The 114,138-nt window shown below is 73.4% G+C and carries 106 protein-coding genes and 1 tRNA gene (2 of these 107 cut by a window edge); 29 read left to right on the top strand and 78 right to left on the bottom strand.

What is annotated here, in order from left to right; translation table 11 throughout:
• A protein-coding gene (locus ABD230_RS13235; RefSeq protein WP_344374945.1) for a hypothetical protein crosses the window boundary here: on the bottom strand, positions 1-391 show its 5' portion. The gene continues 122 nt to the left of window position 1, outside the view; the window shows 391 of its 513 coding nt (coding positions 1-391); its start codon is at positions 389-391; its stop codon lies beyond the left edge, outside the window.
• Positions 388-1,662, bottom strand: a complete 1,275-nt coding sequence (locus ABD230_RS19130) for a helix-turn-helix transcriptional regulator (protein ID WP_425546235.1) — start codon at positions 1,660-1,662, stop codon at positions 388-390. Before ABD230_RS19130 ends, ABD230_RS13235 begins: the two co-directional genes overlap by 4 nt.
• Positions 1,663-1,815: 153 nt before the next feature.
• Here ABD230_RS19130 and ABD230_RS13245 point away from each other — a divergent pair, with 153 nt between their 5' ends.
• Positions 1,816-2,244: a hypothetical protein gene (locus ABD230_RS13245; protein ID WP_344374947.1), complete on the top strand. Its 429-nt coding sequence runs from the start codon at positions 1,816-1,818 to the stop codon at positions 2,242-2,244.
• Positions 2,245-2,377: 133 nt separating this feature from the next.
• The gene (locus ABD230_RS13250) at positions 2,378-3,187 is read left to right on the top strand and encodes a DUF1206 domain-containing protein (protein WP_344374949.1); all 810 of its coding nucleotides are present in this window, start codon (positions 2,378-2,380) and stop codon (positions 3,185-3,187) included.
• Positions 3,188-3,199: 12 nt separating this feature from the next.
• On the opposite strand, the gene ABD230_RS13255 is transcribed toward ABD230_RS13250, so the two are convergent.
• From ABD230_RS13255 to ABD230_RS13330, 16 genes are all read right to left on the bottom strand, one after another.
• Complete coding sequence (locus ABD230_RS13255) at positions 3,200-4,966, bottom strand: proline--tRNA ligase (RefSeq protein WP_344374952.1); 1,767 nt, start codon at positions 4,964-4,966, stop codon at positions 3,200-3,202.
• A gap of 46 nt (positions 4,967-5,012) precedes the next feature.
• A complete protein-coding gene (locus ABD230_RS13260; protein WP_344374954.1) occupies positions 5,013-5,186 on the bottom strand; it encodes a hypothetical protein in 174 nt (57 codons plus the stop codon).
• 108 nt (positions 5,187-5,294) lie between these two features.
• A complete protein-coding gene (ispG, locus tag ABD230_RS13265) occupies positions 5,295-6,425 on the bottom strand; it encodes a flavodoxin-dependent (E)-4-hydroxy-3-methylbut-2-enyl-diphosphate synthase (protein WP_344375705.1) in 1,131 nt (376 codons plus the stop codon).
• Between the two features lie 91 nt (positions 6,426-6,516).
• Positions 6,517-7,602 (bottom strand): YihY/virulence factor BrkB family protein, encoded by a 1,086-nt coding sequence (locus ABD230_RS13270; protein WP_344374957.1) that lies wholly within the window; start codon positions 7,600-7,602, stop codon positions 6,517-6,519.
• 128 nt (positions 7,603-7,730) lie between these two features.
• Positions 7,731-8,807: an alpha/beta fold hydrolase gene (locus tag ABD230_RS13275; RefSeq protein WP_344374960.1), complete on the bottom strand. Its 1,077-nt coding sequence runs from the start codon at positions 8,805-8,807 to the stop codon at positions 7,731-7,733.
• A gap of 66 nt (positions 8,808-8,873) precedes the next feature.
• Entirely contained in the window at positions 8,874-9,524 is a 651-nt protein-coding gene (locus ABD230_RS13280) for a CoA transferase subunit B (protein WP_344374964.1), read from the bottom strand.
• A gap of 1 nt (position 9,525) precedes the next feature.
• Complete coding sequence (locus ABD230_RS13285; RefSeq protein WP_344374967.1) at positions 9,526-10,299, bottom strand: CoA transferase subunit A; 774 nt, start codon at positions 10,297-10,299, stop codon at positions 9,526-9,528.
• 15 nt (positions 10,300-10,314) lie between these two features.
• Positions 10,315-11,226 carry an alpha/beta hydrolase gene (locus tag ABD230_RS13290; RefSeq protein WP_344374970.1) on the bottom strand — a complete coding sequence of 304 codons (912 nt, stop codon included), beginning with the start codon at positions 11,224-11,226 and terminating at the stop codon, positions 10,315-10,317.
• A complete protein-coding gene (locus ABD230_RS13295) occupies positions 11,223-11,969 on the bottom strand; it encodes a 3-hydroxybutyrate dehydrogenase (RefSeq protein ID WP_344374974.1) in 747 nt (248 codons plus the stop codon). The genes ABD230_RS13290 and ABD230_RS13295 overlap by 4 nt, the downstream gene beginning before the upstream one ends.
• Positions 11,966-12,625, bottom strand: coding sequence for a TetR/AcrR family transcriptional regulator (locus tag ABD230_RS13300; RefSeq protein ID WP_344374976.1), 660 nt, complete (start codon positions 12,623-12,625; stop codon positions 11,966-11,968). The genes ABD230_RS13295 and ABD230_RS13300 overlap by 4 nt, the downstream gene beginning before the upstream one ends.
• Positions 12,622-14,187, bottom strand: coding sequence for a class I adenylate-forming enzyme family protein (locus ABD230_RS13305; RefSeq protein ID WP_344374979.1), 1,566 nt, complete (start codon positions 14,185-14,187; stop codon positions 12,622-12,624). The genes ABD230_RS13300 and ABD230_RS13305 overlap by 4 nt, the downstream gene beginning before the upstream one ends.
• Complete coding sequence (locus tag ABD230_RS13310) at positions 14,180-15,268, bottom strand: branched-chain amino acid ABC transporter permease (RefSeq protein WP_344374984.1); 1,089 nt, start codon at positions 15,266-15,268, stop codon at positions 14,180-14,182. The genes ABD230_RS13305 and ABD230_RS13310 overlap by 8 nt, the downstream gene beginning before the upstream one ends.
• Complete coding sequence (locus tag ABD230_RS13315; RefSeq protein ID WP_344374985.1) at positions 15,265-16,143, bottom strand: branched-chain amino acid ABC transporter permease; 879 nt, start codon at positions 16,141-16,143, stop codon at positions 15,265-15,267. The genes ABD230_RS13310 and ABD230_RS13315 overlap by 4 nt, the downstream gene beginning before the upstream one ends.
• On the bottom strand, positions 16,143-16,907 hold the full coding sequence (locus ABD230_RS13320; protein ID WP_344374987.1) for an ABC transporter ATP-binding protein: 765 nt from the start codon (positions 16,905-16,907) through the stop codon (positions 16,143-16,145). Before ABD230_RS13320 ends, ABD230_RS13315 begins: the two co-directional genes overlap by 1 nt.
• On the bottom strand, positions 16,904-17,659 hold the full coding sequence (locus tag ABD230_RS13325; RefSeq protein WP_344374991.1) for an ABC transporter ATP-binding protein: 756 nt from the start codon (positions 17,657-17,659) through the stop codon (positions 16,904-16,906). Before ABD230_RS13325 ends, ABD230_RS13320 begins: the two co-directional genes overlap by 4 nt.
• Positions 17,660-17,699: 40 nt before the next feature.
• Positions 17,700-18,899: a substrate-binding domain-containing protein gene (locus tag ABD230_RS13330; RefSeq protein ID WP_344374994.1), complete on the bottom strand. Its 1,200-nt coding sequence runs from the start codon at positions 18,897-18,899 to the stop codon at positions 17,700-17,702.
• Positions 18,900-19,050: 151 nt separating this feature from the next.
• Here ABD230_RS13330 and ABD230_RS13335 point away from each other — a divergent pair, with 151 nt between their 5' ends.
• Positions 19,051-20,235 (top strand): acetyl-CoA C-acetyltransferase, encoded by a 1,185-nt coding sequence (locus ABD230_RS13335; protein WP_344374998.1) that lies wholly within the window; start codon positions 19,051-19,053, stop codon positions 20,233-20,235.
• 94 nt (positions 20,236-20,329) lie between these two features.
• Positions 20,330-21,592, top strand: a complete 1,263-nt coding sequence (locus tag ABD230_RS13340) for a low temperature requirement protein A (RefSeq protein WP_344375002.1) — start codon at positions 20,330-20,332, stop codon at positions 21,590-21,592.
• 78 nt (positions 21,593-21,670) lie between these two features.
• Here the strand turns inward: ABD230_RS13340 and ABD230_RS13345 are convergent, their stop codons facing one another.
• The 6 genes from ABD230_RS13345 to ABD230_RS13370 form a co-directional block, all read right to left on the bottom strand.
• On the bottom strand, positions 21,671-21,961 hold the full coding sequence (locus ABD230_RS13345) for an SHOCT domain-containing protein (protein ID WP_344375006.1): 291 nt from the start codon (positions 21,959-21,961) through the stop codon (positions 21,671-21,673).
• Between the two features lie 132 nt (positions 21,962-22,093).
• The gene (locus tag ABD230_RS13350) at positions 22,094-22,756 is read right to left on the bottom strand and encodes a response regulator (RefSeq protein ID WP_344375009.1); all 663 of its coding nucleotides are present in this window, start codon (positions 22,754-22,756) and stop codon (positions 22,094-22,096) included.
• On the bottom strand, positions 22,753-23,925 hold the full coding sequence (locus tag ABD230_RS13355; protein WP_344375012.1) for a sensor histidine kinase: 1,173 nt from the start codon (positions 23,923-23,925) through the stop codon (positions 22,753-22,755). The genes ABD230_RS13350 and ABD230_RS13355 overlap by 4 nt, the downstream gene beginning before the upstream one ends.
• Before the next feature lie 90 nt (positions 23,926-24,015).
• Positions 24,016-25,341, bottom strand: coding sequence for a M50 family metallopeptidase (locus ABD230_RS13360; RefSeq protein ID WP_344375015.1), 1,326 nt, complete (start codon positions 25,339-25,341; stop codon positions 24,016-24,018).
• A gap of 79 nt (positions 25,342-25,420) precedes the next feature.
• On the bottom strand, positions 25,421-26,506 hold the full coding sequence (gene dxr / locus ABD230_RS13365; protein ID WP_344375018.1) for a 1-deoxy-D-xylulose-5-phosphate reductoisomerase: 1,086 nt from the start codon (positions 26,504-26,506) through the stop codon (positions 25,421-25,423).
• 24 nt (positions 26,507-26,530) lie between these two features.
• Positions 26,531-27,172, bottom strand: coding sequence for a hypothetical protein (locus tag ABD230_RS13370; RefSeq protein ID WP_344375021.1), 642 nt, complete (start codon positions 27,170-27,172; stop codon positions 26,531-26,533).
• 86 nt (positions 27,173-27,258) lie between these two features.
• Between ABD230_RS13370 and ABD230_RS13375 the strand changes: the two genes are divergently transcribed.
• Together ABD230_RS13375 and ABD230_RS13380 are read left to right on the top strand one after the other, a co-directional pair.
• Entirely contained in the window at positions 27,259-28,020 is a 762-nt protein-coding gene (locus ABD230_RS13375; protein ID WP_425546236.1) for a lysophospholipid acyltransferase family protein, read from the top strand.
• Positions 28,021-28,092: 72 nt separating this feature from the next.
• Positions 28,093-29,007 (top strand): hypothetical protein, encoded by a 915-nt coding sequence (locus tag ABD230_RS13380; protein ID WP_344375024.1) that lies wholly within the window; start codon positions 28,093-28,095, stop codon positions 29,005-29,007.
• Between the two features lie 12 nt (positions 29,008-29,019).
• Here ABD230_RS13380 and ABD230_RS13385 read toward each other — a convergent pair whose 3' ends face one another.
• The gene (locus ABD230_RS13385; RefSeq protein ID WP_344375027.1) at positions 29,020-29,499 is read right to left on the bottom strand and encodes an OsmC family protein; all 480 of its coding nucleotides are present in this window, start codon (positions 29,497-29,499) and stop codon (positions 29,020-29,022) included.
• Between the two features lie 103 nt (positions 29,500-29,602).
• Between ABD230_RS13385 and gabT the strand changes: the two genes are divergently transcribed.
• Complete coding sequence (gene gabT, locus ABD230_RS13390; protein ID WP_344375030.1) at positions 29,603-30,988, top strand: 4-aminobutyrate--2-oxoglutarate transaminase; 1,386 nt, start codon at positions 29,603-29,605, stop codon at positions 30,986-30,988.
• Between the two features lie 3 nt (positions 30,989-30,991).
• Positions 30,992-31,981, top strand: coding sequence for an asparaginase (locus ABD230_RS13395; protein WP_344375033.1), 990 nt, complete (start codon positions 30,992-30,994; stop codon positions 31,979-31,981).
• Between the two features lie 110 nt (positions 31,982-32,091).
• Here ABD230_RS13395 and ABD230_RS13400 read toward each other — a convergent pair whose 3' ends face one another.
• The 14 genes from ABD230_RS13400 to ABD230_RS13465 form a co-directional block, all read right to left on the bottom strand.
• Complete coding sequence (locus ABD230_RS13400; RefSeq protein WP_425546239.1) at positions 32,092-32,862, bottom strand: ABC transporter permease; 771 nt, start codon at positions 32,860-32,862, stop codon at positions 32,092-32,094.
• 128 nt (positions 32,863-32,990) lie between these two features.
• Positions 32,991-33,902, bottom strand: coding sequence for an ABC transporter permease (locus tag ABD230_RS13405; protein WP_344375037.1), 912 nt, complete (start codon positions 33,900-33,902; stop codon positions 32,991-32,993).
• A 3-nt stretch (positions 33,903-33,905) separates the two neighbouring features.
• Complete coding sequence (locus ABD230_RS13410; RefSeq protein WP_344375041.1) at positions 33,906-35,105, bottom strand: ABC transporter ATP-binding protein; 1,200 nt, start codon at positions 35,103-35,105, stop codon at positions 33,906-33,908.
• Positions 35,105-36,322 carry an ABC transporter substrate-binding protein gene (locus ABD230_RS13415; protein WP_344375044.1) on the bottom strand — a complete coding sequence of 406 codons (1,218 nt, stop codon included), beginning with the start codon at positions 36,320-36,322 and terminating at the stop codon, positions 35,105-35,107. Before ABD230_RS13415 ends, ABD230_RS13410 begins: the two co-directional genes overlap by 1 nt.
• A gap of 156 nt (positions 36,323-36,478) precedes the next feature.
• Positions 36,479-39,445, bottom strand: coding sequence for an FtsK/SpoIIIE domain-containing protein (locus ABD230_RS13420; protein WP_344375048.1), 2,967 nt, complete (start codon positions 39,443-39,445; stop codon positions 36,479-36,481).
• 193 nt (positions 39,446-39,638) lie between these two features.
• Positions 39,639-40,283: a zinc-ribbon domain-containing protein gene (locus ABD230_RS13425; RefSeq protein WP_344375054.1), complete on the bottom strand. Its 645-nt coding sequence runs from the start codon at positions 40,281-40,283 to the stop codon at positions 39,639-39,641.
• Entirely contained in the window at positions 40,280-42,625 is a 2,346-nt protein-coding gene (locus tag ABD230_RS13430) for a transglutaminaseTgpA domain-containing protein (protein ID WP_344375057.1), read from the bottom strand. Before ABD230_RS13430 ends, ABD230_RS13425 begins: the two co-directional genes overlap by 4 nt.
• Positions 42,622-44,001, bottom strand: a complete 1,380-nt coding sequence (locus tag ABD230_RS13435; RefSeq protein ID WP_344375062.1) for a DUF58 domain-containing protein — start codon at positions 43,999-44,001, stop codon at positions 42,622-42,624. Before ABD230_RS13435 ends, ABD230_RS13430 begins: the two co-directional genes overlap by 4 nt.
• On the bottom strand, positions 43,998-44,969 hold the full coding sequence (locus ABD230_RS13440) for an AAA family ATPase (protein WP_344375065.1): 972 nt from the start codon (positions 44,967-44,969) through the stop codon (positions 43,998-44,000). The genes ABD230_RS13435 and ABD230_RS13440 overlap by 4 nt, the downstream gene beginning before the upstream one ends.
• Before the next feature lie 20 nt (positions 44,970-44,989).
• Entirely contained in the window at positions 44,990-50,857 is a 5,868-nt protein-coding gene (locus ABD230_RS13445) for an Ig-like domain-containing protein (RefSeq protein ID WP_344375068.1), read from the bottom strand.
• Positions 50,854-52,257, bottom strand: coding sequence for a serine/threonine-protein kinase (locus tag ABD230_RS13450; RefSeq protein ID WP_344375072.1), 1,404 nt, complete (start codon positions 52,255-52,257; stop codon positions 50,854-50,856). Before ABD230_RS13450 ends, ABD230_RS13445 begins: the two co-directional genes overlap by 4 nt.
• A 98-nt stretch (positions 52,258-52,355) precedes the next feature.
• Entirely contained in the window at positions 52,356-53,162 is an 807-nt protein-coding gene (locus ABD230_RS13455; protein WP_344375076.1) for a PP2C family protein-serine/threonine phosphatase, read from the bottom strand.
• Positions 53,163-53,187: 25 nt separating this feature from the next.
• Positions 53,188-54,327, bottom strand: coding sequence for an FHA domain-containing protein (locus ABD230_RS13460; RefSeq protein ID WP_344375080.1), 1,140 nt, complete (start codon positions 54,325-54,327; stop codon positions 53,188-53,190).
• Between the two features lie 27 nt (positions 54,328-54,354).
• Positions 54,355-55,791 (bottom strand): aminobutyraldehyde dehydrogenase, encoded by a 1,437-nt coding sequence (locus ABD230_RS13465; RefSeq protein ID WP_425546240.1) that lies wholly within the window; start codon positions 55,789-55,791, stop codon positions 54,355-54,357.
• Between the two features lie 197 nt (positions 55,792-55,988).
• Here ABD230_RS13465 and ABD230_RS13470 point away from each other — a divergent pair, with 197 nt between their 5' ends.
• Together ABD230_RS13470 and ABD230_RS13475 are read left to right on the top strand one after the other, a co-directional pair.
• Positions 55,989-56,471, top strand: a complete 483-nt coding sequence (locus ABD230_RS13470) for an Lrp/AsnC family transcriptional regulator (RefSeq protein ID WP_344375087.1) — start codon at positions 55,989-55,991, stop codon at positions 56,469-56,471.
• Positions 56,472-56,500: 29 nt separating this feature from the next.
• A complete protein-coding gene (locus tag ABD230_RS13475) occupies positions 56,501-57,916 on the top strand; it encodes an aspartate aminotransferase family protein (protein WP_344375090.1) in 1,416 nt (471 codons plus the stop codon).
• A 63-nt stretch (positions 57,917-57,979) separates the two neighbouring features.
• On the opposite strand, the gene ABD230_RS13480 is transcribed toward ABD230_RS13475, so the two are convergent.
• Positions 57,980-59,194, bottom strand: a complete 1,215-nt coding sequence (locus tag ABD230_RS13480; RefSeq protein ID WP_344375092.1) for a DUF4192 family protein — start codon at positions 59,192-59,194, stop codon at positions 57,980-57,982.
• A 198-nt stretch (positions 59,195-59,392) separates the two neighbouring features.
• Between ABD230_RS13480 and ABD230_RS13485 the strand changes: the two genes are divergently transcribed.
• Both ABD230_RS13485 and ABD230_RS13490 read left to right on the top strand, forming a co-directional pair.
• Positions 59,393-59,884, top strand: a complete 492-nt coding sequence (locus ABD230_RS13485) for a methylated-DNA--[protein]-cysteine S-methyltransferase (protein ID WP_344375095.1) — start codon at positions 59,393-59,395, stop codon at positions 59,882-59,884.
• The gene (locus ABD230_RS13490) at positions 59,881-60,492 is read left to right on the top strand and encodes a DNA-3-methyladenine glycosylase I (protein WP_344375098.1); all 612 of its coding nucleotides are present in this window, start codon (positions 59,881-59,883) and stop codon (positions 60,490-60,492) included. The genes ABD230_RS13485 and ABD230_RS13490 overlap by 4 nt, the downstream gene beginning before the upstream one ends.
• 83 nt (positions 60,493-60,575) lie before the next feature.
• Here the strand turns inward: ABD230_RS13490 and ABD230_RS13495 are convergent, their stop codons facing one another.
• The 14 genes from ABD230_RS13495 to prmC all read right to left on the bottom strand — a co-directional run bounded on the left by ABD230_RS13495 (position 60,576) and on the right by prmC (position 72,781).
• Positions 60,576-61,334: a YaaA family protein gene (locus ABD230_RS13495; RefSeq protein ID WP_344375102.1), complete on the bottom strand. Its 759-nt coding sequence runs from the start codon at positions 61,332-61,334 to the stop codon at positions 60,576-60,578.
• The gene (locus tag ABD230_RS13500; RefSeq protein WP_344375107.1) at positions 61,334-61,906 is read right to left on the bottom strand and encodes a P-loop nucleotide/nucleoside kinase family protein; all 573 of its coding nucleotides are present in this window, start codon (positions 61,904-61,906) and stop codon (positions 61,334-61,336) included. The genes ABD230_RS13495 and ABD230_RS13500 overlap by 1 nt, the downstream gene beginning before the upstream one ends.
• 10 nt (positions 61,907-61,916) lie before the next feature.
• Positions 61,917-62,177 carry a F0F1 ATP synthase subunit epsilon gene (locus ABD230_RS13505; RefSeq protein ID WP_067947101.1) on the bottom strand — a complete coding sequence of 87 codons (261 nt, stop codon included), beginning with the start codon at positions 62,175-62,177 and terminating at the stop codon, positions 61,917-61,919.
• Between the two features lie 2 nt (positions 62,178-62,179).
• Positions 62,180-63,637 (bottom strand): F0F1 ATP synthase subunit beta, encoded by a 1,458-nt coding sequence (atpD, locus tag ABD230_RS13510; protein WP_344375111.1) that lies wholly within the window; start codon positions 63,635-63,637, stop codon positions 62,180-62,182.
• A 27-nt stretch (positions 63,638-63,664) separates the two neighbouring features.
• Positions 63,665-64,573 (bottom strand): F0F1 ATP synthase subunit gamma, encoded by a 909-nt coding sequence (locus ABD230_RS13515; protein ID WP_344375114.1) that lies wholly within the window; start codon positions 64,571-64,573, stop codon positions 63,665-63,667.
• A 90-nt stretch (positions 64,574-64,663) separates the two neighbouring features.
• The gene (gene atpA, locus ABD230_RS13520; RefSeq protein ID WP_344375117.1) at positions 64,664-66,301 is read right to left on the bottom strand and encodes a F0F1 ATP synthase subunit alpha; all 1,638 of its coding nucleotides are present in this window, start codon (positions 66,299-66,301) and stop codon (positions 64,664-64,666) included.
• A 95-nt stretch (positions 66,302-66,396) separates the two neighbouring features.
• Positions 66,397-67,188: a F0F1 ATP synthase subunit delta gene (locus ABD230_RS13525; protein ID WP_344375119.1), complete on the bottom strand. Its 792-nt coding sequence runs from the start codon at positions 67,186-67,188 to the stop codon at positions 66,397-66,399.
• A gap of 3 nt (positions 67,189-67,191) precedes the next feature.
• Positions 67,192-67,755, bottom strand: a complete 564-nt coding sequence (locus ABD230_RS13530; RefSeq protein ID WP_344375122.1) for a F0F1 ATP synthase subunit B — start codon at positions 67,753-67,755, stop codon at positions 67,192-67,194.
• A gap of 28 nt (positions 67,756-67,783) precedes the next feature.
• Positions 67,784-68,017 carry an ATP synthase F0 subunit C gene (gene atpE, locus ABD230_RS13535; protein WP_344375125.1) on the bottom strand — a complete coding sequence of 78 codons (234 nt, stop codon included), beginning with the start codon at positions 68,015-68,017 and terminating at the stop codon, positions 67,784-67,786.
• Positions 68,018-68,063: 46 nt separating this feature from the next.
• A complete protein-coding gene (gene atpB / locus ABD230_RS13540; RefSeq protein WP_344375128.1) occupies positions 68,064-68,861 on the bottom strand; it encodes a F0F1 ATP synthase subunit A in 798 nt (265 codons plus the stop codon).
• Positions 68,862-69,203: 342 nt separating this feature from the next.
• Complete coding sequence (locus ABD230_RS13545) at positions 69,204-69,683, bottom strand: Cg1360 family ATP-synthase-associated protein (protein ID WP_344375131.1); 480 nt, start codon at positions 69,681-69,683, stop codon at positions 69,204-69,206.
• Positions 69,683-70,957, bottom strand: a complete 1,275-nt coding sequence (locus ABD230_RS13550; RefSeq protein ID WP_344375134.1) for an MraY family glycosyltransferase — start codon at positions 70,955-70,957, stop codon at positions 69,683-69,685. The genes ABD230_RS13545 and ABD230_RS13550 overlap by 1 nt, the downstream gene beginning before the upstream one ends.
• A complete protein-coding gene (locus ABD230_RS13555; RefSeq protein WP_344375138.1) occupies positions 70,954-71,838 on the bottom strand; it encodes an L-threonylcarbamoyladenylate synthase in 885 nt (294 codons plus the stop codon). Before ABD230_RS13555 ends, ABD230_RS13550 begins: the two co-directional genes overlap by 4 nt.
• 94 nt (positions 71,839-71,932) lie before the next feature.
• Positions 71,933-72,781: a peptide chain release factor N(5)-glutamine methyltransferase gene (gene prmC / locus ABD230_RS13560; protein WP_344375712.1), complete on the bottom strand. Its 849-nt coding sequence runs from the start codon at positions 72,779-72,781 to the stop codon at positions 71,933-71,935.
• Between the two features lie 126 nt (positions 72,782-72,907).
• On the opposite strand from prmC, the gene cysK reads away from it, so the two are divergent.
• Together cysK and epsC are read left to right on the top strand one after the other, a co-directional pair.
• Positions 72,908-73,843, top strand: coding sequence for a cysteine synthase A (gene cysK, locus ABD230_RS13565; protein WP_344375141.1), 936 nt, complete (start codon positions 72,908-72,910; stop codon positions 73,841-73,843).
• Between the two features lie 30 nt (positions 73,844-73,873).
• Positions 73,874-74,467, top strand: a complete 594-nt coding sequence (gene epsC / locus ABD230_RS13570; protein ID WP_344375144.1) for a serine O-acetyltransferase EpsC — start codon at positions 73,874-73,876, stop codon at positions 74,465-74,467.
• Positions 74,468-74,552: 85 nt separating this feature from the next.
• Here the strand turns inward: epsC and ABD230_RS13575 are convergent, their stop codons facing one another.
• The 9 genes from ABD230_RS13575 to ABD230_RS13615 all read right to left on the bottom strand — a co-directional run bounded on the left by ABD230_RS13575 (position 74,553) and on the right by ABD230_RS13615 (position 86,046).
• Positions 74,553-75,047: a GNAT family N-acetyltransferase gene (locus ABD230_RS13575; protein ID WP_344375148.1), complete on the bottom strand. Its 495-nt coding sequence runs from the start codon at positions 75,045-75,047 to the stop codon at positions 74,553-74,555.
• Positions 75,044-76,120 carry a peptide chain release factor 1 gene (gene prfA, locus ABD230_RS13580; RefSeq protein ID WP_344375150.1) on the bottom strand — a complete coding sequence of 359 codons (1,077 nt, stop codon included), beginning with the start codon at positions 76,118-76,120 and terminating at the stop codon, positions 75,044-75,046. Before prfA ends, ABD230_RS13575 begins: the two co-directional genes overlap by 4 nt.
• Positions 76,121-76,123: 3 nt before the next feature.
• Complete coding sequence (rho, locus tag ABD230_RS13585; RefSeq protein WP_425546241.1) at positions 76,124-78,253, bottom strand: transcription termination factor Rho; 2,130 nt, start codon at positions 78,251-78,253, stop codon at positions 76,124-76,126.
• Between the two features lie 311 nt (positions 78,254-78,564).
• The gene (thrB, locus tag ABD230_RS13590) at positions 78,565-79,527 is read right to left on the bottom strand and encodes a homoserine kinase (protein ID WP_344375156.1); all 963 of its coding nucleotides are present in this window, start codon (positions 79,525-79,527) and stop codon (positions 78,565-78,567) included.
• Positions 79,524-80,621, bottom strand: a complete 1,098-nt coding sequence (gene thrC / locus ABD230_RS13595) for a threonine synthase (RefSeq protein ID WP_344375158.1) — start codon at positions 80,619-80,621, stop codon at positions 79,524-79,526. Before thrC ends, thrB begins: the two co-directional genes overlap by 4 nt.
• A complete protein-coding gene (locus tag ABD230_RS13600; protein WP_344375161.1) occupies positions 80,618-81,928 on the bottom strand; it encodes a homoserine dehydrogenase in 1,311 nt (436 codons plus the stop codon). The genes thrC and ABD230_RS13600 overlap by 4 nt, the downstream gene beginning before the upstream one ends.
• Entirely contained in the window at positions 81,925-83,340 is a 1,416-nt protein-coding gene (gene lysA / locus ABD230_RS13605) for a diaminopimelate decarboxylase (protein ID WP_344375162.1), read from the bottom strand. Before lysA ends, ABD230_RS13600 begins: the two co-directional genes overlap by 4 nt.
• Before the next feature lie 218 nt (positions 83,341-83,558).
• Positions 83,559-84,362 carry an LmeA family phospholipid-binding protein gene (locus tag ABD230_RS13610; protein WP_344375164.1) on the bottom strand — a complete coding sequence of 268 codons (804 nt, stop codon included), beginning with the start codon at positions 84,360-84,362 and terminating at the stop codon, positions 83,559-83,561.
• Between the two features lie 10 nt (positions 84,363-84,372).
• Positions 84,373-86,046 carry an arginine--tRNA ligase gene (locus ABD230_RS13615; protein ID WP_344375167.1) on the bottom strand — a complete coding sequence of 558 codons (1,674 nt, stop codon included), beginning with the start codon at positions 86,044-86,046 and terminating at the stop codon, positions 84,373-84,375.
• Positions 86,047-86,084: 38 nt separating this feature from the next.
• On the opposite strand from ABD230_RS13615, the gene ABD230_RS13620 reads away from it, so the two are divergent.
• The 8 genes from ABD230_RS13620 (at position 86,085) to ABD230_RS13655 (ending at position 93,439) form a co-directional block, all read left to right on the top strand.
• Entirely contained in the window at positions 86,085-86,711 is a 627-nt protein-coding gene (locus ABD230_RS13620) for an iron ABC transporter ATP-binding protein (protein WP_344375170.1), read from the top strand.
• 56 nt (positions 86,712-86,767) lie between these two features.
• A tRNA-Arg gene (locus tag ABD230_RS13625) sits at positions 86,768-86,840 on the top strand.
• A gap of 229 nt (positions 86,841-87,069) precedes the next feature.
• Positions 87,070-89,058: a TPM domain-containing protein gene (locus tag ABD230_RS13630; protein WP_344375175.1), complete on the top strand. Its 1,989-nt coding sequence runs from the start codon at positions 87,070-87,072 to the stop codon at positions 89,056-89,058.
• Positions 89,059-89,110: 52 nt separating this feature from the next.
• Positions 89,111-89,848, top strand: a complete 738-nt coding sequence (locus tag ABD230_RS13635) for a PspA/IM30 family protein (protein WP_344375178.1) — start codon at positions 89,111-89,113, stop codon at positions 89,846-89,848.
• Positions 89,849-89,942: 94 nt separating this feature from the next.
• Complete coding sequence (locus tag ABD230_RS13640; RefSeq protein ID WP_344375181.1) at positions 89,943-90,548, top strand: J domain-containing protein; 606 nt, start codon at positions 89,943-89,945, stop codon at positions 90,546-90,548.
• Positions 90,549-90,627: 79 nt separating this feature from the next.
• Positions 90,628-91,470: an arginase family protein gene (locus ABD230_RS13645; RefSeq protein WP_344375184.1), complete on the top strand. Its 843-nt coding sequence runs from the start codon at positions 90,628-90,630 to the stop codon at positions 91,468-91,470.
• 125 nt (positions 91,471-91,595) lie between these two features.
• Positions 91,596-93,047, top strand: a complete 1,452-nt coding sequence (locus tag ABD230_RS13650; protein ID WP_344375186.1) for a dihydrolipoyl dehydrogenase family protein — start codon at positions 91,596-91,598, stop codon at positions 93,045-93,047.
• A 5-nt stretch (positions 93,048-93,052) separates the two neighbouring features.
• Complete coding sequence (locus ABD230_RS13655; protein ID WP_344375188.1) at positions 93,053-93,439, top strand: Fe-S oxidoreductase; 387 nt, start codon at positions 93,053-93,055, stop codon at positions 93,437-93,439.
• 91 nt (positions 93,440-93,530) lie between these two features.
• On the opposite strand, the gene ABD230_RS13660 is transcribed toward ABD230_RS13655, so the two are convergent.
• The 6 genes from ABD230_RS13660 to ABD230_RS13685 form a co-directional block, all read right to left on the bottom strand.
• Complete coding sequence (locus ABD230_RS13660) at positions 93,531-94,559, bottom strand: iron-siderophore ABC transporter substrate-binding protein (RefSeq protein ID WP_344375190.1); 1,029 nt, start codon at positions 94,557-94,559, stop codon at positions 93,531-93,533.
• Positions 94,560-94,628: 69 nt separating this feature from the next.
• Positions 94,629-95,492 (bottom strand): ABC transporter ATP-binding protein, encoded by an 864-nt coding sequence (locus ABD230_RS13665; RefSeq protein WP_344375194.1) that lies wholly within the window; start codon positions 95,490-95,492, stop codon positions 94,629-94,631.
• Positions 95,489-96,571, bottom strand: coding sequence for a FecCD family ABC transporter permease (locus ABD230_RS13670; protein WP_344375199.1), 1,083 nt, complete (start codon positions 96,569-96,571; stop codon positions 95,489-95,491). Before ABD230_RS13670 ends, ABD230_RS13665 begins: the two co-directional genes overlap by 4 nt.
• Complete coding sequence (locus tag ABD230_RS13675; protein WP_344375201.1) at positions 96,571-97,653, bottom strand: FecCD family ABC transporter permease; 1,083 nt, start codon at positions 97,651-97,653, stop codon at positions 96,571-96,573. Before ABD230_RS13675 ends, ABD230_RS13670 begins: the two co-directional genes overlap by 1 nt.
• Positions 97,650-98,621, bottom strand: a complete 972-nt coding sequence (locus tag ABD230_RS13680; RefSeq protein WP_344375205.1) for a siderophore-interacting protein — start codon at positions 98,619-98,621, stop codon at positions 97,650-97,652. Before ABD230_RS13680 ends, ABD230_RS13675 begins: the two co-directional genes overlap by 4 nt.
• Before the next feature lie 33 nt (positions 98,622-98,654).
• Positions 98,655-100,091 (bottom strand): amidase, encoded by a 1,437-nt coding sequence (locus tag ABD230_RS13685; RefSeq protein ID WP_344375208.1) that lies wholly within the window; start codon positions 100,089-100,091, stop codon positions 98,655-98,657.
• 54 nt (positions 100,092-100,145) lie between these two features.
• On the opposite strand from ABD230_RS13685, the gene ABD230_RS13690 reads away from it, so the two are divergent.
• Positions 100,146-100,796 (top strand): hypothetical protein, encoded by a 651-nt coding sequence (locus ABD230_RS13690; RefSeq protein WP_344375210.1) that lies wholly within the window; start codon positions 100,146-100,148, stop codon positions 100,794-100,796.
• Between the two features lie 46 nt (positions 100,797-100,842).
• Here ABD230_RS13690 and ABD230_RS13695 read toward each other — a convergent pair whose 3' ends face one another.
• From ABD230_RS13695 to ABD230_RS13720, 6 genes are read right to left on the bottom strand one after another with little or no spacing between them, the layout of a single operon-like run.
• Positions 100,843-101,421, bottom strand: a complete 579-nt coding sequence (locus ABD230_RS13695) for a GNAT family N-acetyltransferase (protein WP_344375212.1) — start codon at positions 101,419-101,421, stop codon at positions 100,843-100,845.
• A 48-nt stretch (positions 101,422-101,469) separates the two neighbouring features.
• Positions 101,470-102,162 (bottom strand): uracil-DNA glycosylase, encoded by a 693-nt coding sequence (locus ABD230_RS13700; protein WP_344375213.1) that lies wholly within the window; start codon positions 102,160-102,162, stop codon positions 101,470-101,472.
• Positions 102,162-102,884 (bottom strand): type 1 glutamine amidotransferase family protein, encoded by a 723-nt coding sequence (locus ABD230_RS13705; RefSeq protein ID WP_344375216.1) that lies wholly within the window; start codon positions 102,882-102,884, stop codon positions 102,162-102,164. Before ABD230_RS13705 ends, ABD230_RS13700 begins: the two co-directional genes overlap by 1 nt.
• Positions 102,881-103,405 (bottom strand): phosphoribosyltransferase, encoded by a 525-nt coding sequence (locus ABD230_RS13710; RefSeq protein WP_344375219.1) that lies wholly within the window; start codon positions 103,403-103,405, stop codon positions 102,881-102,883. The genes ABD230_RS13705 and ABD230_RS13710 overlap by 4 nt, the downstream gene beginning before the upstream one ends.
• 10 nt (positions 103,406-103,415) lie before the next feature.
• Complete coding sequence (locus ABD230_RS13715; RefSeq protein WP_344375220.1) at positions 103,416-104,177, bottom strand: potassium channel family protein; 762 nt, start codon at positions 104,175-104,177, stop codon at positions 103,416-103,418.
• Entirely contained in the window at positions 104,174-104,962 is a 789-nt protein-coding gene (locus ABD230_RS13720; protein ID WP_344375223.1) for an SDR family NAD(P)-dependent oxidoreductase, read from the bottom strand. The genes ABD230_RS13715 and ABD230_RS13720 overlap by 4 nt, the downstream gene beginning before the upstream one ends.
• Before the next feature lie 70 nt (positions 104,963-105,032).
• Here ABD230_RS13720 and ABD230_RS13725 point away from each other — a divergent pair, with 70 nt between their 5' ends.
• From ABD230_RS13725 to ABD230_RS13750, 6 genes are all read left to right on the top strand, one after another.
• Positions 105,033-106,295 (top strand): acyltransferase family protein, encoded by a 1,263-nt coding sequence (locus ABD230_RS13725; protein WP_344375227.1) that lies wholly within the window; start codon positions 105,033-105,035, stop codon positions 106,293-106,295.
• Between the two features lie 96 nt (positions 106,296-106,391).
• On the top strand, positions 106,392-107,717 hold the full coding sequence (locus ABD230_RS13730; RefSeq protein WP_344375231.1) for a bifunctional o-acetylhomoserine/o-acetylserine sulfhydrylase: 1,326 nt from the start codon (positions 106,392-106,394) through the stop codon (positions 107,715-107,717).
• 158 nt (positions 107,718-107,875) lie between these two features.
• On the top strand, positions 107,876-109,084 hold the full coding sequence (gene metX / locus ABD230_RS13735; protein WP_344375234.1) for a homoserine O-acetyltransferase MetX: 1,209 nt from the start codon (positions 107,876-107,878) through the stop codon (positions 109,082-109,084).
• A 307-nt stretch (positions 109,085-109,391) separates the two neighbouring features.
• A complete protein-coding gene (locus ABD230_RS13740) occupies positions 109,392-110,354 on the top strand; it encodes a sensor histidine kinase (protein ID WP_344375238.1) in 963 nt (320 codons plus the stop codon).
• Positions 110,351-111,610: a hypothetical protein gene (locus tag ABD230_RS13745; protein ID WP_344375241.1), complete on the top strand. Its 1,260-nt coding sequence runs from the start codon at positions 110,351-110,353 to the stop codon at positions 111,608-111,610. The genes ABD230_RS13740 and ABD230_RS13745 overlap by 4 nt, the downstream gene beginning before the upstream one ends.
• A gap of 1 nt (position 111,611) precedes the next feature.
• The gene (locus ABD230_RS13750) at positions 111,612-112,286 is read left to right on the top strand and encodes a response regulator (RefSeq protein ID WP_344375245.1); all 675 of its coding nucleotides are present in this window, start codon (positions 111,612-111,614) and stop codon (positions 112,284-112,286) included.
• A 16-nt stretch (positions 112,287-112,302) separates the two neighbouring features.
• Here ABD230_RS13750 and ABD230_RS13755 read toward each other — a convergent pair whose 3' ends face one another.
• From ABD230_RS13755 to ABD230_RS13765, 3 genes are all read right to left on the bottom strand, one after another.
• Positions 112,303-113,577: an MFS transporter gene (locus tag ABD230_RS13755; RefSeq protein WP_344375248.1), complete on the bottom strand. Its 1,275-nt coding sequence runs from the start codon at positions 113,575-113,577 to the stop codon at positions 112,303-112,305.
• A gap of 85 nt (positions 113,578-113,662) precedes the next feature.
• Entirely contained in the window at positions 113,663-113,971 is a 309-nt protein-coding gene (locus ABD230_RS13760) for a thiamine-binding protein (RefSeq protein ID WP_344375250.1), read from the bottom strand.
• A 40-nt stretch (positions 113,972-114,011) separates the two neighbouring features.
• Positions 114,012-114,138 carry the 3' portion of a glycosyltransferase 87 family protein gene (locus ABD230_RS13765; RefSeq protein WP_344375253.1) on the bottom strand. It continues 1,148 nt past the right edge of the window, so the window shows 127 of its 1,275 coding nt (coding positions 1,149-1,275); its start codon lies beyond the right edge, outside the window; its stop codon occupies positions 114,012-114,014.

The following is a 114,138-nucleotide window of genomic DNA, read 5'->3' on the forward strand; positions in this document are numbered from 1 at the left end:
GGGGGCCGCTCGCCACCTGTGGGACGATCTCGCCGATCCGCTCGGCCAGCTCCTCCGCCTGCTCGGGTTCGTCGGTCTCGAAGATCATGCTCCAGACACCGGGCGCCACGATCGAGCCCGCCAGGTCCCCGTCCGGAAGCGGGAACTGCGCGGGGAAGTCCTCGGCGACGCCCTCGATCTCCTCGACGTTCTCCCCGTCCTCGCCGTAGGCCTCCCAGATCGGGTCGTCCCACGAGGCCTCGGCCGAGGGTTCCGATCCGGCGGCGGCGGTCGCCGGGGCCTGATCGGCCTGATCGGCCGTCGCGCACCCGGTGAGGAGCAGCGCGGCTGCCGCCGCGACTCCGGCGATGCGGTGGTGCGTGCGGCGATGCGTGGTTGCTGCGAACATCATTCCCTCCACCTCTCGGTGTCTCCGGTCGGCGGCGTGGGATCACCGCCCTCGTCCGGGGAGATCGCGCTGCGTTCCCCGTCCCATGATCCGAGGCTGGCGCGGCCCGCTATCCGTTCGCTATCCGTGCCCAGCGGGTCGATATCCGACGCCGTTCGACGTCCCGTCCTCCGAGGGTCGGCATCACGTGGTTCCGTCGACAGGTAGGCCGCGCTGGCGGCCACGCGACGATGCGTGTCCGGGCCGGTCGGCAGCTCGAGCTTCTGGAAGATCGAGGTGACGTGCTTCTCGACCGCCGAGAGCGAGACGTGGAGCTCCCGCGCGATGGCGGGATTGCTGCGTCCTCGGGCCAGGAGCGCGAGCACGGCCGTCTCCCGCGCGGTGAGGCGCGACAGGCGCGGATCGAGGTCGCCCACGCGTCCCGGTCCGATCCCGTCCGCGTCGCCGGGCAGGGCGAGCGAGGCGGCGTCGAGACGTGCCGCGATCGCCCGCAGTTCCCGGCGCAGGATCCGCACGTCGGCGCCCGCGTCCTCGGGCGCACGGCTTCCCGCGATCAGCCCCACGGGCACGAGCGGCGAGGCGACGAGGAACAGCGCCGTGGCCAGGGCTCCCGCCTCGGACGCGACGGCGGCGCCGATCGCGATGACGACCGCGAACCCGCCGAGCGCGGCCAGCGGCCACGCGAGTCGCCGTCGCAGGGCGCGGTCGCCCCGGACCATCCGCACGACGCCGACGGCCACGGCCGCGGCCGGGAGCAGGAAGACGACGGCGCTCGCCTCCGCGACCCACCCCGGGAGGACGTGCGCGATCGGGCGGAGCGGCGCCGCGCCGCCGAGCACGCCGGGGGTCGGGCCCGAGAACGCGGCGAGCGCGGGCACGACGGCGCCGGCCGCGAGCACGACGTACGTCCAGCGCGGCGCCGGCCCGCCCGGGTATCCCGCCGCGAGCGGGACGAGCATCCCGAAGCCCGCGACGAACAGCACCTGCGACGCCACGTGCCAGGCGACGGGCGGCTCGACGGCCGCGAGGGCGAGGGCCGAGGCCCCGAGGGCGACGAGGTGGAGCGTGCCGACGAGGGCGACCGCGGTGCACGTGAATGCGGAGCCGCGCCGGACAGGGCCGAGGAGACCCGCGAGGACGAACATCACGGGCACGACGAGGGCCGGACCGGACTCGTCGGGCGGCACGGGCGCGGCGACGAGCACGACGGCGAGGCCGACCGCGGCCGCCGCACCGAGCACGACCGCCCGGAGCGCCGGCGACATCCGCACCATGCGGGAAGTATCCCACCCTTCCGCCACGCCGGATCCTGCGGTCGACCGCAGGATCCGTGCGGTCCGCCGCAGTGCGCGACGCCGCGGCCGACGGTTGGCTGGCCCTGCCGGGATCCCCCGGCATCCGAACCGACCAGTCGCCGGAGGAACCCCATGCCCGCATCGCTCGACGCCGATCACGACGGCGCCGCCGCACGCCCGATCGACCCGCTCGCCCAGCCCTCGTCCCGCAGTGCGCGCGCCGCTCGCGTCCGCACCCGCGTCGGCCAGTCGCTCCTCGTCGCCCTGCTCGCCCTCTCGGCGGTGTTCGCGTTGTCGACGCTCGTCGCGGGCGACGACGCGTTCGCCCCAGCGGCGACCGTGCTCATCGCCTCGTTCGGAGCGCTCGCCGCCGTGCTCGGCATCGCCGCGGTCGTGGGCGGCCTCGGCTCCCGGGTCGTCCGTGCCGCCCTGTGGGCGCTCCCCCTGTTCTTCGTCTGGCACGTGGCCGCCCTGGGGACCTGGGTGCCGGACGCCGCCTTCGCCGTGGTCGCCGCGGTCGGCGTGGCGCTCGTGGGCGGTCCGCGTCCGACGGGAGCATGAGAGACGGGCGATGGCGGATGCCCCCGACGCATCCGCCATCGCCGCGCACCCGCCGTTACCACTCCGGATCGTGCGGACGCAAGCAGGCGGGGCCCCCTGACGGCGCAGGCGCCCGCGTCGCTACAGTGACCGGATGATGACCGATACCAGCAAGGCCGCGGCCAGCGCGGCGCAGAACTCGAAGGCCTTCGAAGTCGCCGCACGCATCGGCTACGTGGTGCTCGGCATCGTGCACATCGTGATCGGCGCGATCGCGATCTCGGTGTCGGTGGGGGCCGGGGGCGGCGAGGCCGACCAGAGCGGCGCCATGCAGCAGCTCGTCCAGCTGCCCTTCGGGGTCGTGCTGCTCTGGGTCATCGCGCTCGGACTCTTCGCGCTCGCCATATGGCAGGTGACCGAGGCCTTCCTCGAGCGCGACCCCGACTCGAAGAAGAAGTGGGGCCACCGCGTCAAGTACGTCGGGACGGCGATCGCATACGTCTCGATCGCCGTCACGTCGCTGGTGTACGCCCTCGGCGGCCGCTCGAACTCCGACCAGTCCTCGCAGACGCTGAGTGCCCAACTGCTCGCGACGCCGGGAGGGGTGTTCCTGCTCGTGCTCGTGGGCCTCGTCGTCCTCGGCATCGGCATCGCGTTCGTCTACCGCGGCGCCACCCAGCGCTTCGCCAAGCACCTCTCGCTGCCGTCCGGGGCCGTGCGCACGGGCACGCTCGCCCTCGGCACGGTCGGCTACATCGCCAAGGGCATCGCGGTGGGCATCGTCGGGATCCTGTTCGTGATCGCCTCGCTCACGCAGGACCCCGAGAAGGCCGGCGGCCTCGACGCGGCCCTGAAGAGCCTCGCCGACCTCCCGTTCGGCACCGTCCTGCTCTGGCTGGTCGGCGCCGGACTCATCGTCTACGGCATCTACTGCTTCGCCCGGTCGCGGTATTCCCGCATGTGATCGGAGACGACGCTAGCGTCCGAGCGCGGCGCGCACGCCGTCGATCGGCACGCTGGTGCGCTCGCCCGACGCCCGGTCCCAGACCTCGACGACGCCGTCCGCCACGCCGCGACCGGCGATCACGATGGTCGGCACGCCGATGAGCTCGGCGTCGGCGAACTTGACGCCCGGCGACAGCTTGGGCCGGTCGTCGAAGAGCACGTCGAGGCCGGCGGCCTCGAGGTCGGCGACGACGCGCTCGGCGGCGTCGAAGGCCGCGGTGTCCTTCCCCGTCGCGAGCACGTGGACGTCGAACGGCGCGACCGACGGCGGCCACACGAGCCCCTTCTCGTCGTTGTGCAGCTCGGCGATGATCGCGAGGATGCGGGTCACGCCGATGCCGTACGAGCCCATCGTCACGGTGGCGAGCTTGCCGTTCTCGTCGAGCACCTTCAGCCCGAGCGCCTCGGCGTACTTGCGGCCGAGCTGGAACACGTGGCCGATCTCCATGCCGCGCGCGATCTCGACGGGGCCGGAGCCGTCGGGCGCCGGGTCGCCTTCGCGCACGTTCGCGGCCTCGACTACGCCGTCGGCCGTGAAGTCGCGGCCGGCGACGAGTCCGAACACGTGCTTCTCGTCGAGGTTGGCTCCCGTGATCCACTCGGTGCCGTCGACGACCCGGGGGTCGACGAGGAAGCGGATGCCCGTGCTCGACTCGGCGCCGAGCACCGGACCCTCGGGCGACCAGGGGCCGATGTAGCCCTTGACGAGACCCGGGTGGCGCGCGAAGTCCTCCTCGGTCGCCGGCTCGACCTCGGCCGGCGCGAACGCGACCTCGACGCGCTTGGCGTCGACCTCCCGGTCGCCGGGCAGGCCGACGACGACGAGCTCGCGCGTGCCGTCGAGGTGGGTGAGCGCGAGGACGACGTTCTTCAGCGTGTCGGCCGCCGTCCAGTCCCGGCCGTCGGGCCGCGGGTACTCGAGGTTCGCGAGGTCGACGAGCGTGGCGATCGTCGGCGTGTTCGGCGAGTCGAGGATCTCGGCCGCGGGCAGCCCGTCGAACGGGATCGGCTCGGGCGCGACGGTCGTGTACGCCTCGACGTTCGCGGCGTAGCCGCCGGCCGAGCGCACGAAGGTGTCCTCGCCGACCGGCGTCGGGTGGAGGAACTCCTCGCTCTTGGAGCCGCCCATCGCGCCGGCATCGGCCTTGACGATGACGTAGTCGAGGCCGAGGCGCGCGAAGATCCGCTCGTATGCGTCGCGCTGCGCCTGGTACGACGCGTCGAGCCCCTCGTCGCTGACGTCGAACGAGTAGGCGTCCTTCATGGTGAACTCGCGGCCGCGCAGGAGGCCCGCGCGCGGGCGCGCCTCGTCGCGGTACTTGTCCTGGATCTGGTAGATCGTGAGCGGGAGCTCCTTGTACGACGAGTACAGGTCCTTCACGAGCAGCGTGAAGACCTCCTCGTGCGTCGGGGCGAGGAGGTAGTCCGCCTCCTTGCGGTCCTTGAGCCGGAACAGCGCGTCGCCGTACTCGGTCCAGCGGCCGGTCTGCTCGTAGGGCTCGCGCGGCAGCAGCGCCGGGAAGTGCACCTCGTGCGCTCCGGCGGCCTCCATCTCCTCGCGGACGACCCGCTCGATCTTCGCCTTCACGCGGAGGCCGAGCGGCAGCCACGCGAACACGCCCGGCGCCTGGCGCCGGATGTAGCCGGCGCGCACGAGCAGCTTGTGGCTCGCGACCTCGGCGTCGGCGGGGTCTTCACGGAGCGTGCGGAGGAAGAAGTTCGTCAGGCGTGTGGGCACCCGACGATTCTATGCAGGGCGGATGCCGCGCTCCGAAGCTCGGCGCTCAGTCGCCGTCGACGTCGCGCTCGTCCTCCATCGCGAACGACTCCAGGTCCTGCTCGGCGGCGTCGGCCGCGTCGGCCGGTGCCGCGTCCGAGTCGTCCGTGCCCTCGTGCAGCGTTCCCGTCCCGTCCGGGTAGCCCGCCTCGTCCGGGTACTCGTAGCCGTCGCCGCTCATCGCGCCATCCTTCCCGGGCCCTCCCCCGGGCCCGTGCGCGTCACATTACCCTCGGCGGGAACGGGCGGACAGGGGGTACCGGGGTGACCGGTGTGCGCCCGATCCGAGTCAGGAGGTGACGACGGTCGGCTCGCCGACCGGTGCGTCGGCGCCCATCTCGGCGGCGATGCGGTTGGCCTCGGCGATGAGCGTCTCGACGATCTCGGCCTCCGGCACGGTCTTGATGACCTCGCCCTTGACGAAGATCTGGCCCTTGCCGTTGCCCGACGCGACGCCGAGGTCGGCCTCGCGGGCCTCGCCGGGACCGTTCACCACGCAGCCCATCACGGCCACGCGGAGCGGCACGCTCATGCCCTCCAGGCCGTCGGTGACGTCGTTCGCGAGCTTGTAGACGTCGACCTGCGCGCGCCCGCACGACGGGCACGAGACGATCTCGAGCTTGCGCTCGCGGAGGTTCAGCGACTGCAGGATCTGCAGGCCGACCTTGACCTCCTCGACCGGCGGCGCGGAGAGCGAGACGCGGATGGTGTCGCCGATGCCCTCGCCGAGCAGGATGCCGAATGCGGTCGCGGACTTGATGGTGCCCTGGAAGGCAGGGCCCGCCTCGGTGACGCCGAGGTGCAGCGGCCAGTCGCCGCGCTCGGCGAGCATGCGGTACGCCTTGACCATCACGATCGGGTCGTTGTGCTTGACCGAGATCTTGAAGTCGTGGAAGTCGTGCTCCTCGAACAGGCTCGCCTCCCAGACGGCGGACTCGACGAGCGCCTCCGGGGTCGCCTTGCCGTACTTCTCGAGGAGGCGCGGGTCGAGCGACCCGGCGTTCACGCCGATGCGGAGCGACACGCCGGCGGCCTTCGCCCGGGCGGCGATCTCGCCGACGCGGTCGTCGAACTTGCGGATGTTGCCGGGGTTGACGCGCACGGCGGCGCAGCCGGCGTCGATGGCCGCGAACACGTAGTTCGGCTGGAAGTGGATGTCGGCGATGACCGGGATCTGGCTCTTCTTCGCGATGATGGGCAGCGCCTCGGCGTCGTCGCGGCTCGGCACGGCGACGCGGACGATGTCGCAGCCGGAGGCGGTGAGCTCGGCGATCTGCTGCAGGGTCGCGTTGATGTTCGGCGTCGGCGTCGTCGTCATCGACTGCACGCTCACGGGGGCGTCGCCGCCCACGAGCACCTTGCCCACCTTGATCTGCCGGGACTTGCGCCGGGGCGCGAGGACTTCGGGGACCTTGGGCATTCCGAGATTCACTGCAGGCACGACTCGAGTCTACGGCCGGGTCGCTGGGCGGGGCCTCCATCGAACGGATGGCCCGGGGCGGGCGTGCCGGTCAGGTGCGACGCTCCTCGCCGCGCTCGCCGTCGTGGTCCGGTTCCGCATCGTGCGCCCGTCGGATGCGACGGCCGAGCTCGAGGTTGCGGCGGTGCCGCTCGGCGGCCTTCTCGATGCTGCGCGTGCCGCGGGGCGGCATCCTGAGCCGTTCCTCGGCGGGGATCCCCGCCTGCAGCTGGCGGGTGCGCTCGAGCTCCGCGTTGAACTCGGCGCCGAGCAGCAGCGCGGCGTTCGTGATCCAGAGCCACAGCAGGAACACGATGATGCCCGCGAGCGATCCGTACGTGCGGTCGTAGTCGGAGAAGTTCGCGACGTAGAGCGCGAAGCCGCCCGACGCGACGAGCATGAGGACGATCGCGATGAGCGCGCCGAGGCTGATCCAGCGGAACCTCGGCTGCCGGGCGTTCGGGGTCGCGTAGTACAGCAGCGCGACCACCAGCACGACGACCGCCGCCAGCAGGGGCCACTTCGCGACGTCCCACGCGGTGCGCAGCGTCGCACCGACGCCGAGCGCCTCGCCGACGGCATCCGCGACCGGACCGGAGACGACGAGGATCACGGCGACGATCGTCACCAGCACGATGGCCCCGACCGTGATGAGGAGCTGGAACGGGCGCAGCTTCCAGAACGGCCGGCCCTCGTCGATCTCGAGGATGCGGTTCATGGCCCGCGTGAAGGCCGCGACGTAGCCCGAGGCCGACCACAGCGCGATGACGAGGCCGGTGAGGAAGCCGATGGTCGCCGCACGCGACCCCGCGAAGGCCCGCAGCGGCTCCTCGACCACCTCCAGCACCGGGCCGGGCGCGACCTGCTCGGCGAGGCCGAGGATCTCGCGGATGGCGCCGCCCTGGCCGACGAGCGCGAGCAGTGAGGTCACCGCGAGGAGCCCCGGGAACACCGAGAGGGTCCCCCAGAACGTCAACGCGGCCGCGGTGTCGAGGCACTCGTCGTCGATGAACTCGCGGAACACGCGTCTCGCCAGGTACCGCCACGCGCGACGCGTGATCTGGAACGGCGAGGAGGGCTTGCGCGGATCCCGCGGGTCCGCCACGGGGACGTCGTGGTCGAGTGGCGCGCCGAGCATGCGTTCCTCCCTCACGGGGCCTGGACCACCATCCTGCGCCGAACGGCTCGCGTTCGGCAGGGGGTGGCGCGAAGGCGGGGGCGCGCCCTCGGCGCACCCCAGCCGAGTTCTCCGTCGCGGCCGGCGGCTCAGGCGGCCGCCTCGCCCTCCCCGACCACGTGCGCGACGAGCTCGGCGACGAAGCGCTCGGGCTCCTCGATGAGCGGCGAGTGGCCGCTCGCCTCGAAGACGGCCTCGCGGTAGGTGCCGCCGCGCTCGGCGTAGCGGTCGAGGACCGCGCGCGTCTGGGCGACCATCGGCTGCGCGGGCGCGACGTCCTCGCCCGGCCAGCCGGGGATCACGCCGAGCGCGCCGAGGTGGTTCAGGTCGAAGAGCGAGGTGTCCGACACGATCACGTCGTTCGCACCGCGGATCCACAGGATCGGCGGCTTGGCGTCGAGGTCGACGATACCGCTGACGTCGAAGCTGGTCGGGGCCATCGTGTTGAGCACACCGCGCGTGCCCGGGGCGAAGCCGGGCCAGTTCTCGGACGGCGTCGCGTCGCCCGGGTAGTTGTCCTCGCCGATCGCCGTCGTGAGCATCGACTCGACCCAGCGGTCGTCGTGCTCGGACGCGAAGCCGGGCGTGACGTACGTGCCGAGATAGACCGAGCGCGGCGACGACGGGGCGTCGGCGGTCCGGTCGCCGTCACGGAGCCGGGCGATGAAGTCCGGGTTCGCGCCCCCGCCGCCCGAGCCGGCGGCATCGGGCGTGAGCAGCCGGCCCGCGGCATCCGTCGCCCCGAAGCCGTACGGCGAGACGGGGTTCACGAGCGTGACGGATGCCACGGGCAGCGCGTGCTCGATGAGCGCCTGCATCACGACCCCGCCGCCCATGCTCCAGCCGACGAGGTGCACCTCGTCGAGTCCGAGGGCCTCGACGACCGACGCCACGTCCTCGGCGTAGTCGCCGAGCCCGCGGGTCGCGTCGACCGGCCGCACCTCGCTGCCGCCGAAGCCGCGCAGGTCCACGGCGAGCGCCCGGACGTCGGCCGGCAGCGCGAGCATGGTCGGCTGCCAGAACAGCGACGACGACACGTTGCCGTGCACGAACAGCACGGTCGCGCGCGGGGCGTCGGCGTCCGCACTGGGACGCTCGAGCACCTGCGCGGTGTAGCGCGGCGTCGCGAGCTCGTGTACGACGATGCCGGGGAGGATGTGGTCCATGTGGCGCTCCTTCGGGCCTTCGGGGTGGTGCGGGTGCTGCAGGCGGTGCGGGTGGTGCGGGTTGGGCTACGTGAGTGCGGTGACGCCCGACGTGTCGAGCTCGGGCTGGGTCTTCTCCACGACCTCCTCGACGGTGACGCCGGGCGCGAGCTCGACGAGCTTCAGCCCGTCGGGCGTCACGTCGATGACGGCGAGGTCGGTGATGATCCGGTCGACGACGCCCCTGCCGGTGAGCGGCAGCGAGCACGCGTCGACGATCTTCGGCGAGCCGTCCTTGGCGACGTGCTCCATGAGCACGATGCGCTTGCGGGCGCCGTGCACGAGGTCCATCGCCCCGCCGGGTCCCTTGACCATCTTCCCGGGGATCATCCAGTTCGCGAGGTCCCCGTCCTTCGACACCTGCATGGCGCCGAGGATGGCCGCGTCGACCTTGCCGCCGCGGATCATGCCGAAGCTCGTCGCGGAGTCGAAGTAGGCCGCGCCCGGAAGCACGGTCACGGTCTCCTTGCCGGCGTTGATGAGGTCGGGGTCGACCTGGTCCTCGGTCGGGTACGGCCCGACGCCGAGGATGCCGTTCTCGGACTGCAGCACGACCGTGACCCCGTCGGGCACGTAGTTCGGGACGAGCGTCGGCAGGCCGATGCCGAGGTTCACGTACGAGCCGTCGGCCAGCTCCTTCGCCGCGCGTGCGGCCATCTCGAGCCTGGTGAGCGCCATCTCAGTTCCCCTCTCGCACGGTGCGGCGTTCGATCCGCTTCTCGACGTCGGTGCCGACCTCGACGACGCGGTCGACGAAGATGCCGGGCAGGTGCACGGCGTCGGCGTCGATCTCGCCGGGCTCGACGAGCTCCTCCACCTCGGCGATGCAGATCCGGCCGGCCATCGCGCACAGCGGCGAGAAGTTGCGGGCCGACTTGTCGAAGACGAGGTTGCCGTGCCGGTCACCCTTCAGGGCGTGCACGAGCGCGAAGTCGGTCGTGATGGCCTCCTCGAGCACGAACTCGTGCTCCTCGCCGCGCATCGTGAAGGTCTGCACGGGCTTGGCCTTCGAGGCGATCGCGATCGACCCGTCGGCGGCGTACTTCTGCGGCAGGCCGCCCTCGGCGACCTGGGTGCCGACGCCGGTCTGCGTGAAGAACCCGGCGATGCCGGCGCCGCCGGCGCGGAGCTTCTCGGCGAGCGTGCCCTGCGGGGTCAGCTCGAGCTCGAGCTCGCCCGAGAGGTACTGCCGCTCGAACTCCTTGTTCTCGCCCACGTACGACGAGGTCATCTTGCGGATGAGGCCCGCGCCGAGGAGGACCCCGAGGCCCCAGTCGTCGACGCCGCAGTTGTTCGAGACGACCGACAGGTCGCCGACCCGGCGCTCGAGCAGCGCCTGGATCAGCACCATGGGGATGCCGCAGAGCCCGAACCCGCCGACGGCGAGCGACGCGCCGTCCGGGATGTCGGCGACCGCCTCAGCGGCCGATCCGACGGTCTTGTCCAGTGTCATCGTGTGACCTCCTCGTCAACGCGTCCCGACGGATGCCGCGGCGTCCGCCTCGGCCAGCCGCGGTGCGACGACCTCGGCGACCCGGGCGGCGCCCGCATCCGTCATGACGATGGTGTAGTGGTTGAGCTCCGCGACCTCGGTGACGCGGAGCGCCGGCATCAGTTCTGCGTCCGCCGCCACCCGTTCGGCAGGGTACAGCGCCTCGGGCTGGTCGAGCATCCCGCGCTCCGCGCGGAGGAAGTCGACGGGGCCGGGAAGTCCGAGCAGGTCCTCCAGGTAGCCGTCGCCGCCGTCGAGCTCGAGCACGTTCTGGGCGACCGCCTCGGCGCGCGACGAGCTGCGCAGTTCGGGCTCCGCGCCGACCAGGTCGTAGGCGACGTAGTCGGCGACCCGCTCGTCCCACACCGGGCCGATCGCCGGGTGCGCCTTCCAGAACTCGGCGTACGCGTCGTGGTCGGCGAACCGCATCTCCAGCCGGGCGATCGCCGGACCGAGCACGGCGGCGGCCACCTCCTCCGGGTCCAGCCCCTCGGGGTGCGGGATCGGCAGGCCGCCGTCGACGAGCACGACCCCGGCGACGCGGTCGGGGTGCGCGGCCGCGAAGCGCACCGTCACGAACGCGCCCATCGAGTGGCCGACCACGAACGCCCGATCGATGCCGAGGGCGTCGAGCACGCGCAGCTGGTCGTCGGCGTGGTCGCGGAGCGACCACGGGCCCGGCAGGTCGGCGGAGCGGCCGCGCCCACGCAGGTCGGGCGCCACGATGCGACGGTCGGGCAGCGCGGCGGCGACGTGGTGCCACGCGCGGTGGCTCGCCGTGATGCCGTGGATGGCGAGCATCGGCACGCCCGCGGCATCCGCCCGCCACTGCCCGCCGGCGAGGTCGCCGCCGCGCACCGGCGCGGCGAAGGGCTCGGGTCCGCTCATCGCGCGCTCCATCCGCCGTCCATCGTGTAGCTGGCACCCGTCACCATGCGGGCGTCGTCGCTCGCCAGCCACCGGACGAGGCTGGCCACCTCGGTCGGCTCGACGAGGCGCTTGATCGCCGACTCGGTGAGCATGACCTTCTCGACCACGTCCTCCTCGGGGATCCCGTGCACCGTCGCCTGGTCGGCGATCTGCTTCTCGACGAGCGGCGTGCGCACGTAGCCGGGGTTCACGCAGTTCGACGTGACGCCGTGCGGCCCGCCCTCGAGGGCGGTCACCTTCGAGAGCCCCTCGAGCCCGTGCTTCGCGGCCACGTACGCCGACTTGAACGGGGAGGCCCGGAGGCCGTGCACGCTCGACAGGTTGATCACCCGACCCCAGCCGCGCTCGTACATGCCGGGCAGGGCGGCGCGGATGAGCAGGAACGGCGCCTCGAGCATGATGCGCAGGATCAGCGCGAACCGCTCGGGCTCGAACTCCTCGATCGGGCGCACGTGCTGGATGCCCGCGTTGTTGACCAGGATGTCGGCCTCCAGGGCGAGGTCGGCGAGCGCCCCGGTGTCGCCCAGGTCGACCTGCCAGGCCTCGCCGCCGATGCGCTCGGCCGCCGCCGTCGCCGCCTCGCCGTTGAGGTCGGCGATCGTCACGTGCGCGCCGGCCTCGGCGAACGCCTCGGCGCACGCGAGGCCGATGCCGCTCGCTCCCCCGGTGACGATCGCCCGTCGTCCGGACAGTCCGGTCATGAGTCCTCCCCTTCGCTGCGGCGGTCGCCCCGTCCCAGGGCGCCGCCGATGAATCGCATCATCTCGTCGAGCACGTGCTCGGGGACCGCGTCGGTGCCCGAGGCGGTCGGGTCCGCGTCGGCGCCGGGGCCGTCCCCGTTGCCCCAGAGCACCCAGCGCATGCCGATCATCTCGCCGATGCCCATGAGCGCCCACGCCGCCACGGTCGGGTCGATGTCGCCGATCTCGCCGTCCAGCTGCGCCTGGCGCAGCCCGTCGATGTAGCCCTCGACGATGCGCGTGTAGTGCAGGCGCAGCGCGCCCGGCGAGACGAACTCGGCCTCCCGCACGACCCGGTACAGGGCCGGGTGCTCGGCCGTGAAGCGGAAGAACGCCGCGAAGCCCTCGCGTTCGGCCTCGAGCCGGGAGGTCGCGCCGCGCGCACCCTCGCTCATCGCGTGCCGCACGCGCTGGTTCAGGTCCTCGACGAGCTCGTCGAACACGTCGAGCTTGGAGTCGAAGTACAGGTAGAACGTGCCCTGCCCGACGCCCGCCCGCTCGGTGATGCGCGAGACGGACGCGTCGGTGTAGCCGTGGTCGGCGAACACGTGCTCGGCGGCCTCGAGCAGTCGGCGGCGCGTCTTCTCGCCGCGCGCGGTCCGGGGCGCGGCGCTCACGCGTGTGCTCCGTCCGCCGTGGCCTCGGCCTCGCGCAGCCGCGCCGCGCGCTCCGCCAGCACCCGGCGCAGCGTCTTCGCCGCCGTGGACCGTGGGATCTCGTCGATGAAGTGGAGGTCGCGCGGGACCTTGTAGCCCGCGAGCGAGCCGCGAGCGAACTCGGTGAGCTCGGCGGCATCCGTGATCGCGCCGGGCCGGAGCACCACCCAGGCCGACCCGGCCTCACCCCATCGGTCGTCCGGCACGCCCACGACGGCGACGTCGGCGACGGCCGGGTGGGCGATGAGCACCGACTCCACCTCGGCGGGCGAGACGCCCTCGCCGCCGGAGATGTACACGTCGGTCAGCCGATCCACGATCGTGAAGTAGCCGTCCGCGTCGCGGCGGACCAGGTCGCCCGTGTGCAGCCACCCGTCACAGAGCGCGGCGGCGGTGGCCTCGGGGTCGCGGAAGTACCCGGGGAAGACGCCGGGACCGGAGACGAGGAGCTCGCCCTCGACGGCGCCGTCGAGCAGCTCGCTGGTCGCCGGATCGGCGACGGCGACGTCGACGTGCGCGTAGGGCAGGCCGGCCGAGCCGACGCGCTCGCGCGCCTCGCGGTCGGGCAGGCAGAGCACGTTCGGTGAGGCCTCGGTGAGCCCGTAGCCCTGGGTGAGCGCGACGCCCCGCGCATGCCACGTCCGCAGCAGCGCGGGCGGCATCGGGGCGCCGCCGACGACGGCGTGGCCGAGCCGCGAGAGGTCGGTGTGCGCGAAGTCCGGGTGCTGCGCCAGGAAGAGGTAGTTGGCCGGCACGCCCATCATGGTCGTGATGCCGCGCTCGGCGACGAGCCGCAGCACGCGGCCGGGGTCGAAGGTGCGCTCGAGCACGACCGTCGCACCGGACCACCACGCCAGCAGGGGCTGGATGTTCCAGCCGCCGACGTGGAACTGCGGCATCACGGCGAGCACGACGTCGTCGTCGCCGATCGGGATGGTCTTCGACAGCGAGAGGTTCGTCCAGAAGCAGTTCGCGTGGGTCAGCATCGCGCCCTTGGGCCGCGAGGTCGTGCCCGAGGTGAACACGATGAGGAGGGCGTCCTCGTCGCGCACGTCCGTCCGCGTGGCCGGCGCCTCGCGTCGCCCCCCGGGGTGCGGCAGGCGCTGCTCGACCCCGTGCGAGCCGAGCGCCGCGACGGGGAGACGACCGGCCAGGCGCCCGAGCGTCGCGCGGGCGAGCGTCTGGAACTCGTCCTCGACGAGCAGGAGCACCGGGTCGGCGATCTCGAGCTGCTCGGCCAGCTCGCGCGGCGAGAGCCGCCACGACAGCGGGACGAGCACGAGGCCCGCCTTGGCGCACGCGAAGAACACCACGACGTGGTCGGCGCTGTTGCCCGTGATCGTGGCCACGCGGTCGCCGATCGCGTAGCCCGCCGCGCGGAACGCGGCGGCCAGCCGCGTGGCGCGGTCGTCGAGTTCGCGGTACGTGACCGCCACGCCGCGGTCGTCGATCGCGACGGCGTCGGGAGCGGTCCGTGCGCGGTCCGCGGTCCAACGACCCAGGGTGCAGGCTCCGTCAGGCATCGACCGCCTCCTCCGGCTCGGCGGGGTGCTGCCGCCGACCGGTGGCGATGCGGGACGGCAGTCCCGCGATGCCGCCCGGGAGGAACAGCACCACCAGCACGAACAGCGTGCCCAGGATGAAGAGCGGCTCGGACAGCGGGATCCGGAGCACGTCGGGGAGGGCGGCGATCGCGTCCGACCCGGCGAGCGCCGTGAGCCGCTGGTCGAGCAGTGTGTAGACGATACCGCCGACGATCGCGCCCCAGCGCGCCCCCACCCCGCCGAGCACGACGATGACGAGCAGCGTCAGGGTGAAGTCGGCCGTCGCGATGCGCGGTGCCGCGCCCGACTGGAGCAGCAGGTACCCCATCCCGGCCACCGACGCGAGCACCGACGCCACGATGAACACGAGCAGCTTGACGTCGTACGGCCGCATGCCGATGACGCGCACCCGGAGCTCGTTCTCGCGGACGGCCTCGGCGACGTGGCCGGCGCGGCTGCGCTCGACCCAGAGCACGATGAGGTACACGACGACCAGGATGCCGAGCGCCATCCAGTACAGGTTGCGGGTGTCGACGACGCCCACGAGCTCGGGCGGCACGTTGGCCGTGTCGAGCGGGATGCCCTCGTCGCCGCCCGTGGCGCCGCCGGGGTTGCGCCGCACGAGCACCGAGCCGGCCTGGGCGAAGGCGAGCGTGACCATGGCGAACGAGATGCCGGTGACCCGCAGCGCGAGGGCGCCGACGGTCGCGGCGAGCACGAAGCCGAGCACGAGGGTGACGAGGATCGACGCCGTGAAGACGAGCGCGCTCGGCCACTCGGCCGGCCCGAAGGCCTCGAGCGTCATCGCGAGCCCGTAGGCGCCGGCCGCGAAGAACAGCGCGTGGCCGAACGAGAGGAGCCCGGCGAGCCCGAACATCATGCGGTAGGTGAGGGCGAGCGCCGCGATCAGCAATGCGAACGCGAGCAGCTGCAGCGTGCCGGCCGTGTAGGTGGGCCCGGGCAGCACGCCGGGGACGTCGATCGCGAGCAGGGGCAGCACGGCGAGCCCGATGACGAGCAGGATGCCGCCGACGAGCAGGCGGGTGGTCTTCGCGGTCATGCGGCGGCCTTCCCGAGGAGCCCACGCGGGCGGATGAGCAGCACGGCGGCCAGGAGGACGACGACCACGAGGTCGCCGGTGCCGCCGAGGTAGAAGTTGGCGAACTGCTGGAGCACGGCCACGAGGACGGACGCGATCGCCGCGCCCGTGAGCGAGCCGAGCCCGCCGATCACCGTGACGATGAATGCGAAGATCAACAGCACCGAGCCGAGGTGCGCCGAGACGTACCCGTAGTAGACCGAGGCCAGCACGCCGCCGAGGCCCGCCGCGGCGCCGCCGATGGCGAAGACGAGCGTGAACGAACGGCGCACGTCGATGCCGAGCGCGGTCACCATGTTCCGGTTCTCGACGCCGGCGCGGATGATGAGTCCGTACCGCGTCTTCCGGAGGAAGACCACGATGCCGCCGAGCACCAGGGCGGCGCAGGCGATGAGCAGGAAGCGGTCGTTCGGGATCCGCGCGCCGAGGATCTCGGTCGTCTGCGTGAGCCACGCCGGACGGTCGGTGTAGATCGGGTCGGTGCCCCAGATGCCCTCGAACAGGGCGACCGCGGCGAGCGAGATGCCGACCGTGACCAGCGCCTGCTCGATGTGGCGCTCGTAGAGGCGGCGGATGATGAGCACCTCGGTCAGCACGGCGACCGTGGCGCCCACCAGGATGCCGACGACGGCCGAGATCGCGAGGCCGGTCCACGTGCCGTCGGAGATCCGGCGACCGGCCTCCCAGCCGAGGAACGCGGCGATCGTCAGGAACGCGCCGTGCGCGAAGTTGAGCACGCCCATGAGGCCGTAGATGAGCGAGAGCCCGCTCGCGACGAGGAAGTAGAGCGCGCCGAGGCCGAGCCCGGTGATGAGCAGGAGGACGAGGGTGTCCATCAGGCGGCCTCCCGTTCGTCGTGGACGCCGAGGAAGCGCTGGACCCGGTCGTGGTCGTCGAGGAGCTCGTCCGCCGTGCCGGTGAAGACGACGCGACCGGAGGAGAGCACGACGACGCGCTCGGCGAGGCGCCGCACGACGAGCAGGTTCTGCTCCACGAGGAGGATCGGCGCGGTCCGTGCCGCCTCGGCGAGCGCGTCGGCCACCTCGTCGACGATGCGGGGCGCGAGCCCCTTCGTGGGCTCGTCGACGAGCAGCAGCCGGTTCTCGTTGACGAGCGCCCGGGCGAGCGAGACCATCTGCTGCTGCCCGCCCGAGAGGGTGCCGGCGCGCTGGTCGCGGCGGGCCTCCAGGTCGGGGAACAGCGAGGCAACGAGCTCGCGGCGGGGCGATCGGTCGCGTTCGGCGAGCCGCAGGTTCTCGGCGACCGTCAGCGAGCCGAAGACCTCGCGGTCCTCGGGCACGTACGCCACGCCGCGCTGCACGATGCGGTGCGTCGGCAGCCGGTCGATGCGCTCGCCCGCGAGGCGGACCTCGCCGGAGCGCTCGATGAGGCCGAGGACCGACTTGATGGTCGACGTCTTGCCGACGCCGTTGCGGCCGAGGAGGGCCGTCACGCCGCGGACCGGGACGTCGAACGAGACGTCCTCGACGACCTGCTGGCCGGCGATGCGGCCGTGGAGGCCGCGGACGGAGAGGATGGGCTCGACGTCGAGGGGCGGGTCGGGGTTCGGCGTCGGGTCGGTGGCGGGGCGGGCGCTCATGCGGCGGTCCCGAGGTATGCGGACTGGACGGTGGGGTTCGCCATGACGGCCTCCGGGGAGTCGGCGGCGAGCAGCTCGCCGTGGTGCATGACGGCGACCCGGTCGGCGAGACCGAGCACGACGTCCATGTGGTGCTCGACCATGAGGACGGTGCGCCCGCCGCGATGGAGCCCGCGGATCACCTCGGTGAGCGCCGGGACGTCGGCCGAGCCGACGCCCGCCATGGGCTCGTCGAGGAGGATCACGCGCGGCTCCATCGCGATGAGCATCGCGATCTCGACCTTGCGCTTCTCGCCGTGCGCGAGGCCCGAGGCGCCGGCGTCGGCCCGGTGGGCCATGCCGACCTCCTCGAGCGCCGCGAGGGCACGTCGGGTCGCGGCATCCGTGCGCCGCGGGGTGCGGAACACGGATGCCGCGCGGCCCTCGCGCGCCTGGGCGGCCAGCCGCACGTTCTCGAGCACGCCGAGCGCCGGGAAGAGGCTCGACGTCTGGAACGTGCGGCCGAGGCCGGCCGCGGCGCGCCGGTGCACGGGCTGCGTGGTCACGTCGGCGCCCGCGAGGCGCACGGCCCCGCCGGTCGGCCTGAGGACTCCGGAGACGACGTTGAAGAGCGTCGTCTTGCCGGCGCCGTTCGGGCCGATGACGCCGAGCATCTCGCCCTCCGGCACGGCGAGCGACACGTCCTTCAGGAGCTGTGCGCCGCCGATGCGGAGGTCGACGTGCTCGAGTTCGAGCGCCGGGTGGTCGGTCATGATCGCGATGGGGCCTTCCGTGCCTGGTGGTCGGGGTCGATCAGCCGGCGACCGGCGGGGCGACGGTGTCGGCGTCGACGGTCTCGACGAGCTCGGGAGCCCAGCCGTCGGCGCCCTCGACGAGCTTCACCTGGTACATCGGCTGGATGAGCGCGTGATCCTCGGCGCGCACGGTGACCTCGCCCTTGACCGACTCGAAGGTCCAGCCCTCGAGCGCGTCGATCATGGCGTCGACGTCGTCGCCGCCCTCGCGCACGGCCTGCACGATCATCTGCGCGGCGACGAAGCCGTCGACCGAGAAGAGGTCGGGCACGGCGCCCGCCTCGTCGAGCCGGGTGATCATCTCGTCCTCGATGTCGGTGCCCGCGGCGCCGCCGAAGTAGTGGTTGAGGAAGGAGATGTCGCCGGACGCGTCGCCGTAGGCCTGGTAGGTCGCGACGTCGCCGAGGCCGGTGACGACCGGGGCCGCGTCGAAGACGCCCTGCTGCTGCAGCGCGGTCCACATCGCGCCCGAGGAGGCGCCCGCCCACGCGACGAAGATCAGGTCGGGCTGCGCGTCGATGAGCTGCTGCGCGAACGGGGTGAACTCGGTCGCGTCCTCCGCGACGAGCACGCCCTGCACGTCGGCGCCCTGGCCGCCGAGCACCGCCTCGACGCCGGCGAGGTTGCCCTGGCCGAACGCGGTGTCCTGCGCGAACACGACGACCTTCTTGCCGTCGGGGTCGCCGATGAACGTGCCCGCGGTGGCCACGTCCTGGTAGGTCTGGCGGCCGGAGCGGAACGTGTAGTCGTTCACGCCGGTGATGGCGTCGGCCGCGGCCGGACCGGAGATGTAGAGGATCTCGTTCTGCTCGGCCTGCTCGGCGAGCGAGAGCGCGATGCCCGAGACGACCGTGCCGGCGAGCACCGTGGTGCCCTGGCCGATGAGGTCCTTGGCCTTGGCGACCGCGGTGTCGGGGTTGCCCTGGTCGTCCTCCCAGGTGACGTCGAGCTCGCGGCCGTCGACCTCGCCCGTGCCGTCCGTGGCGTAGTCGAGGCCGGCCTCGAACCCGGCGGTGTAGGCCTCGCCGTAGGCGGCGAGGGGTCCGGTCTGGGACGTGATCATGCCGATCGCGACGGGCGCGGCGTCCGCCCCGTCGGCGTCGCCTCCCCCGGCCGCGGTGGTCGGTGCGCAACCGGCCAGCGTGATCGCCGCGGCGGCGACGAGCGCCGGCGCGAGGTACTTCGGTGTAACTCGCATGCTGTGAGCCTCTCTGGGTGACGACGGTGTCGAACCTGACAGGTGGTTCAGGTCTCAGGAACGTACACTAGAGTCGATCGCGCACGACGCGCAACCCGGACCGGTGCGCCCACCCCGTGCACCCCCACCGAGACGAAGGAGTCCCACCGTCATGAGCTTCCCCGACGTCGTCATCGTCGCCGGCGCCCGCACGCCGTTCGGCCGCATCGCCGGCAACCTCGGCAGGCTGAGCGCCGTCGAGCTGGGCACGATCGCCATCCGCGGCGCCCTCGAGAAGTCCGGCGTCTCGCCCGACGACGTCGACGCCGTGATCATGGGCCAGGTGCTCCAGGCGGGTGCCGGCCAGAACCCGGCGAAGCAGTCGGCTGTGGCCGCCGGCATCCCCTGGCGCGTGCCCGCCGTCACGATCAACAAGGTCTGCCTGTCTGGCCTCGTCGCCATCGCCGACGCCGCGCGGCTCATCCGCCTCGGCGAGGCCGAGGTCGTCGTCGCCGGCGGCCAGGAGTCGATGACCAACGCCCCGCACATCCTCCCCGGCTCGCGCACGGGCCACCTCTACGGCAGCGTCGAGATGCTCGACGTCACCGCGCACGACGGCCTCACGGACGCGTTCGACCACGAGTCGATGGGCGCCTCCACCGAGCGCTTCAACGCGAGGTACGGCCTCGAGCGCGCCGAGCAGGACGAGGTCGCGGCGGCCTCGCACGTCCGTGCGGGGAAGGCCCAGGCCGACGGGCGCTTCGACGACGAGATCGTGCCGGTCGAGATCCCGCAGCGCAAGGGCGACCCGGTCGTCGTCTCCGTCGACGAGGGCGTGCGCCCCGACTCGACCCCCGAGACCCTCGCGAAGCTCCGCCCGGCGTTCGCCGAGGGCGGCGCCATCACCGCCGGGAACTCGTCGCCGATCTCCGACGGCGCGGCGGCGGTCGTCGTCGCCAGCAGGGCCTGGGCCGAGGAGCGCGGGCTCCCGTGGCTCGCCCTCGTCGGCGCGTCCGGCCAGGTCGCCGGGCCCGACAACTCGCTGCACTCGCAGCCCTCCAACGCGATCGCCGCCGCGCTCGACCGCGCCGGCTGGGAGTCCGGCGACCTCGACCTCGTCGAGATCAACGAGGCCTTCGCAGCGGTCTCGCTGCAGTCGATGAAGGACCTCTCGCTCGACCCCGAGACGGTCAACGTGCACGGCGGCGCCATCGCGCTCGGCCACCCGATCGGGGCGTCCGGTGCGCGGCTCGCGCTGCACGCCGCGCTCGAGCTCTCCCGCCGCGACCACGGGAAGGCGGCCGTCGCGCTCTGCGGCGGCGGCGGCCAGGGCGAGGCGCTCCTGCTCTCGCGCTGACCCTCCCCTCGCCGATCCTCCCCGGTCGGCGGCGCCGTGCCTGGTGCAGAATGACTCCGCGGCACGGATGACCGCCGAGCGGGGAGGGGACGCCATGAGCGGGACGACCGGACGCCCGGCGCCGACCGGACTCGACCACCGGCTGCGCCGGATGACCGGACGCGACCCCGACGAGCCGCACCGCTCCGCCACGCCCCTGGAGCTCTTCTTCGACCTCGTGTTCGTCGCCGCGTTCAGCGCCGCCGGCACGCAGACCGCGCACCTGCTCGAGCTCGGCCACGTCGCGTCGGCGACCGCCGGGTTCGTCTTCGCGGTGTTCGCGATCGCGTGGGCGTGGATCAACTACGCGTGGCTCGCGTCCGCGTACGACAACGACGACGTCTTCTTCCGCATCGCCACCATGGTCGTGATGATCGGCGTCATCGTGCTCGCGCTGGGCCTGCCGGAGTCGTTCTCGTCGATCGACGCCGGCGGCGAGCTCGAGAACCGCATCGTGGTCATCGGCTACGTCATCATGCGCGTCGCGGTCGTCGCCCTGTGGCTGCGGGCCGCCCGGCACGACCGGGCGCGACGGCCCACCGCCCTCGCCTACGCGGGCCTCGTGTCCCTCGCGCAGGTCGGCTGGATCACCCTGCTCGTCGTCCGTCCGCCCCTCGAGGGCGCCTTCGTCGCCTGGGTCGTGCTGGTGACGTTCGAGATGGCGGTCCCCTTCGTGGTCGAGCGCTACGTCGGCGGCACGCCATGGCACGCGCACCACATCGCCGAGCGCTACGGGCTGCTCGTCATCATCACGCTCGGCGAGATCGTGCTCGGCACGATCCTCGCGATCAGCGCGGTCGTCGAGGAGCAGGGATGGGACGTCGAGGCCGTCCTCGTCACGGTCGGCGGCGTGCTGCTGGCCTTCGGGCTCTGGTGGGTGTACTTCATCATGCCGTCGGCGCCCGTGCTCGAGCGGCACCGGCGCCGCGGGTTCCGGTGGGGCTACGGCCACCTCGTGGTCTTCGCGTCCCTGGCGGCGACCGGCGCCGGGCTCCACGTCGCGGCGTTCGTCATCGAGGGCACCGCGCACGTCGACGACACGCAGGCGCTGCTGACGGTCGTCGTCCCCGTGGCGGTCTTCCTGTTCGCGTTGTTCGCCCTGTACACCGCGCTGCTGCAGGAATTCGATCCCTTCCACGTGGTGCTCTTCGCGGGCAGCCTCGTGCCGCTCGCGATCGCCGTCTGGACGGTGGCGCGAGGTGCCTCCATGGGCACCGGCATCGTGATCGCGGCGCTCGCGCCCGTGGTCGTGATCGTGGGCTACGAGACGATCGGCCACCGGCACCAGGCGGCCGCCCTGGCGCGCTCGCTCGCCTGACGCCGTCGCGGCGTCGGCCGACGCCGACGGTGGGGCGGATGCCGCGGCATCCGCCCCACCCCCGGAACTGCCGACCGGTCATTGCCCGGGCCGGTTGGCGCGCAGCACCTCCAGTCGCGCGCGGTACTCCGCCTCGTCGATGTCCCCGTTCGCGAAGCGCTCGCCCAGCGTCGACTCCGCGGAGCCCGAGCGGGCCCAGGGCGGCCCGTCCGCGCCGTACCAGGCACGACGGCGCCGCGTGACGAGGAACACGAGGAGGCCGATGACGAGGATCCAGAGGATCGGGACGAACAGGAACGCCCAGCCGAATCCGGCGCCCCACGGGCCGACGTGGGTGACCGCGGACGCGGCGGCGAGGGTGGTGAGCATGTCTGACTCCTTGATCGTGCGGCCCCTGAGCGGGCCGTCGATCACAGCCTCGCGGCGCGCACCGTGCCGCACATCGGCCGGCGGGAGGCACTCGGACTACTCCCACGGGAGCATCGGCGCGAGGTGCGCGCGCTACTGCCAGCCCGGGGCGACGAGGCCGGTCTCGTATGCGACGACGACGAGCTGCACCCGGTCGCGGGCGTGCAGCTTCGCCATGATGCGGGAGACGTGCGTCTTCGCCGTCAGTGGGCTCAGCACGAGCCGCGCCGCGATCTCGTCGTTCGTGAGCCCCTGGCCCACGAGCCGCAGCACCTCGCGCTCGCGCTCGGTGAGCGCGTCGAGGGCCTCCGGATCCGGCCCCTCGCGCAGGCCGGTCGCCATGCGCTCGAGGAGCCGCCGGGTCACGCCCGGCGACAGCAGCGCGTCGCCGCCCGCCACGACGCGCACCGCGCGGATGAGGTCCGCGGGCTCGGTGTCCTTCACCAGGAAGCCGCTCGCGCCGGCGCGCACCGCGCGCGCCACGTACTCGTCCAGCTCGAAGGTCGTGACGACGACGACGTGCACCCCGGCGAGCGCCGGGTCCGCGGCGATCCGCTCCGTGGTCCACAGGCCGTCGCCGCCCGGCATCCGGATGTCCATGAGCACCACGTCGACGGGCGCGGCGCGGACGAGGTCCAGCAGCTCCTCCCCGGTCGACGCCTCGCCGACCACCTCGATGTCGGGCTCCGCCGACAGGAGGGCGCGGAAGCCGGCCCGGACGAGCAGCTGGTCGTCGGCGAGCGCCACCCGGATCATGCGACAGCGCTCCACGGAAGCCGGGCCGTGACGCGCGTGCCGCCGTGCGGCGACCGCTCGACCTGGACCGTGCCGCCGAGCAGCGCGGCCCGCTCGCGCATGCCGAGGATGCCGCTGCCCGGCACGGCGTCGTCGCTTCCCCGCCCGTCGTCGTCGACCGTGAGGAGCAGGTCGCCCTCGAGCCGCTCCACGGTGAGCACCGCCCGCGTCGCGTCCGCGTGGCGCACCACGTTCGTGAGCGCCTCCTGCGCGATCCGGTACGCCGCGAACTGCACCGCGCGGCCGGGCACCTGCTCCAGCCGGTCGACCAGCTCGACCTCGAAGCCCGGCGAGCGCACGCCGGCGACGAGCCGTGGGAGTTCGGCCAGCTCCGCCTGCGGCGCGAGCGGCGCGTCGGCGTCGGCGTCGGCGCGGATCACGCCGAGCACGCTGCGCACCTCCTCGAGCGCGGTCTTCGAGGTCGTCTTCACGTTCTCGAGCGCGGTGCGCGCCTGCTCGGGGTCGCGGTCCATGAGGTGGAGCCCGACGCTGGCCTGCACGTTGATCTGCGACAGCGCGTGCCCGATCACGTCGTGGAGCTCGCGCGCGATCCGGATCCGCTCGCGCTCCTCGGCGGTGCGCCGCCGCCGCACGGTCTCCGCGCGGAACTCGGCCGCGCGCTCGCGCCGCACGCGCACGAACGCGCCGATGCCGAAGCACGCGGCGACCAGGGCGGTCGTCGCTGCGATCCGGAACGGATGCCACGACAGGCCGAGCAGGGAGCCGAGTGCGATCGCGAGCACCCAGCCGGCCACGACCGAGACCACCGCCCACGTCAGCGCGCCGCGCGCGACCGCGAGCACGATGGCGAAGGCGAGGGCGACGTAGGGCGGGCCGACGTCCGGAGGCGTCAGGAGGTCCGCGAGCGCGAGCGCGGTGACGATCGCGACGACGGGCCCGGGCGCGCGACGCGCGCCGAGCAGCGCGAGGGGTCCGGCCACGGCGAGCGCGATCCCGAGCAGCGCGATGCCGGGCCGCAGGTGGAACCACGCGGCGACGCCGATCGTGCCGGGCACCTGCACGATCGCGCTGACGACGACGGGGACGAGCAGCGTGACCGCGGGCGGCGGGCGGAACTGCTCCGGCCGGCCCGGCCACTGGGCCGTGCCGTCCCACGTCGACAGGGGCATCCTCCGATCGTAACGCCGGCCCGCACCGGCCCGGATCCGGCGGCGGGCGTCGGCACGCGTACTCCGCAGGGAGTACGCGGACAGGCCGTGCTAGAACAGACTGACGGGCTTGACGATGTCCGCGTAGATGAGCAGCGCGCTCATGCCGCCGAGGATGACGACCATGGCGAACGTGAGCGGCATCAGCTTCGCGAGGTCGACGGGCCCGGGATCGGGCCGGCGGCGCAGCTTCGCCCAGCCGCGGCGGATGGCCTCCCAGAGCGCGCCGGCGATGTGCCCGCCGTCGAGCGGCAGCAGCGGGATCAGGTTGAAGACGAAGAGGGCCACGTTGAGCGAGGCGAGGATGCCGACGAGCCCGGCCGCGCGGGACGCGATCGGCACGTCGTCGAGGCTCGCGATCTCACCGGCGACGCGCCCCACGCCGACGACCGAGATCGGCCCGTTCGGGTCGCGTTCGTCCGGACCGAAGGCGGCGTTCGCAACATCCACCATGCGCTGCGGGAGGTTGACGATGATGCCGGCCACGGCCCGCACGTTCTCCCCGACCATGGGCAGCACGGCCGTGATCGGCTGCTGCACGGTCTCGGTCGCCGCGCCGATGCCGACGAAGCCCACCTCGACGGTCTGCGGCTCGCCGTCCGGGCCCGTGACGATCCGGCCGAACTCGTCGGTCGCGTAGCGCTCGCTCAGCATGGGCGTGACCTGCAGCGTCACCTGCTCGCCGGCGCGCTCGACGACGACCGGGATCTGCTCGCCCGGGTGCTCGCGGATGATCGCGGTGGACTCCGTCCACGAGTCGATCGCGGTGCCGTCGACCGAGACGAGCGTGTCGCCGGGCCGGATCCCCGCCTCGGCGCCCGGCGCCGCCGGGTCGCCGGGCTCGCAGGCCTGCCGCTCGCTGGTCGCCGGAAGGGCGCATTCGGAGACCGTGCCGATCGTCGTCGACGCCTGGGTGATCCCGAAGCCCATGAGCAGCACGCCGAAGAGCACGACGGCGAGCACCAGGTTCATGAACGGGCCGCCGAACATCACGATGATGCGCTTCCAGACCGGCAGGCGGTAGAAGGCGCGGTGCTCGTCGCCGGGGGTGATCGACTCCGCGCTGGAGGCGCGCGCGTCCTGCACGAGGTTCCGGAAGAACCCGGTGCTGTCCTCGCGGGTCGCGCCGTCCTTGCCGGGCGGGAACATCCCGATCATCGCGATGTAGCCGCCGAGCGGGATCGCCTTGACGCCGTACTCCGTCTCGCCCTTCCGACGGGACCATATGGTGGGCCCGAAGCCGATCATGTACTGCGTCACCTTGACGCCGAAGAGCTTGGCGGGCACCAGGTGCCCGATCTCGTGCAGGCCGATCGAGAGGGCGAGGCCGACGACGATGATGGCGACGCCGATCACGAATGCGAGCACGGATTCCACCCCGTCATCGTAGGGGCGTTCCCTAGGGGCGCGCTGTCCGCCGGCTGGGAACCGGCGTCGCGGCGGCGGTCGACGCCGCTCAGGCGCGCGCGATGCGCGCGTCGGCGGCCCGACGCGCGACGCGCTCGGCCTCCGCGAGCGACTCGACCGTGAGCGCGCCCGACGGCGCCTCGTGCGCGTCCACGACGGCCCGCACCGTGTCGACGATGTCGGTGAAGGCGATCCGGCCGTCGTGGAACGCGGTGACGGCCTGCTCGTTCGCGGCGTTGTAGACCGCGGGGTACTCGCCGCCGGCCCGGCCCACCTGCTTGGCGAGCCGCACGGCCGGGAACGCCTCGTCGTCGAGCGGTTCGAACGTCCACCGCTGCGCGGTCGTCCAGTCGAGCGGCCGGCCGGCCGCGCTCACGCGGTTCGGCCAGTCGAGCCCGAGCGAGATCGGCAGCCGCATGTCGGGCGGAGAGGCCTGCGCGATGGTCGACCCGTCGATGAACTCGACCATGGAGTGCACGATCGACTGCGGATGCACGACCACGTCGATCCGGTCGTAGTCGACCTCGAAGAGCAGGTGCGCCTCGATGACCTCCAGACCCTTGTTGACGAGCGTCGCGGAGTTGGTGGTGACGACCACGCCCATGTCCCAGGTCGGGTGGGCGAGCGCCTCGGCAGGGGTGACGTCGACGAGCTCCTCGCGACGGCGCCCGCGGAACGGGCCCCCCGAGGCGGTCAGCACGAGCCGGCGCACCTCGTCGTGGGTGCCGGACCGCAGCGCCTGCGCGATCGCGGAGTGCTCCGAGTCGACCGGCACGATCTGGCCCGGTGCTGCGAGACGGGTGACGAGGTCGCCGCCGACGATGAGCGACTCCTTGTTCGCCAGCGCGAGGGTCGTGCCGCGCTCGAGGGTCGCGAGCGTCGGCCCGAGGCCGACCGAGCCCGTGATGCCGTTCAGCACGACGTCGGCATCGACGTCCCGCACGAGCTGCACGGCCTCGTCGATGCCGACGGCCGTGTGCTCGACCCCGAACTCGTCGGCCTGCCGTTCCAGCTCGGCGCGGTTCGAGCCGACCGCGAGGCCGACGACGTCGAAGCGGCGCGGGTTCGCGCGGATGACGTCGAGCGCCTGCGTGCCGATGGAACCCGTGGACCCGAGGATGATGACGCTGCGCACCCGACCACTCTATGGGGGCGGGCGTCAGCGGCGCGGGAGGACCGCGACGGATGCCGCGACGCGGCCGGGCACCGCGACGTCGAGGATCCGCAGGTCCTCCCAGCCGGGGCCGAGCTCGGGGACGCTGCGCACGACGCGCCCGTCGCCGCCGTCGTCGCCGGGGGCCGTGAGCGCGATCCGCGCGGGCTCGAGCACCTCGACGTGCCCGACCGCGCGCAGCAGCGCGGCCTTGCGCGCCCAGAGCTGCGCGCGCGCCATCGACCGGGCGGAGGGGTCGAGGACCGCGAGCCGTTCGCGCTCCTCGGGGTGCAGCGCCGCGGCGTCGAGCGCCGCAGCGGGTTCGGGCGCGGCCGCCTCGACGCCGACGCCGACCGGATGCCGGGTGCCGACCGCGGCGACCACGACTCCGCCTCCCGTGGCCGCGTCGGCGAACCAGGCGCCGCCGGACGGGGTCGTCGGGTAGCGCACGACCGGGCTGCCGTGCCGGACGCCGCAGACGGGACAGGCGTCGTCGAGCTCGACGTCGTCGGACGGCACGCCGGCCGACGCGGCGAGGTGGGCGCGCAGCACGGACTCGACGCTCGCGGCCCGCCGGCCGCCCGTGACGACGACCACGCGGACCCCGGTGCCGTCGAGCTCGACGACGTCGTCCGCTGCGGTGTCCATCCGCCCATGATGGCGCACTCGGAGAGCCGACTCCGCTCCGTCTCCATATTCCGGGCCGCGCATACTGCCTGACGTACCGTCGAGGCGTGAGTGAGATCGAGGCCGACGCCGTCCCCGCACCGCCGTCCCGGCCCGGCCCGCTCTACGGGCTCGTCCGAGGGGTCCTGCGCCCGCTGGTGCGCATGGTCTACCGTCCGACCATCACCGGCACCGAGCACGTACCGCGCACCGGCCCCGTGATCCTCGCCTCGAACCACCTGTCGTTCGTCGACAGCATCGTGATCCCGCTCGCCGCGCCGCGCCCGGTGCAGTTCCTCGCGAAGTCGCACTACTTCACCGGCACGGGCCTCACGGGCTGGATCTCGCGCACGTTCTTCACCGCGATCGGGGCGGTGAGCGTCGAGCGGGGCGCCGGCGCCCAGGCGCAGGCCGCGCTCGACCAGGGCCGACGCATCCTCGACGCGGGCAGCGCCTTCGCCCTCTACCCCGAGGGCACGCGGTCGCTCGACGGACGGCTGTACCGGGGTCGCACGGGGATCGCCTGGCTCGCCCTCACGACCGGCGCGGTCGTGGTGCCCGTCGGGCTCGTCGGCACGCAGGAGATCCAGCCGGTCGGCTCGTCGATGCCGCGCGTGCGCCCCGTCACCGTGCGGTTCGGCGAACCGCTCGACCTCTCGCACCATGGCGCTGCGTCGTCCGGCCGCGCGCGTCGTGCCGCCACCGACGAGATCATGGCCGCCATCCACGCCCTGACCGGGCAGGAACTCGCCGACGCCTACAACGAGGCGCCGCCGCAGGGCACCCTCGCCCGGATCGCCGACCGCGTCGCCCCGCGCGAGCGCGTCTGAGCGTCGCGGCGGTGCGCCGCACCGGTGGACATTCCCAGCGTCGGTCGGGCGCGCCCGGGTAGGGTCGGCCCGATGAGGACGGCGGCGCGGACGTGGATCGCGGTGCTCGCGACATCCGCGGCACTCGTGCTGTCGGCCTGCGCGCCGCCGCCCGGGATCGAGCGCGACCTCACCTCGGACGAGCGCCGCGTGCCGTCCTCCGACCAGTTCGACCCCGGCTTCATCGTGAGCGACGACGCCTTCTACGACTCGGCCGCCATGACGACCCCGGAGATCCAGGACTTCATCGCCGGGCGCGACTGCCGGCCGGCCGACGACGTGCCGTGCCTCGCCGACTACGTGGAGGACGTGCCGGCGGTGGCCGCGGCCGGCCCACGCCACTGCACGCGGGTGCCGGCGGGCGACGCCGTCCCGGCGAGCCGGATCATCGCCGAGGTGGCGACCGCCTGCGGCGTGAGCCCGCGCACACTGCTCGTGCTGCTGCAGAAGGAGCAGTCGCTGCTCACCCACCCGAGCGCCTACGGGTACGAGCGCGCCACGGGGTACGGCTGCCCCGACACCGCCGACTGCGATCGCAAGTACTTCGGGTTCTTCAACCAGGTGTACAACGCGGCCTGGCAGTTCCGGCAGTACACGGTCCAGCCAGAGCGCGAGTTCGCGGTGGGCCGCGTCCAGGTGGGGTACCACCCCGACGCGTCGTGCGGTGCCACCGTGGTGCGGATCCGCAACCAGGCGACGGCCAACCTGTACAACTACACGCCCTACCAGCCCAACGACGCGGTGCTGAGCGACCCGTCCGCGGGCGACGACTGCTCGACGTACGGCAACCTCAACTTCTGGCGGATCTGGAACCGGTGGTTCGGCGACCCGCACGAGGAGCGCCTGCCGGCGTACTTCCCCGCGTGCTCGCGGCTCGTCGGCGGCTACCCCTGCCCCGCACCGGCGCCGCCCGGGTCGGCGCTGGCGCCGACGCCGACGCTGCCCTGACCGCCCCGCCGGTCACTCGGCGCGGGCCAGCGTCGTCGGCTCGTGCCGGACGGCGAAGTTGACGGATGCCGCGATGAAGCACTTCTCGGACGCCTCGTGGTGCAGCGACTCGGCGAGCTCGACCATGGACGCGTCCGCGACGGTCACGCGAGGGCGCAGGACCGCCTCGACGAGCCGCCCGCCGCCCCGGCCGTCCTCGCGCATGAGCGCGGTCGCGGCATCCTCGTACCCGACCACGACGACGCCGTGGTTCACCGCGACGTGCAGGTACGACAGCATGTGGCACTGGCCCAGCGCGGCCAGCACGAGCTCCTCCGGGTTCCAGCGATCGCGATCGCCGTGGAACGCGCGGTCGCTCGACCCGGCGATCGGGTGGAGCTTGCCGGCCGCGCGCACCGCATGCTGCCGCCCGTACGAGCGGTACGACGCCGTGCCCTCGCCGCGGTCGCCCTCCCATTCCAGCTCGATCGCGTAGTGGTGCTCGCCGAGCATCGCCGCCCCTTCCCTCGGACGGTGCGGCGGAGTCCGCACCGCCGTCGATTCTGCACCACTCCCCCGACGTCCCCGCGTGCTCCGGAGATAGGCTGGGCTGATCATGACTGACACCCAGCTCCCCGTCGAGTCCCTGCCGTCCGAGTCGGCCGCGTCGGCCCCCGTGCCGCAGCAGCGACGGGTCGTGACCGCCATCCCCGGCCCCCGTTCGCAGGAGCTGCAGGCCCGCCGCGCCGCCGTCGTGTCGGCGGGCGTGTCGAGCGCCCTGCCGGTCTACATCGAGCGTGCGCACGGCGCGATCCTCGAGGACGTCGACGGCAACCGATTCCTCGACTTCGGCGCCGGCATCGGCGTCACGACCGCCGGGCACACGCCGACCCGCGTCGTCGAAGCGGCGACGGCCCAGGCCCGGGACGTGCTGCACACGCTGTTCACCATCACGCCGTACGAGGAGTACGTGCGCGTCGCCGAGCTGCTCGCCCGCCACACGCCCGGCGACTTCGCGAAGAAGACCGTGCTCGTCAACTCCGGTGCCGAGGCCGTCGAGAACGGCGTCAAGATCGCCCGCAAGCACACCGGGCGCCGCGCCGTGGCGGTGCTCGACCACGCCTACCACGGCCGCACGAACCTCACGATGGCCATGAACTACAAGGCGATGCCGTACGCGACCGGGTTCGGTCCGCTCGCCGGGGACGTCTACCACGCACCGAGCTCGTACCCGTACCGCGACGGCCTGACCGGCCCGGAGGCCGCGGCGCGCACCATCGGATACCTCGAGAAGGTCGTCGGCGCGAGCGACCTCGCGTGCCTGGTCGTCGAGCCCATCCAGGGCGAGGGCGGCTTCATGGTGCCCGCCGACGGCTACCTCCCGGCGCTGCAGGAGTGGTGCACCGCGAACGGCGTCGTGATGATCGCCGACGAGATCCAGTCCGGCATGGCACGGACCGGCCGCCTCTACGCATCGGAGCACTTCGGCTGGGTCCCCGACCTCGTCCTCACGGCCAAGGGCGTCGCCGCAGGCTTCCCGCTCGCGGCCGTCACGGGTCGCGCCGAGATCATGGACGCGTCCCAGCCGGGCGGGCTCGGCGGCACGTTCGGCGGCAACCCGGTCGCCTGCGCGGCCGCGATCGCCGTGTTCGAGACCATCGACGAGGAGGACCTCCTCGGCGAGGGCCGCCGGATCGAGGCGACGCTCACCGCAGGCCTCGAGCGACTGCGCGCGAAGTACGACATCATCGGCGACATCCGCGGACGCGGCGCGATGATCGCGATCGAGCTCGTGCAGCCGGGCACCGCCGAGACCACGAAGGCGCCGAACGCCGAGGCGGTCGGGCGGCTCGTCGCGGCCGCGGCGCAGCAGGGCGTGCTGTTCCTCAGCGCGGGCACCTGGGGCAACGTGCTGCGGTTCCTGCCGAGCCTCCGCATGACCGACGAGCTCATCGAGGACGCGCTCGGCGTGCTCGACGACGCGTTCGCGACGCTCGGCTGACGCGTGGGCGAGACCTTCACCGCCGCCTCCGCCGCCCAGCTCGCCGTCGTCGAGCGGGGCGGGTTCGTGGAGTCCCGCCACGTCGGCTCGGCCGTCGTGCTCGACCCCGACGGCGAGGTCGTCCGCGAACTGGGCGACGTCGTCACCCCGGTGCTGCCCCGGTCCAGCATGAAGCCGTTCCAGGCGCTCGCCGTCATGACCTCGGGCGTGACGCTGCGGGGCGAGGACGCGGCGATCGCGACCGCGAGCCACAGCGGCACCCCGCACCATGTCTCGCTCGTGCGCGGGCTGCTCGCCCGCGCGGGACTGTCGGCGTCGGCCCTGCACTGCCCGGCCGAGTTCCCGACCGATCGCGCCTCGCGCGACGAGCTGGTCCGCACCGGCCGGCGTGCCGAGCCGGTCACGATGAACTGCTCGGGCAAGCACGCCGCGATGCTGCTCGCCTGCCACGCGAACGCGTGGTCCCTCGACGACTACCTCGACCCCGAGCACCCGCTGCAGAAGCGGATCCTCGACGTGCTCGAGCGGCTGACCGGCGAGCGGCCGGCCGCGAGCGTCATCGACGGGTGCGGCGCGCCCGTGCACGCGGTCGGGCTCACGGCGCTCGCGCGCGGCATCCAGAAGATCACGACCTCGTCGTCGTCCTCGCCGTTCGCGCTCTTCCGCGAGTCGGCCGCACTCACCGAGGGCGTGCGCGCGAACGGCTGGGCGATCGCCGGCGCCGGGCGCCCCGACTCGGTGCTCATCGACCGGCTCGGCGTCTTCTCCAAGTTCGGCGCCGAGGGCGTCCAGGTGATGACCGCGCCCGACGGGACCACCGTGGCGCTGAAGATGCTCGACGGCTCGCCGCGCGCCTCCGCGATCGTCGCGGCGCGGCTGCTCGTCGCCGAGGGCGCCCTCGCGGCCGCCGACGTCGACGCGGCCGAGCCCGAGCTCGGCCTCGACGTGCTGGGCGGCGGCCGGGTGGTGGGTCGCATCCGCTCGACGGTCTAGTCCGACGTCGGCCGCAGTCCCGCGGCGCCGGGCACGGGGCATCCGTCCCAGGACCGACGGAGGCCGCGACCCGATCGGGTCGCGGCCTCCGCTCGTGTGCGCGGGCGGCGTCAGCCGGTCTGCGCGGCGAGCCGCTTGGCGCGCGCCGCGCGGGAGACCTGGGCGCCGACCACGATGACGAGCGCCACGATGAACACCGCCGAAGCGATCACGTTCGCCTCGGCCGGGATGCCGCGGGCCGCGGAGATGTAGATGTACTTCGGGAACGTCGTCACCGAACCGGAGTTGAAGTTCGTGATGATGAAGTCGTCGAAGCTCAGCGCGAACGACAGCAGGGCCGCCGCCATGATGCCCGGCGTCAGCAGCGGGAACGTGATCCGCCAGAAGACCTCGCGCGGCGACCCGTACAGGTCGCGGCCGGCCTCCTCGAGCGCCGGATCGAGGCTCGCCACGCGGGCCTTCACCGTCACCACGACGAAGCTGATGCAGAACATCGTGTGCGCCAGGATGATCGTCGTCATGTCCTTCGGCACGCCCACGGCGAGGAACTGCGCGGCGAGGCCGGCACCGAGAACGACCTCGGGCGTGGCCATCGGCAGGAACAGCAGCAGGCTGATCGACGAGCGCGCCCGGAAGCGGTACCGCACGAGCGCGATCGCGATCATGGTGCCGAGCGTGGTCGCGACGACCGTCGAGACCACGCCGATCAGGATGCTGTTGCCGAACGCCTCGCAGACCGCGCCGCCCTCGACGTTGCAGACGTTCAGCCACTTGTCGAAGGTGAACCCGCGCCAGGCGATGTTCGACTTCAGCGAGTCGTTGAACGAGAACACGAACGTGTACGCGATCGGGATCAGCAGGAAGACGAACGCGATGACCACGTACGCCGGGAGGAGCCAGTCGCCGAGGCCGAGCCGGCGCCGGCGGGGCGCCTGGGGCGGTCGGCGGGTCTCGCTCTCCTCGCTCTCGGTCAGGCCGCCGAGGACGGCCGCCGCTTGGACTTCGCCGCTCACAGCAGGTCCTCCGTTCCCGAACGCTTGACGTAGACGCCGACGAGGATGAGGATCGCCGCCATCAGGATGATCGAGAGCGCCGCGGCCGCCGGGTAGTTCAGCAGCACGAGGAAGTTCGCCTCGATCACGTTGCCCATCATCTGCGTGTCCGGACCTCCGAGGAAGTCGCGGCTCGCGTTGACGTAGTCGCCGGCCGCCGGGATGAAGGTGAGCAGCGTGCCCGCGACGATGCCCGGCATCGACAGCGGGATCGTGACCTTCCGGAAGACGGTGAACGCGTTCGCGTACAGGTCGCTGCCGGCCTCGAGGTAGCGCGTGTCGAGCCGCTCGAGCGTGGTGTACAGCGGCAGCGTCATGAACGGGATGAAGTTGTACGTCAGGCCGAAGACCACGGCGAACGGCGTCCCGGCGAAGTACGCGTCCGGGCCGAGCAGGCCGATGGCCTTGAGCGAGGTGATGATGAGCGACTCGTCCGACAGGATCTGCTTCCACGCGAGGGTCCGCAGGAGGAAGCTGATGAAGAACGGGGCGATCACGAGCACGAGCATCAGGCTCTGCAGGAGCGGCCATCGACGCGCCTTGACGCCGATGAAGTACGCGATCGGGTAGCTGAACAGGAGCGCGAACACGGTCGCGAGGAGGGCGTACCCGAACGAGCGCAGGATGTGCGGCCAGTAGTCCTGGATGACCGTGACGTAGTTCTGCCAGTTGAACGCGTAGTCGTACACGCCGATGTCGCCGAACTCGCTCGGCGCCTGCAGCGAGGTGAGGATGAGCGAGAACAGCGGCGTCAGGAAGAACAGGACCAGGTAGAGGATGCCCGGCAGCAGGAGGAAGAGCGCGATCGGGCTCTTCCGCCTCGTGACCTGTGGCTGCACCTCCGCCGTCGAGAAAGCTGCGAAGGCCATGGCTCAGTTGCCCTCGAGCTCCGTGATGAGCGCCTCGCGGCGCTGCACGGCGATGGACCGGGTGTCGTCGTCGGCCGGGAACCGGGACGACTCGTCGGGCTCGTCGGACAGGCCGAAGCCGTGCTCGACGTCCCAGCTGAGCCAGACCTCGCTCCCCTCGTGCGCGACCGGTCCGAAGGTCATGTTCTGCGCGAACACCGAGACCGTGCCGACGCCCGGGACCGCCACCGCGTATTCCGTGCTCACGCCGGCGAACGAGACGTCGATGACGTGTCCGGGACCGAGGATGTTGCGGTCTGCCGTCTCGTCGGGCTGCTCGGTGTGCAGTGTCACCTTCTCGGGACGGACGCCGACCGTGACGAGCCCCTGGTGGCGCTGCGAGCGTGCGGTGGGCACGGTGATGCGGTGCCCGCCGGCGTCCACCGAGATCGCCGTGTCGGTCGTGCCGACGACGTCGCCCGTGAAGAGGTTCGACTTGCCGAGGAAGTTCGCCACGAACGTCGTGCGCGGCAGCTCGTAGAGTTCCTCCGGCGCGCCCATCTGCTCGATCGCGCCCTTGTTCATCACGGCGACCGTGTCGGCCATGGTCATGGCCTCCTCCTGGTCGTGCGTGACGTGGAGGAAGGTCAGGCCGACCTCCTCCTGGATCGTCTTGAGCTCCAGCTGCATCTGGCGCCGGAGCTTCAGGTCGAGCGCGCCGAGCGGCTCGTCGAGCAGCAGCAGCGCCGGCCGGTTGACGATCGCGCGGGCGAGCGCGACGCGCTGCTGCTGGCCGCCGGAGAGCTGGGCCGGGCGGCGCTGCGCGAGGTGGTCGAGCTCGACGAGCTTCAGGGCCTCGTGCGCCTTCGACTGAGCGTCGCCGATGCGCCGGCGCTTCAGGCCGAACTCGACGTTCTCGATGATCGACATGTGCGGGAACAGGGCGTAGCTCTGGAAGACGGTGTTCACCGGACGCTGGTGAGCCCGGGTGTCCGTGACGTCCTTCCCGCCGATCAGGATGCGACCCGCCGTCGGCTCCTCGAGGCCGGCGACCAATCGGAGCGTCGTCGTCTTGCCGCAGCCCGAGGGTCCGAGGAGGGCGAAGAACGATCCCGCCGGGATCGTCAGGTCGAGTTCCTCGATCGCGGTGAACCCCGGGAAGCGCTTCTGGATGCCGACGAGCTCGAGGTCGGCACCGCTCTCGGCGAATTCTCGGATCGACATCACGAACCCAGGAGGATCTGCTGGAACTGCGTCTGGTACTTCTGCTCCTCGGCGCCGGAGAGCGCGCGGAAGATGAACGCGTTCGAGAGCGTCTCCTCGTTCGGGAAGATGAGCTGGTTCTCGGCGAGCTCGGGGTCGATGGCGACGGCGGCCTCCTGGGCGCCGACGACCGGGGTGATGTAGTTCACCCACGCCGCGACCTCGGCAGCGACCTCCGGCTCGTAGTAGTAGTTGATGAGCGTCTCGGCGTTCGTCTTGCGCGGGGAGCCGATCGGGATGAGGAAGTTGTCGTTCCACAGCGTTCCACCCGCGCTGGGGATGGCGAACTGCCACTTGTCGCCGGCCTCGGCGTTGAGCACCGTGATGTCGCCCGACCAGCAGATCGCGGCGAGCGTGTCCTCGCTCTTCAGGTCTTCGAGGTACGAGTTGCCCTTGATGTTGCGGATCTGGCCGTTGGCGACCTGCTCGTCGAGGACCTCGATCGCGGCGTCGAACTCCGCGTCGCCCCAGTCGGGGCTCGAGATGTCCACGCCGTTCTGGAGCATGATGAGCCCCATCGTGTCGCGCATCTCGGACAGCACGCCGACGCGGCCCTTGAGTTCGGAGTTCCAGAGGTCCTGGACCGTCTCGAGCCCGCCGGGGACCTTCTCGGTGTTCCAGCAGATGCCCGCGAACCCGCCCTGCCAGGGGAGGGAGTACTTGCGCCCCTCGTCGAAGCTCGGGTTCGCCAGCGCCGGCGCGAGGTTCGCGATGTTCGGGATGTTGCCGTGGTCGAGCTCCTGGGTGTAGCCCAGGCGGATCCAACGCGACACCATCCAGTCGGTGAGGCACACCGTGTCGGCGCCGATGTCCTGGCCGAGCGCGAGCTGGTCCTTGACCTTGCCGTAGTAGGTGTTGTTGTCGTCGACGGCCACCTCGTAGTTGACCGAGATGCCGGTCTGCTCCTCGAAGGCGACCAGGGTGGGGTAGTTGCCGTCGTCATCCTCGTCGATGTACGCGGCCCAGTTGGCCCAGTTGAGGGTCTTGTCGGTGTCGGACGTGTCCGCCGCCGCGGTCGGCTTGGCTTGGCCGCCGCCGGTCGAGCAGGCGGCGAGGGCGAGCGCGGACGCGCCGGCACCGGCGCCCGCGAGCAGGCCGCGGCGCGTCACCTGCGCCTGGCGGGCCTGCGCGACGAGGGCGCGGACGATGGGGTCCTGGGGAAGGGGACGGCTGCTCACGAGGTCTCCAATCGACATGCATGCGCGTGCAGGGGTGCGAAGATACTGACACACTGCGTGGCTGAAATCAGCACTTGATGACCGAATCGTTAGGTTCCGAGACCTTCGCGCACGGAATCAGTGCCGTTTCGGGCGGTGGACGCTCGGAATCCGTCGTCAGTCTGTCGGCCAACCGAGCCGTTCGACCGTGCCGGCCGGAGTGAGGCGCCAGCACTGGTCCCGCTCCGGGTCCAGCAGCGGCGGGAGTGCGGGATCGCGCACCAGCGCGCGGTACTCCGCGGCGCCGCCGTGCACGACGAGATCGGCCCGGGTCCGCGCCGCCGCGGCGAGCGACCAGTTCGCCGCCCAGGTGTCGGGATCGCCCACGACGACGGCCGCTCCCCCGGCGGGTACCGGGCCGAGGACGGCGGCGGCGCGCGCCGCCGCTGCCGCGCCGTCGGCGAGGCCGATGACCTCGACCCACGGGGCGATCCGCGCGATCAGGCCGGCGTCGACCCGCGCCCGCGACGTCGACACCGCGACCACGCCGGTGGCGGGGAACGCGATCGTCGGCGTCGGCGCTCGTCCCGCCGCCGTGGCGCACGCCGCGCCCGCGGCGCCCGCCCCCGCGTGGACGAACTGGGCACGGAGCCCCCGCCACTGCCCGGACCCGGGCGGGGCGGCGTCCCGGTGCAGCGCGCCGTCGCCGCCCGCGTGCACGAGCTCGGCACGGGAGGGATGCCGCAGCAGCACGTGCGTCGTGAACGCGTCGCGCAGTCCTGGCGCGAGCGCCGTCGCCCGTCCGGCCGACGCCGCGAACGCCGGACCTCCTCGCCGGCCCCGGCGGGCGAGCCGCTGGAGCGCCTCGACCGCCGCCAGTCGGTACTCGTCCGGCCATGCGTCGTAGCGCGTGTCGACATCGTCCACGACCACGAGGCGGACCGCGGCCGTGTCGGAGGCCGGCCCGGCGCCGGCGCCGCCGAGGTCGATGAGGTCGTCCCACTCGCGGCTGCGCGGGCCGCCCAGCCGGAGGACGGCGCCCGCCCCGTGACGGGACCCGACCTGCTGTGCCAGCGCGTCGAGCAGGGTGCTCCGCCCGGAGCCCGGCATCCCGAGCACCAGCACCGGGCCGTCGGCCCCCGGTCGCCACACGGCGAGCGAACGGCGCTGCTCGGCCGGATCGTCCGCGACGCCGAGGACGAGGCCGCCCGCCACGGGCGGATCGTCGGTCGGGTGGCCGCCCGCGATACCGCGATGCGCCCGCCCGCCCGGCGCGGCGAGGAGCGCGGCATCGACGTCGTCGACGGCGATGCGGGCCGGCAGGCGATCGAGCCACGGCCGCCGCGGCGGCCGTGCATCCCCGTGGCGCGCCGCGACGGCGGCGATCGCATCGGCGTCGGCGAGCGCCGCCTGCACCTCGACGGGCCGCCCGTCGCCGCGATCGACGATCGCTCGCCCCGGACGGGACGGGTCGAGCGACGCGGCCGCGTCGACGCCGACCACCGCGACGCTGTCGGCGCGCTCGAGCACGCGCAACGAGATGCGGATGCCGCAGTTGGCGCTCACCTGCTCGCGCACCACGCCGTTCGGCCGCTGCGCCGCGAGCACCAGGTGCACTCCGAGCGACCGCCCGCGCGCGGCGAGGTCGGCGACGACGGCACCGAGCTCCGGAAAGCGCTCGATCATCGCCTGGAACTCGTCGATGACGACGACGAGCCTCGGGAGGAGCACTCCGTCGGGGAGGTCGGCGATGGCCCGCGCCCCGGCCGCCGCGAGCACGCGCTCCCGATGGCGGAGCTCGGCCCTGAGGCTCGTCACGGCACGGCTCGCGTCGTCCGCGTCGAGGTCGGTCACGGTGCCGGTCACGTGGACGAGCCCCGCGACGGGCTCGAACGCCGCGCCGCCCTTGAAGTCGACGAGCAGGAACGCGACGCGCTCCGGCGGGTGGCCGGCGGCCATGGCCGCGATCCAGGAGACGAGGAACTCGCTCTTGCCGCTGCCGGAGGTCCCCGCGACGATCGCGTGCGGGCCGTCGACGAGGTCGACCCGCACCGGCCCGTCGCCGACGCCGATGGTCGCCGCGAGGCTCGATCGCCCCGGGACGGCGGCCGTCGGCTCGAGGAGGTCCGCCAGGCGGACGGCGTCCGGGACGGCGCGCGACGCCGCGGCCAGTCCCGAGCGCCGTGCGATGGCGGCGAGGCGCCCTGCGAACGCCTCGGCCTCCGCCTGCGACAGCAGCTCGGGTTCGATCGGGACGACGTCGCCGCCCTCGACGACGAGTCGCGCACCGACCGCCGTCGTCGCCTCGATCGCGGTCCGGACGCCGGGCGGCAGCTCGCCGACGTGGGCCGCGATCGCGAGGAGGACCTCCGACGGCGAGCCGCCGGGCCCGAGCTCGGCGGACTCGCCCATCGCCGGGTCGCCCGGCTCCACGATCCGGATCACGACGACGCCCGCACCGCTCGCGCGATGGGGCAGCGCACCGGTCCACGCCCAGTGACCGCCGTGGCCGACGATGGATGCCACGGCGGGATGGACCGCCTCGGCGAGCTGCAGGACGACCGCCCGGGCGGCCGCCCGCGCGAGCGCCGGCGGCCCGACGAAGCCCAGCCCGTGCGCCAGGCCCACCCGGACGGGTGCCGCATCGAGCCGACCGGCCTCGACCACGAGCGCCGCCAGCTCGTCGTCGTCACCGGCCGATCCCTCGAGCACCACCCGGCTCGGGACGGCGCCCGAGCCGACGACCACCTCGGCGGGCGGGCGGGCGCGCCAGGCCGGGGCCCCGATCCCGGGCAGGGCCCGCGCCGTCGGCGCCGCCCGCCACGCCGCCGCACGTTCGCCCTCGTGCCGTCGCGCGAGCTCCGCGCGGAGGTGTTCGAGCGCCAGCGCGCGCTCGCGCGCCCGGACCCGACGTTCGCGCCGCGCCGTCCGACGTCCGTCCAGCATCGCGGCCACGGCGACGAGCGGCCCGAGCGCCGCGAACAGCAGTGCGAGCGCCGACCCCGTGATCGCCCAGATCGCGACGGCACCGGCGACCGGCGCCGCGGAGGCGATCCACGGGAACCCGGCGCGCGCCGGCTCCGGCCGGGCCGGCGGCAGCCGCAGCGGTGGCGCGGTCGCGCCCGGTACCGCGGTCCCCGTCATGCCGCCAGCGCACCACGTCGACGCCGGCGGACATCGGCCGCGCCGCGGATCCGGGAGCGGGCCCGGTCGACGCCGTCTCGTGCAGGACGGGTGGCCTCCGGAGCGACCCCATCGACACGGACGGGGGTGCGGCTCGGCCGCCGCTCCCCCGACGGTCCGGTCGCCCAGCGGTCCGTCGCCGCCCGGGTGGGGCTCAGGCGACGGTGAAGGCCTGCTCGCCGATCTCGACCCGGCTTCCCCGGGGCACGAGCATCCGACGGCCCGGCTCGCACCGGACGGCGTGCTCGCCCGGGCGGCGCACGACGGTCCCGTTGGCCGAGAACCGGTCGGCGATCCAGAGCCCGCCCTCGTGCTCGCCGAACTCGAGGTGCGTCTTGGAGACCGAGAGCCCCCGGTCGACGATCTGGACGAGGTGGTCGAACGCCTCCCCGGGCTCGGCGAGCGGCTTGCGCCCGACGAGGCCCGTGCCCTGCACCGTCACGACCTCGCCCGTGGTGAAGGTCAGCACGAAGCGGGCGCCCGGGGCGGCGGCCGCCGGCCCGTCGTCGAGCGCGGGCGCTGCGGCGGTGGCGGCATCCCCTCCAGCCCCATCGGTGGCGACCTCGGCGGGCGACGCGACCTCGGCCGCGGGTCCGCCCTCCGCGACGGTCGGCGCCGCGTCGACGTCGTCGAGCGGGACGCTGAGCACCCCGCTCTCGGAGCGGTGGATCACGTAGGTGTCGCCCGGGCGGGGGTCGACCGGTCGACGCGATTCGGGGGTCGCCGAGGTCGAGCTCCCGCACTCGCCGCAGAACATGGCCCCCTCGGGCAGCGGCGCACCGCAGATCCGGCAGTTCACGTCGCGCCCCCCTTCCGCGAGCCAGCGTACCCGCCGAGCGACCCGAGCGAGACGCGCGCCCGCATCCGCTCGCGCCACGAGCGCGGCTCGTCGAGGCGGCGCTGCAGCTCGTCGACCGCAGCCCAGACCCGCTCGTCGTCGCCGTCGCGCGGACCGTCGGGGCCGAACACGGCGCGATCGACGACGGCCGCGAGCACCGCGGGCGCGAGGCCGCCGACCACGGCCGCCTGCTCGGCGCGGGTCGCGGTCACCGTCATCGGGTAGCCGTGGTCGGCGGCCTGGTCGGCGAACTCCTGCCAGCCGCCCTCGATCCGCTCGACCACCGTCGGCGCGCGGCGACGCAGCCGTCGCCGCCGGGCCTTGGCGAGGATGATCGCGAGGAAGGGGCTGGCCAGCAGCGCGAGCACGGCGAGCGCGATCCCCGTGATCCGGAGCACGGCGAGCAGCGCCGCCACCCAGGCGTCGCCCCGATCCGGGTCCTGCGAGCCCGAGTCCGGTTCGGCGGCGAGGTCGTCGACGGGCGTCGGGTCCTCGGGCGGCGGGAGCGCCGACTGCGGCCGGGACACGATGGTCGGCTCGTCGGGCTGCCGCTCCGGGACCGGGCGGACCTCGGGGTTCGGGTCGACGGGGATCCACGCGCCGTCCTCGGCCTGGACCTCGATCCACGCCTGCAGGTCGTCCCCGTGCAGGGTCCGTGCGCCGTCGGGCTCGGCATCCGCCTCGCCGCCCGGGAGGTACCCGACGACGACGCGCGCCGGGAACCCGATCTCGCGCGCGAGCAGGGCCGCCGCGACGGCGTACTGCTCGCCGTCGCCGACCATGGGCTTGGCGGTCGCGAGCTCCGCGAGCCGGTCGAGCGCGTGCCCCGAGCGGCTCGGCACCTCGTCCTCGCCGATGCCGTGGCTCACGTACCCCTCGCGGTGGAAGCCCTCGATCATCGCGGCGAGCCGCACGCCGGGCGTGTCGGAGGAGCGCGTCCAGCGGTCCAGCAGCCGCAGCAGCGGATCCGGCGGGTCCGGCGAGTCCGGCAGGATCGCGCCGCCCGGGCGCAGCGAGGCGAGGTCGACGGGCTCGACCGTCGCGACGGACTGCGACGTGTAGCGGTCGCCGGCCGTGAGGCCGGAGCGGACGCCGGCCGTGCCCGTGACGTCGTTGTAGGCGAAGTCGTCCTCGAGGACCCCCTGGCGCGGGCCGCCGAATGCGATGCGCTCGAGGTTCCCGACGCCCGGCACCCAGACGTCGTCGTACGCCAGCACGGCCACGTCGAGCTCCACCCGCTCCCCCGGCGTCCCCGACTGGTCGAGCCGGTACGGCAGGCGCGTGAACTGGCCGGACGCGCCCGCCCGGTCGCTTCCACCGACCGAGTAGACGACGCCGTCGTACGTGTCGAGCACGGCGATCCTGAGCCCCACCCCCTCGGGCAGGCCACGGACCTGGAGCATCTCGAGGTCCGCGGCATCGGGCTCGAAGGCGGCGCGGAACCCGGCGAGGGGGCTGTCGTAGTCGTTCGGCTCGAACGGCGGGCGGAGCTCGGCGCGCGCCACGGAACGCGGACCCGCCGGCAGCGCGAGCGTGGCCGCCGTCGCGCCGACGAGCGCGAGCGCGACGACCACCGTCGCTCCGACGATCCGGCGCACGTCGGCGAGCGCGGCCTCGGCCGATCCGGCGAGGCTCGCGCGACGTCGCTCGGCGATCGCGAGGCGGACGAGCCAGGCGACGCCGGCGACGAGGAACGCGACGCCCGCCTCGAACGCGACGTCGTCGTGCACCACGCCGAGCACGATGCCCGCGACCAGCAGCCCGGCCGGCGGCAGCAGGGCGAGCGCCGGACGGCGCGTGCGCAGCGCGATGGTGACGGACGCCGTGGTCGCGATGAGCCCGAGCAGGAACGGCGGCACGAGCAGCGCCTGGTACGACCCGACCGGCACCGAGATGGTGACCAGCTGCTTCCACGACAGGGCGACGGCGGACACGAGGTCGATGAGCCCCTCGGCCGTCGGCAGCACCCCTCCGTAGGCGCTGGTGGGCACCGCGACGGGGACGCCGAGCACGAGGTACGCGGCCGCCACCGTCGAGACCACGGCCCACGACGGCCAGGCGAACGCGGCGCCGACGACGCCGACGGCGGCGCCGACGAGGATCGCGACCGCGGCGGCGACGAGGAAGGCGCCGCTCTCGTACACGGGCCACCACGGGATCATCGCCGTCGCGGCGACGGCGACGAGGATCGCCGTGCTCACGAGCGCCGAGGGCAGGCCGGCGCCGGCGATGCGGATCGGCGCGCGCGTCGGGCCGCCCGGTCGCCGGTCCGGCGCCGCGCGGGGCGTTCCCGTGGCGCTCATGCCACCGACGCCGTCCGGGCCAGCAGGGCCGTCAGGTCCTCGAGGTAGCCGATGCCGTAGACCGAGAGCCCGCCGACGGCGCGCGCGCTGGCCTCCCCCTCGGTCGCGCAGCGCACGACGACGGCCTCGACGCCGAGCGGCAGCCGCGAGGCGGCGTGGCGGAGGTCGGCCACGCCCCGGGCGCCGCCGGTCACGACGAATGCGAGCGACACGCCCGCGATCGACTCCGACGCGGCTCGCACCGTGTCGCCGAGCCCGGACGCGCGCTCATCGACCTCGACGAGGCAGAGCGCGTCGAGCAGCCGGTCGCGCGACGCCGTCGGGAGCTCGCGCATGGCGGCGAGGCCGGGACGGGAGCCGTGGGCCCCGCCCGGCCCGTGCGCGGACGGGACGCCCCGCCTCGCGGCGGGCGGCCGGATGCGCTCGCGCCCCGAGACGACGAACGCGAGGCTCCGGGCGTCGCGGATGGCGCGGGCGCCGATCGAGGCCGCGACGCTGACGGCGAGCTCGAAGTCCTCCTCGTCCTCGTACGCGTCGGCGGCGAGGTCGAGCAGCACCATGAGCCGGCTCCGCCGGGTCTCCTCGAACTGCCGCACCATGAAGGTGCCGGTCTTCGCCGAGCTGCGCCAGTGGATGAACCGCCGGTCGTCGCCGGGCTGGTACTCGCGCAGCGCGTGGAACGCGATGTCGCTCGCCGTGAGGTCGCGGGTGGGCGAGCCCTCGAGATCGCGCAGGTACCCGGTGCTGAGGGCCGACACCGCGATGGTGCGCGGATGCACGTGCAGCTGGCGCACGTCCGACCAGACGATCTCGCGGCGCATGAGCCCGATCGGATCCGCCCGCACCGTCCGCGCGGGGCCGACGTCGATGACCCCGCGCCGTTCGGTGGGGATCGCGAGCCGCTCGTCGAACGTGCCGCCGCGCGGCAGCGCGGGGACCATCCGGGCGATCACGCGGCGCCCGACGGGCAGTTCGAGCCGCGCGCCGGCGAAGCGACGCCGCCCGGGGTTCCGCGCGACGAGGCGCGCCTGCGCCGACTCGCCCACCGCCACGCGCGGAACGGGCAGCGTCAGCTCGATCGCCCCGGCGCCGCGCCCGAGGAGCCAGGCCGAGGCGACCGCGGCGAGCAGGAGCAGGCCCCACCCGATGATCGTCAGTTCCATCCAGCCCCAGCCGTACCCGAGCACGAGCGCGACGACCGCGCCGGCGAGCACGCCCCAGCCGAGCGGCGTGACGACGCCCCGGGCGACGCGCGTCCACCGTTCGACCACGGATGCCGCAGCCCGGACGGCCACGACGATGCGCGCGATGACCACCGCGAGGACGCCCTGCCGCGCGGCCTCCTCGGGGATCGTCGACCGGGTCTGGAAGGTCACCCGGCCTGCCTCGCAGACGGCGGCGGCGTCTCGATGAGCACCTGTGCGATGAGGTTCGAGGCGGTGACTCCGTCGAACTCGGCCTCGGGGTCCAGGATCAGCCGGTGCGCGAGGACGGGTTCGGCGAGGGCCTTCACGTCGTCGGGCACGACGTAGTGGCGTCCGCGTCCCGCGGCATGCGTCTTCGCCGCGCGCACGAGCGAGAGCGCGCCTCGGACGCTCACCCCGAGCCGCACCTCGGTGGCGCTGCGGGTGGCGTCGACGAGTCGCGAGACGTAGTCGTTGATCGTCGGGTCGACGTACACCGTGCGGGCGAGGGCGGCCATCTCGACGATCTCGGCCGCGTCGAGCCGTGCCTCGACGCGATGGTCGTGCGCGCGCTGGTCGGTCCCCTCGAGGATGCGGATGGTCGAGGCGTGGTCGGGATAGCCGATCGACGTCCGCATGAGGAACCGGTCGAGCTGCGCCTCGGGCAGGCGGTACGTCCCGGCCTGCTCGACGGGGTTCTGGGTCGCGATCACCATGAACGGCCGGCCGACGGGGTGCGTCTGGCCGTCGACGGTGATCTGGCCCTCCTCCATGACCTCGAGGAGGGCGGACTGGGTCTTCGGGCTGGCCCGGTTGATCTCGTCGGCCAGCACGATGTTGGCGAAGACGGGGCCCGGGTGGAACTCGAACACCCCCGATCGCTGGTCGTACACGGACACGCCGGTGATGTCGCCGGGCAGCAGGTCGGGCGTGAACTGCACGCGGTTGCTCGTCCCGGCGACGGACTGCGCCATCGCCCGGGCGAGGGACGTCTTGCCGGTGCCGGGCACGTCCTCGAGCAGCAGGTGCCCCTCGCTCAGCAGTGACGTGAATGCGAGGCGGATGACGCGGTTCTTGCCGAGCAGGATCTCCTCGACGGCGCTCACGAGCCGATCGAGGTTCGACGCGAACCGGGTGGCGTCCTCGGGGGTCATGGTCATGCGGTGCTCCTCGGTGGACTTCATCGTGACTCGAACCTCGCGGTGACGCCCGCGACCTCAACATCCAACCAGACGGCGTCGCCGGCCTTCGCGCCGTTCACCTGGCACGAGGTCGCGGTCTGCGCCTGGCGGCCGACCCGGTCCCCGTCGGCGCCGCAGCGGTACGAGGCGGGAAGTCCGGAGTTGGCGGGGTCCGCCGACCACGACCATGTCTGGGTCGCGGCATCGTAGGCGCGCCCCGGGAGCGAGAACGTGAGCGACGGCGACTCGCCCGTCGGGAACGTCTCCGACCACGGACCGCACGAGCCCCACACCGAGCAGGCGCGCACCTGGAAGCGCGCCGTCTCGCCGAACGGCCGGTTCAGCAGTTGCCGGAGCCAGCCGGAGCCGTTGAAGTCGCGCGGGGAGCCGACCCGCGCACCGCCCGCGTCGACCGCGATGATCTGCAGTCGCTTGGTGCCCGCGTCGACGTCGTCGATGAAGCGGTCCCACGTCTCGCCGTTGAGCCAGTCCATGTCGCTGCGGATTCCGCCGATCGCGCCCGGCGCCGGGCGCACGACGGTCGTCGCCACCTCGGTCGGGACGCAGCCGGCCCGGTTGTAGCCCCAGACCACGAACCCGTACCGTGCGGCCTCCGTGCTGGTGCCGGCGAACTCGACGCTCGCCGCGCCGGGTCCGACGCTGACCATCTCGGCGACGGAGCCGCCGACCGTGGGCGCGACGACGGCACCCGGTGCCGGTCCGGTCACGGTGCAGGCCTGGGCGCCGCCCGGCACGGCGGACTCGCCCTCGACGAGCCGCTGCACGAAGTAGCCGCCGATGCCGTCGCCGTTGCCGTCGAACGGCGTCCACGACACCACCACGCTGCCGGCCGCCGGGTCCGCGTCGACCGAGATGCCGCCGGCGAACGGGTCGCCGAACGGCGTGCCGGTCGTGCTGGCCTCGGTCCAGGTCGCGAGCGCCGGGAGCGCGCCGTTCCGCGCGCTCACCGTGACGGTGACCGTGCTGCCGTTCGCGATGCCCTGGGACTCCAGCGAGCACAGCGACGCCGTGCACGCGCGCGAGGCGGACACCTCGGTCGGCGAGCCGGCGACCCAGACGACGTAGGTGCGGATCGGGCTGCCCGAGCCGGTGGGCACCGGCTGCCACTCCACGCGCAGCCTCCCGTCGAGCGGGGCGGCGCGCAGCCCGGCGGCGGGCGGCGGGATCACGTCCGACCAGACCGGTTCGGGCAGCTCCACCGGCTCGCTCAGGCCGATCGCGTTGCGCGCCTGGATCCGGACGATCGCGGCCGAGTCCGGACCGTTGCCCGACGTCGGCACCGTGCACGTGGTCGCGGCGCACTCGGATGCCGCGAGCTCGCTGCGGTCGCCCGGATCGAGCAGGCTGATCCGGTACGCCTCGATCGGCGAGTTGTTCGCGGCGCCCGCACCGAACGCGAGGTCGATGCGGCCGTCGCCGAACGCGGTGAGCCGTGCGTCGGTGACCGGCTCCGGGCGGTCCTGGACCGAGATCGTCACGGTGCCCCAGGCGTACCGGCTCGAGTCGCCGGTGGCATCGGCCACCTGGTACTGCAGCGTCGTGTTGACCGGCTCCGCCCCCTCGGCGACCGTCACCGCCAGCCGGGATCGATCCGCGTCGGGCACCACGGAGAGTCCCTCGGGGAGGCTCGCCGCGTCGAGGCCCCGGACGCGGACGACGCGGAGCGGCGTGCCCGGGAACGGGTTGCCCGCGGCGTCGTTGTCGAGCACGTCGACCGACGTCGTGCGACCGCGCGGTGCGACCGCGAGATCCGGCGCGGGCTGCGCGATCGGCCTCGTCGAGGGCACGACGCGCAGCTCGATGCGCCCTGGGGTGCCCTCGATGCCGCCGTCGGCGACGCCGACCGTGATCGACCGTCGCGTGCCCTGCAGGGTGCCCTCGGCCGCCCGCACGCGCAGCTCGGTGCCGTCCAGCTCCGCGGAGAAGCCCTCCGGCACGACGCCCACGACCCGGAACTCGAGGCCCTCGCCGTCGTCCTCTGGCGTGCTCGTGAGCCGCTCGAGGTCGATGGCCTTCTCCTGGCCGGGCTCGAAGTCGATCACGCCGCCGACGAACGTCGGCGGCTGGCCCTCTGCGGGCCGCACGTCGATCGGGATCACGATCGTCCCGGTCCGCCCGTCGGGGTCGTCCGCGGATTCCCCGTCGGTCACCGTGAACGAGATCGACGCCGGGCCGAAGTAGCCCTCCTCGCTGCGGTACCGCACGGTGTCGGCGTCGACGGCGAGGTCGCTGCCGTCGGAGTGCGACGCGCGCACGGTCGCGGCATCCGTCAACCGCACCGGGCGCCCGGAGGCGGCGACGACGTAGTCCTCGAGCTCCAGGAGGACCTCCTCGCCCGAGGTCACCCGCACGGGCGGGACGTCCCGTCGCAGCTGCGGCAGGGCGTCGTCCCGTCCGGGCACCCAGATGAAGGCGTAGGCGCGCAGGTCCGGGTCGTCCGGGTGACCGACGGAGAACGGCACGATCCGACGCGTGTCCTGCACCTCGACGCGGACGGTGCCGTCGCCGCCGACGCGCGCGCCGTCGGAGTGCCCCGGCACGAGCGCGACGTCCGCCTCGCCGGCGTCCGCGTCCGCGATGAAGACCTCGCCGAGCACGTCGACCTCGACCTCGTCCTCCTCGAGCACGTCGCTCAGGCTCAGCACGACGTCCGACGCCTCGGGTCGCGCCAGCGGCGCCTCCGGGTCCGCGGTGATCCGGAGGTAGCTCGACGCGCTCGCCTGCCGCGCGTTCTCGATCGTGTAGATGGCGCCGTAGGTGTCCGGCGCGTTCGGCACGTCGACCACCACGACGTCGTCGTCGCGGCGCACGACGGTGTTCGGGGTGTTCGGCTCGACGCCCGTCAGCCGCAGCGGCGAGCCGTCCGGGTCGCTGTCGTTCTCGAGCACGCGGACGGCGACGGTGCGTCCCGGGCGCACCGTCACGTCGTCCTCGATCGCGACGGGCGGGCGGGCGCCGTCGAGTCCCGGCGCGACGCCGACGCGCACCGTGCCGGTGGCGCGCGCACCCAGCGCGTCGACGACCGCGTACTCGAACGTGTCGGTCCCCGCCGAGTACTCGCCCGCGCGGTACTCCAGCCAGTCCGCCCCGCGGTCCACGACGGACCCCCGCTCCGGGTTCGACTCCTGCCCGACGAGCTGGACCGAGTCGCCGTCGGGGTCGATGCCGCCGAGCGGGATCGGGATGCGCACCGTCCCCCCGGAGAGCACGCGAGCGACCGCCGTGCGCGGCACGGGGGCGGAGTTGCCGTCGGAGTCGGCCTCGCGCACGGTGATGGTGACCGCCGCGGTGCCGAACTGGCCGTCGGGACCCTCGACGCGGTAGACCGCGGTGAACTCGCCGGGCGTCTCGGGCGCGAAGTACCGCAGCCGCTCGCCCGAGCTGAACAGCAGCCCCGCCCGGGGTTCCTGCACGAGGTCGGCGGCCAGCGTCAGGCGATCGCCGTCGGGGTGCTCGTCGTTGTCGAGCACGGGGATGTCGACGACGTCGCCCGTGCGTGCGGAGACGGTGTCGGGCACGGCGATGGGCGGCTGGAAGCGGTCCGGACGCGGCACCTCGACGACCGTGACGGTGCCCTCCGCGTCGCCGAGCCCGTTGCTCACGCGGTAGCCGAAGGTCGTCGAGCCCGTCGGCAGCGGCTGGGTCAGCGTCACGCGGAGCACCCGGTGCTCGACGATCTCGATGCGGACGCCGCCGTCTGCGGGCTCCTCGCCGGGCCCCGTGAGGATCAGCAGGCCGCCCGTCGGGTCGATGTCGGTGGCGAGCACGTCGACCTCCATCGGCTGGTCGAGCCGGAGGAAGGCCGTGTGCGGAACGGTGATGGGCGTCGTGTCGCGCTCCGGGGGCGCGCTGACCTCGACGCGCACGAGGCCGGTGGCGGTCTGCCCGCCGTCGGTGACCGTGTACTCGAGGTAGTGGGTGCGCACGTCGTCGGTGCGGAAGCGGAACGTGCCCGCGTCGAAGTCGGGCGTGATCTCGGCCTTGGGCTTCGACGGGACGGCGCTCAGGTGCGGCATCCCGGATCCGCCGCGCACATGGCGGAGCGGTTCGAGCTCGATCTCCTCGCCGGCCGTCGCGAGCGCGACGAACGACTCGGCCACGAGCGGTGCCTCGCCGAGCGCGCGCACCGCCACCGTCATCGCGCCGTTGCCGTCGTCGCGGCCGTCCGAGACGACGAGGGCCACGGTCCGCGCCGCGGACGCATCGCCGCCCTCGTCGAAGACCACGACGCCGTCGGCCGTGGACGACACCCGGTCGGGGCCGTCGACGGCGGCGCGGCGCAGGAACACCGGATCGCCGTCCGGGTCGACCCACTCGCCGAGCACGGCGGTGGTCACGCGCCCGCGCTCCTCCACGACCGCGCGGGTCGGGCGGACCTGCTCGGGCGCCCCGTTCTCGTCCGGCCCTCGCACCGTGACGGCGACGAGCGCACGCGCGGTCCCGCCCCGGCCGTCGTCGATCGTGTACCCGAACTCGAACGAGCCGGTCGCGTCGTCGTCGAGCGTGAGCTGCACCTGCTGGCGGTTGGCCACGAGGTCGAGGCGGGCCCACGAGGGGAGCTCGCCGTCGACGCCGGACACGACGAGCACGTCGCCGTTGGCGTCGTAGTCGTCGAGCAGCACGGGCAGGAGGGTGGCCCGCCCCGGGCGTGCTCCGAACTCGTCGTCGACGGCGACCGGCGGCACCTGGGCCTTCTCGATCGTGGGCGGCGTGTCGGGATCGTTCTCCTCGACGGTCTGCTCGTCGCGCTGGACCGCGAGCAGGTCGTCCCAGTTGTCGATCAGGCCGTAGTCGGCCGATGCGGCCCAGCTCGCCCCGCTGCGCCGGTCGTTCAGCACGAGCGTGTCGCCGTTCTCGCGGAAGTCGAGGGCGAGCGCTCCCGCGGCGCCGCGGAGCGGGACCTCGGGGGCGGCCCGGCACTCGTCCCACGCCATGCCGTCGCCCCACGCGGCGCGGCGGCACCCGTCGTGCAGCACCGGCGGTGCCGGCGTGCCGCGACGACCCGCCACGAGCTCGCGTGGCGTGGACCCGTCGAACGCGACCTCGAGCAGCCGCGTGCGGGTGGCGAGGAGCACCGTGTCGCCGGTGCTCGCCGGGCGCTGGAGGACGGGCGCGTCGGCGGGCTCCGCGAGGCCGTCGAGGTCGACCGTGGCGCCGCCCTCGAGGTGCAGGAGCGCGTGCAGCTCGTCGAGCACCGCCCATCGGCCGCCCACCGACGTGAGCTGCACGGCCGCGCCCTCTTCGAGGGGGTCGAGCTGCGTCGAGCGCACCTCGTCCGGACGGTCGGCCGTCGAGCGGTAGAGCACGCCCGTGCTCGGCACGAAGCCGAGGATGCGGCCGGCGTCGTCGGTCGAGACCACCGCTCCGGCGCCGAACGAGACGGCCGGGTCGGCCTCGGCGTCGAAGGCCCCGAACTCGTCGATCGTCGGCACCCACACGTCGCCGTCGGCCGACACCACGACCCGGCCGTCCGCGAGCGCGAGGTCGGCGTCGCCCGGGACCGCGACCGTGTCCGTGACGGTCGAGGTCGTCGGGTCGACGATGCCGACGCTGGCCCGGTCCCGATCGAGGACGAGCACCGAGGCGCCGTCCTGGACGACCTCGGCGCGGGTACCGCCCGTGTCGACGAGCGCGTTGAGCTCGAGCACCGCGGTGTTCGCGCGCCCGACGGTCTGCCGCTCGTCGTTGGCGACCCACACGGCCGCGTCGCCCAGGTCGACGCGCTGCGCGGTGTAGCCGCCGGATGCCACGGCGACACCGGCCACGACGGCGACGGTCGCGGCCACGGACACCCCGGTCAGCAGCGCCGAGCGGCGCCGCATCCAGAGGGTCCGCAGCGTGGTCATCGCGGGACCTCGTCGACCTCTGCGCACCGTTCCGCGCTCGCCGCGCCGGACTTGCCGCCGCGCCACACCGTCACGCTCGCGCAGACGGTGCCGGGCTCGTCGACGCTCATCGCGTACTCGGCGGCCCGCTGCGGCGGCGAGGCCGTGCCGTCCACCGTCACGATGTACGCGTCGCCCTGGCGCAGGCCCGGGTCGTCCCACGAGAACTCGACGGCCGCGCCCTCGGTCCGCGCACGGACGTCCGTCACGACCGGGATCTCGCCGGCGCCCCGCGCGACGGTGACGAGGCCGGCGACCACGAGCGCCACGAACACGGCGGCGGCGATCGCGACGCCCGCGATGAGCCGGCCCGTGGAGGGCGGCGCTGCGCGCCCGCGCCCCGAGAGCGAGCCCTGCGAGGTCGAGTCGACGGTCCTCGGCCGGCCGGATGCCGCGGGCCGCCGGCGTCGGGGCCGCGACGGCCCGACGGTCGTGCCCGCCCCGATGCGAGTCCGCTCATCGAGGTCGACCGCGGTGGCGAGCGCCCAGTCGTCCATCGCGACCTCGAGGGGCGTCTGCGGCAGGGCCAGCTCCTCCTCGACGGCCTGCAGGTCGCGGATGAACTCGAGCGCGCTGGACTGCCGGTCGGCGGGGCGCTTCGACATGGCCCGGGCGAGGGCGGCCTCGAGGCTGCGGGGCACGTCGGGGCGCCCCGTCGGGGCGACCCTGGCCTTCTCGATGCGGCCGACGAGCGCGACGGTGCCGTTGTCGCCGCCGGGCACCTCGAACGGGCTGCGCCCGGCGATCAGCGAGTACACCGTCGCGCCGAGCGACCAGACCTCGCTGGCCACCGTGCCGGCGACCTCGTCGAGCAGCACCTCGGGCGCGGACCACGGCACCGACAGCCCGACGGCGTCACTGGCCTCCGCCTGGCCGAGGGTGGCGGCGATGCCGAAGTCGGCGAGCACGGGATGGCCGTAGGCGGTCGTGAGGATGTTCGACGGCTTGATGTCGCGGTGCAGCACGCCCTGGCGGTGCGCCGTCTCGACCGCGCTCGCGATCCGCACGCCGATCGAGAGCACCTCGGCGAGCGGCAGCTGGACCGCGCGGTAGCGCTGGCCGAGCGTCGCGGAGCAGTACTCCATCACGAGGTACGGGCGGCCGTCGGCGGCGACGCTCGCCTGGTACACCGTCAGGATCGACGGGTGGCTCGAGAGCTGCGCCATGAGGTTCGCCTCGGCCTGGAACATCTGCCGGACCTCGTCGTTGACGACCTCGGCGAGCAGCACCTTCACCGCGACGAGGCGGCGCGGCATGTTCTGCTCGTACAGGAACACGTCGGCGAAGCCGCCCGAGCCGAGGACCCGGATGAACGAGAAGCCGGGCAGGTTCGGCGGCGTTGACGGCAGTCGCCTCGACACGATCCTCCCAGCGGCCTCGGTAGCGGTGCGTCCCGTCGGCGCCGGCGGCGGCGCGGGGCATCGCCCCCCAATTCTAGGGTCGGCCCGGGCCGCGGGGCTCAGTCCTCGTCGTCCGGTGTGGACGGCCGCTCGATGCGGAGGACGTCGACGACGACCACGGTCACGTTGTCGCGGCCCCCGTTGCCGACCGCCGCCTCGACGAGCTGGTGGACGGCCTGCTCGGGCGAGCGGCCGGAGATGAGGAAGTGGCGGATGCCGTAGGAGGTGAGCTCCTTGGTGAGGCCGTCCGAGCACACCAGCAGGCGCATGCCCTCCTCGAGCGCGATCGCCCGGTAGTCGGGGATCGGCGCCTCGTGGAACCCGACGGCACGCGTGATGACGTTGGAGTGCGGGTGCGTGTCGGCCTCCTCGCGGGTGATCTGGCCCGCGTCGACGAGTTCCTGCACGATCGAGTGGTCCACGGTCAACTGCTCGAGCACGCCGCCGACGAGCCGGTAGACGCGCGAGTCGCCGATGTTGAACACGATCCAGGCGGGCTCGTCGCGGATCAGCCCGAGGGCGACGCCCGTGACCGTGGTCCCGCTGCCCTCGTCCGTCACCCCGGCGCCGCGGCCCATGTCCTGCACGGCCAGTCGCAGCGCACCGTCGATGTCCGACGTGCCGATCGCCGCCTTGCCGCCGTGCTCGGCGAGCCGCGTCACGACCGCGGCGCTCGCGAAGTCGCCGGCCGCGTGGCCGCCCATGCCGTCGGCCACGGCGAACAGCGGCGCCTGGGCGACGTAGCTGTCCTCGTTGACGGCGCGGCGCAGGCCGGTGTCCGTCGCGGCCGCCCACGAGAGCGTCACCTCGGTCCCGTCGGGCAGCGTGACCCGGTGGCGGCTGTTGCCGTTGCCGATCTGCGTCACCCGTTCCCCCAGTGTCCGATCGAGGTCATGCGTCGAGGCTCCCGAGCGCGGGGAGGATCTCGACGATCGTATCCCCTCCCAGTTGCAGCGTCGTGCCCGGTGACACGACCACCGACTCGCCGGCGCGCAGCCGACGCCGTCCCGAGGCGGACCGCACCTCGGTGCCGTTGGTCGAGCGCAGGTCGACGGCCACCAGACGGCTGCCCTCCATCCGCAGTTCGAGGTGCGTGGCCGACACGACGCCCGTCGGCGAGTCCACGCGCACGAGCGACACCCGCTCCCCCGCGATCCGCGGGGCGCTCGGGCTCCGCCCGATGAAGACGGGAACGGAGACGTCGCCGTCGGCGCCGCCGACGATGCGGAACCTGGGCGCCGCGACCGCGCCCTCCGTCGTCGCGGCGCGACCGCCCCGGCGCGGCGCGGGCCCTGCGGCATCCGCCGGCCGGTCCCGGCCGAGCTTCTCTGCGAGGCGGGCGCGCGCCGCCGAGGTGAGCACGGTGTCGGCGTCGGCGCCGTCCCCGCGCACGTAGCGCACCGTGTCCGCGTCGTCGCCGACGACGTCGAGCGGCATCGTCGGAACCCGGGTGACCGGCGGACGCCGCTCGGTCGTGCGGGACGGACGTGCGGTGAGGACGGTGTCGCGGTCGGGGTCGGCGGCCTCCGATCCGGATCCGCCCTGCGTCTCGCGCCACGCCCACTCGACGGCGGCGGCGCGGAAGGAGGCACGGTCGGCGGGCACGGGCGTGCCGCGCAGCCCCGCCTGCCGCACGGCCTCGAGCGGCCCGCCGGGGCCGGCGATGCGGAGCCGGGTGACCGCCGTGAACTCGGCGAGGTGCCACGGCGTGATGCCGCGCGAGTCCAGCCGGCGAGCACCGCCGGGCGAGGCGAGGTCGATGACGGCGTCGCCGCGCACGACCGCCGTGATCGGGTCGCCGGAGCTCGGCCACCAGGCCAGCGCGAGGTGCTCGACGCCGCCGTCGCCCATGGGGATCCGGGCGACGAGGTCCTCGAGCCCGATCCCGGGGTCGGCGGCCGCCTCGGCGAGCGCCGTCAGGACCCGATCGTGCGCGGGGGCGGCCACGGCCGCGATGAACCGCGCGCCGACCACCACGTCCCACTGGGGGGCGCCGGGTTCGTCCCGGCGGCGCAGCGCACCGTCGACCATGGGGTCCAGTCTGGCACTGCGCGGAGGTCAGCCGAGGTAGCTCATGACGTGCTTCACGCGCGTGTAGTCCTCGAAGCCGTACTGCGAGAGGTCCTTGCCGTAGCCGGAGTGCTTGAAGCCGCCGTGCGGCATGTCCGACACGAACGGGATGTGCGTGTTGATCCAGACGCAGCCGAAGTCGAGGTGCTTGGCGAAGCGCATGGCACGGCCGTGGTCGCGGGTCCACACCGAGGCGGCGAGCGCGTAGTCGACGCCGTTGGCCATCGCGATGACCTCGCGCTCCTCGCGGAACGACTGCACGGTCAGCACGGGCCCGAAGATCTCGCGCTGCACCGCCTCGTCGTCCTGGCGGAGACCCGTGACCACGGTCGCCTCCCAGAAGTAGCCGCGCTCGCCCTGCCGGCGTCCGCCGGTGGCGATGTCGGCGTGGTCCGGGAGCCGGTCGATGAAGCCCGTGACGTTGGAGAGCTGCGTCGGGTTGTTCAGGGGGCCGTAGAAGACGCCCTCCTCGCGCGGCGCGCCGGTGCGGGCGTTCGTGCGCGCGCGCTCGACGAGGATCGCCACGAGCTCGTCGTGCACCGACTCGTGCACGAGCACGCGGGTCGCGGCGGTGCAGTCCTGCCCGGCGTTGAAGTAGGCGGCGGAGACGATGCCGTCGGCCGCGGCCTCGAGGTCGACGTCGTCGAACACCACGGCGGGCGCCTTGCCGCCGAGTTCGAGGTGCACGCGCTTGAGGTCGGAGGCCGCGGCACGGGCGACCTCCATGCCCGCGCGCACGGAGCCGGTGATGGCGACCATCTCCGGGGTCGCGTGCTGCAGGAGCGCCGCGCCCGTCGCGCGGTCGCCCGTCACGACGTTGAGCACGCCGGCCGGGAGGAACTCGGCGGCGACCTCGGCGAGCTTGAGCGTCGCCAGCGGCGTGGTGTCGGAGGGCTTGAGCACGACGGTGTTGCCGGCGGCGATCGCCGGGGCGATCTTCCAGACGGCCATGTTGAGCGGGTAGTTCCATGGGGCGACCTGGCCGATGACGCCGATGGGCTCGCGGCGCACGAACGAGGTGTGGTCCGCCAGGTACTCGGCCGCGGCGCGGCCCTCGAGGTTGCGCGCCGCGCCCGCGAAGAAGCGGAGCTGATCGACCGACTGGAGGATCTCGTCGTCGACGAGCGAGGCGCGCGGCTTTCCGGTGTCCTGCGACTCGAGGTCGGCGAACTCCTCGGCCCGCGCCTCCATCGCATCGGCGATGCGGAAGAGGGCGAGCTGCCGCTCCGCGGGCGTCGTCCCGCCCCACGACTCGAATGCGGTCGAGGCGGCGGCGTACGCCGCGTCGATGTCGGCGACCGTGGAGACGGGCGCCTGGGCGTACACCTCCTCGGTGGCGGGGTCGATGAGGTCGACGGCCTCGTCGCCACGGGCGTCGACGTACGCGCCGTCGATGAAGTTGCGCAGGAGCTCGGTCACGGGGATTCCTCCGTCGGGGATGTCGGGCGGCGCCCTCGCGTCCGGGCGGCATGCGCCGGGCCGCGCCCGGGCGCGGGTGCCGACCATGCTCGCACAGGATCCGACGGAACGGAAGGCTTCCTGACGATGGAATCCGCAGCCATTCGCCCTGAACTCGACTGAATCCCTTGTGAAACAACCATTCCACTGTCATGATCGAACGCATGACGAACGGCAACCGCCCGAACGCCCACCGGCCGGTGCAGCTCGACGACGTCTCGAAGGCGATCATCGAGCAGCTCCAGGCCGATGGCCGCCGCTCGTACGCCGACATCGGCAAGGCGGTCGGCCTGAGCGAGGCGGCGGTGCGACAGCGCGTCCAGCGCCTCACGGAGGCGGGCGTCATGCAGATCGTCGCGGTCACGGACCCGATGCAGCTGGGATTCACGCGCCAGGCGATGATCGGGATCCGGGCGACCGGCGACACCCGCACCCTCGCCGAGGCGCTCGCCGAGATCCCGGAGATCGACTACGTCGTGCTCACGGCCGGAAGCTTCGACCTCATGGCCGAGGTCGTCTGCGAGAACGACGACCAGCTGATCACGCTGCTGAACTCGCGCATCCGGAACCTCGAGGGCGTGCAGTCCACCGAGACGTTCGTCTACCTGAAGCTGCAGAAGCAGTTCTACAACTGGGGCACCCGCTGACCGCGGGTCGCCCGGAAGGAGATCCCCCGATGACCACCCTCGACGCAGCGCCGCGCCTCGGCTCCGCAGGCTTCGACGACGCCGCGCTGCAGCAGAAGGCGAAGGACCATCTCTGGATGCACTTCGCCCGCCAGTCGGTGATGGAGGAGCACGGCGTGCCCATCATCACGCGCGGGGAGGGCCACCACGTCTTCGACGTGCACGGCCGCAAGTACTTCGACGGCCTGTCCGGCCTGTTCGTCGTGAACGCCGGGCACGGCCGGCGCCGGCTGGCCGAGGTCGCGGCGAAGCAGGCCGAGGAGCTCGCCTTCTTCCCGATCTGGTCGTACGCCCACCCCGCCGCCATCGAGCTCGCCGACCGCCTGGCGGACTACGCGCCGGGCGACCTCAACCGGGTCTTCTTCTCCACGGGCGGCGGCGAGGCCGTCGAGACCGCCTTCAAGCTGGCGAAGTACTACTGGAAGCTCCGCGGGATGCCGACCAAGCACAAGGTCATCTCGCGCGCCGTCGCGTACCACGGCACGCCGCAGGGCGCGCTCGCGATCACGGGCATCCCTGCGATGAAGCAGATGTTCGAGCCGATCACCCCGGGCGGGTTCCGCGTTCCGAACACGAACTTCTACCGTGCCGCCGAGATGGGCGGACCGACCGACGACCTCGAGGCGTTCGGCCTCTGGGCGGCCGATCGGATCGAGGAGATGATCCTGTTCGAGGGCCCCGAGACCGTCGCGGCCGTCTTCCTCGAGCCGATCCAGAACTCCGGCGGCTGCTTCCCGCCGCCTCCCGGGTACTTCCAGCGCGTGCGCGAGATCTGCGACAAGTACGACGTGCTCATGGTCTCGGACGAGGTCATCGCGGCGTTCGGTCGCATCGGCCACATGTTCGCGTGCGACGCGTACGGCTACGTGCCCGACATGATCACCTGCGCGAAGGCGATGACCTCGGGCTACTCCCCCATCGGCGCCACCATCGTGTCGGAGAAGATCTACGAGCCGTTCAAGACGGGCACGACGAGCTTCTACCACGGCTACACCTTCGGCGGGCACCCGGTCTCGGCGGCCGTGGCGCTCGAGAACCTCGACATCTTCGAGGAGGAGAAGCTCAACGAGCGCGTCCGCGAGAACTCGCCGCTGTTCCGCGCCGAGCTCGAGAAGCTGCTCGACATCCCGATCGTGGGCGACGTCCGCGGTGACGGCTACTTCTTCGGCATCGAGCTCGTGAAGGACAAGGCGACCCGCGAGACGTTCGACGACGACGAGTCCGAGCGACTCCTCCGCGGCTTCCTCTCGAAGGCGTTGTTCGACGCCGGGCTCTACTGCCGTGCCGACGACCGTGGCGACCCCGTCATCCAGCTCGCCCCGCCCCTGACGATCGGACCGGCGGAGTTCCGCGAGATCGAGCAGACCCTGCGCGGCGTGCTGACGGAGGCGGCCGACCTCCTCTGATCCGCTCCACGGGGGCGCCCCCGCACGGACGCCCGGGCCGATTCGGCTCGGGCGTCCGTCGTCTCATCGTCGGGCGCCGGCTGCCGGGCGACCGCCGGCCCCGGCGCCGGCCGCGTCCGGCTCGGTGAACGCCCAGTCCGGGAGCGCACCCGTTCCGAGGAAGCGTTCGAGCAGTGCGGCCATCGTGTGCTCCGGGGTCTCGGCGCGGGCGAGATCGACGAGCGCGCCGGCCGCCGAACCGCGGCCGAGCGCCCACGCGAGCCATGCGGCGATGCACAGGGCACCGCTCCGCCGCCCCGCGGGTGCATTGCCGATCGCGAGGGTCACGACCTCGAGGCTGCGATGCACGCGCCCCGGGTCGGGCCGCGTGCAGCTGCGCCCGAGCAGCAGGCGGGCGAGGACGTCGTCCACGGGTTCGGCGCCGGCACGGTCCGGCGCGACGTCGTGCGCCGGCGACCCGACGCCCGCCGTCTCGGGCTCGGCGGCCGCGTCGAGCGCCAGCTCGCCGATCAGCGGCCCGAAGGCGGCCTGCAGCATCATCGCGTCGCGGATCGGCGGCTGCGCGGACAGGTGCAGGAGCCAGCCGAGCTCCTCCGGGCTCCGGGCGTCACCGGCCGCGACGCGTTCCACGAGCACCAGCGGGTCCGCCGCGGCGCCGACCGCGGCCTCGATGGCGTCGAGCGCCTCGCCGACCCGATCCTCGAGCGCTCCGTCGTCTCGAGACGTGCCGTCGAGTCCGTCGAGCACGCCGCGGATGGGCTCGGCCAGGTCGGCCCGAGGCTCCGGGAGGACGACGAGGTCCGCTGCGGTCGTCGCGGGCGGGCGCCCCGTCTCCTTCCGTGCGCGCCGCGCCGCCCGGCTCCCCTCGATGAGCTCCATGCGCCGTCCTCCGGGCGGCAGCGACGCGTCGAGCAGCGACCCCCATCCGTCCGCCGCGACGCACAACGCGTCCCGGACGGCGAACCCGGCCGTCTCGAGCCGGTGTGCGATCGCCTCGATCACGCCTCGCACCGGGACACCGCCGCCGCCGAACGACTCGTCGACGTACGCGACCACCACGGCGGCGTCGACTCGCGGCATCCGGCAGAGCGTCCCGAGGATCGCGCCGGCGGTGGCGTCGATGGTCGCCGCGTCGGGCAGGTCGTGGCGCACCACCCCGACCGTGCGAGCGCCCTCGAACGCGACGCAGACGAGCGAGCGCGCGGGCCGGTAGCCCACGAGATGCGGGACGAGGGCGAGGAAGTCGTGCGCCGTCTCGGCGCGGATGGTCGCGGTCATGCCGACAGCCTGGGTCGGCGCGGTGGTCCGGCGGGGACGATCTGCGTCCCCGTCCACGCTCGCGCCGCCCGGCGACGCTGTGGAGGACGGCTCCGGCACGACCGCGTCCCGTCCTCCACATCGGGACGGGTCGGGCATCGTGCACGCAGTGTCCGATTCCCGCCAGTCGATGACGGCGGGCCCACCTATCCTCGAACCATGACCTCCCCGTACCTCATCCGGTTCGACACGCCGATCGGCCGCATCGAGCTCCTCGCAGACGAGACCGAGATCACCGGGCTCGCGATCGAGCGCGATGGCGCGCTGCCGCACGACGACCTGCCGGAACGGCCGGCGCCCGTGCTCGACACGGCGCGTCGGCAGCTCGACGAGTACTTCTCCGGCACGCGCACGACGTTCGACGTGCCGGTCCGACTCAGCGGCACGCCCTTCCAGCGCGCCGTGTGGGCCGAGCTCCAGCGGCTCGGCTGGGGCGAGGCCATCTCCTACGGCGCGCTCGCCAGCGCGGTCGGCCGACCGGGCTCCGCGCGGGCCATCGGCGGCGCGGTCGGCGCCAATCCGGTGCCGATCATCGTCGGGTGTCATCGCGTGCTGGGGTCCGACGGCCGGGTCACCGGGTACTCGGGCGGCGACGGCGTGCCGACCAAGCTCTGGCTGCTCGCGCACGAGCAGATCGGCTTCGCCGCGTGAGCGGGGTACCGTCCGTCGACGTCGTGGTCGGCGACGACGGGCTCGCCCGGTGCGCGTGGGGCGCGTCCGACCCCGAGTACCGCCGGTACCACGACGAGGAGTGGGGCACACCGCAGCACGACCCGGTCCGGCTCTTCGAGAAGCTCTGCCTCGAGGGCTTCCAGGCCGGGCTCTCGTGGATCACGATCCTCCGTCGCCGACCGGCCTTCCGCGAGGCCTTCCACGGCTTCGACCCGGCTCGGGTCGCCGAGATGACCGACGACGACGTCGAACGGCTGCTCGGGGACGCGCGGATCATCCGGCACCGCGGGAAGATCGAGGCGACGATCGGGAACGCGAAGGCCACGCTCGCCCTCGACGGCACGCTCGACGAGCTGCTGTGGGGCTTCGCCCCGCCACCCAGGCCCGCGCCGCCCGCCTCGTTCGCCGAGGTCCCCGCGACGACGGAGGAATCGATCGCGCTGAGCCGACGCCTGCGCTCGCTCGGGTTCCGGTTCGTCGGCCCGACGACGATGTACGCGCTCATGCAGGCGATGGGCATGGTCGACGACCACGTCGCGGGGTGCCACCGCTCCGGCTCCGGCCGGGCGGCCCACCGGGTGGCCTGACCGACGACTCGGACGGCGGCTCGTGGCTCGCGCGTCGGCGCGGCGGCCCCTCCTCCGCGCACCAGCGCATCGGCGCGTCGCGGTCAGGCGACCAGTTCGAGTTCGTCCGGCGCCGACGGCCGCGTCGCGCCGAGGTCCAGGCGGAAGCCGCTCGTCGCGGCCCAGTCGAGGAGGTCGGCGCGCGTCTCGAGCTCGGGGCGGGACTCGAGCAGGGCTCGCGTGAACAGCCCCTTCGCGCGCTTGTTGAAGTGGTTGAGCGCGCGCCGCCGTCCTGACTCGTCGACGGACACAACGCGCAGGAACACCGAGTCCGGGCGTCGCGGAGCGGGGCCGAGCTCCGCGTAGCCCTCGGAGCGGAGGTCGACGATGAGGCCGTCATGGGCCGCGAGCACGGAGCTCACGGGCTCGCGCCAGAGCGCCCTCAGGCGGAGGCCGGGCAGGCGCGAGTCGTGCGAGAGGCGATACGCCGGGATCGGGTCGGCGGCGCCGAGGAGGCCGAAGAGCGCCGAGTGGATCACGAGATGACGGGAGGCGTACGCCCTGGCCTCCGCAGCCAACGACGGCGAGTCGAGGGCGTCGTAGAGCACCCCCGTGTACCGGTCCATGGCCGGCATCGTGGGCGCTGTCGCGAGCGCTCGGTTGCGGTCGACCTCGGAGGCCTGGCGGGGGCCCAGCTTGAGGGCGCGCATCATGGCCTCGGGGTCGCCCGCGAGGTCGGCGATCGCAGCGAGCGCGGTCGACCGCTGCGCATCGAACGTCCGGTATGCGAGCGCGTGAAGCACGAGCGGCTCGACGTCGCCTCCGTCGCGCTTCGTCTCGGAGGGCGGCAGCAGGACGAGCACTACGCGGAGATGAACTCGAGCGCGGCGTCGACGTTCACGCCGAGCGGTTCCACGCTGTCGATCGTCACGCGCGGCAGCGCGGCCGACGGGCCGGTCCAGGCCGCGTAGCCGTCGAGGCTCTGCTCGACCGCCCGCCACGTCGTCTCGTCGAGGTGCGGGAGGTTCCGCTCGCGCTTCTCGAGCCGCGCGCGGTGCACCGAGGCGTCCGAGCAGACGACCTCGATCACGCGGAGTCGCACGTCCGACCGCTCGGCCAGGTCACGCCATTGCAGGCGCGCCGACTCGGCCGCGTTCACCGCGTCGACGATCACCGTCCGGCCGGAGTCGAGCTCCTTCTCGGCGATCTGCTCGGCGACGAGGTACGCGGCCAGGCCGGTGGGCTGGTCGGCGTCGATGCCCGCCCGCAGGATCGCGGACTCGATCGGATCGACGGACACGACCGTGGCGCCGAGGCGGGCGCCGACGATCTCCCCGATCGTCGACTTGCCCGCACCCGGCAGCCCGGCCATGACGATGAGCTGGGTGACGCTGAGGTCACCGAACTGGCGGTCGAACGGCTGCTCCCCCGGCATCCGCGCTCCCTCAGGCCAGGGCGGCGCGCGACGCGACGACCTGCACCGCGTCGGACTGCACCGAGAGGAACCCGTCCTCCGCGTTCGCGGTGATCTTCTCACCGCCGGGCAGGGTGACGCGCACCTCGCCGCCGGCGAGGATCGCGAGCATCGGCTCGTGACCCGGCAGGATGCCGATCTCGCCTTCGACCGTGCGCGCCACCACCATGGCCGCCTCGCCCGACCAGACTTCCTGGTCGGCCGAGACGACGCTCACGTTGAGGGCGGCCATGCTCAGCCGTTCTCCTTCTGGATCTGCGCCCACTTCTCCTCGACGTCCGAGATCGGGCCGACGTTGAAGAAGGCCTGCTCGGCGACGTGGTCGAAGTCGCCTCGGGCGATCGCGTCGAACGACTCGATGGTGTCCTTCAGCGGCACCGTCGAACCCTCGACACCCGTGAACTTCTTGGCCATGTAGGTGTTCTGCGAGAGGAACTGCTGGATGCGGCGTGCACGCGACACCGTGATCTTGTCCTCTTCGGAGAGCTCGTCGACACCGAGGATGGCGATGATCTCCTGCAGCTCCTTGTTCTTCTGGAGGATCTGCTTGACCGTGGTCGCCACGCGGTAGTGGTCCTCGCCCAGGTAGCGGGGGTCGAGGATGCGCGACGTCGAGGTCAGCGGGTCGACCGCCGGGTAGAGGCCCTTGGACGCGATCTCACGCGACAGCTCGGTGGTCGCGTCGAGGTGCGCGAACGTCGTGGCCGGCGCCGGGTCGGTGTAGTCGTCGGCGGGCACGTAGATCGCCTGCAGCGAGGTGATCGAGTGGCCGCGCGTCGAGGTGATGCGCTCCTGCAGGATGCCCATCTCGTCGGCGAGGTTCGGCTGGTAGCCCACGGCGGAGGGCATGCGTCCGAGCAGCGTCGACACCTCGGAACCCGCCTGCGTGAAGCGGAAGATGTTGTCGATGAAGAGGAGCACGTCCTGCTTCTGCACGTCGCGGAAGTACTCCGCCATGGTGAGCGCCGACAGGGCGACGCGAAGACGCGTCCCCGGCGGCTCGTCCATCTGGCCGAAGACGAGGGCGGTCTTGTCGAAGACGCCCGCCTCCTCCATCTCGTGGATGAGGTCGTTGCCCTCACGCGTGCGCTCGCCGACGCCGGCGAACACGGACACACCGCCGTGGTCCTGCGCGACGCGCTGGATCATCTCCTGGATGAGGACGGTCTTGCCGACGCCCGCACCGCCGAAGAGGCCGATCTTGCCACCCTGCACGTACGGGGTGAGGAGGTCGATGACCTTGATGCCGGTCTCGAACAGCTGCGTCTTCGACTCGAGCTGGTCGAAGCTCGGCGGCTTGCGGTGGATCGGCCAGCGCTCGGTGATCTCGATGGTCTCGCCCGGCTCGGCGTTCAGCACGTCGCCGATCACGTTGAAGACCTTGCCCTTGGTCACGTCGCCGACGGGCACCGAGATCGGCGCGCCGGTGTCGTGCACCTCCTGGCCGCGGACGAGGCCGTCGGTCGGCTTGAGGGCGATGGCGCGGACCACGTCGTCACCGAGGTGCTGGGCGACCTCGAGCGTCAGCTCCGACGTGTGCTCGCCGAGGGTGATCGTGGTCTTGAGCGCGTTGTAGATGTCGGGGATCGAGTCGTGCGGGAACTCGATGTCGACGACGGGTCCGGTCACGCGCGCGATGCGGCCGACGGTGCCCGTCTCGTCCTGGACCGGCGCGGTTGCGGTGTCAGTCATGTTCTCTTCCTTCTGGATGAATCTGGGCTACTTGGCGGAGGAGAGCGCGTCCGCTCCGCCGACGATTTCTGCGATCTGCTGCGTGATCTCGGACTGGCGGGCCTCGTTGGCCAGGCGCGTGTAGTCCGTGATGAGCTTGTCGGCGTTGTCGGTCGCCGACTTCATCGCCTTCTGCGTCGCGGCGTGCTTCGCCGCCGCCGACTGCAGCATGGCGTTGAAGATGCGGCTCTCGATGTAGACCGGCAGGAGGCCGTCGAGGACGGTCTCGGCATCCGGCTCGAACTCGTAGAGCGGGAACACCTCGGCCTTGCCGGCCGGCGCCTCCTCGGCCTCGGCCTCGACGACCTCGAGCGGGAGGAGGCGGGTGACGACCGGCACCTGCGTGATGCGGCTCACGAAGCGGTTGTAGACGATGTGGATCTCGTCGACGCCGCCGTCCGCGCTGTCGCGGAGGAAGGCCTCGAGGACCGCGTCCGCGACCTCCTTGGCCGTCTCGAACTCGGGGTTGTCCGTCCCGCCGATCCAGCTGCGCTCGAAGTCACGGCGACGGAAGCTGAAGTAGCCCACCGACTTGCGGCCGATGAGGAAGTACACGACCTCCTTGCCCTGGCTGCGGAGCAGCTCGGCGAGCTCCTCCGATTCGCGCAGGACCTGCGAGTTGAACGCGCCGGCGAGGCCGCGGTCGGAGGTGAAGATCACGATCGCCGCGCGGTCGACCCGCTCGGGCTCGGTCGTGAGCACGTGCGAGACGTTCGAGTAGCTCGCCACCGCCGAGACCGCGCGCGTGATGGCGTCGGAGTACGGCGTCGACGCGGCGACGCGCGCCTGCGCCTTCTGGATGCGCGAGGCGGAGATGAGCTCCATCGCTCGCGTGATCTTCTTGGTCGTCTGCGCCGACCTGATCTTCTGGCGGTAGACCCGAAGCTGCGCTCCCATGTTTCTCCTGTGTCCTGGCTTCCTGTTCCCGTGGCTCCCGGTCGGGCCGGTTCCGGCCCCTCCCGGGAGCCCCGGGCACTGGGGAAGCGACTAGCGACGACCCTTGACGATCTTCTCCTGGCCGACCTCTTCCTCGTCGATCGCCTCGAACTTCTCGCTGCCGACCGAGGCGAGCGGCTTGCCCTCGCCGGTCTGGAACTCGAGCTTGAACGTGTCGACCTCGGACTCGAGGGTCGCGACCGTCTCGTCGGAGAGCACGTTGGTCTCGCGGAGGTCCGAGAGCACCGACGTGTTGCGGCCGAGGTAGTCGAGGAACTCGCGCTCGAAGCGCAGGATGTCCTCGACGGGCACCTCGTCGAGCTTGCCGTTCGTGCCGGCCCAGATCGAGACGACCTGCTCCTCGACGGGGTACGGCGAGTACTGCGGCTGCTTGAGCAGCTCGGTCAGTCGCGCACCGCGCTCGAGCTGGCGACGGCTCGCGGCGTCGAGGTCGGACGCGAACATCGCGAACGCCTCGAGCGAGCGGTACTGGGCGAGCTCGAGCTTGAGCGTTCCCGAGACCTTCTTGATCGACTTGACCTGGGCGTCGCCGCCGACTCGGGAGACCGAGATGCCGACGTCGACAGCGGGACGCTGGTTCGAGTTGAACAGGTCCGACTGCAGGAAGATCTGGCCGTCGGTGATCGAGATCACGTTCGTCGGGATGTACGCCGAGACGTCGTTCGCCTTGGTCTCGATGATCGGCAGGCCGGTCATCGAGCCGGCACCGAGCTCGTCGGAGAGCTTCGCGCAGCGCTCGAGCAGACGCGAGTGCAGGTAGAAGACGTCACCGGGGTACGCCTCGCGGCCCGGCGGGCGACGCAGCAGCAGCGACACGGCGCGGTAGGCCTCGGCCTGCTTCGACAGGTCGTCGAAGATGATCAGGACGTGCTTGCCGTCGTACATCCAGTGCTGCCCGATGGCCGAGCCGGTGTACGGGGCGAGGTACTTGAAGCCCGCCGGGTCGGATGCCGGCGCCGCGACGATGGTCGTGTACTCCATCGCGCCGGCGTCCTCGAGCGCGCCCTTCACCGAGGCGATGGTCGAGCCCTTCTGGCCGATCGCGACGTAGATGCAGCGCACCTGCTTGGTCGGGTCGCCCGACTCCCAGTTCGCCTTCTGGTTGATGATCGTGTCGATCGCGATGGCGGTCTTGCCGGTCTGGCGGTCACCGATGATCAGCTGGCGCTGGCCGCGGCCGACGGGGATCATCGCGTCGATGGCCTTGATGCCGGTCTGCAGCGGCTCGTGCACCGACTTGCGCTGCATGACGCCGGGCGCCTGGAGCTCGAGCGCACGACGGCCGTCCGTCGCGATCTCGCCGAGGCCGTCGATCGGGGCGCCGAGCGGGTCGACCACGCGACCGAGGTAGCCCTCGCCGACGGGCACCGAGAGCACCTCGCCCGTGCGGGTGACCTCCATGCCCTCCTCGATTCCGGTGAACTCGCCGAGCACGACGACGCCGATCTCGTCCTCGTCGAGGTTCAGGGCGAGGCCGAGCGTCCCGTCCGCGAACTTGACGAGCTCGTTCGCCATGACCGAGGGCAGGCCCTCGACGTGGGCGATGCCGTCGGCGGCGTCGGTGACGTACCCGACCTCGGTCTTCTGCGCCGCGCCCGGCTCGTAGTCCCGGGCGAACTCCGAGAGAGCCGAACGGATCTCGTCGGGGCTGATGGAGAGTTCTGCCATTGCCATTTCCTTTTCTGAGGGCGAGGCCCTGTCTGTACCGCTTGTACAGCTACTGATGTGTCGCGGCGCAGGACGCCGGTCGTTGTCGTCCGGCGTCAGCCGGCAAGCTTCTGCCTCAGGTCGCTGAGGCGGCTGGCGACGCTGCCGTCGATGACGTCGTCGCCGATCTGCACCCGGATCCCGCCGAGGACCTCGGGGTCCACGATGGCGTCGAAGCGGACGCGGCGGCCGGCCTGGGCTCCGAGCGTGCGCTCGAGGCGGGCCAGCTGGTCGCCGGTGAGCGGCGCCGCGGTCGTCACCGTGGCCACGTCGAACCCGCGCTGGTCGGCGACGACGGCGGCTGCACCGCGGAGCATCTCGCCCGTGCGGCGCCCGCGGGGCGACTGGACCAGGTGACGCACGATCAGCGTGGTCGCGGGCGAGGCGACCCGGCCGAGCAGCCGCTCGACCAGCGTGACCTTCGCCTCGACCGAGCCGAGCTTGGAGCCGAGCGCCAGCTCGAGCTCCGCGTCCGAGGCGACCGTGCGCTGGAACGCGTACAGCTCTGCGTCGACCTCCGCATCACCCGCGGCCTCGGCCGCGACGCGGAAGCCGAGCTCCTCGACGCCGTCGAGGAAGTCGGCCTGGCTCGACCACCGCTGCGACGCGGCGCTCACGAGGAGCTTCGCCGAGGCGGGAGCGATCCTGCCGCCGAACACCCGCTCGACGAGCTCGGCCTTCTGCGCGGCGTCGGCCTCGTTGTCGGTGAGGGCCGTCCGCAGCTGCGGCGTGGCGGCGATCACCCGGGTCGCGGCGAGGAGGTCGCCGGCCACCGGGAGCTCGGCCCGGCCGAGCGCGGCGAGCTCGGCTCGCGTGCCGGCCAGGGCCTCTCTCGTAGCGCTGCCCATGGACTACTTCTTCCCTCCTGCGGCGGCCTGCTCGGACGCCTCGAGGTCGGCGAGGAAGCGGTCCACGACGGCCTTGGCCTTGGCATCGTCGGAGAGGGTCTCGCCGACGACGCCCGATGCCAGGTCGATCGCGATGGTGCCGACCTCGGAGCGCAGCGACACGAGCGCCGACTGGCGCTCCGCCTCGATCTGCGCCTGCGCGCTCGCGCTGATGCGAGCGGCCTCGGTCGACGCCTGGTCCTTCGCCTCGGCGACGATGCGCTTGCCGTCCTCGCGGGCGCCCTCGCGGATGCGACCCGCCTCGGCGCGCGCGTCGGCGAGCTGGGCGGTGTACTCCTCGAGCGCCGCCTCGGCCTTGCGCTGCGCCTCGTCGGCCTTGGCGATGTTGCCCTCGATGGCCTCGGCGCGCTCATCCAGCAGCTGCTGCATGCGCGGCAGGGCGTAGCGCCAGAAGAACACGAGGATGATGACGAAGCACACCGACGACCAGAGGATGTCATATCCCGCCGGCAGCACCGGGTTCGGCGTCTCGCCCTCGGTTGCAGCTCTCAGCACTGCGTGAAGCACGTTGGCCTCCTGAAGTTGGACTGGGCGATCAGACGAAGATGAAGCCGGTGGCGATGCCGATGAAGGCGAGCGCCTCGGTGAAGGCGATACCGATCCACATCAGCACCTGGAGGCGGCCGGCGAGCTCGGGCTGGCGAGCGACGCCCTCGATCGTCTTGCCGACGACGATGCCCACGCCGATGGCCGGGCCGATGGCGGCGAGGCCGTAGCCGACCGTCGCGATGTTGCCGTTGATCTCAGCGAGAACGGTGGTTGCGTCCACGTTATGGGTTTCCTTTCTTGGGGTTCCTACGGGCGGATGCCCTGGCTCAGTGCTCCTCCGCCACCGCGAGCTGGATGTAGACCGCGGTGAGGAGGGTGAAGACGTAGGCCTGCAGCACGGCGACGAGGATCTCGAAGACCGTGAACGCGAGCCCGAAGGCGAGCGAGCCGGCGCCGAGCAGGGCGTACCAGCCGCCGAGCTGGAAGACGAAGAACTGCGTCGCCGCGAAGAAGAGCACGAGCAGCAGGTGCCCGACGACCATGTTCATCAGGAGTCGCAGCGTCAGGGTGACGGGGCGGATGATGAAGGTCGAGATGAGCTCGATCGGCGTGACGATGATGTACACCGGCCACGGCACGCCGGCCGGGAAGAGCGAGTTCTTGAAGAAGTTCTTCGGGCTCTCCTTGATGCCGGCGTAGATGAACGTGACGTAGGAGACGACCGCGAGCACCAGCGGCACGCCGATGACGGAGGTGCCGGCGATGTTCAGGAACGGGATGATGCCCGTGATGTTCATGAACAGCACCATGAAGAAGATGGTGGTGAGGATCGGCAGGAACCGCTTGCCGTCCTTCTTGCCGAGCAGGTCGTCGGCCACGTTCACGCGGACGAGGTCGAGCCCCATCTCGACGAGGCTCTGGAAGCGGCCCGGCACGACGCGCATGCGTCGCGTGCCGGCCCAGAAGACCAGCAGCAGTGCGGCGACCGCGATGAACTGGACCAGCGTGATGCGGCTGATCTCGAAGGGCGAGCCCTCGAACAGGAGCGGGCCGGGGAAGAACTCCTCGATCGACGGCCCGTGGAACTCACCATCATTGGTTTCAGTCGGAACCAGCAGGTTCACAGCGTTAGCTAGCAGCGCTATCTCCTGTTTCGGGGCGTGGAGCGGAGCTCTCGCGTCGACGAACATGGAAACGGTCCGGCACCCATGCCGGAGCAGGGCGGAACCGTGGGGGATCGCCCCTACTGTAGCAAGACTTCGCCGCTCCGCCGAATCGCTACACGCTGTAGAAGTCGGCGCCGACCGGGGAGCATGCCGCGCGGCGCATGATCTCCCGTCGCGACGGCGACCGGGGTCCGCAGGACGGCATGGCCGCGAAGCGGAGGAATCTCGCCGCCACCCGGCCCGGAACGCGCGGACGCCGCCCACGTGGGGCGGCGTCCGGAGCGATGGAGCGAGGCGGCGTCAGTCGTCCGAGGGCGGCGGCGGCAGCTGCGCGTCGCTCGCGTAGGGCAGCCGCGAGCGGGCGACGACCAGCACGTCGACCACGAGCGAACCGATCACGCCGGCGACGATCGACAGGAAGAGGACGACCGGATCGAGCCAGTCGGCCCCCCTCAGCAGGACCACGAGCACGATGAACACGATGAACTTCAGCAGCCAGCCGCCGAGCACGATGCCGAAGAACGCGCCGACGAACGCGTCCGAGCCGGCGAAACGGTTCGCGAGCAGGATGCTCGCACCGGTGATGCCCATGAACACCATCGCCATGAGGGTGCCGATCAGCGCGCCGACGAGCCCCTCCGGCCCGGCGAGGACGAACCCGAGGATCCCCCCGACGACGGCGATGCCCGCGGCGATGAGGGCGCCCCAGACGAGGGCGCGTCGGAGGACGGGGTTGGAGGTGGGGGTCCGGTCGGCGGGATCGCGCGGTGCGGCGGTCATCAGGCTCCTGTGGGGTGTCCGCCCGTGTCCGGGCGCTCGGGGGCGGGTCGGGTGGTCGTGGCGGCGGCGAGCTCGTCCAGGCCGGGCGCCGAGGTCGTGCCCGCGGCATCCGCCTCGGCCGCGACGGTCTGGCGCTTGCGCCGCCCGAGCGGCGCGAGCGTGAGCGCCGCGAGGACGACGAATCCGACGCCGAGGAAGAGGAACGCCCAGCTCGAGTCGACCTCGAAGTACACCGGCAGGACGAACGCGAGCAGGCAGCCGAACGAGGCGACGGCGGTCCAGCCGTAGAAGATCAGCACCGCATGCAGGTGCGAGTGGCCCATGTCGAGCAGGCGGTGGTGCAGGTGCTTGCGGTCGGCCGCGAAGGGCGACTTGCCGGCGCGCAGCCGGCGCACGACCGCGAGGCCGAAGTCGAGCAGCGGGATCAGCAGCACCGCGAACGGGATGATGATCGGGATGAACGCCGGGAACAGCTCGTCCGTGCCGAGCTGGGACGGGTCGACCTGCCCGGTCACCGCGATGGCGGACGTGGCCATCAGCAGCCCCACGAGGAGCGCTCCGGCGTCGCCCATGAACAGCTTCGCCGGATGCCAGTTCAACGGCAGGAAGCCGAGGCAGGCGCCGACGACGACGACGGCGAGGAGGGAGGCGAGGTTGAAGTAGTTCGTCGGCGACGTCTGCTGCACGAGCAGGTAGGAGTACAGGTAGAACACGCCGCTCGAGATCAGCGCGACGCCCGCGACGAGCCCGTCGAGGCCGTCGATGAAGTTGATGGCGTTCATCACGAGCACGATCGTGAAGACGGTCACCGTCGCGCTCATCCAGCTCGACCCGACCGTGATCCCGCCGTCGGGGCCGCCGATGGGCAGCGAGACGATCGAGACGCCCTGCCAGGCGATGAGCCCGGCGGCGATGAACTGGCCGGCGAGCTTCGTGAGCCAGTCGAGGTCCCAGATGTCGTCCGCGACGCCCATGCCGACGATGAGTCCGGCCGCGAGCAGGATCGCCAGCACCTGGAACGGGTCCTTGAACACGATCTGCAGGTTCGCGAAGCGGTCGATCCCGAGCGCGGACACCCACGCCGCGGCGGCGAACGCCACGAGGATGCCGAGGAACATCGCGATCCCGCCGAGGCGCGGCGTCGGCCGCGTGTGCACGTCGCGCTCCCGGATCTTCGGGTAGAGCCGGTACTTCAGGCTCAGCTTCCAGACCACGAGCGACCCGGCGAAGGTGACGACCGCCGTGACCAGCGCGAGGACGACGAACAGGGTCATGAGGCGGCGGGATCCGTCCGTTCCGCGGTCGAGCCCTCGCGGTCGCCGGCGGATGCCGCGACGGGCGCGTCGTCGGCGGGCGCACCGGCCTCGGGCGCGTCGCCGGCGGGCGCACCGGCCTCGGGCGCGTCGGCCCCGACGGGCGCGTCGCCGTCCGAGGCCGCATCGCCGTCCGACGTGCCGCCGGCCGGCTGCAGGAGCTCCTCCCCCACGACCTCGGCGATGCGCTCGCGCGAGATCACGCCCGCACGCACGATGCGGAGAACGCCCGCGCCGTCGGCGTCGACGCCCGTGGCGTCGACGATGGTCGAGGACGTGTCGCCCGGGCGCTCGCCGATGGCGTCGTACCCCGTGCCGGCCGGGCCGCCGTCGAGGTAGACCGCCACGCGGTCGCCGAGCATGTCGGCGGCCCCCTCGGCGGTGGTCGCCGACGGCATGCCGGAGAGGTTGGCGGACGAGACGGCGAGCGGGCCCGTCTCCGAGAGGAGCTCGAGCGCGATCCGCTGGTCGGGCATGCGGAGGGCGACCGTCCCCCGCGTCTCGCCCAGGTCCCACTGCAGCGACGGCTGGGCGCGCAGGATGACCGTGAGCCCGCCGGGCCAGAACTCGGCGACGAGCCGGCGCACCGCGTCCGGCACCTCGACCGCGAGCGCGTCGAGCGTCGGGATGCCGGGGACGAGCACGGGCGGCGGCGACGTGCGCTCGCGGCCCTTCGCGTCGAGCAGGCGCTGCACGGCGGCCGGGCTGAACGCGTCGGCGGCGACGCCGTAGACGGTGTCGGTGGGGATGACGACGAGCTCGCCGCTGCCGATGGCGCGACGGGCCAGGCGCATGCCGGCGAGGAGCTCGGACTCGACCGAGCAGTCGTGGATGAGTGTCATGACCGCTCGATTCTAGACGTGGCCGCCCGGCCGGCGCTGGGCATGGGGATGCCGCGTCCCGCATCGCGGCGACGGGTCCCGCCGTCGCACCGCCTCACCGGCGGGCCGTGGTCACCCGGTCGCGGCCGGTGAGGTCGCGGTGATGGGCGATGGCGTGCCATCCGTCGGCCGAGAGGACGGCGGCGATGGCCTCCGACTGCGCCTCGCCGTGCTCGACCATGAGCGCCCCGCCCGGGTGCAGGAGCTCGAGCGCTCGGCGCGACAGGATGCGCACGACATCGAGCCCGTCCGGACCGCCGTAGAGCGCGTGCTCCGGATCGTGCAGGCGCACCTCCGGGTCCCGCGGGATCGCGTCGTCCGGGATGTACGGCGGGTTGGAGGCGACGACCGACACGCGCCCCTCGAGGTCGCCGAGCGCCTCCGCCAGGTCGCCGAAGACGAGCTCGAGGTTCGGCGCACCGACCTCGTCCACGTTGCGGCGCGTCCACGGGAAGGCCTCGGGCGAATTCTCGACCGCCCACACCCGGGCGTGCGGGACCTCGGTCGCCATCGACAGCGCGATCGCGCCGCTGCCGGAGCCGAGGTCGACCCCGATCGGCTCGGGACCGGCGGCCGCGCGGAGGGCGTCGATCGCCAGCTGCGCGAGCAGCTCGGTCTCCGGACGCGGCACGAACACGCCCGGCCCGACGGCGAGTTCGAGCGATCGGAAGGCCGCCCGGCCGGTCAGGTGCTGCAGCGGCTCGCGGCGCGCGCGCCGCGCGACGAGGGCGTCGAGGGCCGCGGCATCCGTCGCCGACAGCTCGCCGCCGACGACGACGCGCGCGTGCACGCCGCCGCGGGAGAGCCCCAGCACGTGGCCGAGCAGCAGGTCCGCGTCGACCTCCGGGTCCGGCACGCCCGCCTCGGCGAGCGCGCGCACGGTCCCGTCGCGCACCTCGCGCAGCGGTCGGGACGAGGGCTCCTCGGAGGTCGCATTCACGCAATGGAATGTAACCCACTCCCGGCACGTCCCCGCCCTCCGTATGCTGGTGCGCGGCACGACGCCGCCGTCACGAGAGGGAGCGAGATCATGGCCCAGGTCTACGAGAACATCACCGACGTCTTCGGGAAGACGCCGCTCGTGAAGCTGAACCGGGTGACGGACGGCGCGGGGGCCACGGTGCTCGCCAAGCTCGAGTTCTACAACCCCTCGGCGAGCGTGAAGGACCGCCTCGGCATCGGCATCGTCGACGCCGCCGAGGCGTCGGGCGAGCTGCAGCCGGGCGGCACGATCGTCGAGGGCACGAGCGGCAACACCGGCATCGCCCTGGCCATGATCGGCGCGGCGCGCGGCTATCGCGTCGTCATCGCGATGCCCGAGACCATGAGCAAGGAGCGCCGGGCGCTGCTGCGCGCCTACGGCGCCGAGCTCGTGCTCACGCCGGGCGCCGAGGGCATGAAGGGCGCCGTCGCGCGCGCCGAGCAGATCGCCGCGGAGACGCCGGGAGCCGTGCTCGCCCGCCAGTTCGAGAACCAGGCGAACGTCGACATCCACCGCCGGACCACGGCGGAGGAGGTCTGGGACGACACCGACGGCGGCGTCGACATCTTCGTGTCGGGCATCGGCACGGGCGGCACGATCTCCGGCGTCGGCCAGGTGCTCAAGGAGCGCAAGCCCGAGGTGCAGGTCGTCGGCGTCGAGCCGCTCGAGTCGCCGATCCTGAACGGCGGCCAGCCCGGCCCGCACAAGATCCAGGGCATCGGCGCGAACTTCGTGCCCGCGATCCTCGATCGGGACGTCTACGACGAGATCATCGACGTGAACATCGACCAGTCCGTCGCGATGGCGCGCCGCCTCGGCGTCGAGGAGGGCATCCTCGGCGGGATCTCCTCGGGCGCGACCGTGCAGGCGGCGCGCGAGCTCGCCCTGCGCCCGGAGAACGCGGGCAAGACGATCGTGGTGATCGTGGCCAGCTACGGCGAGCGCTACCTCTCGACGGTGCTCTACGAGGGCCTGCTGGACTAGGCGCCGCGGACGATCTGGTTGACTGGACGGGTGGGAATCCTCGGCCGCCTCAGGGAAGACATCGCGACGGCCCGGTCCCACGACCCCGCGGCGCGGAGCCGCATCGAGATCGTGCTGGCCTACTCCGGCCTGCACGCGATCTGGGCGCACCGCCTGGCGCACCGCATGTGGCAGGTGACGGTCCTGCGCCTGCCGGCGCGCGTGCTGTCGCAGCTCGTGCGCTTCCTCACGGGCATCGAGATCCATCCGGGCGCGACGATCGGGCGGCGGTTCTTCATCGACCACGGCATGGGCGTCGTGATCGGCGAGACGGCGATCGTCGGCGACGACGTCATGCTCTACCACGGCGTCACCCTCGGCGGGAAGGCGCCCCGCGGCGCCCCGCGCGGTGCGAAGCGCCACCCGACGCTCGGCGACGGCGTGACGGTCGGCGCCGGGGCGAAGGTCCTCGGCGACATCGAGGTCGGCTCCGGCAGCGCCATCGGTGCGAACGCGGTCGTCACTAGGGGCGCACCGCCGCACTCGCTGCTCGTGGGCATCCCGGCGGTCGCGAAGCCGCTCTCCCCCGCGACGGCCGACGCGGCACGCGGCATGCACGACTGGCACGTCGACTTCCACATCTAGGTGCACGCGCACGACGGATGCCGCGGCATCCGCCTGCGGACCACCGGTCGCGAGCCCCGCGCCGTACTCGTCGCCGGCTCGCCCCTCAGAGCGGCAGGAACATGACGTGCAGGCCCACGCGACCGTGTCGCGGGGACCGGAACGCACCGGGGACCGTGCCGACGACCTCGAACCCCACGGAACGCCAGAGCCGGACCGCGCGCTCGTTCGAGGCGACGACCGCGTTGAACTGGATGCCCTCGAACCCCTCGCGCCGGTGCCACTCGACGACCCACTCCGCCAGCCGGCGGCCGACGCCCGATCCACGCGCGTCGGTGGCGACCATGAACGACGCGGTCCCGATGTGGTCGCCGTGGCCCGGACGGTTCGGACCCATCTTCGCGGTGCCGACGACCCTGCCGTCGACCTCGGCCACGACGGTCAGGCCGGGCGGAGCCTCGATCCAGGTCGCGCGGGCCTCCTCGGGCGACATCGCGGTCGGGTAGACGTACGTCTCGCCCTCGCGGACGACCTCGCCGATGATCGCGAGGACCGCCGCCCAGTCGCCCTCGGCGAACGGTCGGATCGAGACGTCGCTCACTGGTCGCCGAGTTCGGCGAGCCGCGACTCCTCGTCGGCGTGGACCGCGGACTCGATCACGGGATCGAGCGCGCCGTCCATCACCTGGTCGAGGTTGTACGCCTTGTAGCCCGTGCGGTGGTCGGCGATGCGGTTCTCGGGGAAGTTGTACGTGCGGATGCGCTCCGAGCGGTCCATCGACCGGATCTGCGACTTCCGCGCGTCCGACGCGGCGGCCGCGAGCTCCTCCTGCTGGCGGGCGAGCAGGCGCGCGCGCAGCACGCGCATCGCCGCCTCGCGGTTCTGCAGCTGGGACTTCTCGTTCTGCATCGCCACGACGATCCCGGTCGGCAGGTGCGTGATGCGCACCGCCGAGTCGGTCGTGTTCACCGACTGGCCCCCGGGACCGGAGGAGCGGTAGACGTCGATCTTGAGGTCGTTCTGGTTGAGCTCGACCTCCTCGGGCTCGTCCACCTCGGGGAAGACGAGCACGCCCGTCGTCGAGGTGTGGATGCGCCCCTGCGTCTCGGTGACCGGCACGCGCTGCACGCGGTGCACGCCGCCCTCGTACTTCAGGTGCGCCCACACCCCCTGCGAGGGGTCGCTCGCGTTCGACTTGATCGCGACCTGCACGTTCTTGTACCCGCCGAGGTCGGACTCGTCGCGCTCGAGCAGCTCCGTCTTCCAGCCCTTCGACTGCGCGTACTGGATGTACATGCGCAGGAGGTCGGCGGCGAAGAGGGCGCTCTCCGCGCCCCCCTCGCCGCCCTTGATCTCCATGATCACGTCACGGCCGTCGTCGGGGTCACGCGGGATGAGCAGGCGCCGCAGCCGCTCCTGCGACTCGGCGAGGTGCTCCTCGAGTCCGGGGATCTCCTCGGCGAACGCCTCGTCCTCCTTGGCGAGCTCGCGCGCCGCCTCGAGGTCCTCCTGAGCCTGCGTCCACGCGTCGTTCGCGGCGACGATCCGGCTCAGCTCCGCGTAGCGCCGGTTCACGCGCTTCGCGCGCGCGGCGTCGGCGTGCAGCGCCGGGTCCGCCAGCTCCTCCTGGAGCGCGGCGTGCTCGGCGATCAGTGCCCGGACGGACTCGAACATGGATCAGCGGTGGTGGTCGGACTCGTGGCCGTGGCCGTGCCCGTTCCCGTTGCCGCCCACCGGCGCCGACTTCTGCATGAGGAGCAGGAACTCGGTGTTCGACTGCGTCTCGCGGAGGCGCCCGAGCACGGCCTCGAGGGCCTGCTGCGGCTCCAGGCCGGCCAGCGCGCGGCGCAGCTTCCAGGTGATCTTGACCTCGTCGGGCGAGAGCAGCATCTCCTCGCGACGCGTCGACGATGCGTTGACGTCCACGGCCGGGAAGATGCGCTTGTCGGCCAGCTGGCGCGACAGGCGCAGCTCCGAGTTGCCGGTGCCCTTGAACTCCTCGAAGATCACCTCGTCCATCTTCGATCCGGTCTCCACGAGCGCGGTCGCGAGGATGGTCAGCGAACCGCCGTTCTCGATGTTGCGCGCGGCGCCGAAGAAGCGCTTGGGCGGGTACAGCGCCGACGCGTCGACACCGCCCGAGAGCACGCGACCGGATGCCGGGGCCGCGAGGTTGTAGGCACGGCCGAGGCGGGTGATCGAGTCGAGCAGCACGACCACGTCGTGCCCGAGCTCGACGAGGCGCTTGGCGCGCTCGATCGCGAGCTCGGCGACCGTGGTGTGGTCCTCCGCCGGACGGTCGAAGGTCGACGCGATGACCTCGCCCTTGACCGTGCGCTGCATGTCGGTGACCTCCTCGGGGCGCTCGTCGACGAGCACGACCATGAGGTGGACCTCGGGGTTGTTGATCGCGATCGCGTTCGCGATCTGCTGCAGCACGATCGTCTTGCCGGCCTTCGGCGGCGCGACGATCAGCCCGCGCTGGCCCTTGCCGATCGGCGCGACCAGGTCGATGATGCGCTGCGTGAGCTTCGTCGGCTCGGTCTCGAGGCGCAGGCGGTCCTGCGGGTAGAGCGGCGTGAGCTTCTGGAAGTCGACGCGGGTCGCGGCCTCCTCGGCGCTCTGGCCGTTGACCGAGTCGATCTTGACGAGCGCGTTGTACTTCTGGCGGCTGTTCGACTCGCCCTCGCGCGGCTGCTTGATCGCACCGACGACGGCGTCGCCCTTGCGCAGGTGGTACTTCTTCACCTGTCCGAGCGAGACGTACACGTCGCTCGGGCCCGGCAGGTACCCGGTCGTGCGCACGAAGGCGTAGTTGTCGAGCACGTCGAGGATGCCGGCGATGGGGATCAGCACGTCGTCGTCGAGGATCTCGGGCTCGACCTCATCGGCCTGGCCCTGCCCGCGGCGCTTGCGGTCGCGGTAGCGGTTGCGTCGCCCGCCGCCGCCCTCGCCGTCGGCCTGCTGCTGGTCGCCGCGGCCGCCCTGCTGGCCACGACCGCCCTGCTCCTGCTTGCCCTTGTCGGCGTCGCCGCCCTGGCGGCCCTTGTCGCCGTCGGACTGGCGGCCCTTGTCGGCGTCGCCGCCCTGCTTGCCCTTGTCGGACTCGCCCTGGCGGGCCTTGCCGTCGCCGCCCTGGCGGCCCTTGTCGGCGTCGGACTGGTCGTCGCCCTTGCGCCCGCCCTGCTGGTCGGGCTTCTGCGCGTCGCCCCGGTCGGCGCCGCCGCGGCGGCCCCGGTTCCGGCTGCGACCCTGGCGCGGCTCCTGCGCGGCCTGCTCGCCGCCCTCGCCCTTCGCGCCCTCCTCGGCGGGCTCGCCGGAGCGACCGCCGGTGGCGGCGGCCAGCTCCTCGCGCACGGCGGCGCGCGCCGCCTCGCCGGCGTCGGCGCCGGCCGGCGTCGCCTCGGCTGCGGCCCGGGCGGTGCCCGCGCCGTCGCGGGACTCCTCGCCGGGGACGAGCTCGATGCCGGTCAGGCCGGCGTTCGCGTGCTGCGCCGCGGCGGTCGCGGTCGTCGCACGACGCGACTGGCGGGCTCGGCGGGGCTCGGCGGCCTCGGCGGCCGGAGCGGACGCCTCGGCGGCCGGTGCGTCGGCCTCGCGCTCGGGCTCGGCGGCCGGGGCCTCGGGCACGTCGGCGGCCGGGGCCTCGGGCGCGTCCGCGGCCTCGGGCACGACGACGTCGTCGGCCGGGGCGGCGGTGCCGTCGGCGTGGGCGGAGATCAACTCCACGAGGTCTCCTTTTCGGCGCTTCGAGGCACCCGCGATGCCCAGGGAGGCGGCGAGCTCCTGGAGCTCGGCGACCTTCATGGTCGACAGGCGGGTGCGGTTCGCCACGCCCTCGGCGTGGTCGGTTCCGTTGGTCACTGGGATTGTCCTTTCCCCTGGCCGGGCATCGGGGGTCGGCCGAGGAGAGTTCGTCGCGGCACGTCGCAGACGTGCGCACGGGGCGCAGATCTGCGCGATGGCGAAAGCATGAGATGCCGGGAATCGCACCGAACGGCCACGACGCGGATGGTGCAGCGCCTGCCGGGTGCGGGTTCCAGTCTAGCACCGGGCGGTGACGCCTCCGACCACGCGCCACGCCGCGTCGACGGCGTCTCCGGGAGGTGCCGGCGGCGTCAGTCCCGGTCGGCGGCGGTCACGGTCGCACCGAGGAAGTCCACGGCCAGCGGCAGCGCCTGCCACGCGGTGTCCGCCGACTCCTCGACCAGCCGCACCGCATCAGCGCGCTCGCTCGGGTCGCTCGCGAGCACCAGGATCGACGGTCCGGCGCCGGACACGACGGCCGGGTGCCCGGCCGCGCGGAGGAGCCGGATGAGCCGGTCGGTCTCGGGCATCGCCTCGGCGCGGTAGCTCTGGTGGAGCTTGTCCTCCGTCGCCGCGAGGAGGAGCTCGGGGCTCTGGATGAGCGCCGCGACGAGCAGCGCCGACCGCGAGACGTTGAAGACGGCGTCCTCGTGGGGCACCGACTGGGGCTGGAGGCTGCGGGCGAGCGCGGTCGACATCTCGTGCTCGGGCACGAGCACGAGCGGCGACACGCCGCGGTGCACCATGAGCTTCTTGTGCCGCGGCCCGTCGGGCGTCATCCACGCGATCGTCAGTCCCCCGAAGAGCGCCGGGGCGACGTTGTCGGGGTGCCCCTCGAGCTCGGTGGCCAGCTCGAGCAGGTCGTCGGCGGAGAGGTCGAGCTCGGGCTCGAGCAGTCCCTTCGCGGCCATCACGCCCGCGACGATCGCCGCGCCGGAGGAGCCGAGGCCGCGCCCGTGCGGGATCGCGTTGTGCGCGACGAGGCGGATCGACGGCAGCTCGCGGCCGTACCGCGAGAACGCGTGCGCCATGGCCCGGACGACGAGGTGCGACGCGTCGAGCGGCACCTCGCCCGCACCGACGCCGTGCACCTCGATCTCGAGCCCGTCGTCGATCACCTCGACGTCCAGCTCGTCGTAGCGCGCGAGTGCGAGCCCGAGCGTGTCGAACCCGGGGCCGAGGTTGGCCGACGTCGCCGGCACCTTCACGTGCACACGGCGGCCCACGAGAGTCGCCTCCGGCGCCGGCGTCGCCTCGGCCGAGGCCGCGCTCATGCGCCGAGCCCCAGGGCCTCGGCCACGTGCGCCACGTCGGCGGGCACGACGGTCGGGGCGACCTCGGAGCCGTCGGGCAGGCGGAGCGCCCACTGGGGGTCCTTGAGCCCGTGCCCGGTCACCGTCAGCACGACGCGCGAGCCTGCCGGGACCATCCCCGCCTCCGCGCGGTCGAGCAGGCCCGCCACGCTGATCGCGGATGCGGGCTCGACGAAGACGCCCACCTCGGCGGAGAGGATGCGCTGGGCCTCCAGGATCTTCTCGTCCTCGATGGCGCCGAAGTAGCCGTCGGTGAGGTCGCGCGCCTCGAGCGCGAGGTGCCACGATGCGGGGTTGCCGATGCGGATGGCGCTCGCGATCGTCTCCGGGTGCCGCACCGGCTCGCCGCGCACGAGCGGCGCGGAGCCGGCGGCCTGGAAGCCGAACATGCGCGGCAGCCGCGTGGCGTTGCCCGCCTCGATGTCCTCGCGGTACCCGCGGGTGTACGCGGTGTAGTTGCCCGCGTTGCCGACCGGGATGAAGTGCAGGTCGGGCGCGTCGCCGAGCACCTCGACGACCTCGAACGCGGCCGTCTTCTGCCCCTCGATGCGGTCGTTGTTGACCGAGTTGACCAGGTGCACCGGGTAGTTCTCGGCCAGGTCGCGGGCGATGTCGAGGCAGTCGTCGAAGTTGCCCTGGATCTGGATCAGGTGCGCGTCGTGGGCGATCGCCTGGCTGAGCTTGCCCATGGCGATCTTGCCCTCGGGCACGAGCACGGCGGCCCTGATCCCGGCGTGGGTCGCATAGGCCGCGGCGGATGCCGAGGTGTTGCCGGTCGACGCGCAGATGACGACCTCGGCGCCCCGCTCGACGGCCTTCGTGACCGCCATCGTCATGCCGCGGTCCTTGAACGAGCCCGTCGGGTTCATGCCCTCGAACTTCACCCAGACGTCGGCGCCCGTGCGCCGCGAGAGCGCGGGGGCGGGCAGCAGCGGCGTGCCGCCCTCGCCGAGGGTCACGATCGGGGTGGCATCCGTCACGTCGAGGCGGTCGGCGTACTCGCGGATGACGCCGCGCCACTGCCGGGACGGCGCCTTCGTAGCCTGCTGGTTCACTCTGCTCCTTCGACTCGGATCACGGATGCGACGGAGGTCACGACAGGGCTGTCGGCGAGTGCGGCGACCGTCTGTGCGAGCGCGGACTCACGCGCCCCGTGGGTGCCGATCACCAGCGTAGCCCGGCCGGTCCCGTCGTTGATGGTCTGCTCCAGCTCGCCGACGGACACGCCGTGGTCCGCGAAGACGTGGGCGATGGTCGCCAGCACGCCCGGCTGGTCGGCCGCCTCGATCGTGATCGCGTACCGCGTGGTGATACGGCCGATCTCGAGCACGGGCAGCTCGGCGTGGGTCGACTCCGCCGTGCCCGGGCCGCCGAGCACGTGGCGGCGGGCGATGGCGACGAGGTCGCCGAGCACGGCCGAGGCCGTCGGCACGCCGCCGGCGCCGGCGCCGTAGAACATGAGCGGCCCAGCGGCGGCCGCCTCGACGAACACCGCGTTGTTGGCGCCGTGGACGGCCGCGAGCGGATGGCTGCGGTGCACCATGGCCGGGTAGACGCGCGCCGACACGCCCTCCTCCCCCGTCTCGGGGTCGGCCAGCCGCTCGCAGATCGCGAGGAGCTTGACGACGTACCCGGCGCGGCGCGCCGACTCCACCTGCGCGGCGGTCACGCCCGTGATGCCCTCCCGGTGGACCGCGTCGATGGGCACGGCGGTGTGGAAGGCGAGGCTCGCGAGGATCGCGGCCTTCTGCGCGGCGTCGTAGCCGCCGATGTCGGCCGTCGGGTCGGCCTCGGCGTAGCCGAGGTCCGTGGCGGTGGCGAGCGCGTCCTCGAGCGAGGCCCCGGTCGTGTCCATCCGGTCGAGGATGAAGTTCGTGGTGCCGTTGACGATCCCGAGGATGCGCTCGATGCGGTCGCCGGCGAGGCTGTCGCGGAGCGGGCGGATGATCGGGATCGCGCCGCCGACCGCCGCCTCGTACGACAGCTGCGCGCCGACCTGCTCCGCCGCGGCGAAGAGCTCGGGACCGTGCGTCGCCAGCAGCGCCTTGTTGCCCGTGACGACGTCGGCGCCGGAGGCGATCGCCTTCAGGACGAGCGTGCGTGCCGGCTCCAGCCCGCCCATGAGCTCGATCACGATGTCGGCGCTCACGATCAGCGACTCGGCGTCGGTCGTCAGCAGGTCGCGCGGCAGGTCGACGTCGCGCGGCGCGTCGACGTCGCGCACGGCGATGCCGACCAGCTCGAGGCGTGCGCCGATGCGGTTGGCGAGCTCGTCGCCCTGCTCGAGCAGCAGCCGGGCGACCTGGGAGCCGACCGAGCCGGCGCCGAGCAGCGCCACGCGGATGGAACGGTATTCGATCATGCGGTGACTCCGTGTGCGTCATCGTCGTGGTCGGTGAGGCCGGCGTCGCGCGCGAGGAGGTCCTCCTCGCGCTCGCCGTGCACGATGACGCGCGCGGTGCCGCCGGAGACGGCCACGACCGGGGGTCGCGGCACGTGGTTGTAGTTGGAGGCGAGCGACCAGCAGTACGCGCCGGTGGCGGCGACCGCGACGAGGTCGCCGGGCGCGACGTCGTGCGGCAGCCAGTCGTGGTCGACCACGATGTCGCCCGACTCGCAGTGCTTGCCGACGACGCGCACGAGCGCCGCCGGGTCGTGGGAGGTCCGGGACGCGAGCCGGACCGTGTAGTCGGCGCCGTACATCGCGGTCCGGATGTTGTCGCTCATGCCGCCGTCGACGGAGACGTAGTGGCGCCATCCGTCGTCGGTGGGCACGGGCTTCACGGTGCCCACCTCGTAGAGTGTCACGCCGGCGGGCCCGATGATCGAGCGGCCGGGCTCGAAGGCGAGGCGCGGCACGGGCACGCCGTGACGCTCGCACGCGACGGCGACCGCCCGCGCGATGCCGTCCGCGATGCGCTCGATCGGCGCGGGCCGGTCGGCTTCGGTGTACGCGATGCCGAAGCCCCCGCCGAGGTTGAGCTCGGGCACGGGCGCGACGGCGGCGAGCTCGGCGTGCACGGCCAGCAGCCGCTCGGCCGACTCGGCGAAGCCCGCGGCGTCGAAGATCTGGGAGCCGATGTGGCAGTGGAGGCCGACGAAGTCGAGCGACGGATGCGAGCGGATGGCGGCGACGACGCGGGCGGCGTCGCCGAGCGCGATGCCGAACTTCTGGTCCTCGTGCGCGGTGGCCAGGAACTCGTGGGTCGAGGCGTGCACGCCCGAGTTGACCCGGAGTCGCACGCGCTGCACGCGGTGCGCGCGCGCGGCGGCCTCCGCGACGCGGCGCACCTCGATCTCGCTGTCGATGACGATGGTGCCGACGCCGGCCGCGACGCCGCGTTCGATCTCGCGGAGCGACTTGTTGTTGCCGTGGAAGCCGATGCGCGCGGGATCCGCACCCGCGGCGAGCGCGACGGCGAGCTCGCCGCCCGTGGCGACGTCGATCGAGAGCCCCTCCTCCGTCATCCACCGGACGACGGCGGCGCAGAGGAACGCCTTGCCCGCGTAGTAGACGCTCGCGGTCGTGCCGATGCGCTCCGTCGCGCGCTCGAAGGCCTGGCGGGTCCGCACCGCACGGGCGCGCGCGACCCGCTCGTCGACGACGTAGAGCGGGGTGCTGAACCGGTGCGCCAGCGTCTCGGCGTCGACGCCGCCGATCACGAGCCGTCCCGCCTCGTCGCGGTGCGCGCCCTGCGGCCAGACCGACGGGGCGAGGGCGTTGGGATCCGCGGGCGCGACCGGCAGCGCGTGGACGGATGCGCTGGATGACACGGGAACCTCACGGGACGATGGAACGACGGATCACTCGGACGGCGAGCGAACCCGGATCGGTTCCTGAAGCCTCGGTGCGACGCCCTTGTGGGGCGGCGTACGGCGAGTCTACCGACGCGGATGCCGGTGGCCGAATCGGTGACGCCGTGCGGCGGCCCGGCCCCGCGGCGATCCCGTCCGGCGCGCGTGGACGCCGACGTCGACCGCGCCGCGGAGGGTCAGCCGCAGCTGCCGGTCGTCTGGAGGGTCTCCTCCGCGAGGGGCAGTCCGGATGCCTCGAGGCGCACCGTGACCCGGTCGGGCTCGACCGCCACGCCCGAGACCTCGACGCCCTCGGGGAGCCGGTCGGCGACGCAGATCGGGACCGGATCTCCGCCGAGGATGCCGTCGACGAGGCCCGACGCGTCGAGGCTGCCGCCCGCCGCGGTGATGTCCGCGGCCACCGGCGTGAGCAGGATGCGGTCGCCCGCGGCCTCGGGCTCCGCGGTGATCGAGAAGCCGACCGGGATGCCGAGGAAGCGGATCTCGTCCTCGTAGGCGACGGTGCCGTCGCCGAGCGTCAGTCCGCCGGGGATGCCCTGCGACGCGGCGATCTCGTCGACGGCGTCGCCGTCGACCGACGCCACGACCTCGGCCCGCTCGACCGGTTCGCCCTCCCCCAGCGGCACGCCGTGCGCGGTCACCCGGACGTCGACCGGCACCCCGAACACGTCGAGGCCCGACGACGTGGCGACCATCTCGTCCATGCTCCCGGTGACGACCTGCCAGAGCGCCGAGACGCCGTGGATCTCGACGTCGACCTCGCCCGAGACCCCCTCCGGGAGGCTCCGCTCGATCGAGGCGGCCACGTTCCGCTCCGCGATGGCCCGACCGACGGTCTCGACGAGCACGAGCAGCGCGGCGACCACGACGAGCAGGACGATGACGACCACCGCGACCCGGACGCCGGAGCGCCGGCGCGGCGGCTCGCCGCCGCGGCCCACGGGATCGACGGGCACGGTCTCGGCATCGGGCGAGGTCATGCGGGCGAGGCTACATGCGCTCCGGCGCCGACACGCCGAGCAGCCCGAGCCCGTTGCGGATGACCTGGCCGGTCGCGTCGTTCAGCCACAGGCGCGTGCGGTGCAGGTCGGTCACCGGCTCGTCGCCGAGCGGGAGCACGCGGCAGTTGTCGTACCAGCGGTGGTAGAGGCCGGCGAGCTCCTCGAGGTACCGGGCGATGCGGTGCGGCTCGCGCAGCTCCGCCGCCTGCGCGACGATGCGCGGGAACTCCTGGAGCGCCCCGAGCAGCGCCGACTCGGTCGCGTGCTCGAGCAGCTCGGGCGCGAACGCGGAGCGGTCGACGCCGGCCTCGGCCACGTTGCGCGCGAGCTGCGTCGTGCGGGCGTGCACGTACTGCACGGAGAACACGGGGTTGTCGTTGCCGCGGCGCTGGAGCACCTCCGGGTCGATCGCGAGGGGCGAGTCGGCCGGGTAGCGGGCCAGCGTGTACCGGAGCGCGTCGGTGCCGAGCCAGGCCTGCAGGTCGTCGAGCTCGATGATGTTGCCCGCGCGCTTGGAGAGCCTGGCGCCGTTGATGCTCACGAGCTGGCCGATGAGCACCTCGATGTCGCGCTCGGGGTCGTCGCCCGCGGCGCCCGCGAGCGCCTTCAGGCGGTGCACGTAGCCGTGGTGGTCGGCGCCGAGGAGGTAGATCTTGTGCTCGAACCCGCGGTCGCCCTTGTCGAGGTAGTACGCGGCATCCGCGGCGAAGTAGGTGTAGACGCCGTTGGCGCGGCGGATGACGCGGTCCTTGTCGTCGCCGAAGTCGGTCGTCCGCACCCAGACCGCGCCGTCCTCGTCGAACACGTGGCCCTGTGCGCGGAGCCGCTCGACGGCGGCGTCGATCGCCGAGACCCCGTCGTCGTCCTTCGCATGCAGCGCGCGTTCACTGGACCACACGTCGAAGTGGACGTTGAAGCGCTCGAGGGACGCACGGATCTCGCCGAGCTGCAGCTCGTAGGCGATCTCTCGCGCGGTGTGCAGCGCCACCTCGTCGTCGAGCTCGAGCAGGTGCGGCTCGCGCTCGAGCACGCGCTCGGCGAGGTCGGCGATGTAGGGGCCCGGGTAGCCGTTCTCGGGCGTCGGCTCGCCCTTGGCCGCAGCCAGCACGGACGCCCCGAAGTTGTCCATCTGGTTGCCGGCGTCGTTGATGTAGTACTCGTTCGCCACCTCGGCGCCGGCGGCGCGCAGCACCCGGCCGATCGAGTCGCCGAGCGCCGCCCAGCGCGTGTGCCCGATGTGCAGTGGCCCGGTGGGGTTCGCGGACACGAACTCCAGGTTGATGACGCGGCCCGAGAGGCTGTCGCCGCGGCCGTACGCGTCGCCCTGCTCGACGATCACCTGCGCGAGGGCGCCGGCGGCCGCGGCATCCAGCCGGATGTTGATGAAGCCCGGGCCGGCGACCTCGGCGCTCGCGATGCCGTCCACGTCGGCGAGGCCGGCGGCGAGTTCCCCGGCGAGCTCACGGGGGTTGGTCCCGAGGGGCTTGGCGATGCGGAGGGCGATCGACGAGGCCCAGTCGCCGTGCTCGCGCAGCTTGGGGCGCTCGAGCGTGACCGACTCGGGCGCGAGCTCCAGCGTGACCTCGGCGCCGGCCTCGCGTCGTCGCGCGACGAGGGCGATGACGAGGTCGTACAGGGCACGCGAGAGATCGGCGGGAGTCACTCGAAGATCCTACCGGGAGGCGTTGCTATCGTTTCCGCATGTCGCGCCCGAACGCCCCCCGCCCCCGCACCGTGTCGATCGCCCTGATCGCGACCGCCACGGCCCTCGTGCTCTCGGCGTGCGGGGGCACCGGCGCCCAGCCGCCCGCCGCGTCCGGCGGCACGGACGCCCCCGCCACGGCCGGCCCCGGTCCGTCGGACTCGGCCGCACCGACCCCCGAGCCGACCGAGGAGCCGATCCCGTTCGAGGCGGCCTGCGACGAGATCCTCACGCTCGACCAGCTCTACGCGTACAACGCCAGCTTCGGCACCGCGCCCGAGTACGAGCCGACGGCCACGACGATCCGCGACGTCGCCGCCGCCGAGGGCACCGCGTGCGGCTACCTGAACCAGACGAGCGGGGACCTGCTCGAGATCGGCGTCGCGACCCTCCCGGAGCACGCGTACGAGCTGCAGGTCGGCGACGCGGCCCTGCACTCCAAGGCGGTGCCGACGTACGGCACCCCGCCCGACGTCGAGGGCTTCTTCCGCCGCTCCGGCGACGTCGGCCAGGCGCAGGTCTTCTCGGACGGCTACTGGATCGTCGTGGAGTCCCCGGCGCTGTTCGAGCCGGGCGATGCGCAGGGGCTCGTCGCCGTGATCGTCGGCAACCTCGCGGGGTCCTGAGCGGGCCCGGGCGTGCGTTCGGGGCCTGCCGCAGGTGGTAGTGTGTCTGGCTGTGCGCCTCCGTAGCTCAGGGGATAGAGCGCCGGTTTCCGGTACCGTAGGTCGGGGGTTCGAATCCCTCCGGGGGCACGTCGTGAAGAGCCCGGTCCACTCAGCCAGCTGAGGGTCCGGGCTCGTTCCGTCTCCGCCGCCGCGCGCGGGCGAGACGGCCTCCGCCCCCGTTGCGCGACCCCTCCATGCCCGGGCGCGACCGTCTGAGCGTGCGCCGTGAAGGCGTGCACCGTCGCCGGGCGCACCAATAGACTCCAGACATCGGCCCGGAGGGCCAGTCATCGGCTCGGAGGGAAGGCGCTGGCGCATGCGGTCGGTTCGCAGGGGTGGTTCGATCGCGGTCGCCGTCCTCGCAGGACTGGCGCTGCTCGCCGCGCCGGTGGCGGCGTCCGCCGAGGCGCCCGTGGACTTCGGCGCGAGCCCCGTGGTCGACACCGTCGGCGCGCTGACGCCCACGGAGGTCGCCGAGGTCGAGGCGGCGATCGACGAGGGCGCCGACCGCACCGGACGGCAGCTGTTCGTCGCGTTCGTGGGCGAGTTCGAGGACCCGGACGACGCGGGCTCGTGGACGACCGAGACCGCCAACGACAACAACATGGGCAGCGAGGACTACCTGCTCGCCGTGGCGGTCGACGGTCGCGCGTACTACCTGTCCGCGGCGGACGACGCCTCGCTCTCGGCGGCGGACGTCGACCGCATCGCCGTGCAGGTCGTCGAGCCGCACCTTCGGGACGGCGACTGGGCGGGCGCTGCGATCGCCGCCGCGAACGCGATCGGCGGCGGCGAGGGATCGCCGGGCGGCGGACTCGGGTGGCTCTGGATCCTGCTGGCCGTGGGCGTCGTCGTCGTGGCCGTCGTGGCGATCGTGCTGGCCGGTCGGCGCCGCGGCCGATCCGCCGTCGCCGGCTCGGCGGAGCCCGCCGTGTCGCTCGAGGAGCTGCGCCGCCGCGCGGGCGGGGCGCTCGTCGCCGCCGACGACGCCCTGAAGACCAGCGAGGAGGAGCTGGGCTTCGCGGTCGCCTCGTTCGGCGAGGATGCGACGACCGGCTTCCGCGCGGCGCTCGCGACCGCCGACGGCAAGGTGCGCGAGGCGTTCGGCCTGCAGCAGCGGCTCGACGACCACGAGCCCGACACCGACGCGCAGCAGCGCGAGTGGTACGCCGGCATCCTGTCGCTGACCGCCGAGGCGGAGTCCCTCCTCGACGCGCAGGCCGAGCGCTTCGACGAGCTGCGCGCCCTCGAGCAGCACGCGGCGGAGGCGCTCGAGCGCGCCGAGGCGGCCGTCCGGCGTGCCGAGTCCGGCATCGACGGCGCAGCCGCGCGGCTCGGCGAACTCCGGTCCGACTACGCCGACGCGCCGCTCGCGAGCGTCGCCGACAACCCCGAGCAGGCGCGGGCGCGCATCGCGTTCGCCGACGAGGGGCTCGGAGAGGCGCGCGCCGCGATCGCGGGCGGCGACACCGCCGCGGCCGCCGTCGACATCCGCGCCGCGGAGGAGGCCGCCGACCAGGCGCGGCTCCTGGCCGAGGCGGTCGACCGCATCGCCGACGACCTCGCGGGCGGCGACGCCGCGGTGGCCGCAGGCGTCGACGACCTCGAGGCCGACGTCCGGACGGCACGCGGCATGTCCGACGCGTCGCTCGCCGCGCTCGCGGACCGCGTCGCGGACGAAGCCGGCCGCCTGCGCGCCGACCTCGCCGCACCCGGCCGGTCGCCGCACGACCTGAAGGCGCGACTCGACGCCGTCAACGCCGAGATCGACGCGGCCATCCAGGGTGCCCGCGACGCCCGGGTGCAGGCGGAGCGCACTCGCGCCGAGCTCGACCGCTCGCTCCTGTCGGCGCGATCGCGCGTGCAGGCCGCCGAGGACTACCTCGTGGCCCGGCGCGGCGCGATCGGCGCCGAGGCCCGGACCCGGCTCGCGGAGGCGGGGCGCCTCGTCGTCGAGGCGCAGTCGCTCGCGACGACCGATCCCGCCGCCGCCCTCGGCTCCGCTCAGCGCGCGGACCGCCTCGCCGGCGAGGCGATGTCCCTCGCGCAGCGCGACGTCGGCGGCTTCGGCGGCGGGTACGGCGCGCCCGCGCGCGGCGGCGGCGGCGACGTGTTCCCGGCGGTCCTCGGCGGCATCCTGATCGATTCCATGCTCGGCGGCGGCCGCAGTCGCGGCGGACTCGGGGGACTCGGCGGCGGTTTCGGCGGCCGCACGAGCGGGGGCTTCGGGGGCGGCCGCCGCTCCCCCGGCAGCTTCGGCGGCTCGGCCACGCGCTCGCGGCGCGGGAGCGGGGGTCGCTTCTGACGGGCCGCACGCGACCGATCGACCGACGACCACCAACGGAAGGACACCACCGATGACCAAGCAGTCCATCTTCGGGCGGATCTCGCAGCTGCTGCGAGCCAACATCAACGCGCTCATCGACCAGGCCGAGGACCCCGAGGTCATGCTCGACCAGATGGTGCGCGACTTCACCAACTCGATCGCCGACGCCGAGGCCGCGATCGCCGAGACGATCGGCAACCTGCGGCTGCTCGAGGACGACCACCGCGAGGACGTGGCGGCCGCGCGCGAGTGGGGCGACAAGGCCCTCGCCGCCAGCCGCAAGGCCGACGAGCTCCGCACCGCGGGCGACACCGCGGGCGCCGACAAGTTCGACAACCTCGCCAAGGTCGCCCTCAGCCGCCAGATCTCGTCCGAGAACGAGGCCCGCGCTGCGGAGCCGCAGATCGCGGCGCAGACCGAGGTCGTGGAGAAGCTCAAGGCCGGTCTCAACGGCATGAAGCAGAAGCTCGTCGAGCTGAAGAACAAGCGCAGCGAGCTCATCGCCCGGTCCAAGACGGCCGCGGCGCAGCAGCAGGTGCACGAGGCCGTGAAGTCGATCGACATCCTCGACCCGACGAGCGAGCTCGGCCGGTTCGAGGACAAGGTCCGTCGCGAGGAGGCGAAGGCGCGCGGGCAGGCGGAGCTGGCCGCGTCGAGCATCGACGCGCAGTTCAACGAGCTCGACGACCTCGGCGAGCTGACCGAGGTCGAGGCGCGCCTCGCCGCGCTCAAGGCCGGCGGTGCGCAGGGGCAGATCTCCGGGTCGTGAGCCGGGGGCGGATGCCGCGGGGCGCGTGCCCCGCGGCATCCGCCGGCGATCGGCCGGAGACCCCGGATGGGCGGGACCGTCGGAGGGAGGCGGCATGACGGGCGCGGAGATGACGCGCGAGGAGGCCGCCCGCGTGCTCGGCGTCCCGCCCGACGCACCGCCCGCGGAGGTCGACCGCGCCTACCGGCGGCTCGCGCGCGAGCTGCACCCCGACCGCGTCACGGGCGCGACCGAGGACGAGCTGCGGGCCGCGAGTGCGCGGTTCATCGAGGTCACGCGCGCCTACCGGCGTCTCGCCGACTCCCCGGCCGAGGTCGGCGACCACGGTCGGGTCGTCGTCGACCGGCCCGCGGGCGCGGCTCGGCGCCCGCGCCCGGTGAAGCCGTTCAGTCCGTGGGTGTTCGGGACCTGGGCCGGCCTGCTCGTCATCGGCGCCCTCCTCTCGACGGCGACGGGCCCGATCCTCATGCCCGTCGACCTGTGGGGGCGCCTCGCGCTCCTCGTCGCCGCGGCGCTCACGACGGGCCTGACCCGGCGGCGCTGGGCGTGGTGGGCGACGCTGGCGCTGCTCGCCGTGAGCGGCGCCGCCGTGATCGCGTCGACGACGGTCGCGGGCCTGCTCGGCCTCGGCGTCATGGCGGTCGCGTGCGTCGGCCTCGCGGTGCAGGCGGGCCTGGTCCGCTTCCCCGACCAGGACTGAGCCGCGCCCGACCGCGCGTCGCCGCCGACCCCGGACGCCGGCTCGCCGAGCGGATGCGTGCGGGCGCATACTGGGAACCATGCCGGCCGCCTTCGTCGTCGTCCCCGAATGGCAGGGCTCCGTGTCCGCGCGTGCGATGAGCCACGCCGACGGCGCGAGAGCGATCAGCGGGGACCTGCCCTCCGCCGCGACCGTGCTGGTCGACGTGCCGGTCGAGGCCGGCGACGCCCTGGGCACCGGCGTGCACCGGTTCAGTGCGATCCGCCGCGTCGGCGAGCGCCTGCGCGAGGCGCTCGGCGGCCTCGACCGCACGCCGATCACGATCGGCGGCGACTGCGGCGTCGCACTCACCGCGGTCGCCACGGCCGCGGCCGCCGAGCCCGGGTCGCTGGCCGTGCTCTGGCTCGACGCGCACCCGGACCTGAACACCCCGGAGACGAGTCCGTCGGGCGCGTTCAACGGCATGGTCCTGCGCGCGATCGCCGGCGAGGGCGCGGAGGGACTCGCCCTCGTCGAGCACGAGCGCGTGGCGCCGTCCCGGCTCGTGCTCGGGGGCGTGCGGTCGGTCGATGATGGCGAGCAGGCGTTCATCGACGAGCACGGCATCGTCGTGCTCGGGACCGAGCGGTTCGCCGACGCCGATGCCATCGCCCGGGCGGTCGCCGACACGGGCGCGACGCGCGTGTACGTCCACGTCGACCTCGACGTGCTCGATCCGTCCGCGATCGCCGGGCTCTCCTACCCGCTGCCGTTCGGCGCCGACGCGGACCAGCTCGTCGCGGTCGTGCGCGCCGTGGTCGACCGTCTGCCGCTCGCGGGGGCGTCGATCGCGGGCTTCGCACCGGCCTCGCCCGAGGCCGCCATCGACGACCTCCCGACGATCCTGCGCCTGATCGGCGCGCTCGCCTCCGGCGCACGCTGATCGCCGGGACCGCACCGGCACCCGGACCCGGGCCGGATCGGTGGGCGCCGACCGTTCCGCTGGCGACGTCCGCTCCCTAGGCTGGCGAGGTGGCCGGACGCACCCCGGCCGGGAAGGGGGCCCGAATGGCCAGGGAGTTCGACCTGATCGTGCTCGGCGCCGGGGCGGTCGGCGAGAACGTGGCCGACCGGGCTCGCGCCGGCGGTCTCGAGGTCGCGGTCGTGGAGCACCAGCTGGTCGGCGGCGAGTGCACGTTCTGGGCCTGCGTGCCCTCGAAGACCCTGCTGCGCAGCGGCGCCGCACTGCGCGACGCGCAGCGCGTACCGGGGGCGGCCGAGGCCGTCACCGGCACCCTCGACGCCGACGCGACGTTCCGCCGTCGCGACTACTGGACCTCCGACTGGCGCGACGCGGGCGGCGTGCACTGGCTGACGGGCATCGGCGCCGTGCTCGTCCGCGGCCACGGACGCCTGGTCGGCGAGCGCCGGGTCGTCGTCACGCCGCCCGACGGCGGGCCCGACGAGGAGCTCGTCGCCCGTCACGCCGTGGCCGTCTGCACCGGCTCGGACCCCATCATCCCGGACATCCCCGGGCTCGCCGATGCCCGTCCGTGGGTGAGCCGCGACGCGACGAGCGCGCACGAGGTGCCCGGGCGACTGGCGATCATCGGCGGCGGTGTGGTGGCCGTCGAGATGGCGACGGCGTACGCCGCCCTCGGCTCGGAGGTCACGATGCTCGTGCGGCACGAGCTGCTGAGCGCCCTCGAGCCGTTCGCCGGCGAGGCGGTCGCCGAGGGCCTCGACGACCTCGGGGTCGACGTCCGGTTCGGGGCGAGTGCATGCCGGGTCGAACGCGACGCGTCCGACGCCGTCGTGCTCGAGCTCGACGACGGGTCGACGCTCATCGCCGACGAGGTGCTGGTCGCCACCGGGCGCCGCCCCCGCTCGGCCGGGATCGGCCTCGAGACCGCGGGCCTCGAGCCCGGCGCACCCATCCGGGTGGACGACAGCCTCGCGGCGACCGCTGTCGCGCCCGTCGACGGCGCGCCGTGGCTCTACGCGGCGGGCGACGTCGTGGGTCGCGCCGAGTTCACCCACCAGGGCAAGTACCAGGCGCGGGCCGCGGGCGACGTGATCGCCGCCCGCGCGCAGGGGCGTCCGGTCGACACGGCCCGGTACGGCGTGCACGCGGCGACGGCCGACCACACGGCGGTGCCGAGCGTCGTGTTCTCGGACCCCGAGGTCGGCAGCGTCGGCCTCACCACCGCCGAGGCCGAGGATCGCGGCCTCGCGGTGCGCACGCCCGAGGTGCCGTTCTCGAGCGTGAGCGGCGCCGGCATCCTCGCCGACCACTACCGCGGCCGGGCGCGCCTCGTGATCGACGCGGAGCGCGACGTCGTGGTCGGCGCCACGTTCGTCGGACAGGGCGTGGCCGAGCTGGTGCAGCAGGCGACGATCGCCATCGTCGGCGAAGTGCCCGTGGCCCGGCTGTGGCACGCCGTGCCGGCCTTCCCGACGCTGAGCGAGATCTGGTTGCGCCTGCTCGAGGCCGATGGCCGTCCGGAGGTCCGCGGGTGAGCCGGATGGTCCGGATCCGGCTCACCGACTCCCCGATCAGCCGCGCGGGCTACTGGTACGCGACCGCGGTCGGGTTCACGTGGGGCTTCCTGTGGAGCCGCGGCCGCATCGAGCGCCGGCACGGGCTGCTCGTCTTCCGCGGCATGCCGAAGTGGACCTTCGGACGCGGAGGCTCGTGCGTCGGCGGGTGCTACCTGACCGCCGACAACGACTCCGACACGGTGCTCGGCCACGAGGTCGTGCACCGCGAGCAGTGGCGCACCTACGGGCTGCTCTTCCCGCTGCTCTACTGGCTCTCGGGCCGGGACCCGCTGACGAACCGCTTCGAGGTCGAGGCCGGCCTCGAGGCGGGCGGGTACCTGCCCCGCCGGCGGCCGCGCCGCGCCGCCTGACCGGTCCGCCGGGCGCCCGCCGGGCGCGACCGCGACGGGCCGGGGCTCCGTCGGAGCACCCGTGCCGTCGCTCGCGAGGCGGCCCGGCGGGCTAGCGCAGCGCGCCGGCGATCGCGTCGACCAGGGCGGGCATGCCGCCCTCCCAGTCGAAGCTCAGCGCCGTCGGCGGCGAGACCGACGACACGGTGACGGGGTCGGCGACCTGCGCGATCCGGCCGGCGGCGACCGCGGGGATCGCCTGGAGCTCGGGCTTCTCGAGGAAGGCGTCGGCGTCCGCCTGCGAGGAGTGGTAGCTCACGATCACGTCGGCGTCGAGGCGGTCGAGCTGCTCGTAGCTGAGCTCGTAGTAGAAGCCGCCGTCGCTCGTGTCGAGCTCGGCGACGCTCGGGGCGACCTCGAGGCCGAGGTCGGTGAGCACCTCGATGCGGGCGTCGGCCGGCGTGTAGACGTACACGAAGCCGTCGCCGTCCCAGATGCCGGCGAACGTGGTGTCCGCGAACTCCGGGTGCGCGGCGGCCTGCTCCGAGAGTCCGTCCGAGATCCGCTGCAGGACCGCGTCGCCCTCGTCCGCGCGGCCGAGGGTCTCCGCGGTGATGCGGATCACGTCGTCCCACGCGGTCGTCCACGGCGCCTCGGGGTAGGCGACGACGGGCGCGATCTCGGAGAGCGTGTCGTACTGCTCCTCGGTGAGGCCCGAGTAGGGCGCGAGGATCAGGTCGGGTTCGGCGGCGATGAACTCCTCGTAGGGGACGGTGGCGCCGCCCTCGGGATCGGGGATGAGCGCGGGGAGTTCCTCGCCCGCCTCCTCGTACGCGTCCTCGACCCACGGCAGGTATTCGCCCGCTCCGACGGTCCACACCTGCTCGGCGATGGCGACGGGATACACGCCCACCGAGACGGCCGCCTCGGTGGCGCCCCAGCCCCAGGTCGCGACGCGCGCCGGCTCGTCCTCGACGACCGTCTCGCCGAAGGCGTGCTCGATCGTGACGGGGAAGCCGTCGGCGGCCGCGGCGTCCGGGCCGCCGTCGGTCGGCTCGGCGGTGGCGGCCGAGCAGGCGGACAGGACGAGAGCGGTGGCGGCGGCGCCGGCCACGGCGATGAGGGAACGTCGAAGACGCACGGATGCTCCTTGGTTCGAGAGTTGGTAAGGCAAGGCTAACCTAAGTCAGCGGCCCTCGCAGACAACGCGTCACCCTCGGTCGTCGAGTGCGTGGAACCGCCCGATCGGCACCACGAGCGGCCCGCCCGACACGGGGTCGGGGATGACGTGCGCCTCGAGGCCGAACGCCTCGCGCACGGTGCCGGCGGTCAGCACGGCCTCCGGCTCGCCCTCCGCGACGATCCGCCCCGCCGACATCACCACGAGGTGATCGGCGTACCGCGCGGCCAGGTTCAGCTCGTGCAGCACCATGACGACGCTCGTGCCCCGTTCGCGATTGAGGGCGGTGAGGAGGTCGAGGAGCTCGAGCTGGTGCGCGACGTCGAGGAACGTGGTCGGCTCGTCGAGCAGCACGAGGTCGGTCTGCTGGGCGAGCACCATCGCGATCCAGACGCGCTGGCGCTGCCCGCCGGAGAGCTCGTCGATCGGACGCCGGGCGAGGTCGGCGATGCCGGTCGCGGCCAGCGCCTCGGCGACCACCTCGTCGTCGTCGCTCGAGTGCCGTCCGAACCAGCCCTGATGCGGGAACCGGCCCCTCGCCACGAGGTCGGCGACGCGCACGCCGTCGGGGGCGACGGAGGTCTGCGGCAGGACGCCGACGAGACGCGCGACGTCGCGACGCGGCATCCGCGAGACGTCCCGGCCGTCGAGCACGACGCGGCCCGCCTCGAGCGGATGCAGCCTGGCGAGCCCTCGCAGCAGCGTCGACTTGCCGCACGCGTTCGGGCCGACGATCGCCGTGATGCGGCCGGACGGGATCGCGAGGTCGAGCCCGTCGATGACGCGCCGGCCGTCGTAGCCGAGGCTCACGCCCTCGGCGACGAGCCCCCGGGCGCCGGCAGCCACGGGCGAGGGCGCCGACGACGACGGCGACGGCGACGGACGTGGGTTCATGCACGGCTCCTCTCGGTCCGGGCCAGGAGCCACAGCAGGTACGGGGCGCCGATCACGCCGGTCACGATGCCCAGCGGCGCGGTGAAGCCGGGGATCGCGAACTGGCCGGCCACGTCGGCGCCGAGCGTCAGCACGCCGCCGACGACCGCGGCCGCGGCGACGGCCGCACCCCCGGCGCCCACGAGCCGTCGGGCGACGGCGGGGGCGATCAGGGCGACGAACGCGATGGGCCCGGCGACCGACGTCGCGAGCGCGACGAGCGCCACGGCGACCAGGAGCAGTGCGACGCGCGCGCCGTCCGCGCGGACCCCGAGCGCGCGGGCGTGGTCGTCGCCGAGCGCCAGCGGGCGCAGCGTCCGCCCGAGGAGCGTGAGGAGCGCGGCGCACGCCGCGGTCCCGGCCGCGAGGATCCACAACTCCTCGCCTCGGACGTCGGATACGCTGCCGACCGTCCAGTGCAGGGCGGTCTGGGCCTCGCGCACCTCGGCGCGCGCGAGCAGCCACGCGACCGTGGACCCGCAGAGGTACGCCATTCCCACGCCGACGAGCACGAACCGCACGCCGTGCAGGCCCTGCCGCCACGCGGCGAGCCAGATCACGACCGCGACGACGAGCCCGCCGCCGAACGCGAAGCCCGCGACGATCGCGCCGCCGGCGCCGAGCCCGAGGATCGCCCACACCGCGCCGAGGCTCGCCCCCGCGGAGACGCCGAGGATGTCGGGGCTGGCGAGCGGGTTTCGCAGCGTCGACTGGAAGACGGCACCGGCCAGCGCGAACGCGATGCCGACGACGAGCGCGGCGACGATGCGCGGGAGCCTCAGGTCGAGGACCACGAAGCGGTCGATGCGATCGCCCCCGCCGAGCAGCACCTCCAGCACGCGTTCCGGCGTCACCCCGGCCGCGCCGAACGAGAGTGCGGCGAGCGCGATGGCGGCCGCGGCGGCCGAGCCGGCGAGGACGACCGCCGCGCGGCGCCGTCGGTCCGCGCCGCGGACGGCGGCGATCCGGGCGGCGTCCGCACCGGAGGCGGGGACGCCGCCCGGCGCCGCGGGGCCGCCGACGACCCGTGACCCCGCCATCAGAGCCCCGCCACCCGTCGGCTCCGCGCGATGGCGATGAGCACCGGCGCGCCGAGGAATGCCGCGACCACGCCCGCCTCGAGCTCGGCGTTCGGCACGACGAGTCGCCCGATCACGTCGGCGGACAGCAGCATGATCGGTCCGAGCAGGACCGCGAGGGCCGTGATCCAGCGGTAGTCGCTGCCGGCGAGGCGGCGAGCCGCGTGCGGCACGACGAGCCCGACGAGCGCGATCGGCCCGGCGAACGCGACCGCGGTCCCGCAGAGCAGGACGAGCGCGAGCCCGGCGACGGCGCGGGTGATCCCGACGCGCTGCCCGAGGGCGGCGGCGACGTCGTCGCCGAGCGCCAGGAGGTTGAAGCGGTGCGCGAGGAGCGCCGCGAGCACGGTGCCGACCACCAGGAACGGCCAGAGCACCGCGACGGTCGACAGGTCGCGTCCCGTGAGCGAGCCGACCGCCCAGAACCGGTACTGGTTGAACGCCTCGGTGTCGCGCAGCAGGACGAGCGCGATGAGCGGCGTGAGCAGCGCCGTCACCGCCGCCCCGACCAGCGCGAGGCGCACCGGCCGTGCGCCGCCGATCGCGAACACCACGGCAGCCGCGATCGTCGCGCCCGCGAACGCGAACCAGATGAAGCCGAGCGGGGCCGTCACGCCGAGCAGCGAGATGCAGAGCACGACGGCCAGCGATGCGCCGGCGTTGATGCCGAGCAGGCCGGGGTCCGCGATCGGGTTGCGGGTCACGCCCTGGATGAGGGTGCCGGCGAGCCCCAGCGCTGCGCCGGCGGCGAGGCCGATCACGGTCCGCGGGATCCGCAGCTGCACCACGACGGCCTGGTCGGGGTCGGCGAGGTCCGGCGAGACCAGCGCGTGCCAGACCTCGCCCGGGTCGATCGTCCGCACGCCGAGCACGAGGCTCGCGGCGACGATCACGAGCAGGACGGCCGCGCTCCCGGCCAGCACGGCGACGCCGCGCCGGGCCCGACGCCCCTCCGCCGGAACGCCGTGTCGCCCGACGCCGGTGCGCGCCGCGCGCGCCACGGCCGGCGACGGGACCGCCGCCCGGACCGGTGCCGCGTTCACGCCGCTTCGGCGCGGCCCTGCCGCCAGTAGCCCATAAACGCGACCTGGCGCCGGTCGAGGCCCGCCTCGCGGACGAGGAAGCGCCGGAGCGCGGTGATCACGGATGCCTCGCCGGCGAGCCAGGCGTAGCAGTCGCCGTCGAGGCTCGTGCCCTCCGGCACGTCCCAGAGGACGCCGTCGGCGTCGGCCGCCGCCTCGAGCTCGGCGACGGTCCGTCGGGCGGCCTCCGTCGCCGCCGTCGCGGGTTCGGCGCACTCGCGCAGCCAGCACGTGCGCGCGACCCAGTCGCGGACCGCCGGGACGAGCCGCTCGCCGTGCCCCTGCGCCTCGGTGCGGGGCAGCCAGCGCACCTCGACGCCGTCGGGCGCCGCGACCTCGAGCGCGTCGGCGGCGGAGGGCACCTCGATGATCGCGGCGCCCTCGGCATCGGCCGGCAGGGCCTCGAGGATGGCGCAGATCGCCGGTGCCGCGGTCTCGTCCCCCGCGAGCAGGACGGTGTCGACCGCACCGGGGCGCCAGTCGATGCCGATCGTGCGCCCCTCGCTCAGCTCGTCGGGGCCGACCAGCACGATCTCGTCACCGGGGCGCGCGAGCTCGGCCCACGCCGAGCCGGGTCCGGCGTCGCCGTGCGCGACGAAGTCGATGTCGACCTCGCGCGCCTCGGGACGGACGGCGCGGATGGTGTAGGTCCGGAAGGGGTTGCGGCGATCGGCGGGCAGGTCGCGCCACGCGGCGTACCAGTCCTCGCCGTCGGGGAAGTGCGCGAACCCGGACTCCGGAAGCGGCAGCACGACCTTGACCCGCTGGTCGAGGCCGGCGGTGCCGAAGCCGGCGAGCTCCTCGCCCGAGAAGGTGACGCGCGTGAAGTGCGGCGTGAGCCGGCGCACCCGGGCGACGCTCGCACGGAATCCGCGGTAGGCCGGACGCGGTCGTGCGGGCGCGGAGGACTCGGCGAGTGAGGTAAGCATTACCTAAGTCTTGCACAGCGCTCGCGGCATCCGTCACCAGAGCGGCGGCCGCCGCCGGCCGCGTCGCGCGGCCCGCTCGAGCTGCGCCGCGACCGCGAACAGCGTCGCCTCGCCGCCCGGGCGACCGATCAGCTGCACGCCGATCGGCAGCCCCCCGTCGGTGTCGTGCACCGGCAGGGTGAGCGCGGGAAGCCCTGCGACGTTCACGAACGACGTGAACGGCGTGAACCGGACCTGCTGGGCGAAGTTCTCCTCCGCGTCCTCCGGGTCGTACCAGCCGACCGGTCGCGGCGTCATGGCGAGCGCCGGCGTGAGCACGACGTCGACCGCCGCGAAGCGCGCGATCGTCCGCCGCTCGAACCCCGCGAGCCACCCCAGCGCCTCGGCGAGCTCGCCCGCCGTCCGCTCCCGACCGCGGCCGACCAGCCAGCGGGTGAGCGGCTCGAGCGCACCCTCCTCGTCGTCCGGCATCGGGATCCCCGCGGCGCCCGCCTGCCAGATCGTGCGGAACGCGTCGGGGTACCCGGGCTCGGGAGCCGGCGCGAGCTCGTCGACGCCGTGGCCGAGCCGGTCGAGCAGGCCGATCGCGCGATCGAGCGCCGCACGCGGCTCCTCGTCGACCCGGATCTCGGTGAAGTCGTCCCACGGCGTGTCGCGCAGCACGCCGACCTGGAAGCGCCCCTCCCCCCGGATCGCCGCGCCGAGGTACGGCCCGTCCTCCCCCGGCGCGCGCAGCGCGAACGGATGCCGCGCCGGGTAGCCGCGCGGCGCGACGAGTCCGTCGAGCAGCAGCGCCGCATCGGCGACCGTGCGCGCCAGCGGGCCGACCACGCCGAGTCCGGCGAGCCGGTCGATGCCGGACCCCGAGGGCACGCGCCCCCGCGACGGCTTCACGCCGACGAGGCCGCACGACGCGGCGGGGATGCGGATCGATCCCCCGCCGTCGCTGCCGGGCGCGAACGGCAGGAGCCCGGCGGCGACCGCCGCGGCCGCGCCGCCGCTCGAGCCGCCGGCCCCCAGCGCCGGATCCCAGGGGTTGCGTGCGGGCCGCCCGGCGAGCGGCTCGGTGTACGACGGCAGCCCGAACTCGGGCGTCGCGGTCTTGCCGAGGCTCACGGCACCCGCGTCGTCGACCGCCCGGACGACGTCGTCCGACTCGTCGGGCACCTCCCCCGCGAAGGCCCGCGATCCGAACGCCGTGGGCACGCCCGCGCGGGGGTGCAGGTCCTTGTCCGCGAGCGGCATGCCCCAGAGCGGCGCCGCGTGCGCCACCTCGCGTTCCACGAGCCCGGCCCGCTCGCGCGCGGCCTCCGGCGTCACCACCGCGAAGGCACCGACCTCCGGGTCGAGGCGATCGATGCGGGCGAGGTAGTGCTCGGTCGCCTCGACCGGGGTCACCTCGCCGCGCTGCAGGAGCTGGTGGAGCTCCAGCGCCGTGTACTCGTGCAGGTCCTCGTGCAGGTCGGCCACGACCCGAGCCTACGCACCGCGGGCGCCGCGCAGCACCCGGGTAGAGTGGCGCGCGTGGCGGGGGTGACGGGCACGCGCATCGCCGGTGCCGTGGCGCGGCATCCGCTCGCGTGGGGCGCCGCCTGGAGCGTCGCGCTCGGGATCGCGGCCGCCGCGGGCATCGCCGCCGGCTGGCCGGCCTGGCTGCTCGGCGTCCTGCTCGCGCTGCTCGTGGCGCCGTCGCTGGCCGCGACCGTCACCGTGCTGCAGGCCACGCCCCGTCGGCGGTTCGACGAGATGTCGTCGGTGTTCGGCCACTTCGCGATCCGCTACCTGGCGCTCGTCATCGGCGTGGTCGCCTGGAGCCTCTCGGTCGTCGTCGGCGCCGCGATCTCGGCGGTGATCCAGCTGGCCGCCGAGGGGCGCGAGGCGGACATCGTCGGCGTCGGCCTCGACATCATGCTCGTGATCGTGCCGACCGTGGTCGGCATCCTGTGGGCCGCGTTCGTGCTCCGGTGCGCCTGGTTCCTCTCGCGCGTGCGCGGCTGGCGCGAGGCGCCCGCCGCCGACGGGGTGCCCGAGGCGATGCTCGCCGGGCGCCCCGGGCTGCGCCGCACCGTGATCGGGCTCGCGCATCCGGCACTGTTCGGCGCCGCGGGCCTGTTCGTCGCGTTCGCCCTGCCTGCGCTGTACGGCGGCGTCGAGCTGCTGCTCGACTCTCCTTGAACACCCGGCTCGACATCCATAGGAGCGTCGCCGACCGCGGCATCCGCTACTTCAGCGTCTTCTGCAGCAGGACGGTGCCGAGCCAGCGGTCGAACTTGAAGCCCACGCGGCCCATGCGGCCGATCTCGGTGAAGCCGAACCGCTCGTGCAGCGCGATCGACGCCTCGGCGCCCTGGTCGGCGATGACCGCGATCATCTCCTTCATTCCGGCCTCGCGCGACGCGTCGATGAGGGCGCCGAGCAGCGCCTTCCCGAGCCCCTTGCCGGACGCCGCGGGGCCGAGGTAGATCGAGTTCTCGACCGTGTACCGGTAGGCGCGCTTCTGCTTCCAGGGCGTCACGAGCGCGTACCCGAGCAGCTGCCCCGTCGGTGCCTCGGCGACGAGGAACGGCATGCCGAGCCGGTGCAGGTAGGCGTACTTCTGCTTCCACTCGCGCAGCGACATCGCGTCCTCGTCGAAGGTCACCGTCGAGTTCGCGACGTAGTAGTTGTAGATCTCGCGCACCGCGGGCAGGTCCGCCGGGCGGGCCGGGCGGATCTCGAACGAGAACGGCGACTCGGGAGCTTCGGTCTTCCGGAGGTGCCTCGGCAGCACCCGGCGCGTCTGGTATTCCTCCTCGAGCATTCCGCCATGCTACGCGCGTGACGTTGCGAACGGATGACGTCCGCCGCGTCAGGCCGGGATCGACCAGTCGACGGGCTCGCCGCCCTGCGCTACGAGCAGCTCGTTCGCGCGGCTGAACGGCCGCGAGCCGAAGAAGCCCCGGCTCGCCGAGAGCGGGCTCGGGTGCACGGACTCGATGCGCGGCACGTCGCCGAGCAGCGGAGCCAGCGACTGCGCGTCGCGGCCCCAGAGGATCGCGACGAGCGGTCCGCCGCGCGCGACGAGCGTGCGGATCGCGTGGTCGGTGACCCGCTCCCACCCCATGCCGCGGTGCGAGGCCGGGGTTCCCGGACGGACCGTGAGCACCCGGTTCAGGAGCATGACCCCGTGCGTGCTCCACGCGCCGAGGTCGCCGTGCGGCGCCGGCGGCACGCCCAGGTCCTCGGAGAGTTCGCGGTAGATGTTCACGAGGCTGCGGGGCAACGGGCGCACGTGCCGCTCGACGGCGAACGAGAGGCCGATCGGATGGCCGGGCGTCGGGTACGGGTCCTGGCCGACGATGAGCACGCGCACGTCCGGCACCGGCTGGCGGAAGGCGCGCAGCACCGCGTCGCCCGCGGGCAGGTACCCGCGGCCCGCGGCGACCTCGGCGCGCAGCACGTCGCCCATCCGCGCGATGTCGGCGGCGACCGGCTCGAGGGCGTCGGCCCACGTCGCGTCGACGAGGCCCGCCTCGGCGAGTTCGGGGAGCGTGCGCGCCATCAGCCGGAGATGCTCCGGACGGAGACCCCGTCGCCGTCGCCGGTGACACTCCACACGCTGCCGGCGCCCGCGACCCGCAGCCCCGAGGTCCCGATCGTGAACAGCGTGTCCTCGTCGATCGCGATGCCGCCGTCGACGAGCCGCGCCTCGGTCGCGGCGATGAGCCGCGTGAGCGTGCCCCACTGCGCCGCGTGGCAGTCGATCGTGAGATCCACGAGGCCGATGCCGGCCTCGACGGTGACCTCGTCGAGGTCCTCCCCCGCCTCCTCGGGCGCCACGGCGACGCCGCCGATGCGCCAGCCGCCGAGGAGGGCGGCGTCGGAGGCGATCGATGCGCCGGCGGAGAAGCCGAGGTAGGGCTCGCCCGACGCCGTGCGGCGCCGGAGTTCGCCCGCGACGGGCTCGACGGCACGACGATACGCGGGCGTGAGCCCGCCGCCGACGAGCACGCCGTGCGCGCCGTTGAGGGCCTCGAGGGCGAAGGCGCCGTCCTCCGGCACCACGGTCACGGCGACCTCCACGTCGGCCACCGAGTCGAGCACCGCGCGCCAGCGCTCGGCGAGCGCGGCGGCCTCCCGGTCGGGCGCGACGACGAGCACGGCGATGCGCGGCCGATCGGCGCCCGCGCGCCCGGCGACCTCGGCCGCCTCGGCGAGGAACGGGGCGTAGACGGATGCCGCGTGCGACGGGTCCCACCCGCCGCCGACGAGGTGCACGCTCACCGGTCCGCCTCCGGCGCCTCGACAGGCGGCAGCGCCGACCAGGGGAAGACGATCCAGTCGTCCGTGCGGCGGTAGTCGTAGTCCGGCGCGAGCACCGTGTGCGACTTCGTGTACAGCGTCGCGGTGCGCACCTCCGCCCCGGCCTCGCCGAGCAGGTCGACGACCTTGCGGAGCGTGCGGCCGGAGTCGGAGACGTCGTCGACGAGCAGCACGCGGCGGCCCGCGAGGGCCGGTGCGTCGAGCATGGGCGGGTGCAGCACGGGCTCCGGCAGGCGCTGGTCGACGCCGGTGTAGAACTCGACGTTGATCGAGCCGCACGACTTGGTGCCCAGGGCGTACGCGATGGCGCCCGCGAGCAGCAGCCCGCCGCGCGCGATGGCGATCACCACGTCGGGCCGGAAGCCCGAGCCCAGCACGTCGCCGGCGAGCGAGCGCGCCGCGTCGCCGAAGTCGTCCCAGGTCAGGATCTCGCGTCGGATCCCGTCGCCGCCGGCCGCGGCGTCATTCGCGTCGAACGTCATGCCCGCAAGGCTATCGGTCGTCGTCGGCACCGTCGTCCGCGTCGTCGTCCCCGCGGCCGCCCCTGACGTCGCCGCCGACCAGCCCCTCGTGCTCGGCCAGCAGGGGCGCGTCCGACGGGTGTCCGCTGCGGATGGCGTTCAGCCGCTCGTTCAGCACGGAGATGATGGTCGCCGACGCGACGCCGACGATCGCGATGCCGCCGACCATGAGGAACACCGCCCACATGCGCCCGAGCGTGGTCACCGGGTAGGTGTCGCCGTAGCCGACGGTCGTGAGGGTGACGACCGCCCACCACAGGGCATCGCCGAAGTTCGTGATCGTCGCCCCGGGCGCGTCCCGCTCGGCCTGCAGCGTCGCGAGCGCGAGGAAGAAGACGTACATCGCGGCGTAGAGCACCGCGGCGACGACGAAGTTCGCCCTGACCGCGTCGGGTGTGCGGCGCTGGAGCACCGGCAGGTGCCGGAGGAGCGCGACCGCGCGGAGCGCGCGGAAGACCGGCAGCACCGCGGAGAGGAGTTCGATCGGGTGGTGCCACGTGTAGTGCCACCGCCGGCCCGCGGGCGTGAGCACGAGGCGCACGACGACGTCGGCGAGGAACGCGATCCACGTGACGACGAAGATCGCGTTGAAGGCGTGCCGCCACTCGTGGGCGAACTCCGGCACGAGCACGCTGACCGTGTAGGCCGCGACGAAGAGGAACCCGAGGACCGCGAGCACTGCGGAGGTGCGCTCGACCCAGTGCTGCCGACGCTCGACGCGACCGATCCTCATGCGCCCGGCCCGTCCTTCACGACGAGCGGCCCCTTCGCGAGCCGGTACGGGGCGGCCTGCGCCACGGGCTTCACGATCACGAGGTCCAGGTCGACGTGGCGGGGCTTGGCGATCGCGTCGACGATGACGCCGGCGATGTCCTCCGCGACGAGCGGCTCGGGCACCCCCTCGTAGACCGCGTCGGCGCGCTCGCGATCGCCGCCGAACCGGACGAGCGCGAACTCGTCCGTCCGCACCATGCCCGGGGCGACCTCGACGACGCGGATCGGCTCGCCGTTCAGTTCGAGCCGCAGCACCTCCGTCACGGCGTGCGCGGCGAACTTGGCGGCGTTGTAGCCGCCACCGCCCGCGTACGCGGTGTGGCCGGCGATGGAGGTCACGTTGACCAGGTCGGCGACGCCCCGCTCCGTCGCGCCGCGCCGCAGCAGCGGCAGCAGCGCACTCGTCACGCGCTTGAGCCCCAGCACGTTCACCTCGAACATCCACGACCAGTCCGCCAGGTCGGAATCCTCCACCGACGCGAGGCCCTTCGCGCCCCCCGCGTTGTTCACGAGCGCGTGCACCCCGCCCGTGGCGGCGAGGTGGCTCGCGAGCGCCGCCACCGACGCGTCGTCGGTCACGTCGGCCACGAACGGCTCGGCACCGGTCTCCTCGGCGAGCGCGGCGAGCCGGTCCTCCCGGCGGGCGACCGCCACGACCTCCCAGCCCGCGGCGACCAGACCCCGCACCGTGGCGGCCCCGATCCCCGAACTCGCTCCCGTGACGACTGCGCGCAACCGATCCATGCGGCCCATTCTGCACCGATGCGCCCCGCCGCTCCGACCGCCGGAGCACGCGGTGCGGGAGAATGGGCGGATGGATCCGACGACCCAGCCACGCGCTCACCGGCCGCCGCATCGCAAGCGCCGCGTCCCGCTCTGGGACAACGCGCGGTGGATCGCGATCACCCTCGTGGTGGTGGGCCACGGCATCCTGCCGCTCATCGCCGAGGACGACGTCGCGTACAGCTTCTACCTCTTCATCTACTCCTTCCACGTCGCCGTGTTCGTGACCGTGTCCGGGTACTTCGCCAAGTCCGGTCCGCCGAACGCCCGGGCCATGCGGCAGATCCTCACCGACATCGTCTTCCCCTACCTGATCTTCGAGACGATCTGGACGGCGCTGAAGGCGCTGCTCGGCTGGAACGTCGTGCTCGACTACACCTCGCCGTCGTGGACGCTGTGGTTCCTCATCGCGCTGGCGATCTGGCGGATCGTGCTCCCGTACCTGGTGCTGCTGCGCTACCCGCTGATCATCGCCATCGTCATCTCGATCGGTGCCGGCTACACGACCGAGATCGACTCGACGCTCGCGTTGACCCGCACGTTCGGCATGCTGCCCTTCTTCGTGTTCGGCTGGAAGCTGCGCCAGTGGCGCATCACCGATCGCTGGCTGGAGCTCTCGACCGCCGCGACCTGGCGCTGGCGCGCGGGGGCGATCGCGCTGTTCGCGGTCCTGCTGGTCGCACTGCCCGCCGCGATCGAGACCTGGCGCGACCTGCGGCTGCGTCGCTTCATGCTCTACGACGAGTCGTACGTCGCCATCGGCTACGACGAGCCGTGGTCGGGCGCGATCCGGCTGTTCCTGCTGCTGCTCGCGCTGCTCCTCGCCGTCGCCTTCCTCATCCTGATGCCGAGGCGGACGACGTGGTTCACGGCGTTCGGCAGCGCCACGATGTACATCTACCTCCTGCACTCCTTCGTGCTCTTCCCGCTGCGCGAGACGCCGCTGCTCGAGGGCGACCAGCCGTGGTGGGTGCTGCCGGCCATGATCGTCTTCTGCGTCGGCGTCTCGGTCGTGCTCTCGCTGAATCCGGTGCGCCGCGTGTTCCGGCCGCTCGTCGAGCCGCGGGCCAGGTGGCTGTTCCGGCCCGAGCCGGCGACGGCGACCGGCACGATCGTCCTCCCCGAGGACGCGCTGCCGCCCCTCCCGTCGACCCGGCGGACGCCGGACCTCCCGCCGCCACCGCCGGCGGCGGACACCGGAGCACCTGCCGCCGACGCCCGGGACGGCGCCGCGGGCGACGCGGCGGACGGGCCCGGCGACCCCGACGGCGGGGAGCCCGGCTCGCGCGCATGACGCCGTGTTGCGGCATCCGTTGAGGGGTCGCGCACGCGGACGTACGGTGGGCGACGGATGCGGGGGGACCGCACTCCGACCGCGAAGGAGTCCCACATGGCCGACCAGACCGCCGACTGGCGCTTCGAGACCAAGCAGGTCCACTCGGGCGCCGCGCCCGACCCCGTGACCAAGGCCCGGGCGACGCCGATCTACCAGACCACCTCGTACGTCTTCGACTCGGCCGAGCACGCGCAGAACCTCTTCGCGCTCGCCGAGTTCGGCAACATCTACACGCGCATCATGAACCCGACGCAGGCGGTCGTCGAGGAGCGCCTCGCGGCGCTCGAGGGCGGCTCGGGCGCGCTGCTCGTCTCGTCCGGCCAGGCGGCGGAGACCTTCGCGGTCCTGAACATCGCGCAGGCGGGCGACCACATCGTCTCGTCGAGCTCGATCTACGGCGGCACGTACAACCTGTTCAAGTACACGCTGGCGAAGCTCGGCATCGAGACCACGTTCGTCGAGAACCAGGACGACGCCGACGAGTGGCGCCGCGCGGTCCGCCCGAACACGAAGCTCTTCTTCGCCGAGACCATCGGCAACCCGAAGATCAACATCCTCGACCTCGAACTCGTCTCCGGCATCGCGCACGAGAACGGCATCCCGCTGATCGTCGACAACACGATCGCGACGCCCTACCTCATCCGTCCCTTCGAGCACGGCGCCGACATCGTCATCCACTCGGCGACCAAGTTCCTCGGCGGCCACGGCACCGTGATCGGCGGCGTCATCGTCGACGGCGGCCGCTTCGAGTGGTCGAAGAACGTCGAGAAGTTCCCCGGCCTCACCGAGCCCGACCCGTCGTACCACGGCGCGAGCTACACGGCCGCGGTCGGCGACCCGCTCGCGTTCATCATCAAGGCGCGCGTGCAGCTGCTGCGCGACCTCGGCTCCTCGATCGCCCCGGCGAGCGCCTGGCAGCTCATCCAGGGCATCGAGACGCTCTCGCTGCGCGTCGAGCGCCACGTGCAGAACGCGCAGGAGATCGCCGAGTGGCTCGACGGCCACCCCGACGTCGCGCACGTGAACTACTCCGGACTGCCCTCGAGCCCGTGGTACGCGGCGGCGAACCGGTACGCCCCCAAGGGGGTCGGCGCGGTGCTCTCGTTCGAGCTCAAGGGCGGTGTCGACGCCGGCCGCGCGCTCGTCGACAACCTCTCGCTGTTCAGCCACCTCGCCAACATCGGCGACGTGCGATCGCTCGTCATCCACCCGGCGTCCACGACGCACTCGCAGCTCACCCCCGAGCAGCAGCTCACGACCGGCGTCACGCCGGGCCTCGTGCGCCTCTCGGTCGGCATCGAGAACGTCGACGACCTGAAGGCCGACCTCGAGGCGGGCCTCGCCGCCGCGCGCCGCGCCTCGGAGGCGGCGCGCGTGTAGCGACCGTCCGAGCGACACGGATGCCGCGTCCCGCGAGGGGCGCGGCATCCGTCGTCTCCGGGCCGCCTCGGCCGTCCGACCCGGGCCTGCCGCGGCGGCCGGGAGCCGGGGCCGTAACAGTGGCCCGGGCGACCCGCACCTCGGGGAGAATCGGAGGCATGGACTGGCAGACGACGGCGGAGACGGTGCCCGCGAGCATCGTCCCCGAGGCGCGCGCCGCCCACCAGCTCGCGAGCCGCGCGCCCGCGACCGGCGCCTGGCGCGAGGGCGACCCGGTCGGCGACCGCCGCTTCGCCCGGATCGGCGCGCTGGCGCTCGAGTCCGGGCAGGAGCTGCCCGACGTCCGCATCGCGTACGAGACCTGGGGCGAGCTCTCCCCCGGGCACGACAACGCGATCCTCGTGCTGCACGCGCTGACCGGCGACAGCCACGTGCTCGGGCCGTCCGGGCCCGGGCATGCCAGCCCGGGCTGGTGGCCCGGCGTGGTCGGACCCGGTCGCGCGATCGACACCGACCGCTGGTTCGTCGTCGCACCCAACGTGCTGGGCGGATGCCAGGGCTCGACCGGTCCGGCGTCGGTCGCGCCCGACGGCGTCGAGTGGGGTGCGCGGTTCCCGTTCGTCACGATCCGCGACCAGGTGGCCGCGCAGGTGGCGTTCGCACGGGAGCTCGGCATCGAGCGCTTCGCGGCCGTGGTCGGCGGCTCGATGGGCGCCATGCACGTGCTCGAATGGGCCCTGATGGCGCCCGATGCGGTCGAGCGCATCGCCGTCCTCGCGGCGCCGGCGGCGGCCACGGCCGACCAGATCGCGCTGAACTCCGTGCAGCTCGAGGCGGTCCGCAGCGATCCGGCGTTCCGGGGCGGCGCCTACTACGACGCACCGGACGGCGAGGGGCCCACGCGCGGGCTCGCGCTCGCCCGCCGGATGGCGATGCTGAACTACCGCACGCCGATCGAGCTCAACCACCGGTTCGAGCGGAGCTGGCAGTCGGACCTCGACCCGCTCGGCGGCGGCGGCCGGTTCGCCGTCGAGTCGTACCTCGACTTCCACGGCAACAAGTTCACGCGTCGCTTCGACGCGAACAGCTACCTCGTCCTCACCGAGGCGATGAACTCCCACGACGTCGGCCGCGGCCGCGGCGGCGTGGCCGCCGCCCTCGACCGGATCGAGGCGACGACGCTCGTGCTCGGCATCGACAGCGACCGGTACTTCCCCCTGGACGGCCAGCGCGAGATCGCGTCGGCGCTCCGCCGGACGGTGCACGGCGAGCAGCCGGCGGTGCTGGGCTCGGACTACGGCCACGACGCGTTCCTCATCGAGGATGCGGCCATCGGCGGCTGGATCTCGCGCCTGCTCGCCGCCTGACGAAGCGGACATCCGAGTCCGCCTGAGGCGGCTTGTCCCGCATCCGGGGGGCGTTGTGAGGTAGTTTCGAGGGAGCCGCCATGGCGCGGGTGGGCACGCGGCCGAGGGGGGTGCATGCGACGCATCGACAAGGAGCGCGACCGGCTGCTGCGCCGGCTCGCCCGAGTCGGCAGCCTGACCGGCGCGTCCGTCGCGTTCGCATGCCTCGTGGTGCCCGGTGCGGTGCCGCAGTCCCGGTTCGCCCTCGCCGCGGCGCTGGCCGTCGCCGTCGGCGCGCTCGCCATCCTGGCCACGGCGCGCGGCGCTCATGCCGACCCTCGCCGCGATGGCCGCGGCGACGGGCCTGCTGCTCACGATCGGCCTCGACCAGGCGGTCGACCCGGCGGCCGCCACGGCCATGGCGGCGACGGGCGCGCTCACCACCGCGGCGCTCGCGGTCCCGCTGGTGGTGCGGCCCTCGGGTCCCGCGGTGATCGTCGCCGCCGGCGCGGCGACCCTCGCGGCCATCGGCGCGTCGGCCGCGATCGGGGCCGACATGCGGCTCGTGGCCGTCTCGACCATCGCCGGCTGGATCGCCTGCGTCATCGTGGCCACGTGGCTCGCGCGCGCGATCGAGCGCGCCGCCGAGCGCATCGAGGAGGTCGGTCGCGCGCACCGCGCCGAGCGGCTCGCGAGCGAGTCGGAGGCGCAGCAGCGACAGGACGCCCGCGTGCTCCACGACACCGTCCTCGCCACGCTGAGCCTGCTCGCCCACTCCGGCGTCGGCGTCGGCGTCGGCGCGCTCCGGCAGCAGGCGGGCGACGACGCGCGCCTGCTCAAGCAACTCCGCCTCGGCGCCCCCCTCGACAACGGCTCGAGCGCCATCTTCTCGCCGGACTCGCACGACGACGGGCTCGGCGCCACGTTCGAGTCCGTCCGCCAGCGCTTCGCACGCATGGGCCTCGAGGTCAACTGGCACGGGGCGAACCACCTCGTGCTGCCCCGCGGCACGCTCGACGCGCTGCTCGGCGCGCTCGGCGAGTGCCTCGAGAACGTGCGCCGCCACGCCGGCGTGACGGTCGCCGACGTCACCGTCACCGACGACGAGCGCACGGTCCGGGCCATGGTCACCGACCAGGGCGCGGGGTTCGAGCCCGCGGCGGTCGACCCCGCCCGCCTCGGGTTCGCGGAGTCCGTGGTCGGCCGCCTCCAGGCCGTCGGCGGTCGCGCCCGGGTGTTCAGCTCGCCCGGCTCGGGCACCACGGTCATGCTGGAGGTGCCGAAGCCGTGAGCCTCCTCCGACGAACGCACCGGGGCGACGCGCCCTCGCCCGACACGACGCACGAGATCCTCTTCCACCGGCCGAGCCGATCCGCGCGCGCCGCCGAGGACATCCGCAGCGCGCACGGGGGGCGGCGCCTCGCCGCCGGGGTGGCGGCCGCGGCATCCGTCATCGTGCTCGGCCACCTCGCGCACGCCATCGGCCTCATCGGGCTGTTCCCGCCCGGCTCGGGCTCCGGGGCGGCGTGGATCGCCTTCGGCGTCGTGGCGATCGCCACGATCGTCGCGACCCGCGGACTCACGCGCGTCGCCGACTGGACCTACGTCGTCGTCCTGGTCGCGCTCGTCGTGCCGGTCTGGCTCGACATCGTCGCCACGGCCGGCCTGCTCCACCTCGGCATCACCCCGACCGCGGCGCCCGCGGCCGCGGCCCTGCTGCTGCCCGTGGCCGCGCTGCGCGAGACCCGCACACCCGTCGCGGCCTCGTCGGCCATCGCCCTCGCACTCGCGGTGGCGGCGCTCGTGCAGGGGCCGTGGACCGTCGCCGGACTCGCGGTCGCCGCGACGGCCGTCGTGCCCGCGGTGCTCGTCGCGATCGCCGTGCGCGGCTTCCGTCGCCTCGTGGGGCGCGAGGTCGACCTGACGCTCGTGCAGTCCACCGTCGCCACGTCACGCTCCGCCGTCGGCATGCGCGCCTCCGAGGAACTGGCCGAGCTCGACTTCGACGCCGAATCGCTGCTGGAGGCCGCCGAGCGGGCGGGCGAGCTCGCGGCGCGCCTGCGCGTCCGTCTCATCGAGGGGCGCACCGACACGTGGCTGCGGCACGCGGTCACCGAGTCGGCGTACCTCAGCCGGCGGGTGTCGGTCGACGACGCGCACGGCACCGCCGGGCTCCTCGGGCCGGCGCAGCGCGAGGGGCTCCTGCTGGCGCTCTGGCTCATCGCCGGGCAGCGCCGGCGGAAGTCGACCGAGCCGCCGCTCGAGGTCCGCGTGCACTGCCGGGGGGCCGATGCGCCCGAGCCCGACGGGGCCGCCGCCGGGGGGACGGCGGACGCGGACGAGGGCGGCGGCGTGGTGATCGATCTCGACGTATCCGGCCTCACGGCGCGCCGAGTCGATGCAGCGGCATGGGATGCCCTCGATAATGTCGGTGTACGCGAGGTCGTCGCGGAGCCCGAGGGGTTCCGGGTCGCACTCGAGTGCCGGATCGACCCCACGGTCCGCAACCCGGCGCCGCCCAGCGCCGTCAACCCGAGGGGAGCATGACGTGCCCGAACCCGAGCTGCCGCCCATCCGATCCGACCTGCCGGCCATCCGACTCGCCGTCGTCGACGACCATCGCATGCTGCTCGGCGCCCTGACCGAGTGGTTGCGCGCCGCCACGGCGGACGTCGACCTCGTCGCCGCGGTGCCGTCGTGGTCCGAGCTGCTCGCGCACCCGGAGTTCCCCGTCGACGTCGTGCTGCTCGACCTCGACCTGCGCGACAACATCCCGATCTCCATCAAGCTGTCGACGTTGAAGTCGGCCGGTGTCCGCACGATGCTCATGAGCACGTACTCCGAGCCCGCGGTGGTCCGCGAGGCGCTCGGCGCCGGCGCGCTCGGCTACCTCGTCAAGTCGGAGCCGGTCGAGACGATCGTCGAGGCGATCAAGGCCGCGCGGGACGGCGACACGTACCTGTCCGCCGAACTCGAGGAGGCGCTGATCGGCGACGCCGCCACGCCACGGCTCAGCGCCCAGGAGCGGCGGGTCATGGCGCTGTACGGTGCGGGCCAGCCGGTGAAGGCGGTCGCGTTCCAGCTCGGCATCTCGGAGGAGACGGCGAAGAGCTACCTCAAGCGCATCCGCGAGAAGTACCGCCTCGCCGGCTTCGACGTGGGCACGAAGGTCGCGCTGCGCAAGCGGGCGATCGCCGACGGCATCCTGCTGCAGTCCGAGTAGCCCGGAACCGCCGGCGTCAGTCCCCGATCGCGCCGATGGCCCCGGTCACCGAGGGCAGCGGCACGCCGCGACGGTGGCGGGCTCGGTCGAGGGCGAAGGTGCCGAGCGCGAGCATTGAGCCCGCGACGGTCAGGAGCAGTCCCACCCAGACGGGCGCGACGTACCCGAGCCCCGCGGCGATGACCACGCCGCCGAGGATGGCGCCGACGCTGTTGCCGATGTTCAGCGCCGAGTGGTTGAGCGCGGCCGCGATCGACTGGCTGTCGCGCGCGACGTCGAGCAGCCGCGCCTGGATGGTGGGCGAGAGCGCGGCCGCCGCGCCGCCGACGAGGAAGACGCCGGCGCCGAGCCCCAGCGGGTGGCTCGCCGTGAGGCCGAGCAGCACGAGGGCGGCGGCGAGCACGCCGAAGAAGAGGTACATGGAGCGGCGCACGCTCCAGTCCGCGAGGCGGCCGCCGACGAGGTTGCCGATCGTCATGCCGAGGCCGAAGACGACGAGCACGACGGGCACCGCACCGGACGGCAGCCCGGTGACCTCGGTGGCGAGCGGCGCGACGTAGCTGTAGACCGAGAACAGCCCGCCGAAGCCGACCGCGCCGATCGCGAGCGCGAACCAGGCCTGGGTGCGGGTGAAGATGCGCAGCTCGCGCCCGATGGTCGCGCCGGGGTCGCCCGGCTGCCACGGGACGGCGGCCGCGACGGCGAGGAGGGTCGCGACGAAGATGCCGGCCACGGCGAGGTAGGCGATGCGCCATCCGGCCTGCTGGCCGAGCCAGGTGATCGCCGGCACGCCGACGACGTTGGCGATCGTGAGGCCCGAGAGCACGAGTGCGACGCCCCGCGCGCGCTTGCCCGGTCCCATGAGGTTCGCGGCGACGAGCGAGGCGATCCCGAAGTAGGCGCCGTGCGGCAGCGCGGCGAGGAACCGGGCGGCGACGACGAGCTCGAAGGTCGGCAGCAGCGCCGAGGCGATGGTGCCGAGGCTGAATGCGGCGAGGAGGGCGAGGATGAGCCGCTTGCGCGGCCAGCGCGCCGCCGCGGCCGCGATGGTCGGCGCCCCGACGACGACGCCGAGCGCGTACGCGGAGATGATCCACCCGGCGGCGGCGTTCGCGGCATCCGCCGACTCGGCCGACAGGCCCGGCAGCAGGTCGGCAGCCATGTCGGGCAGGAGGCCCATGGCGACGAACTCGGTCGCGCCGATGCCGAAGCCGCCCATCGCGAGCGCGAGGAGGGCGAAACGGATGCGGGCCGGCGACGTCGTCGTCGGCCCGTGGTTCTCGGGGGTCACCGGTCGATCATCGCACGGATCGAATCGATTCGACAAGCCGGCCGCGACCGCCGCGACCGGGGGCGGCGCCGGCCGGCGCCGCCGCTCAGCCGTCGTTCTCGATCGCCGCCTCGAGCCGGTCGAGCTTCGCGTCGAGCTCTCCCGAGTACCCGGGCCGGATGTCGGCCTTCAGGACCAGCGAGACCCGCGAGCCGTAGTCGGCGACGGCGTCGCAGGCGTCCTTCACGACGCGCATGACCTCGTCCCACTCCCCCTCGATCTCGGTGAACATCGAGGTCGTGCGGTTCGGCAGGCCCGACTCGCGGACGATCCGCACCGCGGCCGCGACGGCGTCGTGCACCGACCCGTCGCTCCGTCCCGTGCCACTCGGTGCGACCGAGAACGCCACCAGCATGCGAGTCCCTCCTCGGGGGTCGACGGCGCCGTGCGCCGGATCAGGGCGCCGCCGCCGGGCGCCGCACGCTCCCAGCCTGCCACACGGCGCGGACCGACCAGCCCAGCAGCACGACGAGCAGCACGGCCTTGACGGTGAGCAGCAGCACGAATCCGGGATTCGCGATC

It is taken from the genome of Agromyces tropicus, from assembly GCF_039531345.1.
Classification (GTDB): domain Bacteria; phylum Actinomycetota; class Actinomycetes; order Actinomycetales; family Microbacteriaceae; genus Agromyces; species Agromyces tropicus.

Bases quoted from the DNA above. Each gene is read 5' to 3' on its own strand.
- metX (WP_344375234.1), top strand. From the start codon at position 107,876: ATGGACTGGCAGACGACGGCGGAGACGGTGCCCGCGAGCATCGTCCCC.
- ABD230_RS13330 (WP_344374994.1), bottom strand. From the start codon at position 18,899: ATGCGAGTTACACCGAAGTACCTCGCGCCGGCGCTCGTCGCCGCCGCG.
- ABD230_RS13290 (WP_344374970.1), bottom strand. From the start codon at position 11,226: ATGAGCGGACCCGAGCCCTTCGCCGCGCCGGTGCGCGGCGGCGACCTC.
- ABD230_RS13325 (WP_344374991.1), bottom strand. From the start codon at position 17,659: ATGACCGACCACCCGGCGCTCGAACTCGAGCACGTCGACCTCCGCATC.
- atpA (WP_344375117.1), bottom strand. From the start codon at position 66,301: ATGGCAGAACTCTCCATCAGCCCCGACGAGATCCGTTCGGCTCTCTCG.
- ABD230_RS13335 (WP_344374998.1), top strand. From the start codon at position 19,051: ATGAGCTTCCCCGACGTCGTCATCGTCGCCGGCGCCCGCACGCCGTTC.
- ABD230_RS13340 (WP_344375002.1), top strand. From the start codon at position 20,330: ATGAGCGGGACGACCGGACGCCCGGCGCCGACCGGACTCGACCACCGG.
- ABD230_RS13645 (WP_344375184.1), top strand. From the start codon at position 90,628: ATGCCGGCCGCCTTCGTCGTCGTCCCCGAATGGCAGGGCTCCGTGTCC.
- ABD230_RS13640 (WP_344375181.1), top strand. From the start codon at position 89,943: ATGACGGGCGCGGAGATGACGCGCGAGGAGGCCGCCCGCGTGCTCGGC.
- ABD230_RS13370 (WP_344375021.1), bottom strand. From the start codon at position 27,172: ATGGACACCGCAGCGGACGACGTCGTCGAGCTCGACGGCACCGGGGTC.
- ABD230_RS13650 (WP_344375186.1), top strand. From the start codon at position 91,596: ATGGCCAGGGAGTTCGACCTGATCGTGCTCGGCGCCGGGGCGGTCGGC.
- ABD230_RS13695 (WP_344375212.1), bottom strand. From the start codon at position 101,421: ATGCTCGAGGAGGAATACCAGACGCGCCGGGTGCTGCCGAGGCACCTC.
- ABD230_RS13545 (WP_344375131.1), bottom strand. From the start codon at position 69,683: ATGACCGCCGCACCGCGCGATCCCGCCGACCGGACCCCCACCTCCAAC.
- ABD230_RS13630 (WP_344375175.1), top strand. From the start codon at position 87,070: ATGCGGTCGGTTCGCAGGGGTGGTTCGATCGCGGTCGCCGTCCTCGCA.
- ABD230_RS13350 (WP_344375009.1), bottom strand. From the start codon at position 22,756: ATGATCCGGGTGGCGCTCGCCGACGACCAGCTGCTCGTCCGGGCCGGC.
- cysK (WP_344375141.1), top strand. From the start codon at position 72,908: ATGGCCCAGGTCTACGAGAACATCACCGACGTCTTCGGGAAGACGCCG.
- ABD230_RS13525 (WP_344375119.1), bottom strand. From the start codon at position 67,188: ATGGGCAGCGCTACGAGAGAGGCCCTGGCCGGCACGCGAGCCGAGCTC.
- ABD230_RS13410 (WP_344375041.1), bottom strand. From the start codon at position 35,105: ATGTCGATCCGAGAATTCGCCGAGAGCGGTGCCGACCTCGAGCTCGTC.
- ABD230_RS13635 (WP_344375178.1), top strand. From the start codon at position 89,111: ATGACCAAGCAGTCCATCTTCGGGCGGATCTCGCAGCTGCTGCGAGCC.
- ABD230_RS13500 (WP_344375107.1), bottom strand. From the start codon at position 61,906: ATGCCGGGGGAGCAGCCGTTCGACCGCCAGTTCGGTGACCTCAGCGTC.
- ABD230_RS13430 (WP_344375057.1), bottom strand. From the start codon at position 42,625: ATGAGCGCCACGGGAACGCCCCGCGCGGCGCCGGACCGGCGACCGGGC.
- ABD230_RS13670 (WP_344375199.1), bottom strand. From the start codon at position 96,571: ATGGCGGGGTCACGGGTCGTCGGCGGCCCCGCGGCGCCGGGCGGCGTC.
- ABD230_RS13740 (WP_344375238.1), top strand. From the start codon at position 109,392: ATGCCGACCCTCGCCGCGATGGCCGCGGCGACGGGCCTGCTGCTCACG.
- ABD230_RS13505 (WP_067947101.1), bottom strand. From the start codon at position 62,177: ATGGCCGCCCTCAACGTGAGCGTCGTCTCGGCCGACCAGGAAGTCTGG.
- gabT (WP_344375030.1), top strand. From the start codon at position 29,603: ATGACTGACACCCAGCTCCCCGTCGAGTCCCTGCCGTCCGAGTCGGCC.
- thrB (WP_344375156.1), bottom strand. From the start codon at position 79,527: ATGAGCGCGGCCTCGGCCGAGGCGACGCCGGCGCCGGAGGCGACTCTC.
- ABD230_RS13320 (WP_344374987.1), bottom strand. From the start codon at position 16,907: ATGAGCGCCCGCCCCGCCACCGACCCGACGCCGAACCCCGACCCGCCC.
- atpD (WP_344375111.1), bottom strand. From the start codon at position 63,637: ATGACTGACACCGCAACCGCGCCGGTCCAGGACGAGACGGGCACCGTC.
- ABD230_RS13715 (WP_344375220.1), bottom strand. From the start codon at position 104,177: ATGAGGATCGGTCGCGTCGAGCGTCGGCAGCACTGGGTCGAGCGCACC.
- ABD230_RS13250 (WP_344374949.1), top strand. From the start codon at position 2,378: ATGATGACCGATACCAGCAAGGCCGCGGCCAGCGCGGCGCAGAACTCG.
- ABD230_RS13305 (WP_344374979.1), bottom strand. From the start codon at position 14,187: ATGCCTGACGGAGCCTGCACCCTGGGTCGTTGGACCGCGGACCGCGCA.
- ABD230_RS13760 (WP_344375250.1), bottom strand. From the start codon at position 113,971: ATGCTGGTGGCGTTCTCGGTCGCACCGAGTGGCACGGGACGGAGCGAC.
- ABD230_RS13245 (WP_344374947.1), top strand. From the start codon at position 1,816: ATGCCCGCATCGCTCGACGCCGATCACGACGGCGCCGCCGCACGCCCG.
- ABD230_RS13620 (WP_344375170.1), top strand. From the start codon at position 86,085: ATGTCGCGCCCGAACGCCCCCCGCCCCCGCACCGTGTCGATCGCCCTG.
- ABD230_RS13665 (WP_344375194.1), bottom strand. From the start codon at position 95,492: ATGAACCCACGTCCGTCGCCGTCGCCGTCGTCGTCGGCGCCCTCGCCC.
- ABD230_RS13275 (WP_344374960.1), bottom strand. From the start codon at position 8,807: ATGGACCACATCCTCCCCGGCATCGTCGTACACGAGCTCGCGACGCCG.
- ABD230_RS13725 (WP_344375227.1), top strand. From the start codon at position 105,033: ATGGATCCGACGACCCAGCCACGCGCTCACCGGCCGCCGCATCGCAAG.
- ABD230_RS13680 (WP_344375205.1), bottom strand. From the start codon at position 98,621: ATGCTTACCTCACTCGCCGAGTCCTCCGCGCCCGCACGACCGCGTCCG.
- ABD230_RS13380 (WP_344375024.1), top strand. From the start codon at position 28,093: ATGAGGACGGCGGCGCGGACGTGGATCGCGGTGCTCGCGACATCCGCG.
- ABD230_RS13385 (WP_344375027.1), bottom strand. From the start codon at position 29,499: ATGCTCGGCGAGCACCACTACGCGATCGAGCTGGAATGGGAGGGCGAC.
- ABD230_RS13600 (WP_344375161.1), bottom strand. From the start codon at position 81,928: ATGATCGAATACCGTTCCATCCGCGTGGCGCTGCTCGGCGCCGGCTCG.
- ABD230_RS13475 (WP_344375090.1), top strand. From the start codon at position 56,501: ATGACCACCCTCGACGCAGCGCCGCGCCTCGGCTCCGCAGGCTTCGAC.
- ABD230_RS13550 (WP_344375134.1), bottom strand. From the start codon at position 70,957: ATGACCCTGTTCGTCGTCCTCGCGCTGGTCACGGCGGTCGTCACCTTC.
- ABD230_RS13355 (WP_344375012.1), bottom strand. From the start codon at position 23,925: ATGCCCCTGTCGACGTGGGACGGCACGGCCCAGTGGCCGGGCCGGCCG.
- ABD230_RS13420 (WP_344375048.1), bottom strand. From the start codon at position 39,445: ATGACGGGGACCGCGGTACCGGGCGCGACCGCGCCACCGCTGCGGCTG.
- ABD230_RS13260 (WP_344374954.1), bottom strand. From the start codon at position 5,186: ATGAGCGGCGACGGCTACGAGTACCCGGACGAGGCGGGCTACCCGGAC.
- rho (WP_425546241.1), bottom strand. From the start codon at position 78,253: ATGAAGGTCGCCGAGCTCCAGGAGCTCGCCGCCTCCCTGGGCATCGCG.
- ABD230_RS13345 (WP_344375006.1), bottom strand. From the start codon at position 21,961: ATGCTCACCACCCTCGCCGCCGCGTCCGCGGTCACCCACGTCGGCCCG.
- ABD230_RS13700 (WP_344375213.1), bottom strand. From the start codon at position 102,162: ATGGCGCGCACGCTCCCCGAACTCGCCGAGGCGGGCCTCGTCGACGCG.
- ABD230_RS13655 (WP_344375188.1), top strand. From the start codon at position 93,053: ATGGTCCGGATCCGGCTCACCGACTCCCCGATCAGCCGCGCGGGCTAC.
- ABD230_RS13460 (WP_344375080.1), bottom strand. From the start codon at position 54,327: ATGGTCGACGGTGCGCTGCGCCGCCGGGACGAACCCGGCGCCCCCCAG.
- ABD230_RS13285 (WP_344374967.1), bottom strand. From the start codon at position 10,299: ATGACACTGGACAAGACCGTCGGATCGGCCGCTGAGGCGGTCGCCGAC.
- ABD230_RS13730 (WP_344375231.1), top strand. From the start codon at position 106,392: ATGGCCGACCAGACCGCCGACTGGCGCTTCGAGACCAAGCAGGTCCAC.
- ABD230_RS13710 (WP_344375219.1), bottom strand. From the start codon at position 103,405: ATGACGTTCGACGCGAATGACGCCGCGGCCGGCGGCGACGGGATCCGA.
- ABD230_RS13315 (WP_344374985.1), bottom strand. From the start codon at position 16,143: ATGGACACCCTCGTCCTCCTGCTCATCACCGGGCTCGGCCTCGGCGCG.
- ABD230_RS13280 (WP_344374964.1), bottom strand. From the start codon at position 9,524: ATGGCGCTCACCAGGCTCGAGATGGCCGCACGCGCGGCGAAGGAGCTG.
- ABD230_RS13295 (WP_344374974.1), bottom strand. From the start codon at position 11,969: ATGACCGGACTGTCCGGACGACGGGCGATCGTCACCGGGGGAGCGAGC.
- ABD230_RS13405 (WP_344375037.1), bottom strand. From the start codon at position 33,902: ATGGCCTTCGCAGCTTTCTCGACGGCGGAGGTGCAGCCACAGGTCACG.
- ispG (WP_344375705.1), bottom strand. From the start codon at position 6,425: ATGCCCAAGGTCCCCGAAGTCCTCGCGCCCCGGCGCAAGTCCCGGCAG.
- ABD230_RS13310 (WP_344374984.1), bottom strand. From the start codon at position 15,268: ATGACCGCGAAGACCACCCGCCTGCTCGTCGGCGGCATCCTGCTCGTC.
- ABD230_RS13480 (WP_344375092.1), bottom strand. From the start codon at position 59,194: ATGACCGCGACCATCCGCGCCGAGACGGCGCACGACTTCCTCGCCCTC.
- ABD230_RS19130 (WP_425546235.1), bottom strand. From the start codon at position 1,662: ATGGTGCGGATGTCGCCGGCGCTCCGGGCGGTCGTGCTCGGTGCGGCG.
- ABD230_RS13440 (WP_344375065.1), bottom strand. From the start codon at position 44,969: ATGACCATGACCCCCGAGGACGCCACCCGGTTCGCGTCGAACCTCGAT.
- ABD230_RS13610 (WP_344375164.1), bottom strand. From the start codon at position 84,362: ATGACCTCGCCCGATGCCGAGACCGTGCCCGTCGATCCCGTGGGCCGC.
- ABD230_RS13270 (WP_344374957.1), bottom strand. From the start codon at position 7,602: ATGCTCGGCGCGCCACTCGACCACGACGTCCCCGTGGCGGACCCGCGG.
- prfA (WP_344375150.1), bottom strand. From the start codon at position 76,120: ATGTTCGAGTCCGTCCGGGCACTGATCGCCGAGCACGCCGCGCTCCAG.
- ABD230_RS13515 (WP_344375114.1), bottom strand. From the start codon at position 64,573: ATGGGAGCGCAGCTTCGGGTCTACCGCCAGAAGATCAGGTCGGCGCAG.
- ABD230_RS13720 (WP_344375223.1), bottom strand. From the start codon at position 104,962: ATGGATCGGTTGCGCGCAGTCGTCACGGGAGCGAGTTCGGGGATCGGG.
- ABD230_RS13555 (WP_344375138.1), bottom strand. From the start codon at position 71,838: ATGACACTCATCCACGACTGCTCGGTCGAGTCCGAGCTCCTCGCCGGC.
- ABD230_RS13485 (WP_344375095.1), top strand. From the start codon at position 59,393: ATGACCTCCCCGTACCTCATCCGGTTCGACACGCCGATCGGCCGCATC.
- ABD230_RS13470 (WP_344375087.1), top strand. From the start codon at position 55,989: ATGACGAACGGCAACCGCCCGAACGCCCACCGGCCGGTGCAGCTCGAC.
- ABD230_RS13445 (WP_344375068.1), bottom strand. From the start codon at position 50,857: ATGACCACGCTGCGGACCCTCTGGATGCGGCGCCGCTCGGCGCTGCTG.